The sequence below is a fragment of the Alteromonas macleodii genome (genome assembly GCF_903772925.1).
GTDB classification, from domain to species: Bacteria; Pseudomonadota; Gammaproteobacteria; order Enterobacterales; family Alteromonadaceae; genus Alteromonas; species Alteromonas macleodii_A.
In genome coordinates this window covers 3,526,298-3,641,640 of sequence record NZ_LR812090.1, presented here as the reverse complement: position 1 = coordinate 3,641,640, position 115,343 = coordinate 3,526,298, and the positions used below count along the sequence as shown (strand labels likewise).

104 protein-coding genes (2 of these 104 running past the window's edge) are annotated in these 115,343 nt (G+C 44.1%); 39 read left to right on the top strand and 65 right to left on the bottom strand.

The window, feature by feature from the left end:
- The 4 genes from PCAR9_RS15675 to PCAR9_RS15660 form a co-directional block, all read right to left on the bottom strand.
- A protein-coding gene (locus tag PCAR9_RS15675; protein WP_179984418.1) for a sensor domain-containing diguanylate cyclase crosses the window boundary here: on the bottom strand, positions 1-47 show its start. 1,408 nt of this gene lie to the left of the window's left edge; 47 of the gene's 1,455 nt are visible here — the first part of the coding sequence; its start codon is at positions 45-47; its stop codon lies beyond the left edge, outside the window.
- A 167-nt stretch (positions 48-214) separates the two neighbouring features.
- A complete protein-coding gene (locus tag PCAR9_RS15670; protein WP_179984417.1) occupies positions 215-1,030 on the bottom strand; it encodes a choice-of-anchor H family protein in 816 nt (271 codons plus the stop codon).
- 111 nt (positions 1,031-1,141) lie between these two features.
- Positions 1,142-1,540: a ribonuclease E inhibitor RraB gene (rraB, locus tag PCAR9_RS15665; RefSeq protein WP_118492491.1), complete on the bottom strand. Its 399-nt coding sequence runs from the start codon at positions 1,538-1,540 to the stop codon at positions 1,142-1,144.
- Between the two features lie 32 nt (positions 1,541-1,572).
- Positions 1,573-2,298 (bottom strand): 1-acylglycerol-3-phosphate O-acyltransferase, encoded by a 726-nt coding sequence (locus PCAR9_RS15660; RefSeq protein ID WP_179984416.1) that lies wholly within the window; start codon positions 2,296-2,298, stop codon positions 1,573-1,575.
- Between the two features lie 203 nt (positions 2,299-2,501).
- Here PCAR9_RS15660 and PCAR9_RS15655 point away from each other — a divergent pair, with 203 nt between their 5' ends.
- The gene (locus PCAR9_RS15655) at positions 2,502-3,641 is read left to right on the top strand and encodes an HD-GYP domain-containing protein (protein WP_179984415.1); all 1,140 of its coding nucleotides are present in this window, start codon (positions 2,502-2,504) and stop codon (positions 3,639-3,641) included.
- Positions 3,642-3,727: 86 nt separating this feature from the next.
- Here the strand turns inward: PCAR9_RS15655 and glnG are convergent, their stop codons facing one another.
- From glnG to glnA, 4 genes are all read right to left on the bottom strand, one after another.
- Entirely contained in the window at positions 3,728-5,137 is a 1,410-nt protein-coding gene (gene glnG / locus PCAR9_RS15650; protein ID WP_179984414.1) for a nitrogen regulation protein NR(I), read from the bottom strand.
- Positions 5,127-6,212 carry a nitrogen regulation protein NR(II) gene (glnL, locus tag PCAR9_RS15645; RefSeq protein ID WP_179984413.1) on the bottom strand — a complete coding sequence of 362 codons (1,086 nt, stop codon included), beginning with the start codon at positions 6,210-6,212 and terminating at the stop codon, positions 5,127-5,129. Before glnL ends, glnG begins: the two co-directional genes overlap by 11 nt.
- Before the next feature lie 129 nt (positions 6,213-6,341).
- Complete coding sequence (locus PCAR9_RS15640; protein WP_232091296.1) at positions 6,342-6,965, bottom strand: DUF4124 domain-containing protein; 624 nt, start codon at positions 6,963-6,965, stop codon at positions 6,342-6,344.
- 244 nt (positions 6,966-7,209) lie between these two features.
- The gene (gene glnA, locus PCAR9_RS15635) at positions 7,210-8,619 is read right to left on the bottom strand and encodes a glutamate--ammonia ligase (protein WP_179984411.1); all 1,410 of its coding nucleotides are present in this window, start codon (positions 8,617-8,619) and stop codon (positions 7,210-7,212) included.
- 458 nt (positions 8,620-9,077) lie between these two features.
- On the opposite strand from glnA, the gene typA reads away from it, so the two are divergent.
- The 4 genes from typA (at position 9,078) to PCAR9_RS15615 (ending at position 14,373) form a co-directional block, all read left to right on the top strand.
- Positions 9,078-10,910, top strand: a complete 1,833-nt coding sequence (gene typA / locus PCAR9_RS15630) for a translational GTPase TypA (RefSeq protein ID WP_179984410.1) — start codon at positions 9,078-9,080, stop codon at positions 10,908-10,910.
- Positions 10,911-11,227: 317 nt separating this feature from the next.
- Positions 11,228-11,605: a response regulator gene (locus PCAR9_RS15625; RefSeq protein WP_179984409.1), complete on the top strand. Its 378-nt coding sequence runs from the start codon at positions 11,228-11,230 to the stop codon at positions 11,603-11,605.
- A 264-nt stretch (positions 11,606-11,869) separates the two neighbouring features.
- The gene (locus PCAR9_RS15620) at positions 11,870-13,045 is read left to right on the top strand and encodes a MalY/PatB family protein (protein ID WP_179984408.1); all 1,176 of its coding nucleotides are present in this window, start codon (positions 11,870-11,872) and stop codon (positions 13,043-13,045) included.
- Between the two features lie 89 nt (positions 13,046-13,134).
- Entirely contained in the window at positions 13,135-14,373 is a 1,239-nt protein-coding gene (locus PCAR9_RS15615; protein ID WP_232091295.1) for an IS4 family transposase, read from the top strand.
- Between the two features lie 188 nt (positions 14,374-14,561).
- Here the strand turns inward: PCAR9_RS15615 and PCAR9_RS15610 are convergent, their stop codons facing one another.
- Positions 14,562-15,758 carry an Nramp family divalent metal transporter gene (locus PCAR9_RS15610; RefSeq protein WP_179984407.1) on the bottom strand — a complete coding sequence of 399 codons (1,197 nt, stop codon included), beginning with the start codon at positions 15,756-15,758 and terminating at the stop codon, positions 14,562-14,564.
- Between the two features lie 251 nt (positions 15,759-16,009).
- Here PCAR9_RS15610 and PCAR9_RS15605 point away from each other — a divergent pair, with 251 nt between their 5' ends.
- Complete coding sequence (locus PCAR9_RS15605) at positions 16,010-16,708, top strand: UPF0149 family protein (RefSeq protein WP_179984406.1); 699 nt, start codon at positions 16,010-16,012, stop codon at positions 16,706-16,708.
- 30 nt (positions 16,709-16,738) lie between these two features.
- Here PCAR9_RS15605 and PCAR9_RS15600 read toward each other — a convergent pair whose 3' ends face one another.
- The 3 genes from PCAR9_RS15600 to PCAR9_RS15590 form a co-directional block, all read right to left on the bottom strand.
- A complete protein-coding gene (locus tag PCAR9_RS15600) occupies positions 16,739-16,930 on the bottom strand; it encodes a hypothetical protein (RefSeq protein WP_179984405.1) in 192 nt (63 codons plus the stop codon).
- 183 nt (positions 16,931-17,113) lie between these two features.
- The gene (locus tag PCAR9_RS15595; protein ID WP_179984404.1) at positions 17,114-17,542 is read right to left on the bottom strand and encodes a CopD family protein; all 429 of its coding nucleotides are present in this window, start codon (positions 17,540-17,542) and stop codon (positions 17,114-17,116) included.
- A gap of 1 nt (position 17,543) precedes the next feature.
- Positions 17,544-19,220 (bottom strand): chloride channel protein, encoded by a 1,677-nt coding sequence (locus PCAR9_RS15590; RefSeq protein WP_179984403.1) that lies wholly within the window; start codon positions 19,218-19,220, stop codon positions 17,544-17,546.
- A gap of 104 nt (positions 19,221-19,324) precedes the next feature.
- Between PCAR9_RS15590 and PCAR9_RS15585 the strand changes: the two genes are divergently transcribed.
- A complete protein-coding gene (locus PCAR9_RS15585; protein WP_179984402.1) occupies positions 19,325-20,032 on the top strand; it encodes a DUF6776 family protein in 708 nt (235 codons plus the stop codon).
- Between the two features lie 83 nt (positions 20,033-20,115).
- Here PCAR9_RS15585 and PCAR9_RS15580 read toward each other — a convergent pair whose 3' ends face one another.
- Complete coding sequence (locus tag PCAR9_RS15580) at positions 20,116-21,363, bottom strand: putative manganese transporter (protein ID WP_179984401.1); 1,248 nt, start codon at positions 21,361-21,363, stop codon at positions 20,116-20,118.
- Between the two features lie 91 nt (positions 21,364-21,454).
- Entirely contained in the window at positions 21,455-21,904 is a 450-nt protein-coding gene (gene azu, locus PCAR9_RS15575; protein ID WP_179984400.1) for an azurin, read from the bottom strand.
- A 203-nt stretch (positions 21,905-22,107) separates the two neighbouring features.
- Between azu and PCAR9_RS15570 the strand changes: the two genes are divergently transcribed.
- From PCAR9_RS15570 to minE, 5 genes are all read left to right on the top strand, one after another.
- Positions 22,108-22,440, top strand: coding sequence for a hypothetical protein (locus tag PCAR9_RS15570; protein WP_179984399.1), 333 nt, complete (start codon positions 22,108-22,110; stop codon positions 22,438-22,440).
- Positions 22,441-22,564: 124 nt separating this feature from the next.
- Complete coding sequence (locus PCAR9_RS15565) at positions 22,565-23,932, top strand: class II fumarate hydratase (protein WP_179984398.1); 1,368 nt, start codon at positions 22,565-22,567, stop codon at positions 23,930-23,932.
- Positions 23,933-24,293: 361 nt separating this feature from the next.
- Entirely contained in the window at positions 24,294-25,088 is a 795-nt protein-coding gene (gene minC / locus PCAR9_RS15560) for a septum site-determining protein MinC (RefSeq protein ID WP_179984397.1), read from the top strand.
- A 30-nt stretch (positions 25,089-25,118) separates the two neighbouring features.
- Positions 25,119-25,928 (top strand): septum site-determining protein MinD, encoded by an 810-nt coding sequence (gene minD / locus PCAR9_RS15555; RefSeq protein WP_179984396.1) that lies wholly within the window; start codon positions 25,119-25,121, stop codon positions 25,926-25,928.
- Positions 25,928-26,182 carry a cell division topological specificity factor MinE gene (gene minE, locus PCAR9_RS15550; protein WP_118492536.1) on the top strand — a complete coding sequence of 85 codons (255 nt, stop codon included), beginning with the start codon at positions 25,928-25,930 and terminating at the stop codon, positions 26,180-26,182. The genes minD and minE overlap by 1 nt, the downstream gene beginning before the upstream one ends.
- A gap of 31 nt (positions 26,183-26,213) precedes the next feature.
- Here the strand turns inward: minE and PCAR9_RS15545 are convergent, their stop codons facing one another.
- Positions 26,214-27,047 (bottom strand): polyphosphate kinase 2 family protein, encoded by an 834-nt coding sequence (locus PCAR9_RS15545; protein WP_179984395.1) that lies wholly within the window; start codon positions 27,045-27,047, stop codon positions 26,214-26,216.
- Between the two features lie 128 nt (positions 27,048-27,175).
- Here PCAR9_RS15545 and PCAR9_RS15540 point away from each other — a divergent pair, with 128 nt between their 5' ends.
- The 4 genes from PCAR9_RS15540 to PCAR9_RS15525 all read left to right on the top strand — a co-directional run bounded on the left by PCAR9_RS15540 (position 27,176) and on the right by PCAR9_RS15525 (position 31,264).
- A complete protein-coding gene (locus PCAR9_RS15540; protein WP_179984394.1) occupies positions 27,176-27,958 on the top strand; it encodes a hypothetical protein in 783 nt (260 codons plus the stop codon).
- A gap of 48 nt (positions 27,959-28,006) precedes the next feature.
- Positions 28,007-29,884 (top strand): methyl-accepting chemotaxis protein, encoded by a 1,878-nt coding sequence (locus tag PCAR9_RS15535; RefSeq protein ID WP_179984393.1) that lies wholly within the window; start codon positions 28,007-28,009, stop codon positions 29,882-29,884.
- A 261-nt stretch (positions 29,885-30,145) separates the two neighbouring features.
- Positions 30,146-30,490 (top strand): iron-sulfur cluster insertion protein ErpA, encoded by a 345-nt coding sequence (erpA, locus tag PCAR9_RS15530; protein WP_025256292.1) that lies wholly within the window; start codon positions 30,146-30,148, stop codon positions 30,488-30,490.
- A gap of 201 nt (positions 30,491-30,691) precedes the next feature.
- Positions 30,692-31,264 (top strand): glutathione S-transferase family protein, encoded by a 573-nt coding sequence (locus PCAR9_RS15525; RefSeq protein ID WP_179984392.1) that lies wholly within the window; start codon positions 30,692-30,694, stop codon positions 31,262-31,264.
- 183 nt (positions 31,265-31,447) lie between these two features.
- Here PCAR9_RS15525 and PCAR9_RS15520 read toward each other — a convergent pair whose 3' ends face one another.
- Positions 31,448-32,440, bottom strand: a complete 993-nt coding sequence (locus PCAR9_RS15520) for a D-2-hydroxyacid dehydrogenase (protein ID WP_179984391.1) — start codon at positions 32,438-32,440, stop codon at positions 31,448-31,450.
- 155 nt (positions 32,441-32,595) lie between these two features.
- Here PCAR9_RS15520 and PCAR9_RS15515 point away from each other — a divergent pair, with 155 nt between their 5' ends.
- Together PCAR9_RS15515 and PCAR9_RS15510 are read left to right on the top strand one after the other, a co-directional pair.
- Positions 32,596-34,407, top strand: a complete 1,812-nt coding sequence (locus PCAR9_RS15515; RefSeq protein WP_179984390.1) for a trans-sulfuration enzyme family protein — start codon at positions 32,596-32,598, stop codon at positions 34,405-34,407.
- Between the two features lie 201 nt (positions 34,408-34,608).
- Positions 34,609-35,055, top strand: coding sequence for an SRPBCC family protein (locus PCAR9_RS15510; protein WP_179984389.1), 447 nt, complete (start codon positions 34,609-34,611; stop codon positions 35,053-35,055).
- A gap of 221 nt (positions 35,056-35,276) precedes the next feature.
- Here PCAR9_RS15510 and PCAR9_RS15505 read toward each other — a convergent pair whose 3' ends face one another.
- The gene (locus tag PCAR9_RS15505; RefSeq protein WP_179984388.1) at positions 35,277-36,398 is read right to left on the bottom strand and encodes an alkene reductase; all 1,122 of its coding nucleotides are present in this window, start codon (positions 36,396-36,398) and stop codon (positions 35,277-35,279) included.
- Positions 36,399-36,609: 211 nt separating this feature from the next.
- Positions 36,610-37,926, bottom strand: coding sequence for a carbohydrate porin (locus PCAR9_RS15500; RefSeq protein ID WP_179985256.1), 1,317 nt, complete (start codon positions 37,924-37,926; stop codon positions 36,610-36,612).
- Positions 37,927-38,428: 502 nt separating this feature from the next.
- On the opposite strand from PCAR9_RS15500, the gene fucP reads away from it, so the two are divergent.
- The gene (fucP, locus tag PCAR9_RS15495; protein WP_179984387.1) at positions 38,429-39,766 is read left to right on the top strand and encodes an L-fucose:H+ symporter permease; all 1,338 of its coding nucleotides are present in this window, start codon (positions 38,429-38,431) and stop codon (positions 39,764-39,766) included.
- Positions 39,767-39,818: 52 nt separating this feature from the next.
- Here the strand turns inward: fucP and PCAR9_RS15490 are convergent, their stop codons facing one another.
- Positions 39,819-41,021, bottom strand: a complete 1,203-nt coding sequence (locus PCAR9_RS15490) for an anhydro-N-acetylmuramic acid kinase (protein WP_179984386.1) — start codon at positions 41,019-41,021, stop codon at positions 39,819-39,821.
- A gap of 7 nt (positions 41,022-41,028) precedes the next feature.
- Positions 41,029-42,354 (bottom strand): OapA family protein, encoded by a 1,326-nt coding sequence (locus PCAR9_RS15485; protein ID WP_179984385.1) that lies wholly within the window; start codon positions 42,352-42,354, stop codon positions 41,029-41,031.
- 427 nt (positions 42,355-42,781) lie between these two features.
- On the opposite strand from PCAR9_RS15485, the gene tyrS reads away from it, so the two are divergent.
- Complete coding sequence (gene tyrS, locus PCAR9_RS15480; protein WP_179984384.1) at positions 42,782-43,981, top strand: tyrosine--tRNA ligase; 1,200 nt, start codon at positions 42,782-42,784, stop codon at positions 43,979-43,981.
- 55 nt (positions 43,982-44,036) lie between these two features.
- Here tyrS and PCAR9_RS15475 read toward each other — a convergent pair whose 3' ends face one another.
- The 12 genes from PCAR9_RS15475 to gltB all read right to left on the bottom strand — a co-directional run bounded on the left by PCAR9_RS15475 (position 44,037) and on the right by gltB (position 57,526).
- On the bottom strand, positions 44,037-44,390 hold the full coding sequence (locus tag PCAR9_RS15475) for a DUF1428 domain-containing protein (protein WP_071969533.1): 354 nt from the start codon (positions 44,388-44,390) through the stop codon (positions 44,037-44,039).
- A gap of 97 nt (positions 44,391-44,487) precedes the next feature.
- Positions 44,488-45,846 carry an NAD(P)/FAD-dependent oxidoreductase gene (locus PCAR9_RS15470; protein WP_179984383.1) on the bottom strand — a complete coding sequence of 453 codons (1,359 nt, stop codon included), beginning with the start codon at positions 45,844-45,846 and terminating at the stop codon, positions 44,488-44,490.
- A gap of 39 nt (positions 45,847-45,885) precedes the next feature.
- A complete protein-coding gene (locus PCAR9_RS15465; RefSeq protein WP_179984382.1) occupies positions 45,886-46,482 on the bottom strand; it encodes a GNAT family N-acetyltransferase in 597 nt (198 codons plus the stop codon).
- Entirely contained in the window at positions 46,479-46,880 is a 402-nt protein-coding gene (locus PCAR9_RS15460; RefSeq protein WP_071952535.1) for a DUF2721 domain-containing protein, read from the bottom strand. The genes PCAR9_RS15465 and PCAR9_RS15460 overlap by 4 nt, the downstream gene beginning before the upstream one ends.
- 120 nt (positions 46,881-47,000) lie before the next feature.
- On the bottom strand, positions 47,001-47,405 hold the full coding sequence (locus tag PCAR9_RS15455; protein ID WP_179984381.1) for a rhodanese-like domain-containing protein: 405 nt from the start codon (positions 47,403-47,405) through the stop codon (positions 47,001-47,003).
- 59 nt (positions 47,406-47,464) lie between these two features.
- Positions 47,465-48,373 carry a cobalamin-binding protein gene (locus PCAR9_RS15450; RefSeq protein WP_179984380.1) on the bottom strand — a complete coding sequence of 303 codons (909 nt, stop codon included), beginning with the start codon at positions 48,371-48,373 and terminating at the stop codon, positions 47,465-47,467.
- Positions 48,370-49,317, bottom strand: coding sequence for a cobalamin biosynthesis protein CobD/CbiB (locus tag PCAR9_RS15445; RefSeq protein ID WP_179984379.1), 948 nt, complete (start codon positions 49,315-49,317; stop codon positions 48,370-48,372). The genes PCAR9_RS15450 and PCAR9_RS15445 overlap by 4 nt, the downstream gene beginning before the upstream one ends.
- Before the next feature lies 1 nt (position 49,318).
- Entirely contained in the window at positions 49,319-50,020 is a 702-nt protein-coding gene (locus PCAR9_RS15440; RefSeq protein ID WP_179984378.1) for a 5'-methylthioadenosine/adenosylhomocysteine nucleosidase, read from the bottom strand.
- 167 nt (positions 50,021-50,187) lie between these two features.
- Complete coding sequence (locus PCAR9_RS15435; RefSeq protein ID WP_179984377.1) at positions 50,188-50,775, bottom strand: DUF2726 domain-containing protein; 588 nt, start codon at positions 50,773-50,775, stop codon at positions 50,188-50,190.
- A 209-nt stretch (positions 50,776-50,984) separates the two neighbouring features.
- On the bottom strand, positions 50,985-51,434 hold the full coding sequence (locus tag PCAR9_RS15430) for a hypothetical protein (protein ID WP_179984376.1): 450 nt from the start codon (positions 51,432-51,434) through the stop codon (positions 50,985-50,987).
- Between the two features lie 196 nt (positions 51,435-51,630).
- Complete coding sequence (locus PCAR9_RS15425; RefSeq protein WP_012519580.1) at positions 51,631-53,046, bottom strand: glutamate synthase small subunit GltD family protein; 1,416 nt, start codon at positions 53,044-53,046, stop codon at positions 51,631-51,633.
- Positions 53,047-53,059: 13 nt separating this feature from the next.
- Entirely contained in the window at positions 53,060-57,526 is a 4,467-nt protein-coding gene (gene gltB / locus PCAR9_RS15420; protein ID WP_179984375.1) for a glutamate synthase large subunit, read from the bottom strand.
- Between the two features lie 647 nt (positions 57,527-58,173).
- Between gltB and PCAR9_RS15415 the strand changes: the two genes are divergently transcribed.
- The 4 genes from PCAR9_RS15415 (at position 58,174) to PCAR9_RS15400 (ending at position 64,010) form a co-directional block, all read left to right on the top strand.
- Complete coding sequence (locus PCAR9_RS15415) at positions 58,174-59,109, top strand: N-acetylmuramoyl-L-alanine amidase (protein WP_179984374.1); 936 nt, start codon at positions 58,174-58,176, stop codon at positions 59,107-59,109.
- A gap of 98 nt (positions 59,110-59,207) precedes the next feature.
- The gene (gene arcB, locus PCAR9_RS15410) at positions 59,208-61,562 is read left to right on the top strand and encodes an aerobic respiration two-component sensor histidine kinase ArcB (protein ID WP_179984373.1); all 2,355 of its coding nucleotides are present in this window, start codon (positions 59,208-59,210) and stop codon (positions 61,560-61,562) included.
- 169 nt (positions 61,563-61,731) lie between these two features.
- Positions 61,732-62,286, top strand: a complete 555-nt coding sequence (locus tag PCAR9_RS15405; protein ID WP_179985255.1) for a PH domain-containing protein — start codon at positions 61,732-61,734, stop codon at positions 62,284-62,286.
- Positions 62,286-64,010 carry a PH domain-containing protein gene (locus tag PCAR9_RS15400; protein WP_179984372.1) on the top strand — a complete coding sequence of 575 codons (1,725 nt, stop codon included), beginning with the start codon at positions 62,286-62,288 and terminating at the stop codon, positions 64,008-64,010. Before PCAR9_RS15405 ends, PCAR9_RS15400 begins: the two co-directional genes overlap by 1 nt.
- 83 nt (positions 64,011-64,093) lie before the next feature.
- Here PCAR9_RS15400 and PCAR9_RS15395 read toward each other — a convergent pair whose 3' ends face one another.
- Both PCAR9_RS15395 and PCAR9_RS15390 read right to left on the bottom strand, forming a co-directional pair.
- A complete protein-coding gene (locus PCAR9_RS15395) occupies positions 64,094-65,302 on the bottom strand; it encodes an AGE family epimerase/isomerase (RefSeq protein ID WP_179984371.1) in 1,209 nt (402 codons plus the stop codon).
- 11 nt (positions 65,303-65,313) lie between these two features.
- On the bottom strand, positions 65,314-66,615 hold the full coding sequence (locus PCAR9_RS15390; RefSeq protein ID WP_179984370.1) for an MGH1-like glycoside hydrolase domain-containing protein: 1,302 nt from the start codon (positions 66,613-66,615) through the stop codon (positions 65,314-65,316).
- 194 nt (positions 66,616-66,809) lie between these two features.
- Here PCAR9_RS15390 and PCAR9_RS15385 point away from each other — a divergent pair, with 194 nt between their 5' ends.
- From PCAR9_RS15385 to PCAR9_RS15370, 4 genes are all read left to right on the top strand, one after another.
- Positions 66,810-69,260 (top strand): TonB-dependent receptor, encoded by a 2,451-nt coding sequence (locus PCAR9_RS15385; protein ID WP_232091228.1) that lies wholly within the window; start codon positions 66,810-66,812, stop codon positions 69,258-69,260.
- Positions 69,261-69,344: 84 nt separating this feature from the next.
- Positions 69,345-70,916, top strand: a complete 1,572-nt coding sequence (locus PCAR9_RS15380) for a sodium:solute symporter family protein (RefSeq protein WP_179984368.1) — start codon at positions 69,345-69,347, stop codon at positions 70,914-70,916.
- A gap of 30 nt (positions 70,917-70,946) precedes the next feature.
- Positions 70,947-72,179 (top strand): glycerate kinase type-2 family protein, encoded by a 1,233-nt coding sequence (locus PCAR9_RS15375; RefSeq protein ID WP_179984367.1) that lies wholly within the window; start codon positions 70,947-70,949, stop codon positions 72,177-72,179.
- Between the two features lie 70 nt (positions 72,180-72,249).
- Positions 72,250-73,392 (top strand): ROK family transcriptional regulator, encoded by a 1,143-nt coding sequence (locus PCAR9_RS15370; protein ID WP_179985254.1) that lies wholly within the window; start codon positions 72,250-72,252, stop codon positions 73,390-73,392.
- Between the two features lie 14 nt (positions 73,393-73,406).
- Here PCAR9_RS15370 and PCAR9_RS15365 read toward each other — a convergent pair whose 3' ends face one another.
- The 6 genes from PCAR9_RS15365 to PCAR9_RS15340 all read right to left on the bottom strand — a co-directional run bounded on the left by PCAR9_RS15365 (position 73,407) and on the right by PCAR9_RS15340 (position 81,563).
- Positions 73,407-74,657, bottom strand: a complete 1,251-nt coding sequence (locus PCAR9_RS15365; RefSeq protein WP_179984366.1) for a diguanylate cyclase — start codon at positions 74,655-74,657, stop codon at positions 73,407-73,409.
- Between the two features lie 120 nt (positions 74,658-74,777).
- Positions 74,778-75,959: a 2-methylaconitate cis-trans isomerase PrpF gene (prpF, locus tag PCAR9_RS15360; RefSeq protein WP_179984365.1), complete on the bottom strand. Its 1,182-nt coding sequence runs from the start codon at positions 75,957-75,959 to the stop codon at positions 74,778-74,780.
- An 11-nt stretch (positions 75,960-75,970) separates the two neighbouring features.
- Complete coding sequence (gene acnD / locus PCAR9_RS15355) at positions 75,971-78,562, bottom strand: Fe/S-dependent 2-methylisocitrate dehydratase AcnD (protein ID WP_179984364.1); 2,592 nt, start codon at positions 78,560-78,562, stop codon at positions 75,971-75,973.
- An 18-nt stretch (positions 78,563-78,580) separates the two neighbouring features.
- The gene (prpC, locus tag PCAR9_RS15350; protein WP_179984363.1) at positions 78,581-79,705 is read right to left on the bottom strand and encodes a bifunctional 2-methylcitrate synthase/citrate synthase; all 1,125 of its coding nucleotides are present in this window, start codon (positions 79,703-79,705) and stop codon (positions 78,581-78,583) included.
- A gap of 254 nt (positions 79,706-79,959) precedes the next feature.
- A complete protein-coding gene (prpB, locus tag PCAR9_RS15345; RefSeq protein WP_179984362.1) occupies positions 79,960-80,835 on the bottom strand; it encodes a methylisocitrate lyase in 876 nt (291 codons plus the stop codon).
- 65 nt (positions 80,836-80,900) lie between these two features.
- Positions 80,901-81,563 (bottom strand): GntR family transcriptional regulator, encoded by a 663-nt coding sequence (locus tag PCAR9_RS15340; RefSeq protein WP_136781908.1) that lies wholly within the window; start codon positions 81,561-81,563, stop codon positions 80,901-80,903.
- 793 nt (positions 81,564-82,356) lie between these two features.
- Here PCAR9_RS15340 and PCAR9_RS15335 point away from each other — a divergent pair.
- From PCAR9_RS15335 to PCAR9_RS15325, 3 genes are all read left to right on the top strand, one after another.
- Positions 82,357-84,675 (top strand): TonB-dependent receptor, encoded by a 2,319-nt coding sequence (locus PCAR9_RS15335; RefSeq protein ID WP_179984361.1) that lies wholly within the window; start codon positions 82,357-82,359, stop codon positions 84,673-84,675.
- 126 nt (positions 84,676-84,801) lie between these two features.
- Entirely contained in the window at positions 84,802-85,074 is a 273-nt protein-coding gene (locus PCAR9_RS15330) for a hypothetical protein (RefSeq protein ID WP_179984360.1), read from the top strand.
- 51 nt (positions 85,075-85,125) lie between these two features.
- Positions 85,126-85,458 (top strand): hypothetical protein, encoded by a 333-nt coding sequence (locus PCAR9_RS15325; protein ID WP_179984359.1) that lies wholly within the window; start codon positions 85,126-85,128, stop codon positions 85,456-85,458.
- Positions 85,459-85,465: 7 nt separating this feature from the next.
- Here PCAR9_RS15325 and PCAR9_RS15320 read toward each other — a convergent pair whose 3' ends face one another.
- The 10 genes from PCAR9_RS15320 to PCAR9_RS15275 form a co-directional block, all read right to left on the bottom strand.
- Positions 85,466-86,086: a response regulator transcription factor gene (locus PCAR9_RS15320; RefSeq protein ID WP_179984358.1), complete on the bottom strand. Its 621-nt coding sequence runs from the start codon at positions 86,084-86,086 to the stop codon at positions 85,466-85,468.
- Positions 86,083-87,321 (bottom strand): sensor histidine kinase, encoded by a 1,239-nt coding sequence (locus PCAR9_RS15315; protein ID WP_179984357.1) that lies wholly within the window; start codon positions 87,319-87,321, stop codon positions 86,083-86,085. The genes PCAR9_RS15320 and PCAR9_RS15315 overlap by 4 nt, the downstream gene beginning before the upstream one ends.
- A 16-nt stretch (positions 87,322-87,337) precedes the next feature.
- Positions 87,338-87,667 carry a DMT family transporter gene (locus PCAR9_RS15310; RefSeq protein ID WP_179984356.1) on the bottom strand — a complete coding sequence of 110 codons (330 nt, stop codon included), beginning with the start codon at positions 87,665-87,667 and terminating at the stop codon, positions 87,338-87,340.
- A 27-nt stretch (positions 87,668-87,694) separates the two neighbouring features.
- Positions 87,695-88,291, bottom strand: a complete 597-nt coding sequence (locus PCAR9_RS15305; protein WP_179984355.1) for a DUF7010 family protein — start codon at positions 88,289-88,291, stop codon at positions 87,695-87,697.
- 125 nt (positions 88,292-88,416) lie between these two features.
- On the bottom strand, positions 88,417-89,835 hold the full coding sequence (locus PCAR9_RS15300; protein ID WP_232091226.1) for an MFS transporter: 1,419 nt from the start codon (positions 89,833-89,835) through the stop codon (positions 88,417-88,419).
- Entirely contained in the window at positions 89,819-90,394 is a 576-nt protein-coding gene (locus PCAR9_RS15295; RefSeq protein ID WP_179985253.1) for a BON domain-containing protein, read from the bottom strand. The genes PCAR9_RS15300 and PCAR9_RS15295 overlap by 17 nt, the downstream gene beginning before the upstream one ends.
- A gap of 23 nt (positions 90,395-90,417) precedes the next feature.
- Entirely contained in the window at positions 90,418-91,014 is a 597-nt protein-coding gene (locus tag PCAR9_RS15290) for a phosphoheptose isomerase (RefSeq protein WP_179984354.1), read from the bottom strand.
- Positions 91,015-91,188: 174 nt separating this feature from the next.
- Positions 91,189-92,277, bottom strand: coding sequence for a glycosyltransferase family 4 protein (locus PCAR9_RS15285; RefSeq protein WP_179984353.1), 1,089 nt, complete (start codon positions 92,275-92,277; stop codon positions 91,189-91,191).
- 179 nt (positions 92,278-92,456) lie between these two features.
- Positions 92,457-92,798, bottom strand: coding sequence for a YraN family protein (locus tag PCAR9_RS15280; protein WP_179984352.1), 342 nt, complete (start codon positions 92,796-92,798; stop codon positions 92,457-92,459).
- A 3-nt stretch (positions 92,799-92,801) separates the two neighbouring features.
- Complete coding sequence (locus tag PCAR9_RS15275) at positions 92,802-94,817, bottom strand: penicillin-binding protein activator (RefSeq protein ID WP_179984351.1); 2,016 nt, start codon at positions 94,815-94,817, stop codon at positions 92,802-92,804.
- Positions 94,818-94,958: 141 nt separating this feature from the next.
- On the opposite strand from PCAR9_RS15275, the gene rsmI reads away from it, so the two are divergent.
- Together rsmI and PCAR9_RS15265 are read left to right on the top strand one after the other, a co-directional pair.
- Positions 94,959-95,795 carry a 16S rRNA (cytidine(1402)-2'-O)-methyltransferase gene (gene rsmI, locus PCAR9_RS15270; protein WP_179984350.1) on the top strand — a complete coding sequence of 279 codons (837 nt, stop codon included), beginning with the start codon at positions 94,959-94,961 and terminating at the stop codon, positions 95,793-95,795.
- Positions 95,796-95,895: 100 nt separating this feature from the next.
- Positions 95,896-96,159: a hypothetical protein gene (locus PCAR9_RS15265; protein ID WP_179984349.1), complete on the top strand. Its 264-nt coding sequence runs from the start codon at positions 95,896-95,898 to the stop codon at positions 96,157-96,159.
- Positions 96,160-96,236: 77 nt separating this feature from the next.
- Here the strand turns inward: PCAR9_RS15265 and PCAR9_RS15260 are convergent, their stop codons facing one another.
- From PCAR9_RS15260 to PCAR9_RS15240, 5 genes are all read right to left on the bottom strand, one after another.
- Positions 96,237-97,592 (bottom strand): CsgG/HfaB family protein, encoded by a 1,356-nt coding sequence (locus PCAR9_RS15260; RefSeq protein WP_179984348.1) that lies wholly within the window; start codon positions 97,590-97,592, stop codon positions 96,237-96,239.
- Between the two features lie 251 nt (positions 97,593-97,843).
- The gene (nspC, locus tag PCAR9_RS15255; protein ID WP_179984347.1) at positions 97,844-98,974 is read right to left on the bottom strand and encodes a carboxynorspermidine decarboxylase; all 1,131 of its coding nucleotides are present in this window, start codon (positions 98,972-98,974) and stop codon (positions 97,844-97,846) included.
- 188 nt (positions 98,975-99,162) lie between these two features.
- A complete protein-coding gene (locus PCAR9_RS15250; protein WP_179984346.1) occupies positions 99,163-100,365 on the bottom strand; it encodes a saccharopine dehydrogenase family protein in 1,203 nt (400 codons plus the stop codon).
- 229 nt (positions 100,366-100,594) lie between these two features.
- Positions 100,595-101,005 carry a hypothetical protein gene (locus tag PCAR9_RS15245; RefSeq protein WP_179984345.1) on the bottom strand — a complete coding sequence of 137 codons (411 nt, stop codon included), beginning with the start codon at positions 101,003-101,005 and terminating at the stop codon, positions 100,595-100,597.
- Positions 101,006-101,191: 186 nt separating this feature from the next.
- Positions 101,192-102,229 (bottom strand): AraC family transcriptional regulator, encoded by a 1,038-nt coding sequence (locus tag PCAR9_RS15240; RefSeq protein ID WP_179984344.1) that lies wholly within the window; start codon positions 102,227-102,229, stop codon positions 101,192-101,194.
- 99 nt (positions 102,230-102,328) lie between these two features.
- On the opposite strand from PCAR9_RS15240, the gene PCAR9_RS15235 reads away from it, so the two are divergent.
- Entirely contained in the window at positions 102,329-102,757 is a 429-nt protein-coding gene (locus PCAR9_RS15235; RefSeq protein WP_179984343.1) for an SRPBCC family protein, read from the top strand.
- Complete coding sequence (locus tag PCAR9_RS15230) at positions 102,744-103,556, top strand: sterol desaturase family protein (protein WP_179984342.1); 813 nt, start codon at positions 102,744-102,746, stop codon at positions 103,554-103,556. The genes PCAR9_RS15235 and PCAR9_RS15230 overlap by 14 nt, the downstream gene beginning before the upstream one ends.
- A 71-nt stretch (positions 103,557-103,627) precedes the next feature.
- Here the strand turns inward: PCAR9_RS15230 and PCAR9_RS15225 are convergent, their stop codons facing one another.
- Complete coding sequence (locus PCAR9_RS15225) at positions 103,628-103,873, bottom strand: DUF4282 domain-containing protein (protein WP_039232003.1); 246 nt, start codon at positions 103,871-103,873, stop codon at positions 103,628-103,630.
- A gap of 173 nt (positions 103,874-104,046) precedes the next feature.
- Positions 104,047-104,967 (bottom strand): 1-aminocyclopropane-1-carboxylate deaminase/D-cysteine desulfhydrase, encoded by a 921-nt coding sequence (locus PCAR9_RS15220; RefSeq protein WP_179984341.1) that lies wholly within the window; start codon positions 104,965-104,967, stop codon positions 104,047-104,049.
- Positions 104,968-105,075: 108 nt separating this feature from the next.
- Here PCAR9_RS15220 and PCAR9_RS15215 point away from each other — a divergent pair, with 108 nt between their 5' ends.
- Positions 105,076-105,729, top strand: a complete 654-nt coding sequence (locus PCAR9_RS15215; RefSeq protein WP_232091224.1) for a chalcone isomerase family protein — start codon at positions 105,076-105,078, stop codon at positions 105,727-105,729.
- Between the two features lie 56 nt (positions 105,730-105,785).
- Positions 105,786-106,346, top strand: coding sequence for a DUF3833 domain-containing protein (locus tag PCAR9_RS15210; RefSeq protein ID WP_179984340.1), 561 nt, complete (start codon positions 105,786-105,788; stop codon positions 106,344-106,346).
- A 166-nt stretch (positions 106,347-106,512) separates the two neighbouring features.
- On the opposite strand, the gene PCAR9_RS15205 is transcribed toward PCAR9_RS15210, so the two are convergent.
- The 3 genes from PCAR9_RS15205 to aceK form a co-directional block, all read right to left on the bottom strand.
- Complete coding sequence (locus PCAR9_RS15205; RefSeq protein WP_179984339.1) at positions 106,513-107,928, bottom strand: HAMP domain-containing sensor histidine kinase; 1,416 nt, start codon at positions 107,926-107,928, stop codon at positions 106,513-106,515.
- On the bottom strand, positions 107,925-108,605 hold the full coding sequence (locus PCAR9_RS15200; RefSeq protein ID WP_179984338.1) for a response regulator transcription factor: 681 nt from the start codon (positions 108,603-108,605) through the stop codon (positions 107,925-107,927). Before PCAR9_RS15200 ends, PCAR9_RS15205 begins: the two co-directional genes overlap by 4 nt.
- A 264-nt stretch (positions 108,606-108,869) precedes the next feature.
- Complete coding sequence (aceK, locus tag PCAR9_RS15195) at positions 108,870-110,603, bottom strand: bifunctional isocitrate dehydrogenase kinase/phosphatase (protein WP_179984337.1); 1,734 nt, start codon at positions 110,601-110,603, stop codon at positions 108,870-108,872.
- 179 nt (positions 110,604-110,782) lie between these two features.
- On the opposite strand from aceK, the gene PCAR9_RS15190 reads away from it, so the two are divergent.
- On the top strand, positions 110,783-111,181 hold the full coding sequence (locus PCAR9_RS15190) for a response regulator (RefSeq protein ID WP_179984336.1): 399 nt from the start codon (positions 110,783-110,785) through the stop codon (positions 111,179-111,181).
- An 87-nt stretch (positions 111,182-111,268) separates the two neighbouring features.
- Here the strand turns inward: PCAR9_RS15190 and arsB are convergent, their stop codons facing one another.
- The 5 genes from arsB to PCAR9_RS15165 all read right to left on the bottom strand — a co-directional run bounded on the left by arsB (position 111,269) and on the right by PCAR9_RS15165 (position 114,834).
- Positions 111,269-112,309 carry an ACR3 family arsenite efflux transporter gene (gene arsB / locus PCAR9_RS15185; RefSeq protein ID WP_179984335.1) on the bottom strand — a complete coding sequence of 347 codons (1,041 nt, stop codon included), beginning with the start codon at positions 112,307-112,309 and terminating at the stop codon, positions 111,269-111,271.
- 22 nt (positions 112,310-112,331) lie between these two features.
- The gene (gene arsH, locus PCAR9_RS15180; protein WP_179984334.1) at positions 112,332-113,099 is read right to left on the bottom strand and encodes an arsenical resistance protein ArsH; all 768 of its coding nucleotides are present in this window, start codon (positions 113,097-113,099) and stop codon (positions 112,332-112,334) included.
- Positions 113,099-113,566 carry an arsenate reductase ArsC gene (locus tag PCAR9_RS15175; protein WP_179984333.1) on the bottom strand — a complete coding sequence of 156 codons (468 nt, stop codon included), beginning with the start codon at positions 113,564-113,566 and terminating at the stop codon, positions 113,099-113,101. Before PCAR9_RS15175 ends, arsH begins: the two co-directional genes overlap by 1 nt.
- Before the next feature lie 134 nt (positions 113,567-113,700).
- A complete protein-coding gene (locus tag PCAR9_RS15170) occupies positions 113,701-114,045 on the bottom strand; it encodes a metalloregulator ArsR/SmtB family transcription factor (protein WP_179984332.1) in 345 nt (114 codons plus the stop codon).
- A gap of 138 nt (positions 114,046-114,183) precedes the next feature.
- Positions 114,184-114,834: a protein-tyrosine phosphatase family protein gene (locus tag PCAR9_RS15165; protein WP_232091223.1), complete on the bottom strand. Its 651-nt coding sequence runs from the start codon at positions 114,832-114,834 to the stop codon at positions 114,184-114,186.
- A 443-nt stretch (positions 114,835-115,277) separates the two neighbouring features.
- Between PCAR9_RS15165 and PCAR9_RS15160 the strand changes: the two genes are divergently transcribed.
- Positions 115,278-115,343, top strand: partial view of a DUF642 domain-containing protein gene (locus PCAR9_RS15160; RefSeq protein ID WP_179984330.1) — the 5' portion only. 570 nt of this gene lie beyond the right edge of the window; 66 of the gene's 636 nt are visible here — the first part of the coding sequence; it begins with the start codon at positions 115,278-115,280; the stop codon falls past the right edge of the window.

The following is a 115,343-nucleotide window of genomic DNA, read 5'->3' as shown; positions in this document are numbered from 1 at the left end:
TCTGTGTTTTCTAATAGATTGAACAAGTTAACATTGTTGAAGCTCATTGCACTACACCACTTGAAAGCGTCAGTATGTACTGTTTTTCCCTGTACATTGGCGAATCAACGTTAATTAGAAAGAAGAGTTAACCTATATATTAGACTTTAGTTTAAAAAATAGCCAAAAGCTGTGTTTAAAACAGCTTTTGGCAAAGATAAATTTAGAAGGAAAATTAATGGTGAGAGAATTTGCTGAGGCGTCTTGTAACTACAATGCCCCCTAGTAAAAACAATGGAAGTAGCGACCAGGTACCGCCATGCTCTTCTACGATAACCACCGTATCTTCTACAACGTACTCATTGTTCTCACTTTCAAGAGGAAGATAGGCAAGTGCGCTGTCGTCATAAGCATCGGTAAATGCCACTAGCTCTTCTGTATCTGCATCGTAAAGTTCTAGCAGTATGTCGTATTCGCCAGGAGGAAAGCCAGTTACTAATGAACTTTCGATGGTAAATGTATCGGTTGAATCTTCTGAATAAATATAAAATTCAGACGACACGTGAATTGCATCGTAGAGACCGTCTTTACCTAAATACAATACTGCGTAAACAGGTGCTCGTGTGAAAATCGTGTCGGCGTCAAACTCAATAGAGAATGTAGAGTGATATCCATCGTAGTCAATGTCTTGTAGGAGCGTTACCCAACTTTCATAAATCCAGAATTCATTAACGCTGCTAACCACTATGTCGCTTGATGATTTGTTTACACCAAGATGTTGTTGATGCTTATTAGTCTGGCTGAGCGTGCTTTGTTGTGCGTTGGCCTTATCTATAGTTTGCTCGACAATACTGTCATTGGTCAGCCCACTTGTGGTTTTCGGCTGTAGTGATTCAGTGGCTACAAATGGTTTGTCGTAGCGGAATTCAGTTGAGTTAACCTGTTTTTCTTCTGAACTACTATCAGTATTCGCATGCACAGGTGACAAAAACGCAAGCTGTAATGCGGCGATAGCAGAATACGCTGTAAGTGCTGATACTAAGTTTTTCATCTGTCCATCCTTTTCCAATCGATAATGACAGAGTCATTGTTGTCGAAAAAAGATGAACAAAAGCTGAAGAGTAACTTAATATCCCTTCAGCTTTATAGGAAAAATTAAGGGTTAGTCGTCGAAGTGATGGTCTTCTTCTTCGTACTCGCCTTCTTCGCGTGGCTCGAAATACGTGCCCCATCCATCGTAGGTCACATCGTGTTTGTCAGCGATTTTTAAAAGGGCGTCTGAATCCGCATTAAGCTTTTCAATGTTTAGCTTTCTTTCTACCACGGCGTCGAAGCAAAAAATGGTTTCGCCGTCATCAAGAATTAGCTCTTCGGCATCAGTTACTTCAAAGCCAGCTTTAAACGCATCAACAGCGGCTTTTTCTAAGACGTCAAAGTCGGTACTGGCGAAATGGTGCTCAATGGTATAGTCGGCATCTGCTTGACTGCCATCTTCTAGAAGGGCATCAATAGTTTCTTGGTTAAACTCGTACCACTCTTCTCTTTCATCGAACTGGGTCATAATAAACACTCGTTAGCAATTTAGGCGCAAGTTTACCTGCTTTTTTCCAGTTCATCGACCTGTGTATTAAGCACATCAAACTTTTGTTTCATTTCATCATTAAAGTGCACCATCCACTCTTTAATTGTGCGTTCTTCGGTAAGTGATTGAGGCGCTGCGATATCAATCAGCACAATCCCGTTGTTCCAGCGGTTCCATTTAACCTTTTCATGCAGGTTGCTCGCTGTAACCATAACCACAGGTTCATTCGTGGTTTTGGCTAAACGAAAAGCGCCTTGCTTAAACGGTAGAATGCCTCTGCCGTAACTTCTGGTACCTTCAGGGAATAACCATACAGACGTTTTCTTTTTAGCTATGCGGTTAGCGGCAATGTCTAAGGTGTTTCGCGCTTTTCCTGAATTTTTTCTATCGATCATGATATTCCCCGACAGCCAATAAATTTGGCCGAAAATAGGGATCCATTTCAAACTCTTTTTTCCAATTGTGACCACGCCAGGAAGCGCAGCCTTACAAATAGTAATAACGTCGAAGCTGTTTTGGTGATTTGCAATGAAAACATAAGGCTCGTTCGTTTTTACAGCGGGGTCTCTTTTTATAATAATTTTAAGGCCCACTATTTTAGCCATAAGTGAATACAAACTACCGGCAGCATGCACGTTGTCCTTATGAAAAGGGCGCACAATACAAATGATCAGCAAAATAATGTTGATTAATAAAAAGGCGATAAATAGTGCCGGTATGCGAAATAAAGCGATCAAAACAACTCCTAGATACAATTGACGCGCGCAGTATAGATGAAGTTTCAGCGTACACTTGTCCGATGAGTTTTTACAATGTTTAGATTTAATCGGGTCATCACTTGTGAAAGTTCCTTCTTTATCACCTTTAGTATGAGGAAATTTTGCCGATACCGAATTACAATAATAGAAAGCTTAATAGAATCTAACTCGGTATTCATTACATGCAGACATTTACTCCAGACGACCTAGAAGAAGATATTCTTGCTGACCTTATGGAGGAAATTAACGAACTCTATGAATCGAGTGAGCAAACATTGATAGAATTAGAGCTTCGGCCGGAAGACAACGAGTTGCAACGAGCCCTGTTTCGTTCAATCCACACTATTAAGGGCGATTTAGGCTTAGTTAATTTCTCTCCGATGATCCCCCTTTTACAGCATGTTGAAGATTTGCTCGATTACTTACGCAAAGGGCAGGTGGCATATACCAGCACTATGAGTGACTTGGTACTTCTTACTATGGACAGAGTAAAAGCCTTTGTCGAGGCTGTAATGGCTGACGGCAAGGCCGAGTATGATGACAACCTTCACAACCAGCTAGTGCTGGCTATCAGTCGTGTTACGCCTGACAATTCTGCTGAACATGAAAAACGTCTTACTGAAGCTGTGTTGTTACTCAACCCTGCGTTAGACATTGTCGCTGACGGCGACGACCCCGAAAACGTGCAAATAAAGCCGCCCACATTAGCCGCGACAGGTATACCTAAAGACATTAGCAGTGAGAAAAAACAAGACATTTTGTTTTTCCGCGATCTTATGCAAACCATTGAGCGTCGTTCTAACTATTGGGTTGGACGAGGTGATCGCATTGCTAAGTTGGCCATGTACATTAACGATGTTGCTGAAAAGCCAATTGACGAAGACCAGCTGGCGGTAGCCAGTTACGTTCATGATTTTGGTATGGCGTTCATGCCGTTAAAGCTGTTGCATAAAGGCGATGAATTAAGTGATATCGAATTCAACCTGATGCGGTCTCACGTATACAAAAGCGCTCGTTTGTTAGAGCATTTAGACCAATGGGACATGGCGCGTAAAATAGTGATGCAGCATCACGAACGTACTGATGGTACTGGATATCCGCTAGGCATAAAAGAAGACGATATCTGTGAAGGCGCTAAGCTGCTTGCAATTGTTGACACTTACGACGCAATGACACATCCAAGGGCGCATAACGAAGACAATGTGCTTTCCAAAAAAGAAGCTGTGATAGAGATTAACCGCAGTGCCAAAGGGCAGTTCAGTATGAAGTGGGTAAGGCTGTTTAATCAGGCTATGACAGCGCTTTTAACTAAAGGGCAGTAAACACTGCCCTTATCTTGCTATGTGGTGTTGGCTGAGAGCCTAATTAAGCTAAAGGCTTCTCAGCTATCTCAACAAGCGAAACAGGTTTAATTCACACCTAATTCCTTTAGCTTACGGGTAAGCGTGTTTCTTCCCCAACCCAAGCGTTTAGCCGCATCTTGCTTGTGGCCGTGTGTGTGCTGGAGTGCTCGCTCAAGCATCACGCGCTCGAAAGTCAGCATAGCGTCGTTAAGGATATTGTGGTGACCATCGCGTAGTTGTTTGTCGGTCCAGCTCGCGAGTAAATCTGGCCAATCACCCGATTCGGCACTCGGTTTTTCAATACCGCTATCGCTGTGAATTTCTGGCGGCAAGTCGCTCGGTAAGACTTCTTGTCCACTTGCCATTACCGTTAGCCAGCGGCATACGTTTTCTAACTGTCTTACGTTACCGGGCCAAGGCAGTTGGGACATAACGCGCTCAGCTTCTTTAGAAATGCTTTTTGCTTCCACATCAAGTTCTTTAGCTGCTCGGCGAAGGAAGTGGCGTGTTAACAACGGAATATCTTCACGACGTTCGTTGAGTGATGGAAGGTGCACACGAATAACGTTCAGGCGGTGAAATAAATCTTCCCTGAACTTTCCTTCAGCAACACGCTGCTCTAGGTTTTGGTGGGTTGCCGCAATAATGCGTACATCAACGCTTACCGACTGATGGCCACCTACGCGATAAAACTGACCATCCGCGAGTACTCGCAAAAGGCGGGTTTGCACATCTAACGGCATATCGCCTATTTCATCTAAGAAAAGTGTACCGCCGTCAGCTTGCTCAAAACGCCCTTGGCGTGCAGCTTGTGCACCGGTAAAGGCGCCTTTTTCATGCCCAAACAGCTCAGACTCAACCAAGTCAGCCGGGATTGCCGCCATGTTAAGCGCAATGAAAGGCTTACTCGCTCTAGGGCTGTGTCTGTGAAGTGCGTGCGCTACCAGCTCTTTACCCGTACCCGATTGGCCGTTAATAAGTACGCTAATCGAAGAACGTGAAAGTCGACCTATAGCACGGAAAACTTCCTGCATAGCAGGCGCTTCACCAATTATCTCGGTTACAACGTCTTCAACTTGTGATTTGGATACCGTCGACTGCTCTCTTGCATGAGCAAGGGCGCGTTGAGTTAAGGTTACTGCTTCGTCAATATCAAAAGGTTTTGGTAAGTATTCAAATGCCCCTTTTTGATAAGCGTTTACCGCACTGTCTAAATCCGAATGCGCCGTCATAATGATAACGGGAAGCAATGGATGGGAAGCGTGTACTTCGTTCAGTAATGTCATGCCGTCCATTTGTGGCATTCTTATATCTGAAATGATGACTTCGGGGGCTTGGCCGCTTTGAAGTTGAAGCAATAAATCTTCGGGGTTTTCAAAACTTAAACAGCTGATATCAGCGGCTTGTAAGGCCTTTTGCAGCACCCAACGAATAGAACTGTCATCATCGACAATCCACACAGACTCATTCGTCATCGTCTGTCTCCTTACGATCTATTGGTAGGTAAATTACGAACTCAGTGTGACCAGGGTAGCTGTCTACATCTATTTTGCCGCCGTGGTGGTTAATAAGGGTTTGCGAAATAGACAAACCCAGCCCAGAGCCATTTTGCTTACTCGTGACCATGGGATAAAAAAGCGTGTCTTTAATTTCAGCGGGAATACCCGGACCGTTATCTATAATTTTTATTTTTGCTACCAGTGCATGACGTTTCGTTTGAATCGTCATCTGGCGCTCTATTCGCGTAACTAGCCTAATCTCTGGGTTAGGGGTTTGGCTCTCGGTTAAAGCTTGAATGCTATTTCTGACTATATTAAGCACAGCCTGCTGAATCATGTCAGGGTCTAATAAAAGCGGCGGTATACTTGGATCATAGTCTCTGACTATGGCTATAGGGTTATCTGAATCAAAACGCATTAGGCTACGTATTTTTTCAAGAGCCTGATGCACATTGCTTTCTTCGAATCGAGGCAGTGAATTAGGGCCTAGCAAACGGTCGACCAAGTTGCGCAGACGATCAGATTGCTCAATGATCATACGCGTAAATTCTTTGTGTTCTTCCGACAGCTCTTTTTCTAAAAGTTGGGCTGCGCCTCTAATGCCACCTAATGGATTTTTTATCTCATGGGCTAAGCCACGTACTAGCTCTCGAGCCGCATAATGCTGTGCATTTTGTAAATTCTCTCGAGAAATCCGTTTTTGTTGGTCAATTTTTTTGACTTCGAACAGCAGTCGAGGGCCATCGTCAAAGTGTAAGTTGGTAACGGTTAAATCTGCAGAAACATAGCGGTTGTCTCTAAACGCTAGCTTAATTTCGTTCTCTGTAAAGTCTTCACCTTTTCTAATCGCCGCTTTTAGTCTGGTAGTTTCTATTGTTCCCGGTAAGAAAAAATCTTGAAGCGGGTGCCCGATAAGTTGCTTTAGCCCGGTCTCGAACAAGGCTTCACCTGCATGGTTGGCGTAAACAATGGTAAGTTTGTTATCTACCATTACCAACGCTGTGTTTAGGCTATTTATAAGCTGTTGTGTTTCTAACTCGGTGGAATGCATCCGAGCTCGTCTCCTTTGCACCATAATTGTGCATTGTAGCTTGCAATGATGCGATACGCGAATAAGAGGCTAAGCAAACATAGCTTACTGAACCTCGGTGGTGCGCTACAGAACAATGGTTGCACGCTATTAGTTATTAATTAACGCCGATGCCTGATGTAGGTAAAGGGTTTGTTCTGGAGACGATGCAAGAGTCTTGCCCGTATTGTTAGTTAACTCAACTTTAAAAGTATGTGCCCCACGATGGATACCTGAGAGTTTAAATACGCCCGAACTATTGCTAGCAAATGGGGCGTTATCGAATATTAAGCGATAGGTAGGCGCTTTGGGTGCACCAGTTTGCGCCGCAGAAATAGTTAGCTCACCTAGATTATTTCGGATTGTTGCTTCTGGTGCAGGGGACTTGATGACTACGCGATAATTTGGTTTGGGCGCACCAGGCTTGAGCGGTGGTGGGGGAGGTACTTTGGCTGCTGTGACTACATTTTGCGTTTTATCATCGAATGCCAGTGGTTCAGCATTTTTTTGCGGCTTATCGGTGAAAGTAATAGAGCCATCTTCTCCTACCACCTTATAGATTGTTGTAGTTGAAGAAGAAAGGGTAGTAGTTGCCTCGGCGTCGCGCTCTGTCTCATTTGCTTGTGTTTCTTGCTGCGAATTATCTTGCTCTAGGCTAAGCATAGCGGCTTGCAGGGGTAAAACCCCATTGCTGCTAATTATAAGCAGTGAAGTTAAGCAGATGTATCGCATCATGTTTTGCACGGTTTGTTACCTAATCATTATATTTGAAAAATGTCAGCATAATACTTTTGTCACGGGAGGCCTGTAGCTACAACTTTTAAGCGGTACTCAAATAAGGCGGCCCTTAGTTTACTGCCCAAGGTAAGCAAACTTATAAGCCACTTTTAGCGCAGACACAAAGACATAGTAGTTAAATTGCAAACATAAAAAAAGCCCGCGAAGCGGGCTTTAGTATATATCGCTATACAGTGTGTTATTACACGCTGTAGTACATGTCAAACTCAACTGGGTGAGTTGTCATGTTAAGCTTAGTAACTTCTTCAGACTTAAGGTCGATGTATGCATCAATCATGTCGTCAGTCATAACGCCACCTGCTTTAAGGAAGTCTCGGTCGTTATCAAGCGCTTCAAGTGCCATTTCAAGCGAGCTTGCAACAGTTGGGATTTCAGCAGCTTCTTCTGCAGGTAGGTCGTATAAGTCTTTATCCATAGCATCGCCAGGATGGATCTTGTTTTTGATACCGTCAAGGCCAGCCATTAGCATTGCAGAGAACGCTAGGTAAGGGTTAGCTGTTGGGTCAGGGAAACGTACTTCAATACGACGCGCTTTATCGCTTGTTACGTGAGGAATACGAATTGATGCAGAACGGTTACGCGCAGAGTATGCAAGCATTACCGGCGCTTCGAATCCAGGAACTAGACGCTTGTAAGAGTTAGTAGAAGCGTTAGCGAAGGCGTTAATTGCACGCGCGTGCTTGATGATACCACCGATGTAGTAAAGTGCTTCTTCAGAAAGACCTGCGTATTTGTCACCTGCGAAGATGTTAACGCCGTCTTTAGAGATAGACTGGTGACAGTGCATACCAGAACCGTTATCGCCAACAAGAGGCTTAGGCATAAAGGTAGCAGTTTGGCCGTATGCATGTGCAACATTATGTACAACATACTTATACACTTGAATTTCATCCGCTTTCTTAACTAGCGTGTTGAATTCACAAGCGATTTCGTTTTGACCCGCTGTCGCTACTTCGTGGTGGTGAGCTTCAATAACAAGGCCCATTTCTTCCATAACCATACACATAGCAGCACGAATGTCGTGAGCAGAATCTACCGGAGGTACTGGGAAGTAGCCGCCTTTAACGCCAGGGCGGTGAGCCATGTTGCCGCCTTCGAATTCTTCACCTGAGTTCCACTTTGCTTCTGAAGAGTCAATCTTGTAGAACGAACCTGCCATATCTGTATGGAAACGCACGTCGTCGAAAAGGAAGAACTCTGGCTCTGGGCCGAAGAAGCATGTGTCGCCGATACCTGTAGATTTCAAGTACTCTTCTGCGCGACGTGCAACAGAACGTGGGTCACGCTCGTAACCTTCCATTGTTGAAGGCTCAACAATGTCACAACGGATGTTTACTTGTGTTTCTTCTGCGAAAGGGTCTACTACGCAGCTGTCTGCGTCTGGAAGAAGAACCATATCTGATTCGTTGATGCCTTTCCAACCAGCAATTGAAGAACCGTCGAACATTTTACCTTCTTCGAAGAATTCTTCATCAACACCACTTGCAGGAATTGATACGTGTTGTTCTTTACCTTTAGTGTCGGTAAAACGTAAATCTACAAACTTCGCTTCACTTTCTTTAATCAGTTCTAATGCCTTATCTACTGACATCGTGTCCTCCAGGTTTAATGTAAAAATGCGGAATGATCAGCTTCACTCCAACAGTGGCAAAAGTGAAAGCGATTATCATGCCATTTACAAGCAAGCCGAATTTTGCGGCATGGACAGGCATCTATCACTTCCATTTGAATAGCAATGCACCAGTAAGGTGCGTTAATGCTCCATAGTGGTGCTTAATTGTTACTTTTATGTCATCTAGCCTAGATCACTTTGTATCACACCACCACTGTATATGTTCAATTCGGTGCAAATGGGATGGTTATTTTTTAAACTGAAGAGGTAATTCTAATAAAAGTGACTTCTTATCAAAAAAAGGTGCGCAAACGTCGTGGTTTTTCTGTACAATCCGCGCAAATTTCTCTATCTGCATTTTTTTGCAACAAATCTAATGCAGACTAATTCGATTCCCGAATTAAGTTGGCATCGATTTACACAGGCTCTATATAAGCATGAATACCACTGATATTAGTAAATTGCGTAACATCGCAATCATCGCCCACGTTGACCACGGTAAAACCACCCTGGTAGACAAACTGTTACAGCAGTCTGGCACCCTTGAATCTCGAGGCGAGCAAGAAGAGCGCGTAATGGACTCGAACGACATCGAGAAAGAACGTGGCATTACCATCCTAGCTAAAAACACAGCGATTAACTGGAATGACTACCGTATCAACATCGTAGATACTCCAGGACACGCTGACTTCGGTGGTGAAGTAGAACGTGTAATGTCAATGGCCGACTCTGTACTTCTACTTGTAGATGCACAGGAAGGTCCAATGCCACAAACGCGTTTCGTAACGCAAAAAGCATTTGCCCAAGGCCTTAAGCCAATTGTTGTTATCAATAAAATCGACAAGCCTGGCGCACGCCCTGATTGGGTAATGGATCAAGTATTCGACCTTTTCGATAACCTAGGCGCAACTGACGAGCAGCTTGATTTCCAAGTTGTTTACGCTTCTGCACTAAATGGCTGGGCATCACACGATGCAGACGAGCCTCAAGAAGACATGAATGCACTATTTGAAACTATCGTTGAGCAAGTTTCTGCACCTGATGCAGACGTAGACGGTCCTTTCCAAATGCAGATTTCTCAGCTTGATTACAACTCATACGTGGGCGTAATTGGTGTAGGTCGTGTTAAGCGCGGTTCAGTTAAGCCAAACCAACAAGTGACAGTTGTTACTGCTGATGGCGAAAAGCGTAACGGTAAAGTTGGTCTGGTTTACGGCTATCTTGGACTTGCACGTCACGAAGTTGAATCTGCACATGCCGGCGACATCATTGCTATCACAGGTCTTGGCGAACTTAAGATCTCTGACACCATTTGTGACCAAAATACAGTTGAAGCGCTTCCTCCACTTACGGTTGATGAGCCTACTGTTACTATGACTTTCCAAGTAAACACGTCTCCGTTTGCGGGTAAAGAAGGTAAATATGTAACGTCACGTAACATCCTAGAGCGTCTTAACGACGAACTAGTGCACAACGTTGCGCTTCGCGTTGAAGAAACTCAAGACCCTGATAAGTTCCGCGTATCAGGTCGTGGTGAACTTCACCTAGGTATTCTTATTGAAAACATGCGTCGTGAAGGGTACGAGCTTGCTGTATCTCGTCCAGAGGTAATTCTTAAAGAAGTTGATGGCGAAACACAAGAACCTTACGAAACACTAACGATTGACTGTGAAGAAGAGCACCAAGGCTCAATCATGGAACAGCTTGGTCTTCGTAAAGCCGAAATGACCGATATGTCTCCAGACGGCAAAGGTCGCGTACGTATCGACTTCATTATTCCAAGCCGTGGCCTAATTGGTTTCCAAACAGACTTTATGACAATGACATCTGGTTCTGGTTTGCTTTACCACACGTTCGATCACTACGGTCCGTACAAGGGCGGTATTATCGGTAAGCGTAAAAACGGTGTACTTATCGCAAACGCAAACGGTAAAGCATTGACTAACGCCCTGTTTAACCTGCAAGAGCGTGGTCGCCTATTTATCGGTCACGGTGTTGAAGTTTACGAAGGTATGGTTATTGGTATTCACAGCCGTGACAATGACCTAACTGTAAACGCACTTAAAGGTAAGCAGCTTACAAACGTTCGTGCCTCTGGTACTGACGAAGCGCAAACCCTAGTTCCACCAATCAAGATGTCACTTGAGCAAGCGCTTGAGTTCATCGATGACGACGAACTAGTAGAAGTAACACCTGAGTCTATCCGTATTCGTAAGAAGCTTCTTACAGAAAACGAACGTAAGCGTGCATCACGCGCACCTAAGTCTTAATATCCTTTAAGACTACATCGATTTTAAAAATGCCAGCTTTTGCTGGCATTTTTTATTTAGTGATTGAACTTTGTTAACCTAATAGTTGCCGCCAGCCTTCCCTATTTTTTGTAGGTTTAAAGTTTTCCTTTCGAACTCTCCAACTTAGTTATTTAACTGTAATGGTTAAACACCCAAAAGCTTAAATATCGACCAAAGGTTAGTGGTCAAACATACTTATAACTTCTATGCTTAAGAAAGAAAAAGTTTACGCATTAACACGTAAGCTAAGTCGCTGTAATATAAACGACTAATGACCTAACTAAAGGGGAAGGGTAGTGTTTTCTGTAGCCGTTGTTGAAGATGATCCTATTACGCTAGACCTTATTACTGATGCGTTAGAGACGCAGTTAGACGCCACTGTTTTTCCATTTACGCGTAGTAAATTTGCGAGAGACTTCTTGCTACAACAAACTTCCGACACCATAAGCTTGATCATAAGTGACCAAGTAATGCCGGATTATGACGGGCTTAGCCTTTTAAAAACTTGTCAGTCATCTGGTTTAAACGTCCCTTTTTTGCTTATTACTGCCGACCCTAACAAAGAGCTCGTTATTGAAGCACGTAAGCTACAAGTATCAGGCTTTTTAGCTAAACCTCTGAATATGGAAGAGCTGGTTCAAAAGTCGAAAGAAGCAGTCACACAAGCAAGTTAGCCTTAAAGCTTGTCTTACATGTTACGGTTTTATTGACGCCACTTGGTAACGGACACCTGATAACGAAAGTAAGCAGGCTTTCACCGCAACAAGGTATAAAATGGAAAAGTCCATCTTGCCACAGCTTGTTTAACGCCTTAACTTTACCTCTATAAAAGTACATTTCGATATAGCAAATCTGAGTTAATTCATCTTAAGCCCCTAGTTTATGAGGCGCTAAAATTCTACACTGATGCTATAAGTTTTTGAGCAACAGGATGTAATGTGAGCGCCTTATTCGATAATACCCCTTCTAGAAAAGATACGTTTTCGTTCAAATGGCAAAAGTACAAAGGAAAAGACATCATTCCAGCTTGGGTGGCTGATACCGAGTTTCGTTGTGCTCAGCCAATTTTAGATGCCATCTCTGGTCAAGTTGAGCATGGCAACATGGGTTACATACTGCCTGCCCATCATAACGGTGCTATTCAGGCTGTAGTGAGATGGCTTAAAGATAAGCACAATTGGGAAATCCAGCCCGAGTGGTTAGTGTGGACACCAGGCGTTGTACCTGCGTTCAACGTAGCATGCAAAGCGTATTGTGAACCCGGCGATAAAGTGCTTATTCAATCGCCAAATTATCCGCCACTGCTGGCAGCACCAAAGCTTAACGGCCTAGAGCGAGTAGATATAGGTACTGTTGTTGAAAGCGCGAACGGTGAACGTTTAGATAGTATCAGTGAAGTCGATGGAGCGCGCTATACACTGGACTTTGACGCGTTAGAAAAAGAAGCTGCGGATCCTAAGTGCAAGCTGTTTATTCTTTGTAACCCAATGAACCCTGTAGGTTCGGTACTTTCTAAAGCGGAGCTGGACCGTATTGCTGAAATTTGTAATGCGAACAATGTTAAGCTTTGCTCTGATGAAATACACTGTGACCTTATTTTAGAAGACGGGAAGCAGCATATCCCAGCAGGTCGCGAGGCTAATCTTGCTGAAAATAGCGTAACGCTTATGGCTGCCAGCAAAACATTTAATATTGCGGGTTTAGGTACGTCTTTTGCCATTATTCCTAATCGCCAACTACGTCAGGCGTTTACTAATGCCGCAGCAGGCATAGTGCCGTGGGTAACCGTACTAGGCTTAGCGGCAACAGAAGCTGCATTCACTCAGTGTGACGATTGGCATCAGCAGCAGCTTAGCTACTTACGTGAAAACAGAGACATGGTGTTTAACACCATCAACAGTATTGACGGGCTTAAAATGCTAAAAGCCGATGCAACGTTTCTAGCATGGGTAGATGCCAGTGGACTAGGCGTAGAAAACGTTCAACAGTGGGCGGAAGAGAAGGGCGTTGGTCCATCTCCGGGTATTGATTTCCACAAAGCAGATCATTTCAGAATCAACTTTGGCTGCAGCAAATCTATGCTTCAAGACATACTTCAACGCCTCGCCAGCTAAAAAACTGTGGGGTCAGAGTCTGAGGTATCCCCACAAATAATGTAACGATATCAGTAAGATAAAAAAGACAGGAACATTCATGACGTTTGGTGATCAGATCAATCGCCAAACTTCACCGAGACCAAACAACCATGAATGCCCTATCTATTGTGAACAAAGTCGTTACGCTTGTCAGCTACAATATGCATAAAACTCGTCTAAATGCGGTCACGGCGTGCGTCAAAAGTCTGCTTAATGGAAGCGCTGCAACCGTAACCAGCATAGGTCGAGGGATAAACACTAAAGCCTTTGAAAAACATAGAATTAAACGTGCAGACCGCTTGCTCTCAAATCCGCATTTACTAAGTGAAACACCGCTCATCTATGCATCTATATGCCAACTATTTTGCGGCAACACAACACGCCCTGTTATCTCAATCGACTGGTCAGATTTAGACGACCGCAAAGCGCATTTTCTTTTACGTGCAGCAATATCTCTGAAAGGAAGGCCCATCACACTTTACCAAGAAGTACACTGCAACAAGACCAAAGAGAAACCCGCCACGCACAAGGCATTCTTAAAGACATTACAAGCCATATTACCTTCATATTGCCGACCCATTATCGTCACCGACGCAGGGTACAAATCGCCTTGGTTCAGAGAAGTTAGGGCCCTAGGATGGGACATTGTTGGGCGTATCCGCAAGCCACATCTTTACTCGCTTGATAGAGGAAATACGTGGCAGTGTATTCGTAATCTTTACGCAAAAGCAACCTGTCGACCGAAGCGTTTTGATAACAGCCAAATAGTAAGGAGCAACCCCTTTACCTGCACGCTAGTTCTGTTTAAACAGAAATCTAAAGGACGTCATGCTTCAAATCCAGATGGTACACGCAAAGCCTCAAAACGCTCAAAAGTGCATGCACAAGGTGCAAAAGATCCATGGCTATTAGCGACATCACTGGCACCTCATCGAAGCTTATCGAAGCAAGTAGTAGCCATTTACAGGCAACGAATGCAAATTGAAGAAGGCTTTAGAGACATGAAAAGCACGAAGTTCGGGCTTGGCTATGAACAGAATAAAAGCGTGAAAAAGCAACGTCTAATAATACTGATATTGCTGACAACGTTAGCGTCACTCGTGGCTATATTACTGGGTATGGTGCTCGTCTCATCGAATAGGCATCGGCGCTTCCAAGCCAATACCGAAACCAGAAGCGTGCTGTCATTCCATTACCTTGGACTCAGGGCTGTCGCTTGTCGAATACGATTTACAATGCGACAGTGGAAAGCTGCACTCAAGTGGTACAGCTCTATAGTTGACGTAGCCTGGGCTGAAGGAACATGAAATTAAATTCGTGGGGATCCCTCAGGGTCAGAGTACTTTTTTTAACTACGCTCTCTATCAAAAAGGGCCAAAGTATTACTTTGGCTCTTTTCATATAGTTTGTTAGTTACGTAATTTTTCTGCTATCTGCGAGTGCGCATCACAACGGCATACAAAGGGAGCAAATTACTCTGCCATCATTTTTAACACTAGCTAAACACACCGATAAGTTTGTATAAGCCCAAACCAATCACTGTGCCTACTACCACAAAGCCTGCCAGATTACTTTTCCACGTATTTCTAAACTCACCCAGCGCTGTGCTTTTGTTCATAACGACCAGCAAAAATATCGCTATAATAGGTAGCAGTAGGGCATTAGTTGCCTGCGCAAATAAAATAGCAGGTAGGGGCTTAAAGCCAAGTGCTGCAACACTTACACCTACAACAATGATAATGAACCAAACAGCTTTAAAGCTTTTACTTTGCATATTATCAGATAGTCCAAGCGCGCCGGTTACAGCATAAGCAGCGGCTAGGGGGGCGGTAATGGCACTGGTCAAACCGGCTGCGAACAACCCTAATGCAAAGAACCACTGCGCTTTGTCACCTAAAACCGGTTTTAGCTGCTCGCCCATGTTTGAAGCGTCCATAGTCGCAGCCTGATTGAAGAACGCCATCATTGCGGTTGCCATTACAATAAGCGTAATAAGCCCACCCATGCTAATAGCTTTAGCTGACTGGTTTCGGCACGCCACAACTGCTTCTTGTTTATCCTGTCCTTTTGATGACTTCGCAACAAGGCTGGCGTGGAGGAATAGGTTGTATGGCACTATGGTTGTGCCAATAAGGGCTAGCACGGTGGTAATGGCATCGGCATCTAATCTGGGTGACATTAATTGGCTAAACATTGCGGTAATATCAGGTTTGGCTACTAGCAGCGTCACTAAAAATACCCCCGCCATGATAAATACAAGATACACCAATACTGTTTCTATCCACTTGTAGCTACCTGACCATAGCAACACAATTGCGATAGTGCCTAATATGCTGGCCCACGGACCAATGCCTATATTGATAAACGCGTCTAGACCGATTGCTGCCCCGGTTAGGTTGCCCGACTCATAGGCTGCGTTACCAATGCCAATAGCGCTGACAATGAGTACAATGAAGGCGTTTTTAAGCCATGGCTTATACGCCATGTTTTTCATTGCGCTTGCCAAGCCTTGGCCACTTGCTACACCAAGACGTGCTGCCATGTCTTGCAATACTATGGTTGCAAATATGGAAAAAAGTAGCGCCCATACTAAATGAAAACCAAAGTTTGCACCCGCCAAGCTTGCTGTAGTTACTGTTCCAGGGCCAATGAAGGCGGCCGCGATGATATATCCTGATTTATCTTTTGCCATTGCAACGACTCTTAGTTAAGTTTTGCTATCATGACAATAGGTGGGCGAGCACGCAACAGTACCGCTAAACCAATACAGTAACAGATTGGTTTTAAACCTATTGTCGCGTACCCAATGCAAAGGACCTATTTTTCTGTGTGCCCAACTCCAACTATGTGGGTGAGGTATAAGGCTAGAAAACACGCCCTCTGCAAAGTGGCCGCGCAGACTACCGTTTCGAGAAAGAGAACGCAAATTAAAAAAGGAAGGTAATGATGAAAGACGGGTTTCCAGTACACATCATCAGCGATATTGTTTCGCATCCCAATTTCAAAAATGTACTTCCGAATGCTTATCAGGTTGATGGGATGATCTTTGCGGTTGCCGCCGCACCAGAAATCCCCATGCCCGAGCAATGGATGCCTTGGCTCATTCAATCTAGTGACAGCAAGTTAGTAGATAAAGATGTCGATAAGCTTGCAGATACCTTGATGAACGGCTTGCGCGCCCATTTAGATTTAATGCGCCAGAGTAAATCACCTTTATCTAGTGAACTCACCGAAGCGATAGAAGTGAAAGGAGTGATGAGGCCTTTAAAGGAATTAGAAAGCTGGCTGAACGGGCTTTTACAAGTACATAAGCAATTAGAGCCAGTGTGGCAAAATGCTTGGAACCATCTTGATAAGCGCTCTGCACAGAATACGAGTGAAGACAAGGATAAACTAGAAGAGGGTAAACTACCCGAACCTGCGGAGGCGAGGTTGTCCCGTTGTTTAAAACTTTTTTCAACGCTTGCCAACATAGAATTGGCTTTGTCCTACAGAAACGAAACGCAAATTGCCCAGCTGGAAAGTAATATACGCATGCTTGTTAAGCAGTTGCCATCTGTACTCGCAGATTACACAAAGTTATCCGGAGAGTTGGCGCAGGCATTACCCAATCAATTCGAAACCTTTAGCAAAGTTACTTAGGGCTTATTCAATCGACTTCACTGTATCTGGTTAACGCTGCCGTTGCTGCTGGTGACGTTGGTTTAACGTATGTTTAAGCGAAGCCGTGTAGCTATCTAGCTCAAGCTTCGCTTTTTCATATTGCTCGTTTAATAGTGTTGAGGCAGGCTCTCTCATTAGCGCCTTAAACGCAATATCCGTCTGCTTTAGTAGGTATTTGAGGTGTTGATTACTGTCATCCATGGTAAACATTCCGATAAAAACAATTCAATAAACCCTATACATGGTGAGTTTCGGGCGGCTATGTGTGATGTTTACAACACGCTCTACATTAAGTTTTAAAAACTTTTTACATCACACTGTAGTACTGATTCCTTGAGTACTGACTTTCTTACTGTCTATAAATACCAACGCGTGTAGTTAAACCTAAAAGGGTTTAACTACAGCTAAGCATACAATTGCGAGAATAATTAACACTGGGGCTTCATTCAAAAAGCGATAGAAGCGGGGAGTGTGCCTATTTTCATCTCGTGCGAACTGCTTCATCAACTTAAACAAATAGAAGTGGTAGCCATAAATAGCAAGCAGCAACAATAATTTTATATGGAGCCACCCAGACATTTTAAACCAGGTGCCACCATAGCTGACAATAAGCGCTACGCCGAATGCCAGAGTTAATAAGGCGAATGGAGTAACGAAGAGCCACAATCGGCGCTCCATGACTTTAAATTCATCTTTAACTATTTGAGACTTAGTCGTTGCGTGATAAACGAAAAGTCGTGGTAAATAGAAAAGTCCTGCCATCCATGCCAGCATGAAAAAGATGTGCAGTGCTTTAAACCATAAAATGTACATATTAGTAATGTGCCTTTTGTAAGAAGCTTTGCAAAATATTCCAGGTTACTACGCCAATGATATCGTTAAGCTCCTGATCGTAAATATAAACTGCGCCAGAGCGCGAATTTTTAAGATGTTCGTATACTTCGTGCAGCGTAGACTGCGCGCTAATGCCTTCCATTTCATAATAGTTTAACGCGGATGCATCGTGTTCCAAACTTACATTGTATTGGACCAGTTTATACTGCACATCTATTTCAAATTTTGATTTCTGAATGACAATTTTTGTCGGATCGCCTTCTAAATAGTTGATTAGCGCTTGTTCTGGGGCATCGTGAAAAAGCTTATAATCTGTATTCATTGCCGCTAGCACCCCCGTCTTTTCAAGGGCCTCTCGGATAGATGAAATAGCGTATGGAAGATTTTGATAGTCAAGCTGGCGTATAAAAATAGAGCGGTTTCCGAAAAACTGGGTGGAAGTTACGTATGCAGGCACTATCACCAGCATGGCTGGCAGAATAATTTGAGGGCTATAAGAGAGCTCCATAACCGCAGAAAGTGCAGCGAGAGGCGCGTGTAACACCGCCGTCAGCATTCCCGCAATACCTAGCAATGCAAAGCTGTTAGTGAATTCAGGCACGTTGATAAAGTAGGATAGCGGCAATAAAAGCACGGCTCCGGCGAGCATACCAATAACCATTACTGGGCCTATGATCCCCCCAGGGATACCAAGGCCAATAGCGAATACCGCTAAGATAACCTTAAATACAAGGGTAGATACCAACAATAGCGCGCCAGGGGAGCTATCGAATAAGTGCTCAACGTCGATAAAATTCGCCCCAAGTGCCTCAGGTATAAACATACCTATAGTACCTGTAATTAGCGCCGCAAGTATTAAGCGCCAGACCATAGAAACCGGCCTAAACCAAGTCATAACACGCATAAGCTGGCTATTAAAAAGCACGGCCAACATACCCAGTAAAATGCCTAACAGCACGAGATAGAAATACATCCACTGGCTAAACGCATTAAACGATAAAAAGGAAAGTTCATTGACTTCTCCAAATACAATACGGGTAAGTACAGAGCCGCAGGCTGCGGCCAGCATGATAGGCACAAATATGTGTATTTTGTATTCTCGAAGCACGACTTCCATTACAAAGATAACGGCAGCGAAGGGAGTATTAAACGATGCAGAGATGCCTGCCGCAATGCCACAGCCAGCAAGAATTCGAATACTGTTATAGGGTAAACGAAGCCATTGCCCGAGAAGACTACTGCCTGATGCCCCCATATGGACAGAAGGGCCTTCTCGCCCTACGACAAAACCGCCCGCTAATGCCAGCATACCGCCAAAAAATTGGTTTATGGTTGTTCTGAAAGGCACGTAACCATAATAGTATTTTACCCGGTGAATAACGAAAGGAATGCCCAAGCGGTAGTGTTTGAAGCCGGTGAGAAAAGCAATGAATAGTATTAAGCCAACACTAATAAGCGGCATAATTAGCCACACTAACCAGTCGTAAGCAAGAACTGACTTAAGCGACGATATCCCTGTTTCTTGAAGCCATTCAACGCATAGCCGAAACAGTATGATAATAAGCGCCGCGCAGGTTCCCCCTACAATGCCCAGCATGCACAACTGAATAGTAGTGCGTGGATGAGCTAACTCCTCTCTTAAAGCCTGCAAGCGCATGTTGTGGTACAGTAGATTAACGTAGCTAGCAGCTTACCATAAACACTTAAAATTCATAATATTTAGAACGCGTTAGCGTTTTGTAGTTTTTTAATGAAGAAATTATGACAACAGACCAATTAAAAGAATTATTAGGCAACTATAAATGGACCTTGATGGTAGCGTTCATCATGTTCGTCATGATTGGATTCGGTTACAAGCTAGCGCGAATTGTTGACGAAGGCGACAGCAAGAAAGTGCAGGCTCAAAAAGAAACTATTGCTATTTTGTCTGAAGAAAATAATGCGCTAACGACGAAAGTAAATCAGCTTGAAGTAGCCGTGGAGCTCGCCACATTAGAGTCTGAAAATATCGCAAAAACGTTGAGCGATCAGAAGAAAGAGCTAGAAGCACAACAAGAGCTGTTAAGCTTTTATGAGCGTGTTATGGCGCCCGAGAAAACCGATGACGGCTTTGCTATTGAAGGGGTAGAGGTCTTTAAATTAAGTGATTCATCATATCAACTCAGGTTAGTTTTACTGCAATCTAAACAAAGAAAGGCAGTGATAAATGGCAACTTAGACATTGCTATTGTGGGCAAAAGAGATGGAAAGCCTGTTAGGTTAGAATCCGGCAAATCAAGCTTACTTGATGAAGACGTAAAGTATCGCTTTCGTTTTTTCCAAGCGGTTAACGTAACGCTTACTATCGAAGAGGATATAGACGTAGAGTCTATTGTTTTCTCTACTCGGGTTTATCAGTATAAAACTCGCAAAGGAAACTATGAGGTAAGCGTACCGTGGAGTGAAGCGCTTTCAGTCGATGTAGAGTAAGCCCCTGAAAACTATGGTTTAGCCATGCCCGTGGTTTTGGTGTGTAAAACCTTAATAGTTTTTAGGATTATGGCCTTGTTATTTCATTCAAAGAGATACCAGTAGCCATAGCCTACAAGAAAAGCTGGAATGGCAGAGTACACCGTAGCGATAAGGGCTGCCTTTGGCGAAAGCGCGATAGCGGGAAACAAAGCGTCGCCATCGTTACTAATCGCGTTGCCTAATTGAGCTGAAAAAGGAACAGCGCCATTTAAATACAAACTGGTGACCAATATTTGAGGGCCGCAGCCGGGTAAAAAACCTATAACAATAGCCAAGCCGACCAAGCCAGGACCCATAGCTTCAAGCATTCCAGCTATGTCTAGTCCAAACCAGACAACAGAAAGCTCGAAAATCAAAAATGCGAGTATCACCCATGCCAATACAAATTGCGTATCTAACGCGGCTTTTTCCTGCCACTTAGGAGGGGGAGGGATAACGTCTTCTTTGGTGACTGAGGCGTATCCGCTTCCCGAACCACACAGTGACCAAAGCACCAAACTTGCTATACACAGACAGGCGCCAATTAGTGTTAGTGTATCCTCACTAATAGCTAAGTAACTGTGAACGGGGAGTTGAAACGCCAGAGCCAAGGCAATTGCTAGCGACGGTAAGCTCAAAGTCATCCAGAATACTTTAGATAGTGACGTGGCTTTATGGCTTAGTGCTTTTGGTTTATCGGTGTTCTGGAGCTCTTCATTCGAATCAACCGTTTCAGGTGCTCGATAATTATGGAATTTATTAACCACTAATCCCGTCGCGGCACCTACAGTCACACTAACCGCCATAACGGTTAACGCATCTAATGGCGCCTGAGCTAGCAACAAAAAGGCGGCATCGCCCATGGTGCTGGTTAATACCGCTACCACCGCGCCAAAGCTGGTAACACCTCGTGTGTACTGGGTCACTACAATAATTGCACCACCGCAGCCGGGTAAAGCACCAAGCAGTGCCGAAAGGCCTACCTCGTGGACGGGGTGCGTTTTCATGTAGTTGCCAATAGCATCAGCTGAGACCCGCAATGTGGCCAAGTAATAAAGTGCGAGCGATGCATAAACAAATGCTGCTACTTGGAAGTATGCGTCTGATAAAACTGAAAGCGTCACAGAGCGGGTACTGTCATAAGCGAGTAGAGTGATAACTAAAAGCGGCATAAGCAGCCGCTTGTTAGCTAGCAGCGGGTAAAGAGTGCTTTGAATTAAACCTTGAGTAAAACCACCAAGAAGCCGCGGTCGATACTTATCGCGCTCCAACGCTTTTGCACTTTTCGATGTGTGGGACGCTGTACTCATTACAACTTCACTCTCAGATTACTGAACACTTATTTGGAGGCGCACAATTAAAAGTGCGCCTTTCGTTTGCCTATCGGCAAATTGCATATGCTTAACTAGAAAGGGTAACCGTACCTTGCATAACTCCGATATGACCGGGGAATGAGCAGAAGAACATGTATTCTTCGTCTTTACTTAGACCTTCAACAGAAAACGTAGTAGAAGTTTGTTCGCCACCGCCAATTATCTCTGTAGCGCCAATAACACGCTCATCACCAGGCTTAATGTAGTCATTATCGAGTCCAGCACTCATGCCGTCTGTTGCTACCGCTTGCCCATTAGCCTTGGTGGTCATTACCCAGTTATGACCCATAGATTGCTTAGGTAGTTGACCAGTATGCTTTAGCGTTACGGTAAATTCGCTGCAGCTTGCAGGAATCGTTACGTTTTTTGTATTGAACTGCATCGCGTCATTTGATTCCACAGTCGTTTCACATTCGTTAGCAAATGCATTGGAAGCTAAAAGGAAAAGGGCTGTGCCGCCAAGTAGTTTCTTGATCATAAATAATATCCTTTGAATATAGATTAATCGCACCTTTCGGTGGAATTAGAAGATTCCATTTTCAATACGAAAAAGCATAACACTGGATCAGATTGAATGCTAATAATTATCATTTGTGTTTTTGTGGTGGGTTTGCTATCAATAGTTCTCGCCTATTCACTGCGTTATTTTTTGATGCACTCTTGATAAACGATATAAAGCTAATGTCATCGATACGAAATGCACGTAAACAAATTCGTTTTGGACACAACGGTGGTGAACTGGATGTATTGGCTAACTATTTAGATAGTGTGACCTGCATCGCTAATTTACTACCACAAAAAAGCGACAAGTTTGCGATTTATAAAAATGCAGTTGAATTGCTGTATGAAGTCATTTGCGACCCGCTAGTTAGTAAGCAGTGGCGCTATGCCTGTTTAGACCACTTATACAAACCTTTACTTAACGCTGAGCGCTACGCCTGTAACGAGAGTGATCGAATTACGCTTGCAAGATTAAAAATAGATATGCATGTGCTAGTCCCACATTTTTTATGAGCGGCTAACGAGGGAGATACCTACTGAGTACTCTTAATTTGCACTTAGTAGCCCGAGTAGACCTTTGATGACAGCGTGATAAACACGCCAAAAATTCAGTTACATCAACACAAGGATACGAGTTATGACAGCAACACGCACTGAACGCGACAGCATGGGTGAGTTACAAGTGCCTGAAGATGCACTTTACGGCGCACAAACTCAACGTGCTATTCAAAACTTTCCGGTCAGTGGGCAGCGCATGCCTGAAGCTTTTATACACGCATTGCTCACTGTAAAAAAAGCCGCAGCGCAAGCAAATATGAAGCTGAAAGCACTAGATAGCGATCGCGGTTTGGCGATAGTAAAAGCCTGCGATGAACTGTTAGCCCTTGACGATGTTATGCAGCACTTTCCGGTAGATGTCTTTCAGACGGGGTCCGGTACCAGCACAAACATGAATGCCAACGAAGTAGTAGCCCGTTTGGCATGTCGTTATTCAAGTGAAGAGGTTCACCCGAACGATCATGTAAATTATGGGCAAAGTTCAAATGATGTAATACCAACAACCATTCACGTAAGCGCGGCTATCGCCTTATCAAATGAGCTAGTGCCTGCTGTGGAAGGTCTGGTTAGCATTATTGAATCAAAAGCAAAGTCTGTCGCGCAATATTGTAAAACGGGGCGCACTCACCTTATGGATGCGATGCCAGTAAGAATGGATCAAAGCTTACTAGCTTGGGCATCTCAGCTTAAGCAGCAGTTAAAAAATCTTCGTGCTGTGCAACCTGCTATCCAAAACCTTGCTCAGGGGGGCACGGCAGTGGGTACGGGTGTAAACGCCCATGCTGACTTTGCAACAACATTTTCAGATACGCTAGGAGAGTTGACTGATATCGCGTTTAAACCAGCAGATAATTTCTTTGCGCTCATTGGCTCTCAAGACACCGCGGTAACGCTTTCAGGTGCGACGAAAAGCTTGGCAGTAACCTTAATGAAAATTGCCAATGACCTGCGCTGGATGAATTCCGGCCCGCTAGCTGGGTTGGGAGAAATAGCTTTGCCAGCATTACAGCCCGGCTCATCGATAATGCCGGGCAAGGTTAACCCAGTTATTCCTGAAGCGGTGGCAATGGCGTCAGCACAGGTAATAGGCAACGACGCGGCAATTACCGTAGGCGGGCAGTCTGGAAACTTCGAGCTCAACGTCATGCTGCCTATGATTGCCAGTAATTTGTTATCAAGCTTGTCGCTAATGACCAACAGTGCGACGCTTATCGGCGAACAGGCAATTGAAGGATTCACGGTCAACCAAGATAACATTGAAGCGCCTCTTTACAGAAACCCTGTCCTCGTTACCGCGCTCAACCCTGTCATTGGCTATGCAAAAGCTGCGGAAATTGCCAAAGCAGCTTATAAGGAGAATAAGCCTGTTATCGATGTGGCTGAAGCAATGACAGATATCCCTAGGGAAGAGCTGGAAGCCTTACTAGATCCTAGAGATCTCACTTAGCTGTAAAGGGCTTACCCAAGGCCTAAACTATTTGTTAGAAACAGATTTGGACTGAAAAAAGTGCGACTTACCATCGCACTTTTTTTGTGGTTTGGCTCGAAGGATGTTGAGTAAAAAAATCGCAGAGCAGCTGCTTGCCTAAAAACTATGCGATGGTTGGCACGTTCCTAGCTAATAGCTTAGGTAAAACCTGTTTTAACCGGTATACAGTTGCTGTATGTGAACAGGAATTTTGGTACAGTGATGATATAAATTATTTGTATAGCTGCGTAAGACAGCGACAGACATTAGCGCTAATAGGTTTTACTTATTTTGATGGCGAATTGCTAGGAAAAAAGTAACGCCTTTTCGGGATGAAAAAATGACAGAAACTTGCTTTCGCATGAAGGGCACTACGCTCACCAGTATTGTGTTAGAAGTAATAGATTTTGAGCCAGATAACTTCGAAACTCAGTTATCTAAGAAAGTGGCGAGCGCGCCGCAGTTCTTTACCCGTTCCTCACTGATTTTGCATTTGATAAAGCCTTTGTCTGCTACCGAGTTCGAACTGCTAGTGGCGCTTTGCCGTCGTTTGCAATTGCAGCCTATGGCGGTGAAAGGTGAAGTGGCAGAGCTGAAAGCAACCATTAATGATTTGGGATTAGCTGATGTAAGCCAAAGTAAATTTACAGATAGCGCACTTCGTTCACAAAAAGAGAGCGCTAATAACGGCACTGAAAGCGGCAGCAACAAAACCCATAGCAACGAGCGCGCGTCGCAAGCACAGAAGCAAGCACCTGCAGAGCCTTCTGAAAGCGAGCCTGCTCCTACAGTAGCTCCAGCACTTAAGCCAGCTAAAGTCATCAATCGTCCTGTACGTTCTGGCCAGCAAGTTTATGCTGAAGGCAGTGACTTAGTAGTAACTGCGTCGGTCAGCGAAGGTGCTGAGCTTTTGGCTGATGGCAACATTCATGTTTACGGTACGTTGCGCGGACGCGCGTTAGCTGGCGTTAAAGGCAACACGGGGGCTCGTGTATTTTGTCAGTCATTAGACGCAGAACTCATTTCAATTGCTGGGCAATTCATTATGCACGACACCGTAAAGGGTGAGTGCTGGAAGAAGCCTGCACAAGTGTATTTAGAAGAAGAAACATTACGTATAGAGCCGTTAGCTTAATGCTTTGTACGCACTAATAGGAAAGAATAGATGGCAAAGATTATCGTAGTAACCTCAGGAAAAGGTGGTGTAGGTAAAACTACATCGAGTGCAGCAATAAGTACGGGGCTTGCGTTAGCAGGTCATAAAACGGTAGTGATAGACTTCGATGTAGGCTTGCGAAACCTCGACCTTATTATGGGTTGTGAGCGCCGCGTTGTTTACGATTTTGTTAACGTTATCAACAAAGAAGCGTCACTAAAACAAGCGCTAATTAAAGATAAGAGAACGGAAAATCTTTTCATTCTTCCCGCTTCTCAAACTCGCGATAAAGATGCACTCACTGTAGAGGGTGTGCAAGCCGTATTAGACGAGCTTAAGAAAGACTTCGAGTACATCATTTGTGATTCGCCAGCAGGTATCGAACAAGGTGCTCAAATGGCGCTTTATTTTGCTGATGAAGCCATTGTAGTAACCAATCCGGAAGTATCGTCGGTACGTGACTCAGATCGTATTTTAGGTATTTTACAAAGCAAATCGATGCGCGCAGAAAAAGGCGAACCGGTTAAAGAGCATCTGCTTCTTACTCGCTACAACCCAATGCGTGTAGAAAGTGCGGAAATGTTGAGTGTTGCCGATGTGGAAGAAATTTTGGCGATTCCACTATTGGGCGTTATTCCAGAATCTGAAGCAGTGCTTAAAGCATCTAACCAAGGTCAGCCGGTTATTCTTGACGAAGAAGCTAATGCAGGACAAGCTTATGCTGACGCTGTAAAACGTCTGCTAGGCGAAACTGTTCCTCATCGTTTCCTAGAGGCAGAGAAGAAAGGGTTCTTTAAGCGTCTGCTAGGAGGGAAGTAATGGGAATTTTCGACCTGCTCAAAAAGAAGCAAAAGCCGAGCACTGCGGCAGTAGCCAAAGAGCGGTTACAGATTATTGTTGCGCATGAGCGTAAGAAACGGACAGAGCCCGATTACTTGCCAATGATGCAGCAAGAAATTATTCAAGTGATTAGAAAATACGTTTCTATCGCGGATGATCAGGTTTCAGTTCAGCTTGATAATAATGACGAATGCAGCGTACTAGAGCTAAACGTAACGCTTCCGGAAAACTAGTTGGTAATTGCTGATAAAAAATAGTGACACATTATTCTTTATCAGTGCTTCTTAGTTTTTCCTCATTCACGTCTAGCTGTTTTGAAGCCATAGCGATGAGCTTCTCATCTAAAGGGGGAGGTGTAATATCTACCCCTTCACTTAATGCTTGAACGAGGGTTTCGAGTACGTCAACTCTCGCCTGCCATTTATACTCTCCATTTATAATATGCCATGGAGCGTAATCAGTATGAGTCTTCTCGAACATATCGTTAATAGCTTCAACGTAATGTTCGCGCATGCGACGATTGTGTAAATCTTCTTCAGTGAGTTTCCAACGCTTAAAAGGGTTGTGTAAGCGCTCTTCAAATCTTTCGCGCTGCTCGTCTGCGGAGATATGCATAAACAACTTTATGATGCGAACGCCATTATCGCTAAGCGTTTTTTCAAATTCGTTTATCTCTTGATAACTACGCTGCCAGTCATTAGCGGGAGTTAGCCCGTCAACCCGCTCAACCAGCACTCGTCCATAGTGGGAACGGTCAAAAATTGTGAGCTTACCAGGTGAAGGGATCTGTTTCCAAAAGCGATAAAGAAAGTGTTTTTCACGTTCTTCTTGTGTCGGCGCAGATACCGGAAACACGTTCACGGAGCGAGGATCTAATTTTTCTGTGATACGTCGTATGGCTCCACCTTTGCCTGATGCATCCCAGCCTTCAAAAACGATAAGCGCGCGTTTTTTTTGGTGATAGTAGGACTGCTGAACATGAAAAAGAGATTCTTGGCATGTACTTAACTGATTTTTGTATTCTTCTTTCTCATTAAATCGAGAACGACCGAAATCATCAAACAAGGTAACGATAGTTTTTTGATGAGAAGAGCTCATATAAATAACCTATATTTCAGATAAATATCAGAATTTTAACCGCGAATTATTAATTTTTAAGAAATCTCATGCAGAATTGAAAAGAGCGTCTACACTTACCTGTCAAATTACGCTAACAGGATTTAAGTATGCAGTTCAACGTTTATTCGTTGGTTCTTTTGACGGCAATTTTTCTTTTTTCTTTTAATACCCGTAGTGCCACATGGAGTGAAAACGAGCTCCATATCCAGCACGGGAAGCTCAATCAGCCTTTTGCCGAGGCTTCGGGTACTGAACTTACTACGACAATTTTTACATTCCAGCACGCCAGCGGGTGGGAGTATGGCGGAAACTTCTTTTTTGCTGACTATTCAAGCACGTCCGCCGGTGATGAACTATATGCAGAGTGGTACCCCACTTTCAGCTCTAAAGCTCTATTTAATGCTAATTACAGCGGCGTTCTAAGCGATATCAGTTTTGTCATGGGCGTAAATATGGCGCCAGAGTCAGACGTTTTAAAATATCTGCCAGGCATTCAACTTCATCTCGACGTTGAAGGCTTCCAGTTTTTGAATGTACTTGTCACCGCGTATTTAGATGATAGCGAGGGGCTCAGTGCTGGTGGAGCACCTAAAGAAGACGACAGCTGGATGGTCGATATTGCTTGGCGGTACCCCCTAAGTCTTTCTTCACAACAATTTTATATAGAAGGACATGCAGAGTACATCGATGAAAGAACGTCTGAAATACCTGGCGCTGTAGTCGAGTCGTGGGTGTTGGCGCAAATCCAAGCGCGATGGGACGCTGGTCAGGCTTTCTTCAATGTGAAGGATAGATTGTTCCTTGGGGTAGAGTATCAGTATTGGAACAACAAGCTAGGAACGCAAGAAGAAGACAGCGTTGTTCAAGCGCTGGCAGTATGGCGTTTTTAAGCCACACTTAGTGTTGATAGTTATTTAATTAATTTGGAGTAAATAAATATGCAATTAAAGCGTCTGCTTTTCATTGCGTTAATTTCCGCGCTTATTGTACCTGTGGTTATTACCACGGCCGTATTTGCAACGTCTATTTTAAGCTTTCTTACTAATAAGGTAGAGACATCAGACCTACCTACCGCCCTTGAAGAGGTTAAGAATGCTGTTGAATTAGATTTGCAGAGTACAATACTCCCAAGCCGTTCATTGGCTAACAATATGTACATAAAGCGTTGGATGCAAAATGGTGAGCCTTCAGAAGGCGTCAACGTACTTACTAGCCACCTTGCTGAAATAAAGCGAGAAAGTAATGCTATTAGTGCTTATGTTGTGTCGGGAAACTCTAATAATTACTATACCCATGATGGTATAGATCGCCAGATCACACCTCAAGGCGACACGTGGTTTCAAACCTTTATTAATAGTAGCCAGCCTTTTGAAATAGCTATCGATATCGACAAATCGAACGGTGTTGCTTCGGCGTTTATTAATTATGCGATAAAAATTGAAGGTGAGCGCGTAGCGCTGGCCGGCGTGGGTTTATCGTTAGATGCCATGTCTAAGCTGATAGCCTCATATAAAGTTGCTGAGAGTGGCATTGTTTATCTAGTTGACGACGCCGGTAATATTGCTTTGCACCCAGATATGTCGAAGCGTGGCGAAAAATTGAATGCAAGTGCATTTGTGAACAATCCCAGTGAACTAGAAGTGTCTGGCAATGATGTAACACGTCTTGCAGTGAAACTGAATTCCTTGGATTGGTATTTGGTTACAGAAGTCCCAACCGATGAGCTTTACGGTGCCATTAACACGGCTGTTTTAACTAACATACTCATTGCACTTGTTATCATAGCGCTAGGTTTGGTGGGAATGAGATTCTTGTCGAACAAGATATTTGCACCTATTGATACTATTACCGCCGCTGTTACTTCGCTAAACGAACGAGATGGCGACCTTACAGCTCGCTTGAATATCAATGAAGATAACGAGGTGGGCGCTTTATCCGCTCAAATAGATTTATTTTTAGAGAAGCTTCACGCCATGTTCCTCCAAGTTTCGGATAGTGCACAGCACGTTAAGGGCATAGCTGCACAAGTTTATGAACAAATAGAGCTTTCTCAAAGTTACTCTTCAAGACAAACTGACAGCACAAACTCGGTAGCCGCAGCTATTGAAGAGATGGACCTAACCGTACGTGAAATATCAAACAGTGCTCAGGGTGCATCTGAAGTAGCAAATACGACCGAAGAAAATGTCAGTGCTAGTGCTAACACGATAGACAAGGCTATGCAAAACATGAGTGAGCTTAGCGGTGTTATGACAAAGTCGGTAAACTCAGTTAACGAGCTCTCTAGCAGTATTAATTCTATTTCGTCTATTTTGGATGAGATCAGAGGCATTTCTGAGCAGACTAATCTACTTGCGTTAAATGCAGCGATTGAAGCGGCTAGGGCAGGAGAGCAGGGGCGAGGCTTTGCCGTAGTAGCCGACGAGGTTAGAAACCTTGCAAGTAGAACAAACGAGTCTACGACAGAAATCAGCCAGCTTATGGATGAACTAAATAAGCGCACGTCAGACACAGTAGCGGATATTCTGCGGGGTAACGAAAGTACGCAAGCCACGTCTGAGTTCTTATCCACGTGCGTGCAGGCGCTGTCTAATATATCGGCAGAGGTGAGTAAGCTAACCGAAGCCAATACCCATGTAGCCTCAGCAACACGGGAGCAATCTGCGGCTACCGGCGAGATCAGCGAAAATATTTCCGTCATTTCGCAAACGGCAGAAGAAACCTCTCGCAGTATGGAAAGAAGCTATAGCTTGGTAAATGAGCTAGATGATGAGGCGAAAGCGCTGGATAAAACTATCAGTAGATTTACGCTTTAAGGCGGGTTAGCCACAGTCGTTGTTTATAGTGCAATGCCTACTAGATGGTTTAGATGCTGTCACGTGGCTCAATTGTTATTTCGTGGCTCAATTTTTATCACATGGTTTGATTGTTATCTCTTGGCCCAATTTTTACCTCCTGGCTCAAGGCTGAGGTTGATTCGTTAAGTTTTGCCCCAATAATTGCTAACTATCCGCAAGTATTAGATAATTGCGGGCAAGCAGAAAGTGCGCTAGCACGAGATTATTGTAGAGGTGGGTATGTCTGTAGAAACGGCGTTGCCGATTGAGTTTTCAGACGCTGCAGCAGCGAAAGTGAAAGCCCTTGTTTCAGAAGAAGAAAATCCTGATTTGAAATTACGTGTATACGTAACAGGTGGTGGTTGTTCAGGCTTTCAATATGGTTTCACATTCGATGAGAAGGTGAACGAAGGCGATATGACTATTGAAAAAGACACAGTGACCATGGTTGTCGACCCAATGAGCCTACAATATCTAGTAGGTGGTATTGTTGATTACGTGGATGGCCTGGAAGGGTCACGCTTTTTAGTTCAAAACCCTAATGCCACGACTACCTGTGGCTGTGGCGCAAGCTTTAGCGTTTAAGTAACTTCGTTTAAAGACAAGCTAAACGCCGTGCGCTTTAAACGTTAAAGTCTGCATTTTTAACCATTTGCAGTTGAAGCGATAGGCATACATCGCATCATTTTGTATGCCTGTCGGTTGTTCTGCTTACAATACTTCCTTTTAATTTCAAATTCTGGCTACACTGATTTCAACAAACGACCATAGTTTAGGACAGCGTTTATGAAATTATATGGCTCTACCACGTCTCCCTATGTACGCCGCATTCGCATTGTATTAGCGTCTACAGAACACGAATTTTTAAATCTTCAAATCTTTTCAGGTGAAGATCGCGAACTGCTAGCTTCGCGCAACCCAACTTTAAAAGTACCTTGCCTTGAAGATGATGGGCAAATGATTTTCGATTCTCGGATTATCTATAATTATCTTGCCGATAAGCTTGATCATGATGGGTTAAGTTGGGAAGAAGAGAATCAGCTAACGTTAATTGACGCCGCTAACGATTCCTTTGTTCAGCTTATGCTTCTAAAGCGTTCAGATTTTGATATCAGCGAAGATAAAATGTATTACCGACTTCAAAATGAGCGGATTGAAGCAGTATTGGATGCGTTGTCAGAACAACTAGATGCGGGTGGCTTTAGTGGATGGACTTACCCGGAAATCTGTTTGTATAGCATGATCGACTGGGTGCTTTTCCGCGAATTACATAGCATGAAAGACTACCCACAATTATTAGCGTTCCATGAAAAGCACCATGACAGAATTGAAGTAACCGCAACTGACCCGCGTAGTTAGATTTAGTCAGATATCATGGCCAGGTAAATATAGGTAAATTAGGTATAAATAGGTAGTGTTGTCCTAACTAAGAATTAACACTCTATATTTAAGCTCAACCAAGTTTTCGACTTTGCTAAAGAAAGGGCTGCAAAAATAAGGGCTGCAAAAATAAGGGCTGCAAAAATAAGGGCTGTTAAACAATTAATAGCCCTTATCAAAATCAAACTGGTATTTAAGCGGTTCGCCTTTGATATAGTGCAGCGCATTGTCTAAAAATACATCTGCCACATCGCTTGGTTGAGATTCTGCGGCCGTGTGAGCAGTCACCGAAATATTAGGGTGCTGCCAAAACGGGTGAGCGGGGTCGAGGGGCTCGCTTCGAAACACATCTAAAACCGCATGAGCTAACGCACCGCTGTTTAAAGCCTGTATAAGAGCATCATCGTCAACGGCACTACCTCGGCCAGCGTTAATGAACACACTATGAGGTTTAAGAGCGTTGAAAAAGCCGTGAGATAGTAAGTTTTGTGTCGTGGGGGTATCTGGCATTAAATTCACTACGTGGTCACATGCATTGGCAAACCCTTCAATGTCATCAGGAGTATAAACAGCATTAGCGCCTTCCACTTCATTCCCGCTTCTCGTTAGACCTACAACCTGCATACCAAAGGCGTGAGCAACTGGAATAAGTGCTTGCCCGATACTGCCAAGTCCGACTATACCCAGCGTTTGGCCATTTAAAGGTACCCGTTTTGATGCCTCCCACTTCGGCTGGACGGCTCGCTGATTTTGCTCAAACGCTTTTGTATTTCTAGCATGCGCAAGTAAGTAAGCAAAAACGTATTCCCGCATTAACTTACCGAAAATTCCTTTTAATCCAGTAAGCGTGTAGTTTGTTTTATTCGCGTTCAACAGTGGGGCATTGCCCGCCCACGTTGATTGACACCAAGTAAGCGCAGTACAGCTGTGAATGATATTAGAAGCGAGATCAGGGTCTGCGAGCATCACGCTGACGGTTTTGGTATCTACATCTTCTGAACGCGTAGTTATTTGTTTAAGCGTTATAAGTGGGCAGCCATCTTCCCCGATAAAGCTATCGTTATTTGCTATTTTTTCTCGAAGTGCGTCTGCAATATCGTTAGCTTCATTGCTTAAAATAGTAAGTTCAATCACCTTCGAACTTCTTGCTGTCATTGGCCTAACACTCCTAAAGTAAACTTTTCTTTCCTCTGCCTGAATGCATTATCGTTAAGCTGGTTGTTCTAAAAATGTGATTTAAGTTTTACATTTTTGTAAACAATGTCGGTGTTATGTATTTGCACCTTAAGTTAAATTGCAACGGAATCGCTATGCAGTCAGAAAATAAATTCCAAAATTCAATAGATGTTGATGTAACGCACGCAAAAGTGCTATCACCTAAGCGTAACACGACCCAAGCCGAAACATCACAGGCTCTAGTGGAAGAGCAACTTTCACACTTCGGCATAAGTGCACAAAGCGACTATGGCAAGGCACTCGCCAATACGGCTCATCACTTGTACGGCGCTCAGGCCAGCGTTATGCAGCTTTGGGATATTACTAGTAACACGTTGCAAGAACTTGATAAAGAAGACAGGCTTGCCTATTTCAATGCTAAAAAGTTTTTGTCTTTTCAAATTGCTAAAATATTAGATACGCTGCAAAACCCGTTTAGAGCCACATACCAAAGCTTGTCGAGCGGCAACGGCTCACAAGGGCACTATCCGCTATTCGACAACGTCACAGCACTTTTTTCAGCAACGCCAGTGGTCGTAAGAACTGCAACCTATGTGTATGCCTGTACTGAATGGGTAGACGATGCTTTTCAAGGAAAAGAGTTCACCCATCAAATTTATTCGCGATTATTGAACCCTACCAACATCTCCCTTGCTAACGCAATTGTAGATATGGAAGCGGGCCCTTACGCCGCTGAATACTTGGCTTGGAATTTCAATTCGGGCATGGCGGCAATTGATGCCTGTTTATCGAACGTGCTGAGTCATGGCGATGTGCTCATTGTTTCTAGAAATGTATATGGTGGGGTGTATCAGCTGCTTCATGACTACTTTGCTCGCAGCAACCGCATGGATATTCAAATTGCATGGTTTGATGGTTATGACGCGCAAAGCTTTGCGTCATTTATGAAGCAAACAAAGGCCGAGCATGCCTCACGCTTAAACAATGGCGCAAGAATGCATGTGTATTTAGAGTCTCCATGTAACCCACATGGTTACGTACTGGACGTACCCGGAATATGTGAGTTAGCACACGCACAAAATGCGTTAGTTATGTTGGACTCTACGCTGGCTACGCCTGTGTTGCACCAACCGCTACAGCATAAAAACAAAGCTGCACGACCCGATTATGTAATTCACAGCTATACCAAAGATTTGTGTGGTAGTGGTGCGACCACGGCGGGTGTTGTGATAGGCGAGGGGCATCGCATGTTCCAACCAAAAGGCAGCTCAGCAAACGGCGTGGACTGGTCTGAAACCATGTTCTGGGATGTGTATTACATTAAAGGTGCATTCCTAGATTCTGAAAAGGCGTTTGATGTATTGAACGGTATGAAGACCTTGGAACAGCGCATGATGACTAAGGTTATCAACACTCAAGTTTTCACCTCATTTCTAAATGCCCACGACCAAATTCGCGTTAACTGTCATGCGTTGCCTGAACACAGCAATGCAGGTTTGCGTGAGAAACAGCATACGCACGGCTGGCCTTGTACCTTATTCACCGTAGATATGGGGCCCGCGAATTTACCTCGCGACGTGTTTGTGCGCTTTTTCGATGCCCTAGAGCCGGCCTTTAGCCACCAAGTAAGCATAGGTCAAAACAATACGATTGTTTTGTGCCCAGCGTTAACGTCTCATTCAGAACTCAGTGGCGACGAACAGAAAAAAGCCGGAATAGAATTGACGACTATGCGTATTGCAATGGGTACAGACAATGTTAAGCAACTTATTGCCCACTTTATGCTGGCCGCCAAGCATTTTATCGAGCCACATGCGCCTGGTTTTTGTGAGAAGTTTATGGCAAACGCAGACATAGATAACTTGTATTTATCAGTAAGTGAGAGAGTAAGCTCACAGCATTTTGGCAGCAAGGCCAGTATGGATTCTTTGATGAAAGGAGGGTAGGCGCACTTTTAGTTTAAGAAATTGTCTTGAACTGTCGATAAAACATATTGAGGATGTTCTCCTTCTCCCGGGCCTTTCCTTACGCGGGCTCGGGATTTTTTATTTGTGGCAAAGTTTAATAGCGATGATTAGCGACTTTCTTTGCTATAAAGTAAAAAGACACTAAGACCCTTACCTTCACAAAATAACTAAGGCGGCTTTATGCACGAGTTTAAAATTGATGTAACGCTAGATGCATCATTGCCCTTTATTTTTGCAGCATTTCACGAGCCTGAGTATCTTTCAGAGTGGTTTGCACCAGGCGATTGTTCAGTCACACAAATTATGAGTGATTTCAAAGAAGGCGGTCGCTATCGTATAAAGATGATGGATCCAAGTGGCATTGAAATGTCATTGACCGGTGAATACGTGAAAATTTTAGCCAACGAACAGTTATCGTTCTCTTGGGCGTGGGAAGATGATATGGAAGAATCGGTGATGACATCCGTAGATATTCACTTCGAAAAAACTGAAGAAGACAACGTAAGACTAGTTCTTATCCAACAGGGCTTTCTAAACAAGCAAGAGTGTGATCAGCACAACTTCGCGTGGATGTCGTGCTTGGAAAAACTTGCTGTTTTAGCCGCTAGAACAAAATCGTTTAATTAACCACACCTCTGCTTTCACCAGCTTTTTGCAAGTTAGGAACAAGTTAGGCATAGGGTTAGGCAAAGGGTTAGGTATAGGGATAGGCAAAATTTAGGCCTGGTTGGGGCGTAGTACCAAGAGCGACGCGAATACATGGAGCACAGTGTTTGATTCCCACTGCTTGATAAGAGTTCAGTTGGCGCTAGACAAGGGCAGAGCGGTTTGCTCTGCCCATAGCCCGTTTAGGTCAGCGATGTCATCGCATCTTTTCCGCTTTTTTCCCGGTACGTTTCAAAGTCGTTATAGCCTTCTTCACCGCCTCCGTACCATGCCGATGGATCATCAAATGATGCCAGTGGGTAGTCGTGCTTAAAGCGAGTAGGTAGATCTGGGTTTGTGATCCAAGGTCTTCCAAAAGCAATCATGTCACCATCACCGTCAGATAAGCGCTGTTCCGCTTCTTCTTTTGTATAGCCGCAGTTACCCATTAACATACCGTCAAAAAGGGACCTGAATTCTGCTAACGTCATGGCTTCACCACGCTCATGAAAGCCGAATGCTAGGCCATCCATTACATGTAAATAGCCTATCTCTAGCTTATTTAGCTGCTGCGCCACATAAGTAAAGGTTTCTCGAAAGTCGTCAGCGCCCATGTCGTTAAATGCGCCATTTGGCGATAACCTTACACCCACATGCTCTTTTTCCCATACGCTCAGTACTGCGTCCATTACCTCGCTTAAGAAGCGATATCGGTTGTCTACACTACCACCATAATTATCGTCACGCTGGTTGCTGCGGCTATCTAAGAATTGGTTAATAAGATAGCCATTTGCCGCATGAACTTCCACACCGTCAAACCCTGCCGCCTTAGCGTTTATAGCGGCATTCTTGTAGTCATCTACGGTGCGCTTAATATCGTCAAACGTCATTGCTTTCGGTACTTCGTAAGGCTTTTTGCCCTTAGGCGTGTGAATCTCATCGCCTTCAATTTTTATAGCAGATGCTGAAAGAGGTAAACTACCGTTGTGAAAGTCGCTGTGAGATGCGCGCCCGGTGTGCCAGAGTTGAAGTACGATTTTTCCACCCGCTTCATGAACGCGGTTTACAATAGAACGCCAGCCTTCAACCATCTCGTCAGTGTAAATTCCAGGAGTATCAACCCAACCAATGCCTTCTTCTGATATGGTCGTTGCTTCAGTGATAATAAGCCCTGCATCTGCACGCTGAACATAGTGATCGCCCATAATTTTATTGGGTATGCGATCGGCGCCTGCCCTTCCTCTTGTCATTGGTGCCAATACCATGCGGTTTTGTAATGTATTACCTGCCCAATCGAACGAGCTGAAAAGTACTGAGTCTGTCATTCGTATTCCTTATTCAACGAAGAATAGATTGATGTTGAAGCGCTAGGCGTATTTGTGCTCAAAACGCTATGAGATAGTAGTGAATACAGAGATAGCGAGAAGTTGGATTTGTAGAAAGTTGCCCTTGAAACTAATTAAACACAACGGCAGGGAATGGCATCGGTTTGAAAAAAAGCGCCCGAAGGCGCTATGAAGTGTATTGCAGGGAGATTTAAAGTATCAAAGCCGCCAGGTTTACGTCGAACCTTAGGCCCAGAACAATCGCATCATCAAGTGCCATGGCTCTGTCACGCTGTGCGAATTGGTCGGGGTTGATAATGTAGTGAACGTTCGGCTGAATCCTTACGTGGTCGTTGAGTTGATAACCATAACTTAGCTCTAACATGGTTTGGCTGCTTGCTGGTGTACCAACCCCGCCGTTTATGCTTCTTAATATACGCTGATCCTCTAGCGCTTCGTCACTGTACTGTTGACGGGTAAATACGAAGCCAATGGTATCGTTAGGGCGTGAGGCCAGTGTGCCTCGTAATACAAAGCCTGCTTTTATATAGTAGTCTTCAATCAGCTCGCCCGAAGTACCGGTTAACACGGCACCGAATAGGGTTAACCCTTCTTTCGTTAGTGGGTTTGGACGAGTAACAGTTTGTTCAAAACGTGCGAATATACCCGAGCGACCGTTTCTAACAGCGTAATCATTGCCCGACTGCGCCGCATAGTTGCCCTCCTCATCAAAGACAGGGTCGGTGTAGTCTGCGCCATCGTACCATCCGCCAATTTCATAGCGTCTTGGTAGTTCATCATTGTTCCACGTGGTTTGATATCCCACAGTGAAGGGCACAACAACACCTGTAGCCTCATTAGTCGCCCAATCGAATCCGTGATCGCCTAAGTCTTGATGACTGGTGTTATCTTCATAGATTCCGGTATGAAAGTATGTTTTTGGCGAAAGCCAGTATTTCGCATGGCCACCCCAACTTGAAACCGGCCACCAAGTAAAGTTACTGGTTCTAAATACAAAGGTTGGGTTCCCACAAGCAGCATTGGTTTGAAAGTACTGACAAAGTTCAGAGCCTAAAAAGCTGATATTCGCTACTGTGCGGCCACCTTCCAGCTCTAAATCGCCATCTAAAAACGAGGAAGAAATCGTAAACCGTGCAAGACGGGTATTTTGTCCGCCAAAGATTTCTTGTACGGACGTACTGTTCCCAATGTAGTGCTCGGCTAAGTTTTTGCCGTGTCGGTTTGTCATGGCAATATGGATTTTGGTGTCTTTCCAGCCCGCTAGCGTATTCAAATCTAATTCCCCACCTACAAAGAGCTGACCAGCATAGGCACTGCCTCTGCGTTCACCACCGTCAATATTAGTGGCTGACTCACCCGTATAACTTGCTTGAAAGTCAAACGCGTCCTGAAACTTACTTTGTGATGCTGACGCAGTGGCGGCAACAATGGCGGAGCTTGCGAGGAGCGCTGTTTGCAAGCCTGTCTTACATCCAGAAAGGCAACGGATAACTGTAGGTATTTTCATCATTATTCTCTCAATCAAAATTGTTTATCAACCGCAGCTTGTTACGGGCGTGTGACTGATGGCATCTACGCATTTGTTACTAACGTTCTGTCGAAACTAAATAAATCAGCGCTAGCTAACGTTACAACGAATTAACATAAGTTTGTTTTGAACGAAATCTAACTAACCTTTCAAGTTAAATCAACCTTGTTTATTTAACATTTTTTGCGAAATTATGTATTTTTCATTAATAAAAGTGTCACGCGGCTTCAAAGTTTTTAGCTACAAGAAGAGTTCTTTTTTAAATTTCTTTGTGCTCATAACTTGATGAAAATAATGCGGTTTTTTGTTTTTAATCGTGACTTAAAAAAAGAACGTATACTTTTCTTTTTCCGACTTTCTACGCATAAAGTCTAATTTTTAACGAAAGTTAAAATAAATAAATTAAATTGATTTATTGACAGCGTCAGAGGGTGATGCTTAAATTGGTTAACTAATATTTTACAAGCGAAAGGCCGTTCTTATGAAAAACAACGCCCCTTTGGTTTCCAAAGACACATTGATTCCCTTTATATTGTTAACGATTTGCTTTGCTGCATGGGGTGTCGCTGCGAACATGACAGACCCTTTAGTAAAGGTATTTAGTAAAATATTTACTATGTCGTCTTTGCAATCGGCACTGGTTCAATTTGCCTATTATGGTGCGTATTTTTGCTTAGCCATTCCTGCTGCTTTTATTAACAAGCGCTTTTCTTATAAAACAGGTGTATTGACTGGTTTGGGTTGTGCCGCTGCTGGGGCATTTCTGTTTTATCCAGCCAGTCAAACCATGACTTACGGCTTTTTCTTAGCCGCACTTTTTGTACTAGCCGGTGGCTTATCCATTCTTGAAACGTCGGCGAACCCTTACGTCATGGCGATGGGAAATCAAAAGAGCGCGACGCGCCGTTTAAATTTAGCTCAAGCATTTAACCCTGTTGGTACTAATTTAGGTGTGTTTTTGGCTGCAACGCTTATATTGCCAAACCTGAATCAGGCAACTGCGCAAGAGCGTGCTGCCATGTCAGTAAGCGAGCTTAAAAACGTGATAGGGGCAGAACTTGACGCGGTAATGCTTCCTTATGTAGGTATGGCATGTGTACTAGTTTTGGTTTGGGTTGCAATATTCCTAATCAAAGCGCCAATTCAAGAATCGGTTGAGTCTAGTGTAGAAGACGTTAAGTTGGGCGCTTCGCTAAAGCGGTTAGTAGCCAATAGGCATTATCGGTTTGGCGTATTGGCTCAGTTTTTTAATGTCGGAGCACAAACGTGCGTATGGACCTTCACCATCCAATATGCAATGCAAGCGACGGGTGGCAACGAAGTGAGTGGTGGTGAAATATTACAATACAGCATGATCGTATTCTTAATCTCACGCTTTGTAATGACGTGGGCAATGCAGTATCTCTATCCTGCTAAGCTATTAATGATTATGTCGTTGGTTGCCATGGCACTATGTATCTTCATGACACAGTCTCCTAATTTAGCAGGTGTAATCGCACTGGTTTCAATTTCTGCTTGTTTGTCGCTAATGTTCCCGACTATTTATGGTATTGCGCTAGAAGGGTTGGGGGAAGACACAAAGCTAGGCGCAGCTGGCCTTGTAATGGCTATCCTTGGGGGAGCCATTATGCCACTTTTCCAAGCTGCAATTATTGATAGCGCAGGGGTGGTCGTATCTTATGTTGTACCAGCCATTTGCTTCCTGCTTGTAGGTGGATACGGTTATTTCGACATGCGCGCAAAAAAGAGCAGCATTAAACCTCAGGAAGATATTGATGCGAGCGCATTAAAAGATATGGAAATGGAAATCGCTAAGTAATACTTCTGAGGAAATGATATTAAAGGGCCCTTGATTGCATCAGGGGCCTTTTTTATGCTTTTTTAAATAGTGCCCCGAGCACTGTAGATTTGGATGCCCCCGTGACCTCAGGCACATTACCCGGAATGTCATTTAAAAATGCATACGCAAACCAGGCAAACGCGGCGCCTTCTACGTGCTGTGGATGTATGCCCAGCGCATAACTGTCCGCTACGGCATAGTCGCTCAAAGCGTTGTTCAAATAAGACATTAACGCTTTATTGAACGCGCCGCCGCCGCACACAATCACTTCGCTTTGTAACTTGGCATCACTTATTTTAGGTAGGTGTTTAATGATTTCTTGAGCGATAGTGCTGCCGGTTAGTGTTAGCAAAGTGGCTTGAACATCTTCTGGATCTAAATTGTTGTTTTCTTCTTCGCTTTGCAGGTCTGCACTAGAGGGAAAGTAATCAGCAAGGGCGTTGCTTAACCAATCAATATTGAAATGCTCTCTACCTGTACTCTTAGGTGCGGGTAAAGAAAAGTAGTTATCTAATAAAAACCTGCCTAGTAAGCCTTTATGGCATTGCCCTGCCGCGGCCCATTTCCCGTCTTTGTCGAAACTTTCATTTAAGTGCAGGCTTATCCATTGGTCCATCAAGGTGTTACCTGGCCCGGTATCAAACCCTCTAGGTGGTATTTTATCTTGCTTTGGCGCAAGCAATGAAATGTTTGCGATGCCGCCAATATTTACCAGCGCTCGATGTTTATTTTCAGTGGAGAAGACCGCATTGTGAAAAGCGGGCACCAGCGGCGCACCTTGTCCGCCCAACGCAATATCTTTACGCCTAAAATCGGCGATAACATCAATGCCGGTTAGCACGGCGATAGTGTTAGGGTCGCCAATCTGACAAGTGAAGCCCCGGATAGAAGGGCTAGAAAAATGGGCAGACATCACATCAGAGTTGGGGTAGTGACGCACTGTTTGACCATGGGAGCCAATGGCAGTGATATCTGACGCTTCAAGATTGTTTTTATCAAGTAACGCTAAAGTAACTTCTGAAAAGGCTTCAGCAACGAGTCTATCTGCAATGCCAAGCGTGTTGAGCTCGTCAGGGCCTTCATTACATAAATCATTAAGCGCGTGAAGTAGTTCGCTAGGGTAGGGGATTGTATGTGCTGAAAGCGTTTCGCATGTTGTTGCAGTGATGTCGCATAGAACGGCGTCAACGCCGTCCATGCTTGTGCCTGACATCAAGCCAATATATTTTGCCATAGCGCAACTATTTCATCGCGAGCATAATACGTTTGTTGTTATTGAGTTGCTGCTGACGAAGTTTTGCAATTTCCATAAATCTTTCTCGCTCTTCCTTTGCTATTGGTAAAGCTTTTGGTAGCTCTACAGTGCGTGGATTTCTATGCACGCCGTCTACCAAAAATTCATAGTGAAGATGTGCACCTGTCACCATGCCAGAACTTCCAAGGTAACCTACCGTTTGGCCCTGTTTAACGATGTCGCCCACTTTGACCGCACGTTTTTTAAAGTGAAGGTACTTAGTGGTGTATTTCTCACCGTGCTGGATAAATACATGATGACCATTATATTTATCATAGCCTGCTTTAATAACTTTTCCATCGCCGGCGGCCATAATCGGTGTACCAACGGCTGCTACGTAGTCGGTACCTCGGTGCGCTTTCCAGCGTTTTTGTACAGGGTGAAAGCGTGCTTTAGTGAAATTAGAGCTGACGTATCTGAAATTAACTGGCGCGCGCAAAAAGCTCTTGCGCATACTACGACCTTCCGGGGTGTAGTAAGTACCATCTTCGTGAAGGATCGCACTAAACTGTTCGCCCTGGTTAGTAAACTCCGCTGCTACGATATCGCCGTAGCCCACGAACTCCCCATCAACGTATTGCTCTTCAAAAACAACGTTGAACGTATCGCCAGAGCGTATTTCCATTGCGAAATCTATGTCCCAGCCGAAAATACCTGCCAAATTCATAATTTGGTTGCTGGTAAGCCCAGCATCTCTCGCGGCATTCCAAAAGCTTGAGTGAATTTCACCTTGCGCAAAGTTGTAGCGAATATCTACATCGCGTTTTTCTAATTCAGCGACAAGAGTGCTGTTCTCGTCAGTCGAATCCGGACGAACGAAAAGGGTTTCCGTTGAAGATAGCTTGTACTTTAACTCGCCGAAGCTACCGTCTTTGTTCGCTTTAAACGATAATTCGTCACCAGGCAATAAAGTAACAAGTGTTTTTGTTAGTTCACCAGCCTGAGTCACGTTGTAAACATCGCGCGATGTGAACCCTGCACGCTTAAACAGCTTTGCTAGGGTATCGCCACTTCGCACTTTATACGTTTGCCAAGTAGACTCTTCTTCATTCGAAAAAACGTCGGTTGACGGTGTAATGTTAAGATCTACAGGGTAGCGGACACCTGCGTCTAAGATATGTGCCTCTTGATGACGGCTAGCCTCTACAGACTCCGACGGCAAAAGGATAAGCCCGCCAAGAAACAAGCTTGCGATAGCAATGCCGGTTCTATGTTGCTTAGGTAAATTTTTATATAAATGTAGCGCTTTAGAAGCGTCTAATTTCTTTCTCATACTACAGCCCACCTGAGAAATGTTATGTGCACAACACTATTTCACATACGTTGCTTAAAAATGCAACTTTTCTCATTTTTTTGTTAGCGCAAATTGTTACACCCAATAGCTCTTAAACTCGCAATTACATAATGCGCTATCTAAATATCTCTGAATGTGAGGGGAAGGGCAGGAGCAAACCCTCCACCGCAGGGAAGCGGTGGCGGAGCGCCCATGGATGGGTTTACCGCGTGTTTGCGAAAGCCCTTTCCCCTCACATTCAGTTCAGCTTTATTCAATACACTAATTTCGCGTTCAAAGCTGTTGGGTTTAACAACATGACTGTTTGTAATCCGTTTTTTGACGCGCAAAGCTTTTAATGGTTCCGTTGTACGCGTAAAATGCCCGCCAATATTGAATGTACAGTTATGTAGAGTGTGATTAACAAATGAAAGATTGGCAAACAGCGCTAGCTGAGATTAAACGGGGCGTCGATGAAATACTCCCCGAAGAGGATTTAATTGAAAAACTAAAATCCGGCAAAACCCTAACCATTAAAGCGGGTTTTGATCCAACTGCGCCTGATCTACATCTTGGTCACACTGTGTTGATCAACAAGTTGCGTACATTCCAGCAACTAGGCCATAAAGTTGTTTTTCTTATTGGTGATTTTACTGGCCTAATTGGTGATCCTACAGGTAAAAATGTCACACGCAAGCCTTTAAGTAAAGAACAGGTATTAGAAAACGCTAAAACGTATCAAGAACAAGTGTTCAAGATCCTAGATGAAGATAAAACAGAAATTCGTTTTAACTCAGAATGGATGGACGGTCTTGGTGCGGCGGGCATGATCAAGCTTGCTGCAAGCCAAACCGTGGCTCGTATGCTAGAGCGCGATGATTTTAAAAAGCGCTACAACAACGGTCAGCCTATCGCTATCCACGAATTCCTTTATCCGTTGGTGCAAGGTTGGGACTCTGTAGCCCTTGAGTCAGATGTTGAACTAGGCGGTACTGACCAGCGCTTTAACCTGCTAATGGGTCGTGAGCTTCAAAAAGAGCAGGGACAAAAGCAACAGTCAATTGTGATGGTTCCGTTACTTGAAGGTTTAGACGGCGTTCAAAAGATGTCAAAGTCTTTGAACAACTACATTGGTATCACAGACGCGCCAAACGATATGTTTGGTAAAGTGATGTCTATCTCTGATGACTTGATGTGGCGTTACTACGACCTTATCAGCTTCCGTCCGTTAGAAGAGATAGCAGAGCTTAAAGCGCGCGTTGAAGGCGGTGAAAATCCGCGTGATATCAAAATCATGTTGGCAAAAGAAATTATCGCTCGTTTCCACGACGATGCTGCCGCTGAAGGCGCGCACCAAGACTTTATTCAGCGCTTCCAGAAAAATGCTATCCCTGATGACATGCCAGAGCTTGAAATAGCGCTAGGCGAAGAAGGAATTGCTATCGGCAATTTATTAAAAGAAGCAAAGCTTGTTGGTTCAACGTCAGATGCCATGCGCATGATCAAACAAGGCGCAGTTAAAATAAACGGTGACAAAGTAGAAGACACCCGTCTAGTAATTACTGAAAAAGGTGAAAACGTTTATCAAGTAGGTAAGCGCAAATTTGCCCGTATCACGTTAGCTTAACGCTTCACTAAGCTAGTATTGGAAAGCCCGCTCATTTAAGCGGGCTTTTTTTTGCCTACAATTCCAACATAGGGACGAAGCCGCCATAGATAAGGCGCTTACCGTCAAACGGCATGGGGTTTTCGCTTTCCTGCATTCTGGGGTCTTCCATCACTTTTTGCCATGCGGTATCACGCACTTCTTTTGATGGCCAAAACGCAATGGAAAACACCACGGTTTCATTTTCTTTGGCTTTTACCGCTAAAGGAAAAGAGGTTATCTCACCATCGGGTACATCGTCACCCCAAGCTTCAAGAATTTTAGTGGCACCATACTCTTTAAAAATATCGCCAGCGAGTTTGGCGTGTTCAATGTATAAGGCTTTATTTTCTGTGGGAACGGCTACGGCAAAGGCATCAATGTATGACATGAGGTGGCTCCGTCAGTGTTTAGAATACTAACATAGCCTAAATAATGAACAGCGCGCAATGGTGAATACGGTAGACTTCCGTAAAAACTGACTAAGACTAACGCTCTGCAATTTTAGCCCACTGATATAAACCGTGCAGCGCTAGTCTTCTCGCCTTGGGAAACGGGTATGTTTTAAGTGGCGATTGATAAATTGGAAGAGATAAATCGACGTCGCTTGCGCCCATCATTCGTTGAGCGAGGCGCTGACCGGCAAAGGCGGCAAAGGAAACCCCTGAACCACAATAGCCCATAGCATAACCGATAGAATAAGCAGAACGGTTTGCGTTATTACTGCTCGCTTCACTGTTTACGAATATACGTGGCATGCTATCCAGCGAGACGCTCACCCAACCACTCCAAAAATAATCCATGGCTATACCGATAAGTGAAGGGAAGCTTTTTACCATAGCGCGGTATAAGCGCTTTTTCTCTGAAGTGTTATCTGCATCTTTGCCTTTTACTGCCCCACGACCGCCAAATAACAATCTGCCATCTGGCAGTACACGGTAGTAATACTTCATCATCCGCGTATCCATAAAGCTCATGGGGGTGGTCAACCCGGTCGAAGCGCGTTGTTCCTTATTTAAAGGAGCGGTAACAAAAATGCTCGACTGTACTGGGAATTGCTTATTGTCTACGCTGTCGTGAAAGCGTTTGGGAGTATAGGCGTTAGTAGCAATGAGTATATGCTTAGCTAATACTGAGCCGCTTGGCGTGGTGACAAGGAACCCTGTTTTTTGCTTTTCGATGCGAATGGCAGGAGAGTCGTAAAAAAGCGTGGCGCCAAGTTCTTTAGCTACTCTTGCATATTCACTTGCCAGTTTTAAAGGGTGTAAACATGCACCTTCAAGTTCAACGCCACCGTAAGCCCCGTTTATATCAAAACGGGTTGCAAGGTCTTTTGAAGAGAGGGGAGTGCTTGGTACATTGAAGTTTGATGCTAGACGATTAGCAGTGGCGTATAGTTGCTCGGCTTGCTTGACGTTATGGGCCAATTTTAAATAAGGCCCTTCTACTAAATCGACCTGCATATCAAAGTCTGTAATACGCTTTTTAAGCAAATCCACGGCACCGTCAAACTCGGCCTGCATGCCCGTGGCGATTGTATGTCCCCATTTATCTTCTATAGCGCTTAATGACAGTCTACCGCTTCCCGAAAGGATAAAACCGCCATTGCGCCCTGCACAGCCAAATCCAAGTGAGTTTGCGTCAAGTAGCGTAACGTCCTGCTTAGCTTGAGCAAGCGTAATTGCAGCAGACAAGCCGGTATAGCCACCCCCGATAACCAGGTATTCGGTATTTACCTTCTTGTTTAAAGGCGGCAGTGTTGGCACCTTATGCGTAGCATGCCAGTAGCTTTTGGGCGCGGGAAGCATTGATGAAACGCCGCGGGAAATAAGAGGATCGTAGGTCATAGAATAATATGGCTGTGAACTTTTAGGTCAAGTTGGGCATTAGAATTGTAGTAGCATTTCCGCACCTTCGCATTCACAGTAGCCCTCACAAACTGGGCAATCATAGCCCTCGTGAGTAGATGCGTAACGCCATTTGTTGGCGTGTTTCTTTATCAATTGGCCACCATTTTTGGTGAAGTATTTAAATGCACTATTGCCCGGGCTTGCTAACCAAATATGCGCTAAACCCGCTTCTGCACCTTGCGCTTTCGCACATTCTATTGACTTGCTTAATAGCATACTGCCAATTCCACAACCCTGCATAGCGGGGTCTACGGTATTGCATTTGAAATAGCACACTGTATTTGAATCTACCGGCCACAAAGAAGGGCTGCACCATTCATCTGTTTTCCATTGAGTATGTGCAAAGGTCAGCCTGAAACCCACTACCTTATTTCTGTATAGTGCTACCCAACTAGCATTAATGTCGCCAATAAAGCTTTTAGCATAGTAGTCAGCTAGCAACTCGTTAGTGAGGTAGTTGTCACCATGTACGTAATTACCAAGAGAAACCACGCCTTGAAAAAATTCAGGCGCTAACTGCTCGTAAGTTATATCGCTTTGAACTAAATGATTCATGTGAGTGGTTGGCGTCATGTTTTTTCTTTATGAGGGGCATTTTTCATCCCATCAAGGTGAACATCTAAGGCTTCTACAGAAATCAAAATCTCTCTTACCGACATCCACAATGAATACAGTAGTGACACTAAACTTGCCGCGAAAACCCAGTTTCCCACTTGTTGATAGGTGAGATAAATGGCCAGCATTGAGACCACACAAAGAAAAAAGCTGCCCACCCCGGCTATCTGCATACGCTTAATCAGTTGAATGCGCAACCGAAGGTTTTTTATTTGCGCTTGAGTGTTGTCATCTTTCTCTTCTTTTGAAAAGTTTCGGATGATGGTCGCGAGGGTTAAAAAGCGATTGGTATAGGCTAGAAGCAATAAAGAAATTGCCGGAAATAACATAGCTGGAGTAGCAATATCTATTTTCATAGGTGTTTCATGCAATCGTCGAATAAAAGAAGTGTATCACAGGGGATGAGTTACACACAGTTATCAGCTAAGCGCTTGGTTTATAGAACATTGCGGAGTTTCTAAGGGCAAGCTGCTAGGCTACATTCTGTCTACTGTCATGCCTGCTGCGCTCCAGCCTAACATGTCGCCTTCTAAATGCATGACTTCAGAGAAGTCGAGTTCTTCTAACACTTTCATGGCGAGTTTAGCTCTTCTGCCAGAACGGCAGTAAATAATGATAGGTTTGTTTTTATGGTCTTCCAACTCACTAAGATATTCATTGATGTTCTCGTGGGGCATATTTACCGCGCCAGGAATATGACCATCGGCAAACTCTTTAGGTGAGCGAACATCAATAAGCAACCAGTCGTTGTTAGCGACCCGTTCAATAAGATAAGGAGAAGCGGCAACAGAAGCTTGCGCCGTCGCTTTCGCTGTGCACTGAAGCGAAACAAATAATGCAACACTAACAACAACTAGAAAACCCGCAACAACAATCCGCATGAAAAGATGCTCTTACCTTCTTACTGATATTTTAGACTTAAGTATAACGCTTATGCGTTTTATTTAATACCTTCACATAATGATTTTAGTTCATTTATTAATCGTAGTGAAAAGCGGCTAGTGACATCCGGGTCGACCACAATAAGCGGTGCATCAAGAAACCCGCGATGAGCGCGCCAGAATACTTCTAGCTCTTCGTGTGAACTCTTGGAGGCGGCAATGAGTGCATGAGGTTGGCGAACTAGCACGTCTTTAACCGCTACTTGAGGGTAATCTATCGGGCTATCGTGAAATAGCGTTTGCGCCCCGCAAACATTTAATAGTTTATTTCCCCAGGCATGGGGGCCAATAGTCATAAGTGGCGCCGTCCATGAATAGTAGAACACCGGTTTGCGTGGCTCGTTATCGTATTTTAGTCTTAGGGTTTTTAACTCGCTAAGAAAGTCATTGGTGAGTTGGGTGGCTTTTTTTTGCGTATTAGTAAGTGCGCCAAGCCTTTTTATTTCATCAGCAATATCTGTGATATTTCCGACCTTGCTGGTAAATACATTAAGCCCCATTGAAGAAAGTTTATGTATATCCTGAGGTTTGTTACCTCCATCCCAAGCAAGTATTAAATCTGGTTCTAACGCCACTATTGCCGCAATATCAGCACCTTGAAAATCGGCTATGCGTTGAATATTCTTGGCAGCTTCTGGATAGTCACTGTAGTCGCTTACACCTACAAGGTTTGAACCTAAACCTAAACTAAATGCCCATTCTGTAAGGTGTGGAGCAAGGCTAATTATTTTTAAGTCAGTAGTATTCGCCTTTGAATGTGCTGTTAAATCGGTAGAAGAAAGTTGATCTTCGTTGGTTACTTTTTTTAGCTCAGGGGTAGGCTCTTCTGCTGTGTTAGCATGCGTGAAAATAGGCGTTGAGCACAGCAGTAAAAAGGAAAAAGCGCTTAGTACGCGTAATGTTTTCATAGCGCAACGGCCATAGCTAACAGGGTTAATGATGCAAGTGCACTAGTTGCTATCATAGCTAATGTAACCGTGCTTTTAACTTTTAACATGTGGGAATACTTAACCTCATTTACGCCTCCTACGCGGGCATATCGAATTTTCTTATTGGCATAAATTGCTGGTCCACCCAATTTTACATCTAACACACCACCCATAAGTGCCAGAAGCAGTGACGTTTTATCTTTTACTGGTGAGCGTTTTATAGCGCTAATGCCTTTTACGGGATGGCTAATTAACAAAGTTATAAGGCCACCAATAGCAGCGGGTGGAAGGGAAAGTAAATAAACCAGTTTACGAACAGGTTTCGCAAAGAGTGCCATACCAGGCGTGCGGTAGTGCCATTGCCACGATGTAAGCAAAAGTAACCGATAGATCAGCGCACCTATTGGCCCTGCAACCACAAAGTAAAAAATAACGCCGCAATACAGGTAAAGAAATTTAAGCCAAAGCGACTCAATCGCTGCTTTAGCAATACCAATATCTGTCAGAGAGTTACATTGACGTGCGGTAATGGTCTGGACCATTTCTCGTGCGAGAGACTTTTTGTTTCTGCCAACACTTGCCAGCACTTTTTTATACTGCTGACGCTGGTAGCCAAAATCGAGCAGCACGACAAGAATAATGGCTTCAAAGAAAACGGGGTACTGGGCCATATATACTAAAATGGTGATACAAACTACTAAGGGCGCAAGTAAGACTAGTGCGGCTAAGGAGCCCGAAATGTAGTGCTGAGATGGACCGAAGTCTCGTGATGGCACTACCTTACGTCCCATTTGCAAAACGAGGTAGCGCATAAGTGTTAGGGGGTGAGTACTTTGGGGCCAACGCCACAAGGCATCTACGGCAATAGCCAGCCAAAGTACCAATAGCGACTGATATTGCGGGTCGCTAATTACCTCTGTCATATTATTTTGCGAGGGCCTTGATCATGGCCATAACTAGCTGTGCAGAATGCTTAGCAGCAGTGTCTAAATATTCTTTGAAGCTTACTGACGATGTTTTTCCAGCAATATCTGATAACGAGCGAATCACAAGAAACGGTGTATCAAGCATATGGCAGGTTTGACCGATAGCTGCGCCTTCCATTTCCACCGCTTTCATATCGGGGAAGTTTTCACGTAATTCCGCTACCGCTTCATCGCTCCCGATAAAAGCATCACCGGTGCAAATCAAGCCCGTTGTCGATTGCAATGAGGAAATCTCTGCAGCTGCACTACGCGCTGTTTCCATTAATGCGGTATCACAGCGAAAATCTTCAGGCATACCTGCACATTGACCAAGCTTGTAACCAAAATGAGTTAAATCGGCGTCGTGGTGAATAACGTGACTTGCAATAACTAAGTCACCAATATTCAGGTTTTTGTCGAAACCACCAGCAGAGCCTGTATTCACGACAGCATCAGGAGCGTACTGTTCAATCAATACAGTGGTAGCGATAGCAGCTGCCACTTTACCAATGCCGCACTTAACTAACACCACTTCCATGTCGTTAAGTGTGCCTTCATAAAATGTAAGGTGTTTCCACTTTGTCTCTTTTACATTCCAAAGCGATGCTTTAAGTAGCGCAACTTCTTCATCCATTGCGCCTAAAATACCAATTTTGTTCATAACTCTACCGACGGTGTTGAGGGAATTTAACGCGTGAATACGCTGTTGAATGCACTAATTGTATAAGGAAAATAGAGAAACTGACAGAAAAATGCCTTTGTTACCGCTATTTGAGAGTAAGAAAACAGCAAAGTAACAAAGGCTAGGGGAAGCTTAAATTAACCCTATCAGGCAGCAGCTGGTCTGCTTGAACGTACTGGACGGGTAGGGCGCTTGGGTGGTTCTGGGTTGTGCGTAGGTAGCTGTGCCATTTTATTTTGTAAACGACGATAAGGAATAAGTTTGTTTTCTAAGCACTCGCGAATATCGTCAACCGTGTAGCCAGATTTAACTTTAATCCTTGCGTGCGGAAGGCCTGCAGCATCTAAAGCGCCCGTTACAAACCAATCTTTTTGCGTTTTATAGCCTTCTTTCCCTTGGCTGTGAACCAAATCGATAGCCATAACAGGGCTCATATCTTGTTTATCGACCAGTACAAAGTCGAGTTGTCTGCTAGATGCTCTGCTAAGTGCTTGGCTTGCTGTCTTCTTGTTGGCTGATTGACGTACTGATACCAGGTCATTAAGGCGTACGCGGCACACTATTCTAAACTCTCGACCCACGGCCTGTTCAATAAGGTTTAAAAAAGTATGCTCTACCGGAGTGAACAGTTGTGCTTTTCGCCTAAATGGAAATGCCACTCCACCGTCTGACAACTTTATGGCACCTAGTGCAACGACTATAAGTAACATCATTAAAATAATTGCCAATTCCATCGTAACCCTCGCAAATATCAATAGAAAAAGTCATGACACGAGTAACTGAAGGTCAGCCTAGCCCAGTGTATATAGCTTAGCGGCATGAACTCTGTTTACGGCATAGGCGTCATAAAAATGACGCTTACTGCTGTCATGAAGTAGTTATTGATGAAATTGCAAAGCGGGTGCCAACATGAACTATTTCGCTAGCAAACTTAACCTAGTTTCTAGTGGGTTTTTGAGGTGACCAGAATATCGACTTGAGAGCCCGCGTTATCAGGGCTTATTATGACTCTTATTGTTTTATCTTCTGATGAAAGCAGAGTACGGCCCCTAACAGGGGAATGAGACTTTAACGATGGATGGGCTGTTTCATAAACGCCGAGTATTTCGTTAGGCGTGCGTGGTGAGTGGTAAACCATCACAGCTGACGTGTCTTTTTCAAAGGCTTGGCACTGTCTTGCATCATTAGAGATTTTCACCTGCTGAAACTCGGCTGGGCACGACACAATAGTAGGTTGGCTTAAAGACGGCGTCGCATCCTGGTTATTTTTTTTCTCATTAATTTGGGCTTTCAACGAAGAATCTACGGAAAGGGTGTCTGCAAAACAGGCACTTCCAGCGGCTGAGGCTAATGCTAAACAAAGTGAAAATGTCCAAGTGTTTACGTGCTTCATAGGTAGGTTCTTCATCCAGTGGGCGATATTCTTTATTTATTTTTACGATACTAGAGGCGTTATTCTTTTGCTTCAACTAAACCTTGGTCTATTAAGGTATGTAAGAAGAGCTTTTCGTATCTTCTGGGGCGTGTAAAACAAAAAAGCTCGATAGCGAGGCTATCGAGCTTTTAATAACAGAGAATATTCGCGAAGGTTAAACGCCAATATAATCCATGATACCTTCGGCAGCCTTACGGCCTTCGTCGATAGCGGTAACAACTAGGTCACTACCACGCACCATATCACCACCAGCAAAAACTTGTGGATGTGAAGTTTGGAAGGCAAACTTACCCGCAGAAGGGGCGCGTACACGACCTTTCTCATCAAGCATGATGCCGAAATCGGCAAACCATGGCGCAGGGCTTGGTTGGAAACCAAATGCGATGATAACTGCATCTGCTTCAAGTACGTGTTCAGAACCTTCTACTTCAACAGGACGGCGACGACCATTTACATCTGGCGGCCCCATTTCGGTTTTAACGAACTTAACGCCACAGGCTTTTCCGTTTTCATCAACGGCTATATCAAGAGGCTGTAGGTTGAATTTAAACTCAACGCCCTCTTCTTTAGCGTTAACCACTTCGCGGCGTGAACCAGGCATACTTTCTTCGTCACGACGATATGCACAGGTTACTTGTGCAGCTTCTTGACGAATTGAGGTGCGTACACAGTCCATGGTGGTATCACCACCACCTAGCACAACAACACGCTTGCCTTTCATGTCAACAAAATCAGCAGGATCTTTTTCAAGACCCATTACGCGGTTGGTGTTGGCTATAAGGAAAGGAAGTGCATCATATACGCCTTCAACGTGTTCGTTGTCAAAGCCGCCTTGCATTGACTTGTACGTACCCATGCCTAAGAAAACGGCGTCGTACTTATCGATTAAGTCCTGGAACTGTATGTCTTTACCAATCTCAGTGTTAAGTACGAACTCAACACCCATCTCGGTAAAGATTTGGCGGCGTAACTTGATAACATCTTTCTCTAGCTTGAAAGACGGGATCCCGAATGTTAACAGGCCACCAATTTCTTCGTATTTATCGTAAACAACAGGTTTAACGCCGTTACGAACTAGAATATCAGCACATGCCAGACCCGCAGGACCTGCACCTACAATTGCCACTTTTTTGTCGGTCCATACCACGTCAGACATATCTGGGCGCCAGCCCATTTTGAATGCGGTATCAGTAATGTACTTTTCAATACTACCGATAGTTACCGCACCAAAATCGTCATTCAGCGTGCACGCCCCTTCGCAAAGTCTGTCTTGTGGACATACGCGACCACATACTTCCGGCAGGCTGTTGGTTTTATGAGAAAGTTCCGCTGCTTCTAGAATACGGCCCTCATTTGCCAAGCTTAACCACTGAGGAATGTAGTTGTGCACGGGGCACTTCCATTCACAATACGGGTTACCGCAGTCCAAGCAGCGATCCGCTTGGCCTTCGGTTTGAGATTGGCTCAGCGGCTGATAGATTTCCGCGAACTCTTGTTTACGTACCATGATCGGCTTTTTAGGCGGATCGATACGTTCAACATCGACAAATTGATATACGTTCTTTGCCATAAACTAAATCCTCCTACTGAGCCTGAATGCGTAATTCAGCACTTGAACGACTGATGTGACCAAGCAAGTTTTTCACATCACTGGTTTTTGGCTTAATAAGCTTAAAGCGTTTCAGCGTTGCGGCGAAATCAGTAAGCAGTGACAACGAGTGCTCGCTTCCTGTTTCTTCGTAATGCTGATTAATTAAGCCACGTAAGTGCTCAGCAAGAATCGCTTTGTCTTCAATAGGCATAACATCAACAAGCTCGGCGTTTACACGGTTATCAAGGTCGTCGCCATCATCCATAAGATAAGCAAAACCACCTGTCATACCTGCGCCGAAGTTCACGCCAACCGGACCAAGTACGGCAATAATACCGCCAGTCATATATTCACAGCCGTTATCGCCAATGCCTTCCACTACTGCGATAGCACCTGAGTTACGTACGCCAAAACGTTCACCAGCGCGGCCAGCAGCAAGCAATTTACCGCCTGTTGCGCCGTAAAGGCAGGTGTTACCCATAATGGCGCTATCGTGGGCGTCATACGAGATATCGCGCGGCGGGTGGATAACAAGCTTACCGCCAGTCATCCCTTTACCTACGTAATCGTTGGCATCGCCTTCAAGGTGCATATGTAGGCCACCAGCGTTCCATACGCCAAAGCTCTGGCCCGCTGTACCGGTAAGTTCAACCTTAATAGGTGTATCTTCAAAGTCGTGGTTACCGTGGTGTTTAGCGATTTCACCTGATAGCAATGCGCCGACAGAGCGATCCGTATTGCGGATTGGGTATTTAAGGGTAATAGATTTGCCGTCAACAACCGCTTGCTGGCCGTCTTTAAGCATCTGCGCGTTCAATTCACCTTTATCGACAGGCGCGTTAGTCGTTTGTGAGCAGAATAAGCGCGTATGGTCGCCTGCTTTAGGCTGCGCTAGCAACGGAGACAAATCTAAACGGTTTTGCTTAGCGGTAATGCCATCTAGAACTTTAAGTAGCTCTGTACGACCAACAAGGTCGTCGAACTTAGCAATACCCATAGACGCCATGATTTCACGCACTTCTTGAGCAATAAACTTGAAGTAGTTCATTACCATATCAGGTAAGCCAATGAAGTGGTCGTCACGCAGTTTTTGATCCTGCGTTGCAACACCGGTCGCACAGTTGTTCAAGTGGCAAATACGTAGATATTTACAGCCTAAAGCCACCATTGGACCTGTACCAAAACCAAAGCTCTCAGCGCCTAGAATACCGGCTTTCACTACGTCTAAGCCCGTTTTCAAACCACCGTCGGTTTGAACGCGTACTTTGTGACGTAAGCCGTTTTCAATAAGCGCTTGCTGAGTTTCAGATAAACCAAGCTCAAATGGGCTACCCGCATACTTAACTGATGTTAGCGGACTTGCACCTGTACCGCCGTCGTAACCTGAAACGGTGATAAGGTCGGCATAGGCTTTCGCTACACCCGTTGCAATGGTGCCAACACCCGGCTCAGATACTAGCTTAACGGATATAAGTGCCGTTGGATTAACCTGTTTCAAATCGAAAATTAGCTGTGCTAAATCTTCAATTGAGTAAATATCATGGTGCGGAGGCGGTGAAATAAGGGTTACACCCGGCACAGAGAAACGTAGCTGTGCGATGTACTTATTTACCTTATCGCCTGGAAGCTGACCACCTTCACCCGGTTTTGCACCCTGCGCCACTTTAATTTGAATAACGTTAGCGTTAACCAAATAGTGAGGCGTTACGCCAAAGCGACCTGAAGCCACCTGTTTAATTTTGGAGTTCTTTTCAGTTCCAAAGCGAGAAGGGTGTTCGCCACCTTCCCCTGAGTTAGATTGTCCGCCCAAGCGGTTCATGGCTATCGCCAGTGCTTCGTGCGCTTCAGGGCTTAGTGCACCAATTGACATCGCTGCTGTATCGAAGCGTGGAAATAAGTTTTCCGGTGCTTCAACTTCGCTAATATCAATAGAGTCGCAATTAGGGTTAATAGCTAGCAAGTCGCGAATGTGCGCAGGCGCACGCTCGTTAACAAGCTTGGCATATTGCTGGTAGTCGTCGTAGTTACCCGACACCACAGCCTTTTGAAGCGTACTGACTACGTCTGGGTTATAGGCGTGATATTCGCCGCCGTGAACGTATTTAAGCAAGCCGCCGTGATCGACAGACTTACGCTTAAGCCATGCAATACGGTTTAGGTTGATAAGGTCTTGATGGAAATCATCGAAACCCGCTCCTTGAATGCGTGAGGTTACACCTTTGAAGCATAGCTTCATCACTTCGTTGTTAATACCCACTGCTTCAAACAGTTTAGAGCTACGGTAACTAGCAACGGTACTAATACCCATTTTCGACATGATCTTATACAAGCCCTTGTTGATACCCTTACGGTAGTTCAACGTGGCCTGCATAGGAGAAATATCTAGCTCGCCTTTTTCACAAAGCTGCTCAATAGTTTCATATGCAAGGAATGGGTAAACCGCAGTGGCACCTAAGCCAATCAACACCGCAAAATGGTGTGGATCGCGGGCACTTGCTGTCTCAACAACAACGTTAGCATCGCAGCGCAATGACTTTTCAACTAGGCGACGCTGTACCGCACCAACTGCCATAGCTGCAGGGATAACCAAACGATTTTGCTTAATGTTTCTGTCAGACAGAATAACGAACGCAGCACGCTTGTTTTTAACCAGCATCTCTACTTCGTTACACACGCGCTCAATGGCTTTCTTTAAACCTTCTTGCGGTGCATATTGAAGCTCGACGACTTCTGAATAGTAGTTGTCTGGGTTAAATTCGCGCAATTGTTTAAGGTCGGTATACATTAGTACTGGCGAGTCGAACAATACGCGGTCGGCGTAACCTGAGGTTTCGCTAAATACGTTTTGCTCGCGGCCAATACAGGTTGCCAACGACATAACGTGGTTTTCACGTAGCGGGTCGATTGGCGGGTTAGTTACCTGTGCAAATTGCTGACGGAAATAGTCGTAAACCGTACGCTGACGAGATGACATAACCGCCATTGGCGTGTCATCACCCATAGAGCCAACGGCTTCTTGACCGTCTTTCGCAAGTACTTTTACAACTTGTTGAATTTCTTCATAGCTGTAGGCGTGTAGCTTGTGATACACCGCCATAGCATCGTCGTCAAACACACGTTTACCAATTAATGACGCATCAAGCTTTTCAATTGGTGTAAGTCGACGAATATGCTTGTCTAGCCACTCTTTATAAGGGTGACGTGCTTTTAAGTCTTCATCAATTTCAGTAGAGCGCCAGATTTTGCCTGTGTATGTGTCTACAGCAAGCATTTCACCTGGGCCTACACGGCCTTTTTCAATTACATCGGCTTGCTCGTAATCCCAGATACCTACTTCTGAGGCTAGGGTAATGAAACCGTTCTTAGTGATAACGTAACGTGCAGGACGTAGACCGTTTCTATCAAGGTTACAGGCTACGTGGCGACCGTTAGTTAAAACGATACCCGCTGGGCCGTCCCATGGTTCCATGTGCATTGAGTTAAACTCGTAAAATGCACGAAGATCATCGTCCATGGTTTTGTTGTTTTGATAGGCTGGTGGAACAAGCAAGCGCATAGCACGGAATAAATCCATACCGCCGGCTAGGAATAGCTCTAGCATGTTATCCAGCGATGATGAGTCTGAACCTTCAGTATTAACGAAAGGAGCTGCATCTTTAAGGTCTGGAATAAGTGGCGTTGCGAATTTAGCAGCACGTGCCATGGCCCAGTCGCGGTTTCCTTTAATGGTGTTAATTTCACCATTGTGCGCAAGGAAGCGGAAAGGCTGAGCAAGAGGCCAGCGCGGTAATGTGTTTGTTGAGAAGCGTTGGTGGAAAACGCAAATTGCGCTTTGCATACGCTCATCGGCAAGATCGTGGTAGAAGGCAGGTAAGTCTTTTGGCATTACCAAGCCTTTATAGATCGTTACTAAGCCTGACAAACAAGCTACGTAAAAATCGGGATCTTTCTCAAGGCGTTTTTCAGCGCGGCGGCGGATCATATACAAACGACGCTCAAGGTCGCGTTTTCTCCAGCCTGCTGGTGCGTTCACAAATACCTGTTCGATTTGTGGAACACCTGTAAGCGCTAGTTCACCCAGTACTGAGCGGTCGACAGGCACTTCGCGCCAACCCACTACTGAAAGTGTTTCTTTTTCTAGTTCTTCATTAAGTACTTCGCGCGCGGCTTGCGCAAGTACTGGGTCCTGACTTAAGAAAATCATGCCCACGCCGTACTTTTTGCTGAGTTTCCAGCCATTTTCTTCGGCGATTGCATGGAAGAACGCATCCGGTTTCTGTAGTAGTAAACCACAACCGTCACCGGTTTTCCCGTCGGCGGCGATACCGCCACGATGCTGCATACGGTCTAAACCGTGAATAGCAGTCGTTACCAATTCGTGACTGGCTTCCCCATGAGTGTGAGCAATTAAGCCAAACCCACAGTTGTCCCGGGAATCATTGGGATTATATAAACTCATCTCTTAACTCCTTCAACCTTTTGACTGGGCAAGGTATGCGTTGCGTGTAGATGCGCCTAGGTTTGCGTATCACAACATTATTAGACGTCTTTTAAGCCTGCGAGCGGTATTGCTTGCGGCATGCGCCTTTCTTGTCGTTATTTATTATTAGAGGATTCCAGTCGTTTCCGCATTTTTATGCATTATTGCTGTGCGGGCCGTACAAAATACCCACATTGAAAAATAAAATCAAACGCTAAAAATTTAAGGTTTATAGAGAATTGGCATAAATACAAATAAATGTATTAAATTCATTTGCTTATAGTGTGTCTTTTAGGTTTGTAACAAAAATGTTATCAGCAGATAAAAATGATAAGTTTCAACGTGGCAAATGGTATTGGTTCTCATTCGCTTTTTTAAAGTGAATAATTATGCTTTAAGGTTGTTGATTTATGTTGTCAAATGCCTTTTGTCTGTATTTTTATTAAATCGTAAAGTTACGGTTCCACTAATATAAGTAGTTTGCTATATTGGTTAAAAATTATTCGTATGTAAGGTTGTGCCTCACTTGATAGGACATTCGTGTAATTTTCACGAGCGCATTAGCGTTAGTTAGAGAATAAAAATTCACTGAAAGCACATGCTACCAAGTCAGTGAGGACTATCGAATGACAGCATTACAGGCAAGCCCCAACAGCACCTTTATTATTAACGACCATATAATAACCGGCGAAGGCGTGAGTTTTACGCCTTCACCCAATACCTCAGGGCTTTTTAAGCAGGGCTTTCCTGACACTATCGTCATACACTTCACCGCAGGCAGTAGTCTAGCGTCGTCAGTTAATGTATTAACCAGGCCAGATAGCGGCGTGTCTGCTCATTTCGCCGTGGGACGCAATGGTAATATCGTACAAATGCTGCCAACCAATAAGATTGCATGGCACGCAGGCGAGAGCCACTTCCAAGGGCGTAGTGGATTAAACCAATATTCAATAGGTATTGAACTAGATAATGCAGGCCAGCTTAAAGAAAGAAGCGATGGCACTTATGAGAGTTGGTTTGGCAAAGTGTTCGAAAAAAGCGAAGTATTCGAAGCCAAAAGGGAAAACCAGCATGCCACTGGCTATTGGCACAAGTATTCTGAGATTCAAATTGCGCGAACCCTCGCTTTGTGTAAAGCACTGTGTGAGCACTACCAGATTTCTACCATTGTAGGGCATGAAGAGATTTCTCCTTCGCGCAAAGTAGATCCCGGCCCTGCTTTTCCATTGCAAAAGTTTAAAGAACTCGTACTACTCCCAAACACTAACGAGTGGGTAACCGACTCAAAAGACACTAGTTCGCAGCGTGAAGCCCACGACCAATTTCGACGTGATATAACTAGCCCTATAAAGAAAATTGCGAATGTAAGTGCAAATGTTCTTAATGTTAGAAAAGGGCCTGGTACTTCATTTCCCACTCTTGATAATGGTTTAAATAAAGGAGAAATATTAAAAGTACTTGAGAAGCAGGGCGAATGGGCGAAAGTATCTTTTACTAAAGTGGGATGGGTTAACACTGCGTTTATCCACGAAGTTACGGAAAAGTCGCCGTTTAAATCGTGAATGTAAAGTGGTGTCTTCACTTTGCTACAACAAACCGCATTCCCGAAGTGATTAAAGCCTGATAGGATACAGGCAAAATAAGACTAGATTAGACGTACATGCATTCAGATTCACCAAACGATTCTTGGGCAATTCGCTTTGCTCAATTTGTTCAGCGTTTTGGCACTCTCAAACTCAGTATTTTGTTTGTTGTTCTTTCGCTCGTGTTCACGCTAGGCGGTTCCTATGTGATACGCGTTAGTATGGGTAGCCAAGTACAGCCAGATGATTTTATAAGCGCTGTTATTCTTACCATGTTATCGGCCCCTTGGGTGCTCTATTTCTTTAGTGAGTTAATAAAGCAGCTAGAGAATTCCCGTACTAACTTAAAAGAAGTCGTTAGCCAATTAGAGAGCTTACGTGAAGAAGATGTATTTCTTAACCGAGAGCTACAGAGCAATATTCGTCAACTCAACCACGAAATTGAGCAACGTAAACAGGCACAAGAAGAGCGGGAAGCGCTTTTCAAAGATTTAGAGAAAGAAATTCAGGATAAATCTGAGCAAGAGGCCCAAGCGCGTCGTTTATCTACGCTATTACGCTCTATTATTGATGCGTCGCCCGACTTAATTTACTACCGCAATGAAGAGGGTAGGTTTGCGGGCTGCAACCGCATTGCCGAGTTAATGACGGGCAAAACCGAGCAAGAGCTGCTTGGGTTGACACCAAAAGATGTATACGAAGAAGAGCTAGCCCGCCAAATTGTAGCAAGCGATCACGAAGTATTGGAAACCAATGCGAGTATTACAGAAGAACTGTGGCTTCGCTTTGCTGACGGACGTCGTCGTTACTTCGAAATGAAACGCGTGCCTTTCTTCGACAAAGAAGGTAATCGTTTGGGTCTGCTGTCATTCGGTCGAGATATGACAGAGCGTAAACAAGCTGAAAATGCTGCAGCGAAAGCAAGCACAGATAAGACGCGCTTTATAGCGACCATCAGTCATGAACTTCGTACCCCATTAAACGGTATTGTAGGCTTAAGCCGCATGCTACGTGATACCGAGCTAAGCGATGAGCAATTTAGCTGGGTTAGTACGATTTACGCTAGTGCTATTACATTAGGTAACATCTTCAACGATATTATAGACCTCGACAAATTAGACAGAGATAAACTAGAGCTAAGCCTTAAAACGATTTCGCTAAAAGATTTCACAGAAGAATTAAGCAGTATTATTCGCCTGCTAGCAGCAGATAAACAGCTTGAACTGAAGACGACTATTAATGAGCCACTACCGCGTTTAGTGGAAATTGACGGTACCCGTCTTCGCCAAATTTTGTGGAATATCTTATTCAACGCAGTGAAGTTCACACAAAAGGGGCACGTGAGTTTATCAGTATCATCAACTAAACCTGATGGTGATAAAGCTTACGTTACCTTTATCATTGAAGATACCGGTGTGGGTATTCCTGAAAGTGAAATCGATAAGATTTTTGCTATGTATTACCAGGTTGATCACCCCGATCATCAGTCGGCGACAGGCACAGGTATCGGTTTGGCTATTTGTAAGCAAATGGTCGATTTGATGAAAGGTGAAATTCACGTAACTAGTAACGTAGGTAAAGGCACTCGCTTTGAAATTGTGCTGCCGGTTCAAATCTCTAATAGTCCAATGAAGGTTGCTCAGCTTCAAGTGACAGGGCTTAATATCTTGTTAGTAGAAGATATTGAATTGAACGTAATGGTCGCCAAAGCCTTGCTTGAAAAGCTTGGACAGAAAGTCGATGTGGCGATGACAGGGCAAGAAGCTATCGATAAAGCTCGAGAGACGCAGTACGACCTAATTTTGTTAGATATTCAGCTGCCTGATATGACAGGGTTCGACGTGGCAAGTACCTTGATTGAAGAAGACTTGGTCATGCAGACGCCTATTGTGGCGCTAACGGCAAACGTGATTAAAAAACGCGATGAATACTTAGAAAACGGGATGGACGATGTAATTGCGAAGCCAATTAAGAAGTCTCGGGTTATTGAAGTGTTCAACGAGCTGTTCCATGCGCCACCTGCCCCGTTAGAGGTAGACGGCGAAGTAGAGCGCCCTGAACCTAATAAAATATTAAGTAACATTTTAGATATGGACTTGTTACAGATGTTAGTTGATACCATAGGGGATGAAATGGTGCGCGCTAGCGTTAAAGTATTCCAAGAAAAAATGCCTGAATACATGGAAATACTGCAGCTTAGCTTAAGTGCCGATGAAAAGTCTGAAGTGTGCTCACAGGCCCACAAAATTAAAGGTGCAGCTGGCTCTGTTGGCTTAGCTCGCGTACAGCGTATCGCTAATCAAATCCAACAAGGTGATCATCCAACTTGGTGGGAGAACGTGCACGATTGGGTTGAAGAACTGCAAATGGCGGTTCAGCACGATATGAAAGCGCTGCATGATTGGTTAAACGAGCAGCAGGTTGATGACTAGTTTGCGCTATGCGCCTTCTAATGTTTAACAAAAAAGAGGGCTTGCCCTCTTTTTTGTTATAAAAACTGCGGTAGAGTAAACATTGGGTGCGGTGTTGCCAAGTAGTCAAATTGCGCTTTAAACGCGGCAGGCTTATCTTATTTATATAGTGGTAAAAGGAATTAATGTGATGACAATAAGCGCACAACAAGAGACCGTATTTTCAAATAACCAGCTGAGTGTTGAGGAAATTCCCTCACTTCAAACGCTCGCATTACTTCCTATTTCTAAAAAGTACCGAGCGCTAAATATTTTCTCAATTGCATTGATAGCCTTGGTGCTAATAAGTATTGCCACCGTACTACGATTCCAAAGCTTCTGGTCACTGCCTGAAGGACTGTTGCAAGCTTACCCGTATGTGGTTGCAGGTATCGTCGCTTTAGGCTCCGTATGGGCGCTGTACCACTTCTTTGCTGATGTCCGCATATTTTATGCGATTCGAGAGCAAGACATCAGCAAACAGTCAGGGCTAATTTTTAGAAAGCTTTCGTGTCAGCCTATATTGCGTGTTCAGCACGTTGAAGTTAACCGCGGGCCGTTCGATAGATGGGCGGGTCTTGCTTCTCTTCAGGTGTTTTCGGCCGGCGGAGAAATGCATACCTTTGAAATACCCGGGCTAAGTATTGAGAGGGCTGAGCAGTTACGTGAATTTATACTTGCTCACAAAGATATTGGTGCTCGCTAATGACCGCGCCTGAATCGTTTTCAAGCCAGACGCCAGATGTTGCTAGAGCAGGAGACTGTGAGGCCAAAGTTAATGTGGATGTGTCGCATCAAACTCATGAAGCGGGTATTACAGAACCACAGCTAAAAGTTGAGACTGGCGGAGAGTGGCAGCGCCTCTCTCTTATTTCTATTCTGTATTTTACCGTTCGTAATTTTACTGCCTCGGCACAAGTACTTATTTACACCATTCCCGCCTTAGCCATATCGTTTAATATTTGGGATAACCTGCTGTCGCCTGAAGTGCTCATCGGTGCCGGTATCCTTTTCTTATCTACGAGTGGCAGCGGTGTAATAAGCTTTCTAATGTACAAATTTCGCGTGCACAACCAACACGTTGAGATTCATCATGGCGTGTTTCAGCGCCGCTATACCAACTTACCTTTGTGGCGCATTCAAAACGTAAAAATAGAACGTCCTTTTTATTATCGCCCGTTTGGATATGCGTTGGTGGTTCTTGATACGGCGGGAAGCGGTAAAGAAGAAGCTAAGATAGTGGCCGTGCCGGAAGACTATGCTGAAGCGCTAAAAAAACAGGTGTTGTATGAAAAAGCTCATCACGACGTTGGCGATATAGATGAGCTAGCCGGTGAGGACCTTTCTGATAGTGAATTGGCTGACGGAAGTTCGACTTCACGCATACGAAGCACGAGTAATAAAGCTGCAAGTAACGCCCATACAACTGAAGAAGTATTAAATCGCCGGTCTGTTAAAGACATTATTATTCACGGCATCACTAACAATCGCGTGTGGATCATACTGGGTGCAGCCGCGCCTTTTTATGATGATGTGTTTGGGGTTGTGTCAGAGTGGTTAGCCGATAAGGGCTTGCAGCTTAATCAGCTGGTTGGTGAGCAAACGGTAGCCTGGTGGCAATTTGGACTGTATGCCTTCGTTATCCTAATGATGCTTATGGCGTTAGTGGCGCTACTTAGCGTAGGCGGCGCTCTTTTTACGTTCTATGGCTACACGCTTTCCAGAGCGGGAGACCGCTATATTCGTCGAAGCGGCTTGCTTAATAAGCTGGAAGTCAGCATGCGAGCATCACGCATTCAAATGATTACGGCGAAGCAAGATTGGCTTGATAAAATACTAAAGCGGGTCAATTTGTATTTTGAGCAAAACTCTACGGCTGGGCAGCAAATGCAAGAATTGATGTCGCCAAATAAACTCATTGTGCCATCGGTCACTGAAAATGAAGCCTTCGAACTTAGCCAAGAAGTAATGGCGGGATGTGACCTTAGAGGCCAAAGTTATCAAACTATCAGTAAGCGGTTTATTAGCTTTTGGTTACTTGCCGTTTGGACGTTGCCAGTTGTTGCTTTTTTCACATTGGGAGCCGTCACTTCCCATTTAGACATTATGATTGGTGCAGTTACTACTTTTATCTCTGTAGCGCTTTTGCTGACACTCAGGTGGTGGCGATGGGGGATAGCCTACGATAATAAGTACGTTTACATAAGAAAAGGTCGAATAGGTGTCGACTATCAGTGTTTCGAACCTTATAAAGTACAGCAAGTGATTATTAAGCAAAGCGTGTTTATGAAGCGTAATAAGCTTGCCACGATAAAATTTGTGCTGGCTTCAGGAGCGGTGACGGTACCGTTTTTACCAGAGGGATACGTCGATAAACTAGCAGATAGTGTACTGTTTGAAGTGGAATCTACCAGAAGGTCTTGGATGTAAATGGGTTTATGTTGTTAAAGTTTAAATTGAAATAAGAAGTGCCGCATCAAAGTTAAGCGGCACTTCTAATAGCTCTGTTTCGGTTAGCTTTGGTAAAAGCTTAATGCATCCATTACGTCGTAGCAGGCGCCCATAGTATGGTAGTCTGTTTTACCTACGGGGCTTTTGGTTTCTTCAAGCTTATCGTTATTCGCAGACAAAATCCTGAACCAGGCGCCGAATTGGTGGTCAACCATGTGTTTCCACGAATAACCCCAAATCCTGTCATACCACTGCCAATATTCCTCGTTACCAGTAGCGAGGGCTAAGCGCGCAGCACAGGCAAAAGATTCAGCTTGAACCCAAAAGTATTTTTCGTCATCACAGATACTATTGTCTGGTGCAAAGCCGTAGTATAAACCACCGTTTGTGTCGTCCCAGCTTAACTCAATTACGGAGTCAAATAACGAGCGGGCGCGTTCAATTAACCAATCTTGTGGTTCATATTGGTGAATTTGTAACAAAAGCTTTGACCACTCAGTATGATGGCCTGGTTGAAAACCCCATGGACGAAATAGGTTTTTAGGATCATCTTTGTTGTAATCCCAATCTACTTCCCACGTCTTCGTATAGTGCTCCCAAATTCGGCCATCAGCTTTATTCGCCTGTCGAATAGTGATGTTTTTAGCGAGTTCTAAAGCGCGTGTAAGAAACGGTTTATGACTGGTTGCTTCGTAAGCTGCAATTAGCGCCTCGCAGCTATGCATGTTTGCATTTTGCCCACGATAGTCACTGCATTGTGAAAAATCAGCATTAAATTCGTCTCTGTATAATCCGAATTCGCTATCCCAGAAGTGCCTTTCCATGAGAGAAAATGTATCGTGGATATACTGCTCCGCCTCTTTTACCCCAGCGCGAAGTGCCCAGCTATAGGCTAAGATGACAAACGCTAAACCGTAACAATGGTTGGTAGCATCAGTAATTGTGCTTTCCATTTCATCAACAGAGAGCGTCCATGCATATCCCTTTGTGTCTTTTTGCAAATGATGGTCGCGTAAAAACTGAATGCCAGATTCGACGCGTTTCTTATGTTCGCTATCGCCATAGGCTAAGTAAGCTCTTGCATAATTAAATACAAATCGGGTTGAGCTTACCAAGTGGCGAGTTTGTTTGTCATAAACACTGCCATCATCCATAAAGTTTTGGTGAAAACCACCCGACGGGGCGTCAACATTTGGCTCATAAAATGCCAGTATGCTTTTTATGTGTGAATTTAAAAATTCTTTGGACGAAAAATTGGGTTCAGAAAGCATGATATAACTCCTTAACCTTTTTTCACTGTGTTAGGTAAAAGCCAGTACAGCGCCATAGCCGCAGTCCAAGAAAAATCAGCTCCGCCACTGCGCGCGCCAGTTTCTGCATGGAACGATTCGTTGAACCCGCTTGTATAAATACAAGCACGACTACCTTCTGTGATTCGCTGCGCTTGTTGCGAGAAACCATACTCTTCTAAGCCTAACACTATCATCCAATTTATATGAATCCAGATAGGGCCGCGCCAGTAGCGTTGAGGCTCGTAGTTAGGATCTTCGGGGTGGGTCGATGAAATAGCGTATTCGCTATGCTTAAGCCACTTATCTAACTCATTAATTAGTAAGTCAGTTTGATGCTCGCCAACAAGACCTGCGAAAAACGGCAATAGTCCGGCAGATGTGCGTGCTTTACACATTGAATTGCTTCGGGTGTCAAAACTATGAAACATATTAGTTTCGGCGCACCAAAGCTTGTTAATTGCACCTTCAGTTAGGTTGAGTCTTTTCTCAAGATAAGCCGTTTTTTCGTTACTCACGCCTATCTTTTCACATATAGAGAGCAAATCTTTCGTTGCGCGGTGCAGAATCGAGATGATGCTTACATCATTTACGCGATAAGGGCAGTCTTGATAAATTAATGTATCGTCAAAATTCATCTTGCGGAAAAAGTCGACAAGGTATAAGAAGCGATCATATTCTTTTTTGTGTGGGCGCTCAGAGGCATCAATATGACTTGTGTCGCGACGCGTATATTCCCAGTCAACACAGGGCACTGCCTCTAAAGCGGCATCCCACGCGGGGCTGTTGTCCATTCCTGATTCCCAGGGGTGATAGCTTACTACTAAACCAGTATTTTCCGGATCTCGTTGTTTGTACCACCACAAGTGGTAATCAATAAGCTGTGGAACCACCGACTTAATTTGGTCTTCTGCTAGTTCACGGTCTTTAGTTTCTTCAAAAAGTAATTTGATTACGGTAGCTAGGACAGGGGGTTGCGTTATAGATGTACTATCAGGCGTGTTTTTTACACCCCAAATGTCCGGGCCAGGAAAATAGGTATCAGAGTGTTTATGAAAAACAACATGAGGCACCATTCCTGACTTCCATTGTGCACTGAGTAATGACGTTGTTTCTTCCCAAGCTCTAGGCTCGTCAAAGGGAAGCCAACCTAACGCTACTATAGCTGAGTCCCAATTCCACTGAAAAGGATACAACCCGTGCGTAGGCACCGTATAGCCTCCAAGGTCGTTCTTAATTAGCGTTGCTTTCGCTTCCTCAATGAGTTGCTCATCACGTTTATCTATATTTGTCATTGGTTATTACCCAGTATGAGTTTTTGATTTGGCAATTATTACACAAAAATTTAAAAATAAAACCCATTTTGGGTTGATAGTAATAATTTTGTGTTTTATTGTAAATGGGAAGTTAATCGGAAGGTGCCATGTTCGGCAGTGTGTTAAGCCCTACTACAGCACTCAATAAAATTACAAACGGTTGGAGATACACAGTGAAAAAGTTACTTCTTGCAACGACGATTTCGTCATTATTAGCTGGAAATGCAATCGCTCAGGACGCCGCAGAAACTGATAGTGATCAAGGCGCAAAAGCTGAGAAAGATTATGAACAAATCGTTGTTACGGGCACCAGTCGTGCTCGCTTGGTAGCAGAGACACCGCAATCAACTACATCTATGGGCGCGCAAGAAGTAGCGAAACTATCAATGAGCAGTCAAGCCGATGTACTTCGATATGTGCCAGGGATAAAAGTAGAAGGCGGCGGCGGTGAAGTTGCAACTAACTTGCAGGTACGAGGTTTGCCGTCATCAGGACAGTTTCAATTTACGCCTTTACTTTATGATGGCTCACCCACTTTGAGTGCGTTTGGTCTGAACTCATCTGCATACGATGTGTACTTTAGAAACGATTTAGGTATTGAGCGAGTTGAGTTTGTACGCGGTGGTGTATCCAACCTATTTGGTCAAGGTTCTGTTGCAGGAGTTATTAACTACCTTTCTAAGAAAGGGTCCGAACTTTCGGAGAGTACAGTTCAACTAGAACTGTCTGACAACAATCGCAAGCGTTTAGATTTCGCGACAAGTGGTCCTCTAAACGAAAAAGGCATGTATTACGCTATGTCTGGTTTTTATCGTTATGATGAAGGTCCTATTGATACGGGGTTGCCTACTGAAGGCTACCAGGTTCGCGGCAACATCCATAAAGAATTTGATGATGGCAGTGGCTACTTCACTATTTACGGGCAAGCGATAAACGATGAAGTACAGTTTTTTCTACCCATCCCGCTAGATGCCCAAAGCCGTGAGCGTGTTGCAGGAAATGACGGCAGAGAAGTCGAGTCTACGCAAACGTTTTATGCTTCTGGATTGTCTTACGAGACTGCAGATGGACGCTATCGTACGCCTATCGAAGAAGGTGTAGCAACAAAAGGAGGCTCTATTTCAATGGAGTTCTCAAAAGATTTAGGTAACGATTATAGCGTTCTTGCCCGTGCAAAATATGCTAGTTACGACCATCAGTTCAACTTATTCCTAGACGGTGACGGCATCATCAATGTGCCGGAAACACAAAGTGAATATTTAGCAAACCGCGGGCTTGATGAGCTAGGCAGTGCGGCATTTACCTATGCTGGCACCGATGTCGCTCTTCCAGAAGGCGACTTATTATTTGCAAACCGTATTCTAGATAGAGATAGACCCGCTACAGATTTCTCATCTGAACTTAATATTGTTAAGTACCTTGATATTGGTGACTTTTCTCACAGCATTACGGTAGGTACGTTTTTCTCAAGTAGTGAAGCTGAAGATAATAACGTTATCACGCGCTATCTAGGCGAGTTTAATAACCAAGCACGTCTAGTCGATTTATCGATTACCGATGCAGACAATAATAGCGTAATAGTCAGTCAAAACGGCGTAACAGGCCCGGGTATCAGTTTCTCTGATACTACTATCTCTGCTCGAAGAAATGCTTTTTACATTGCTGATCAAATGCAAAGTGACGACTGGATCATTGACGTTGGTTTACGCTGGGAAGAGATAGACGGCACAATTACACGAGAAGGCAGTCAAACCGTTGTCGTGAATGACGACCCTGCGCTTTACGAAGACTTGCAGCTAAACGTTACAGGAAACGGCGCGTTAACTCACGGTAAGGTAGATAACTCAGAATTAGCCTTCTCAATAGCAGCACTCTATAAGCTTACTGATAACGTTAACGTATATGCTAACTATTCTAGAGGATTTTTCTTCCCTGAACTACGCGGCGTTGCATTTGACCCGAACGGTCAACCTGGAAGTTATGAAAGCGAAATTGTTAAGCAGGCTGAAATAGGTACTAAATTCTTCCTGGATGATTTTATCGGTACTGTAGCATTGTTCAAAACAGATCTTGAGGATAGACGTTCTGTTGACTTCGTTAACGATGAAAATGGCGTAGCAGTTGAAGTGCCCGTTTTTCAGTCGACAGAAGCTTATGGTGTTGAAATTGTTGGTAGTTACAACATCACCGATGACTTAATTTTTGACGCTAACTTTACCTACACTGATCATGAATTTACTGAGTACGATTCAGATCCTTCTGTGATTGGTAACGAGTTAAGAAGAAAGCCGAATGTGATGTTTAACTCTGCTTTGCGCTACACGTTAGACGACTGGGATATTTCTTTTTACCACAACTACCACGGTAAAAACTTCACTAATGACGCAAATTCTGTTGAGTTAGACGATTTTCACGTATTTCGCTTAGACACAGGCTATACATGGGCACTAGGCCAAGGTGAGCAACTTCGTGCAAGTATTGCTGTGTGGAATCTATTCGATTCAGATGGTATTACTGAAGGGTCTCCTCGTCTGGGTAATAGTCAAACGGCAGGTGAATCTTATTTTGTAGGTCGCCCTATATTACCGCGCCGTGTGTCTTTGCGTTTGCGTTATGATTTCTAGTCGACGTTGACACTCCCCCTCGCTGATGGCTCTTAACGGGGCTATCAGCTTTTTATTTCGCGACTTGAATAATAAGAACAGCATATGAATTTTTTAGATTATATTGTAGTGATAGGTTACCTTGGCGCTTTGCTGTATATGGGGTTCGCCTTAAGGCAGCAAGAAGACAAGGGTGATTATTTTCTCGGTGGCAGAACGTTAGGGTGGAAACCCCTAACACTTTCAGTAATGGCCACACAGCTCTCTGCAATTAGCTTTATTTCTGCTCCCGCTTTCGTTGGTTTGAGAGATGGAGGCGGAATGATTTGGCTGTCTTATGAGTTGGGCATTCCTATTGCCATGATCCTACTGCTAGGTACTATCCTCCCATCCCTGTACAAGTCAGGCGTAGTCAGCATATATGATTACTTAGAGCAAAGATTTGGACGTTTAACTCGCGTTTTAATAAGTATTGTTTTCCAATTTAGCCGTGCATTTGCGACGGGTATCATGATTTATGCAGTATCGATCATTTTGCAGGGCACTATGGGCATTGAAGCGTGGCAAGCCGTGGTGCTTACAGGCATTATTACGGTGCTTTATTCGCTACAAGGCGGTATGAAAGCGGTGGTTTATGCTGATGCCATACAAATGGTTATAATTGTGCTGGGCACCATCGCGTGTATCGTCATCGGGCTTCATGCACTTGGCGGCTTTGACGCACTGGTAGAACAGGCTCCAAAAGAGCGTCTAACCGCAATAGATTTTTCTTCGCTGGGTTTTAGTGGCGATGGCTTCGGCTTCTTCCCGATGCTGTTTGGTGGAATTGTTCTCTACGCATCCTATTATGGCTGCGACCAAACCCAGGCACAGCGTGCGTTATCAGCAAGAAACGAGAATGACCTTCGAAAAATGATTGTCGCCAACGGAATTATTCGTTTTCCTATAACATTGTTGTATTGTTTTTCTGGATTAATTGTTGGCACACTTGCACTTACCAACACCGACTTTTTCAGTAAAATTCCTGCTGATAACCCTGACTGGTTAATGCCGACTTTTATCCTAAATTACCTACCGCATGGGTTAATAGGGCTATTAATTGTTGCTATCTTGTCTGCCGCTATGTCTTCCTTAAGCTCAGCTATCAATTCTTTATCGGCGGTTACCGTTGAAGATTATTGTCGTATAACTGATACGGAACTTGAGCACAAAAGCTATCTACGTGTTGCTAAAATAACAGGTTTGATATGGGGTGGCGTTACGCTTGTTCTTTCTCTGTTTGCAGGAAATATTGCGCCAACAATAATTGAAGCTATCAATAAAGTTGGCTCTGTTTTTTATGGGCCTATACTTGCGCTCTTCTTACTTGCCGTAGCAAGTAAAACGCTAAGCGGACGACACGTTAATTTAGGTCTCATTGCAGGCGTGGGCACAAACATTATTATTTGGCTATTTGTTCCAGACATCTTTTGGTTCTGGTGGAATGTCATCGGCTTTGTTGTTACCTGCGTGGTATCAATGGTAGCGCGTACTGCATGGCCCTCATCAGTATCTTCACATGATACTAAAGCACTTGTTTTCCACTCTATTCTCACTAAGAGCGACATTTTCATATTGTTGGGCTTTTTTGTCCTGATGCTAAGTGTGTGCTTACTTCTTCCTTCACTATTTTCATAAGGGTCCTTTGGACCCTTTCAGAGGTTTCTAATGAGTAAAACATTTCTTTTATCTTTGTATGAAGAAGCGGTAAGAGTCAGCAAACCTAGACACTGTTTGCCCAGTTATTTTTCATCGTTTGATAGGAATCAGCGAGTATGTATTTTAGGCGCAGGTAAAGCGGCAGCAGATATGGCCGTTGAGGCCTATAATTACTTCGGCGCTAACGCTTATGGTTTGGTGGTGACTCGCTATGGCTATGAAAACACACAACCCACAGGTAATATCGAGGTTCGCCTTGCTGCACACCCAGTTCCCGATGAACATAGCGTAGAAGGTGCTAAAGCATTATTGTCTTTGGCATCTAAGGTAGAGCCTTCCGAAGACGTTATTTTCCTTATTTCCGGCGGCGGGTCGGCACTTGCTTGTGCTCCGCCAGAAAACATCTCGCTGGATGAGAAACTCGCACTACACAAGTTCTTGTTGCGAAGTGGTGCAAGCATTGAGGAAATGAATACAGTAAGAAAACATGTTTCCGTCATTAAAGGGGGAAGGCTTGCCGCAGCGTCAAAAGGGAAAAATACCAGCTTAGTTATTTCAGATGTTGTTGGTGATGACCCTGCTTTTATTGCCTCTGGATTAACGGTTCAAGACAACACAACGCCTGAAGACGCACTGGCTATTCTCGATAAATATGGGTTTAGCGAAGCATCTTGTATTCGCAATTACCTAAATCAGGCTTTGCCGCTTCCGAAAGTTTCAGGTGATTACAAATTGGTGGCTAATGCGCAAAGTGCAATTGATGCAGCTGTTGAGAAAGCGAAAGCGGCAGGTTGGGACACCGAGATTATTAGCTACACAGAAAGAGGGGAGGCGCAGACAGTTGCCGAACGTCACGCAGAGATTGCGCTTGAATACAAGAAAAGAGGCAAACCAATTCTATTATTTTCAGGCGGAGAACTTACCGTGACCTTAGGTGACTCGCAAGGTGAGGGCGGGCCAAACCAAGAATATCTCATGGCACTCGCTCGTGCGCTTAATAGCGAGGTAGGCATAAGCGCACTGGCGGCCGATACTGATGGTGTTGATGGTAGTAAAGACGTTGCTGGTGGATACATAGATGAAAATACACTAGCGATGGCGTTACAAGAAAAGTTAGATATTGATGAATTGCTAAAAGAACACGACAGCTTTGGATTCTTTGACCGTTTAAATTCGCATATTAAAATAGGCCCAACACGAACAAACGTAAACGATTTCAGAGTAATTTCTGTTTTATCTTAGTGGGATCTCAAACATCAGTTACGTATAATAAGCCTAGCTTACCTTGGAATCGTTGAAACTAATATCTATGCTGACATCGGCGAAAAACAATCATATGTTACGTGGTGCTTTTGCGCTAGGTAAGGGCGATAAACTTCTTCAAGACAATCCAAAAGCGATAGTAAAAGAAGTGTTTTGGACCCACGGTATTACGCAGCGCGCAATTTCCAATGCCACAAAAATACCTCAGCAAACCGTCTCTCGTTTGGTTAATACACTTATTGAAGATGATCTTATTAGAAGCGTTGCTGGTTCAGGTAAAGCGTCGGCAGGTTTAGAGCCAAACCCTGCTTACGCATATTGCTATGGTTTATCAATATTGCTTGATGCGATATCCATTGCCTTGATGAATTTCAAAGGTGAAGTGGTCGCTACCCGACATATTGAGTTAGACGATATGGGTATTGCCTCTGTTCTCTCTAAAGCCGAATCAGAAGTTCAAGCAATGTCAGTTGAGCATAATATTGACAGCGGTCGAGTACTCGGCATTGGTGTTGGAATTTCTGGTTTCTTTAGTTCAAATGATGGAAAGATGAATACGCACCATGCAATTGAAGAATGGGCTGATATCAATATTGCAGATACCGTAGCAGATACATTTAATTTACCTACTTGGGTAGTAAACGATGGAACAGGTGCGGCAGCTGGAGAGGGTATTGCGGGTGTAGGAAGGAAGTATAAAAATTTTGTCTATTTCTTCGTATCCAGTGCCTTTGGAGGTGGCTTGATTAATAACGGTGACATGATTCGAGGCACCCACGGTAATGCTGGGGAGTTAGGCGATATGCTACCAGCTAAACTGTATAGCCACCCAAATCTACAGTTACTTGAGCGTATATTGTTAAAGCACGGTGTAGAAGTGCCATCCTTGTATCGCTTAAACGAAACGTTTGATCCTGAATGGCCAGGTGTTGATGAATGGATCTATAAGGTACAAGACTCCTTCGACTTAGTTGCTACGGCGAGCTCTGCGTTACTTGATAGCCAAGCCATTATAATTGGTGGTCATATACCTACTAAATTGGCACAAAAAGTCATTCCCAGAATTGATGTGTATGCACAATTTAGGCGAGGCGCTAAACGCCCAATGCCGGAAATTGTTTGTGCTGGAGTAACTGACTGCCCGGTTGCAGTAGGAGCGGCGACGCTACCAATAAGAGATTGGTTTCTTTAATGCCCCGCGGGTTTTCAAGAGACTTTTTGCTGTAAATCCCTCAAAATAATCTGATCTTTGCCCGCGTGCTTAGCTTCATATAAGCGCGCGTCGGCTTTTTCTAACTGCGACTCTAAACATTTGTGCTCTTCAGTACTCACACCGATACTGCACGTAATGTTAAATTTGTGACTGGTAAACAGCGTAGTGCGAACTGCATCCATAAATGCTGAAAGCGCCGATAAATACACCTTGGGCGGCCTCACCGATACCACCGTAAATTCTTCGCCACCGTAGCGCACAATTAGGTCATCAGGGAAGTAATCTTTCAGTAGCGCAGCGAATTCCTGCAGTAACATATCTCCGGTTTTGTGACCATATGTATCGTTCACGCTTTTGAAATTGTCGGCGTCAATCATAGATACAATAACGTCTTTTCTAGACCTACTATTGGCGAAAAGCTCCTCCGCTTTTTCGTGTAGAAAACGTCGGTTATACACTTTGGTCAATGCATCTAAGTTCGCCGAGTCACGAATGGTTTGAATCATTTCTTGGGATTCAAGGTTTTGCATTACGCGGCAGTAAAATTCTTCGTGATAAAACGGCTTGGACAAAAAGTCATTAGCGCCGCTTTTAATAAATTTAGAAGTAAGCACGCTGTCGCCGGTGGCAGAAAGACCAATAAAGACTAAATCTTGCATCCGCCGTTCGTGGCGAATAGTTTTAACAAGCTCATAGCCATCCATATTGGGCATTCTATGATCTGCTATCACCATTTTGATATCGCGATGATTTTCAAGCACATCTAGGGCTTCTAAGCCGTCAGTGGCTTCATGTACTTGAAACTGGAATTTGCGAAGTAATGAGCAAATATGGTTTCGACTGGTTTTTGAGTCCTCAACAACAAGTACTTTTGTGGTTAGGTTTTTTCTTAAGCGGTCGACTAATTTAGAAACTTGTAGGTAGGAGTAACGAGATTCTTTTGTAATGTAGTCCAGTACGCCTTGATCTAATAATTGAGCTCTAGTGAACTCGTCAAAGTTGCCGGTCAGAACGATTGTTGGAACGTTGTGTGAAAGTGCTAGTTCTACACTTTCTCCGTTTGGTGCATCAGGGAGATTCAAGTCAACGATGGCGGCTAAGTAGTCGTTGTCACTATCAAGAGCACTCTGCGCTTCGGCTAAGTCCTCACATAAGTCACAGGTAAAGTGAGGGTTATCCTCAATAAGTTTATTAACGATCTTACGAACAGTTAAGCTGTCTTCTACTACAAGAACTTTATACATGTGAACTACTCTAGGCACTTAAGTCTTGATAATAACTAACTGAAAAAGAAAAAGCCCTCTGTTAGAGGGCTTTTTAGACTTATGTCTAAATAAGATGTGTCTTATATTATGTACGGTTAATCAGCTTTGTTCACACGGAATACGAACATTGCCTTCCATTAAAACACGGGCACTTCTGCTCATCACCGCTTGCTCGATTTTCCACCTGTCGTTTTCAAAAGTAGCTTTAGCGCCTACACGAAGTGTTCCCGATGGGTGCCCAAAAGTAACCGATTCTCTGTCTTTGCTACCTGCGGCAATATTCACCAAAGTTCCTGGAATGGCGGCAGCGGCGGCAATAGCTACTGCTGCTGTGCCCATCATTGCATGGTGAAGTTTCCCCATAGATAATGCACGTACTAGTACGTCTATGTCGGAACCCAAAATATCTTTGCCGCTTGACGCTTTATAACCTCTTGGAGGAGCGACGAAAGCGACCTTAGGTGTATGTTGCCTGTTTGCAGCTTCACCTACATCTTTAATTAGCCCCATTTGGACCGCGCCGTATGCACGAATGGCTTCGAACTTGGAAAGCGCCTCTGCATCACTGTTTATGTCGTCCTGCAGCTCTGTACCTGTGTAACCAACATCTTCTGCATTAACGAAAATAGTTGGAATACCCGCATTGATCATAGTCGCCTGCAGTGAACCAAAACCCGGTACTTCAAGCGTGTCGACTAAGCGTCCAGTGGGGAAAATAGCGCCTTCACCGTCGGCTGGGTCAACAAAAGCTACCTCTACTTCTGCGGCAGGGAAAGTAACTCCGTCTAACTCAAAGTCGCCAGTTTCTTGAACTTCACCATTAGTCATTGGTACTTTTGCAATTATGGCTTTGTTGATATTCGCCTGCCAAATGTTGACGGTGGCAATGCCGTTTTCCGGAATCTTACTTTCATCAACTAAGCCATTGCTAATAGCAAATGCGCCAACGGCTGCGGTTAGATTTCCACAGTTTCCACTCCAGTCTACGAAAGGCTTGTCGATAGCGACTTGTCCAAACAGGTAGTCAACATCAAAACCTTCACGTTCACTCTTGCTTAAGATCACTGTTTTGCTAGTACTCGAGGTAGCACCGCCCATACCGTCAGTTTGTTTACCGTATGGATCTGGGCTTCCGATAACACGAAGAAGCAGGGCATCGCGCGCCGGCCCCGGCTTTTGTGCAGCCTCAGGCAAGTCAGATAAGTTAAAAAATACACCTTTGCTAGTACCGCCACGCATGTAGGTAGCCGGCACTCGAAGTTGTGGCGCATACTTTGTCATGTTTTTTCCCCTCAGCTAGCTTCTGCTTCCAAGAAGTCCTTGGCGAAGCGTTGTAATACGCCGCCTGCGCTGTAAATTGAGACTTCTTCACCTGTATCTAAACGACAGGTTACGGGCACTTCTAGTTGCTCACCGTTTTGACGGTTTACTACTAGCGTTAGCGTTGCTCCTGGTGACGGTTCGCCGCTTACGTCGTAGGTTTCTGTTCCGTCTAGCTCAAGGGTTTTACGCGTTGTGCCCGGCTTAAACTCAAGCGGTAATACGCCCATACCAATCAGGTTGGTGCGGTGAATACGCTCAAAGCCTTCTGCCACAATTACCTCAACACCAGCAAGACGTACGCCTTTGGCTGCCCAGTCTCGTGACGAGCCCTGACCGTAGTCAGCGCCGGCTACAATAATCAGCGGCTGTCTGCGGTTCATGTAGGTTTCAATAGCTTCCCACATGCGCATAACTTGTCCTTCTGGCTCAACTCGCGCCAGTGAACCTTGCTTCACTTCACCGTTTTCAAGCACCATCTCGTTGAACACTTTCGGGTTCGCAAGGGTAGCGCGCTGTGCGGTTAAATGATCGCCTCGGTGGGTGGCGTAGGAGTTAAAGTCTTCTTCCGGTAAGCCCATTTTTGCTAAGTATTCACCTGCGGCACTGCTGGCTAAAATAGCGTTTGAAGGCGACAAGTGATCGGTGGTGATGTTATCTCCCAAAATAGCCAGCGGGCGCATACCTTTCATGGTGCGTTCAGCATCCATCGCGCCTTCCCAGTAAGGCGGGCGGCGAATGTAGGTGCTCATTTCACGCCAGTCGTAAAGCGGGTTAATGTCTTTTCCGTAGTCAACGCTAAGGTCGAACATTGGCTCGTACACTTTTCTGAAATGCTCTGGCTTCACCGACTTCGCTACAATAGCGTCAATTTCCTCGTCGCTTGGCCAAATGTCTTTAAGGGTTACCGGGTTGCCGTCTTTGTCTGTGCCTAGTACATCCTTTTCAATATCAAAACGAACAGTACCGGCAATGGCGTAGGCCACCACCAATGGCGGTGATGCCAAGAATGCTTGCTTTGCGTAAGGGTGAATACGGCCATCGAAGTTACGGTTACCCGACAACACTGCTGTGGAGTAAAGGTCGCGGTTGATGATCTCTTGCTGAATTTTAGGGTCTAGCGCGCCGCTCATACCGTTACAGGTAGTACACGCAAAGGCAACCACGCCAAAGCCTAAATCTTCCAGCTCGCTCATCAGGTTAGCTTCTTCAAGATACAGCTTAACGGCCTTAGAGCCTGGTGCTAGTGAGCTTTTCACCCACGGCTTGCGAGTCAAGCCACGTTGGTTAGCGTTGCGCGCAAGCAAACCTGCCGCAATTACATTGCGCGGGTTCGAGGTATTAGTACAGCTGGTGATAGCTGCGATAATAACCGCGCCATCAGGCATTTTGCCTTCCTCTTCGATCCACTTCGCTGCTATACCGCGACTTTCTAAATCGCTGGTAGGTAAACGTGCGTGTGGGTTAGACGGGCCCGCCATGTTACGACCTACAGAGGACAGGTCGAAAGTAAGCACCCGCTCGTACTCGGCGGTTTCCAAGTCATCAGCCCATAAGCCAGTATGCTTGGCATACTGCTCAACAAGTGCAATTTGCTTTTCCTCACGACCTGTTAGGCGTAAGTAATTAATGGTTTGCTGGTCAATGTAGAACATAGCCGCGGTGGCGCCATATTCCGGTGTCATGTTCGAAATGGTTGCGCGGTCGCCAAGCGTTAGGTGCGATGCACCTTCACCGTAAAATTCTAGATACGCAGATACTACACGCTCTTTACGCAAGAATTCAGTCAGCGCTAACACGATGTCGGTCGCGGTAATTCCAGGCTGTGGTTTGCCCGTTAGCTCAACACCTACAATGTCAGGTAATCGCATATACGACGCACGGCCCAGCATAACGCTTTCAGCTTCAAGACCGCCCACACCCACAGCAATAACGCCAAGCGCATCAACATGCGGCGTGTGGCTGTCTGTACCTACTAAAGTATCAGGGAAGGCTACGCCGTCTCGCGCCTGAATAACCGGCGACATACGCTCCAAGTTTATTTGGTGCATAATGCCGTTACCCGGTGGGATAACATCAACGTTTTTGAACGCGGTTTTTGTCCAGTTGATAAAGTGGAAACGGTCGTCGTTACGTCTGTCTTCGATAGCACGGTTCTTTTCAAACGCGTCTTTCTCGAAACCAGCATGCTCTACAGCCAATGAGTGATCCACAATCAACTGTGTTGGAACAACGGGGTTAACCTTCGCCGGGTCGCCGCCTTTTGCGGCAATAGCATCGCGAAGGCCTGCTAAATCGACAAGTGCCGTTTGCCCTAAGATGTCATGACACACTACGCGAGCAGGAAACCACGGAAAGTCTAAGTCGCGTTTGCGATAAATCAGCTGTTTAAGCGAATCGGTTAGCATTTCAGGTGCGCATTTGCGCACCAAGTTCTCAGCCAGTACACGTGAGGTGTAAGGTAGCTTGGCGTAGGCGCCAGGCTCAATAGTATCTACCGCTTCTCGGGTATCGAAAAAATCGATCCCCGCGTTTGGAAGCGGTTTACGGTAATCTATATTCATAAAACCTTAACCTCAGCCTTATGCGCGTTCGCTGATAGCAGGCACTGGGCGTAGTTCTTCGCCTGTGTATTCTGCTGACGGACGAATAATACGGTTGTCAGCGCGCTGTTCCATAACGTGTGCCGCCCAACCAGTTAGACGAGACATTACGAAGATTGGTGTGAACAACTGCGTAGGAATACCCATGAAGTTATACGCAGAGGCATGGAAGAAATCGGCGTTACAGAAAAGCTTCTTCTCGCGCCACATCACTTCTTCACAGCGAACAGACACAGGGTAAAGCACGTCGTCACCCACATCAGCAGCCAGTTTTTCAGACCATTGCTTGATAATTTCGTTACGCGGATCAGACTCAGAGTAGATAGCGTGACCAAAGCCCATGATCTTCTCTTTGCGTTCAAGCATGCCCATCATTTTTTCTTCAGCATCATCGGCAGAGGTAAAACCTTCAATCATTTCCATGGCTGCTTCGTTAGCACCACCGTGAAGCGGGCCGCGAAGTGAGCCAATAGCACCGGTCACGCAAGAATGCATATCAGATAAGGTTGATGCACAAACACGAGCGGTAAAAGTAGACGCGTTGAATTCATGCTCTGCATATAGAATTAGCGATACATGCATGACTTGCTCATGAAGTTCACGTGGCTTTTCGCCATGAAGCATATGTAGGAAGTGACCACCGATTGAATCGTCATCGGTTTCAACATCTACGCGCACGCCATCGTGCGAGAAGCGGTACCAGTAACAAATAATGCTAGGGAAACATGCTAACATGCGGTCCGTAACGTCTTGTTGCTGGTCGAAGCTGGTTTCCATTTCAAGGTTACCTAGCATTGAACAGCCCGTGCGAAGTACGTCCATTGGGTGGGCATTTTTCGGAATGCGCTCTAGCACTTCTTTGAGTGCTGTTGGAAGGCCGCGCATGCCGCGAAGTTTAGTTTTATATGCGTCTAGCTCAGACTGATTAGGTAGCTTGCCCTTAAGAATAAGGTACGCCACTTCTTCAAATTGACAGTTTTGCGCTAAGTCTTTTACGTCGTAGCCACGATACGTTAAACCAGAACCTGATTTACCTACGGTTGATAATGCTGTTTTGCCTGCAACTTGGCCGCGTAAACCCGCGCCACTTAACTGTTTAGCCATCTTGTTGTCTCCGGTCTTGTATAATTTGTAAGGTACTTAAAAGTCTGCTCAAAAATAAACGGTGTAGGTTACAGCTCTGAGTCGGCTCGAGGCTCCGATAAAACAGGGCGGTGCACAGTGCGATACCCCTTTGAGGCATGGATGCCGAAACGGAGCCCCCATGGATGGGTTCACGGCGTGGTAACGCCCTGCGTATCGCTCCCGATCCAATGGTGCCTTGCACCCCACTCATTTACAGCTGTGTCGTATTAATTCTAATTTTTGCCTTCTGCGAATAGGGCATCTAGCTTTTGTTCGTACTCGTGGTAGCCAAGGTAATCGTACAGTTCCATACGCGTTTGCATGCTGTCGACAACGGCTTTTTGGTCGCCGTTTTCAAGTATAGATTTGTACACCATTTCTGCCGCTTTATTCATTGCACGGAATGCACTTAGCGGGTAAAGCACCATGTCGGCACCCCATTCACCAAGCTCTTCTTTGTTCCACAGTTCGGTTTTGCCGAACTCAGTAATGTTGGCCAGAATAGGTACGTCCAATGCTTCAGCAAATGCACGGTAGTGCTCTTCGGTTTGTACTGCTTCTGCAAATATGCCGTCAGCACCTGCTGCAACATAGGCTTTTGCGCGCTCAATTGCTTTTTCTAAACCTTCTTGTGCAAACGCGTCGGTGCGCGCCATGATGAAAAAGTCGGGGTCAGTTCGGGCGTCAACTGCAGCTTTAATGCGGTCTACCATTTCTTCTGTGCTAACAATTTCTTTGTTAGGACGGTGACCACAGCGTTTTTGTGCAACCTGATCTTCCATATGTACTGCTGCTGCACCGGCTTTTTCCATATCGCGAATGGTTTTAGCAATATTAAATGCACCGCCCCAGCCTGTATCGATGTCTACCATTAGCGGAAGATCGCATGCGCTGGTAATTCGCTGAACGTCTGCAATCACATCATTGAGTGACGTCATGCCTAAGTCGGGTAGGCCGTAAGACGCATTCGCTACGCCGCCACCTGATAAATATATAGCTTGGTGCCCAATAGCCTTTGCCATCATGGCGGTGTAGGCGTTAATGGTGCCGACAATTTGTAGCGGTTTGTTGTTCTGTAATGCGGTTCTGAATTTCTTTCCTGCACTCATGATAATCACTCGCTTATTTGAAAGTAGGGTAGAGGTGAAATAGGTATGAAGAAAACTTTGTGGTGTTAGCCATTATTAAGCTTCTTCTCAATATTGTTTTTTGAATAAAGAATATGGCGACGCATTAACATTTCAGCCAGTTCCTCGTCGCGATTAGCGATGGCATTTACAATGTGTCTGTGCTCATCAAACGCAGTACTCACACGAGGGCCAGCCATACCGAGCTGCACGCGATACATGCGCACTAAATGGTAAAGCCCGTCTACAAGCACACTGATGAGATGATCATTCTTACTGCCAGTTACAATTCGGTAGTGAAAGTCTACATCGCCGGCTTCTTGGTAATAGCTTTGGCCGTCTTTTACTTTGTCGAAATGGCTATCTAGCAGCGCCTGCATATCTGCAATCTCATCATCGCTCATGTTGCGCGCAGCTAAGCGGGCGGCCATACCTTCTAGTGCTTCGCGCACTTGGTATAGCTGAATTAGGCCTTCTGGAGACAGTGCAACCACGCGAGCACCTACGTTAGCTTTACGTTCTACTAGGTGACAGGTGGCTAGACGGTTTATGGCTTCACGTATAACAGCGCGACTTACTTCATACTTTGTCGACAATTCCATTTCGCTTAGCTTACTGCCTGCGGGAATGACGCCTTCAACAATATCTTTCCTCAATTGAAAGAAAGTGCGGTCGGCATTGGTGATGGCTTGTTCGCTTTTTACTAACACTGTATAGAATCTTAAAATGACTAATGTCGACAATATATGCCTGTTTAGGTGGTTTTTCAACAGTAATGTAGTTTAATTGTCGACAAAAGGGTTGAGGAGGCGGTTTTATAGTGACGCTGCAAGGTTGTGTTCGACATGACTTTAGCAAGGTAGATAGGTATAAACGAGTAAACTCTGAATGAACCCTATCATTTGAACTAAGCATGGGTAGCTTTATGCCGCTTAGCGAAATACGGAGATAATCTATTGACCAAGCTGCAAAGTCGAACGCCATTGTACAAAGGCAAAATTAACTTCTATTAAGTTGGTGAAAGTTTGTCCGTTTGGTCTAGGTGTTAAATGAATTTTTGTAGTGAATTTTGTAGCTGAGTGAGTTGATTACCTATTTGATATTTAGATTTTTTTAATTGGTTTTAGTGTTCTTATTTTCGGATGCTCAATTTAACCAATTAGTCTAATTTTGAAATGTTATTATAGTAAAAGTGTAATATTTTACTTTGCAAGATCGCAATCTAACGGTAACATATCGTTCCAGTCTTCAAGCCTAAATTCATCTACTGAGTTTTAGAGGACTGGGAAAGTATTTACTACTTTTAAAGCAGAGTTTTATTGAAAGTAAGTTTGTAATGTTTTATTGCGACTTACTTTTTTATTGCCTGTAATCCAGTATTAGCACAAGGTTATGTGTGCCTCTTAGTTCAGTGAGTTTAGTCTTTCAAGGTTCCAAAGAAGAACTTGAAGCAGCCTATAACAACAAATTTATACCTAACACTCACGCAAAAGGGGTTACACCATGAAATCCAATACTGACGTGTCTAAGACACTCGCCAGTAAGCTTTCACCTGTCGCACTAGCAGTAGCGATGACCGTTCCAGCTCTTTCAAACATTGCCGTTGCTCAAGAGGCTGAAGCAACTGAAGAACAACAGTTTGAAGCCATTACCGTTACCGCGACAAAACGCCCTCAAGTTATTTATGAAGTGCCAATTGCCATCAGTGCTTTTGACGGCGATAAGCTAGCTGACCAAGGTATAACAGATCTAACAGACGTTGGTAAGTTCGTACCAAACCTAAACGTAACAGGTTTCTCTGCTGGGCACACATCGTCAGTTAACCCGTTTATTCGTGGAATCGGTCTTCAAGATCACCTTATAACTACTGACCCTGGTGTAAGTGTTTATGTTGATGGTGTTTACCTAGGCCGCCAAGTTGGTCAAAACTGGAGCCTTAACAACATTGAACGTATCGAGGTACTTCGTGGTCCTCAAGGTACCCTGTACGGTCGTAACTCAATTGGTGGTGCAATTAACATCATCACCAAAGAGCCAGACCAAGGCGATGTAACTAAAATCAATACTGAATTTGGTACACGCGGTCGCGTTAAAGCTGACCTTTTTGTTAATCATGCTTTATCAGAAACTGTTGCGTTCAACATGAATTTGGCATTCAACAAGCGCGATGGTCTTGGCGAATTCATTAACGTGCCAAATGCTGAATACGATGTAGGTGAGACTGAAGATATTTCAGGTCGTGTTTCACTTAAGTGGGAGCCTTCAAATGACTTCCGTATGGTATTAACTGCAGACGCTAACAATGGCGATGGCGGCCTTCGTCCGTACACTGTGCTTATTGATGAAGTGCCAACGGGACGTTATTACACAGGGATAGATGGTAATGGCGACCCTATTCCAAGCGGCCCGTTGAGAAACACAGATGTTATTCCAGCTGGTACAGACCGTTATGATAATGCGACTAGTACTGAAGCAGTTACGGGCGTGTCAAACGAAGCACGCGGCCTCTCATTAACTACTGAATGGGATATCAACGACGACTACACGGCGAAAGTGGTAGCGAGCCAGCGTACGTCGAAGTACAAAGCAGGTCTTGACGATGACGGCACGGCGTTCTCATTAGACCAGTTCCCCGAGCGCGGCGAAGCCGATCAAACATCAATCGAACTACAGCTTAACGGCTATATCAACGAATATACTGACTTTGTAACCGGTCTTTACTACTTTAACGAAGAGGGGAGTAACCGCCAGGGTGACGATTCTAACTTTAATGGCGGCCCGAACCTTTTACAACTTGACCAGGAAACTACTTCAAAAGCTGTGTATTTAAACATGCGTCATGACCTCACTGATGATCTAAGTGTTTCTGGTGGTATTCGCTACACAGAAGACGAAAAAGACGCGTCTGCAAATGTATTTGGACCTTTAGGTACAATTTCCGATTCAAACGATTGGAACGAAGTAACGTGGGAACTTGCCACTAACTATACGTTTGATAATGGCCTAACTGGTTACGCTACTATCCAGACTGGTTATCAAGGTGGCCAATATCCTGCTCGTCCATACTTCCTTATCAGTGAGTTCGCCGATGAAGGTGGTTTCGATGCGTTGGGGAGTGGTGACCAAGTTGCTTTAGAGGCAGCTGTAAATGCGGTAGTTTCTGATAATGACTTTAAAGCAACAGATAATATAACTGCGACAAACTACGAAATTGGTTTAAAGGGTCGATTCACCGAGTATCTTGATATGAGTATCTCGATATTCAACACCGAGTATGAAAACCTACCAGTACAGTTTAGTGAAACAACCGAAAGCGGCTTTATTACACGCGTCATTCCTACCGAACAAACTTCTAGAGGTATTGAGTGGGATGGTACCCTTAGTCTTGGGCAGTTCTCACTCCAAGGGAGTGTTGGCTTTATCGACGTTGACGTAGATGAAGTTGTAAATAGTGACGGTGCTATTCTGGCTGATGTTGCGCCTCTTACACCTAAGTGGACAGTAGCTATTGCACCAAGTTACGAGTTCGAACTTGGTGACGGTAGTTCGATTAGAGCTCGTATAGACTATTCATGGCGCGATGACATGTATGGAGAGCCTTTGTCTGCGCCTGAACGGATGACGAAGCTAGAGAGCCGAGAGCTAGTGAACTTTGACATTGCTTATACACCAGCAAATGATGCGTATACCGTAGCGCTTTATGGTCGAAACATTTTTGATGAGCGTTATGATAACGCGCGTTTAAATACGAACGACTACATCCTGCAAATTCTAAGCAACGACGCAAGCGAGTTCGGTGTTAGATTTTCAACTGAATTCTAGTAGCTACAACGAGTTACAATTTAAAAGCCAGTCTAAAGACTGGCTTTTTTTTGCTTATTTTTTCTTGTTTTATATTCATTATTAGCATAGTTTTAAAACTGTTCTAAAAATGCTCAGCAACTATTTATGAAAGTGAAAGCACTTTACGGTATTGGTTTTTTTGTTGTTAATATGCTTTTGTCAGGGTGTACCTACACGGTGTATTTACCCGACGATGAAGATATAAACGCGAAGAAAAACGGCAAGGTTGCAGTTGCTAAACCTGAATTTAGTAACCAATGTCGTTATAGCGGAAACGGTGAGTATGGTGCGTGCCCAACGTTAAATAGTGAAATGGTTGGAACATCGTGTTCTTGTCCAACACCTTCAGGGCAGATTATGGGAACGGTGTCGAAATAGAAGACGTGCTTTTGTAGTAAGTAGGGCCTTTCAATCATACGGAGATGGAGCGTGGGATTGTTTACCAGTTTTAAGAAATCGCGGTTAGAAAGAAAGTTTAAGAAAAATGAGTGGGTAATCATTCAGCCTATTCCGTTCTCTCAATTCGAACAACTTATCGTAGAGCATGTAGACGCAGGTTGGGAAATTGAGGATGACTATGAACGACTTGCTGAAACCACAGCTAAATGGCAGTGTGAATTACGCAAAGGTACCAGCATTTTAACTTGCATATGGACTGCAAAGCAGCAAGGAATTATCTACGGTCCCGAGCGAGTGCTTACCGGTTTGTCTGAAAAGCTAAACATACCGACCTCTGCGACAGTTGCTACTACCTGGTTTTGAGTTATTGCTAAAGCCAGCCTTTTTGTTTCGCAATGCGAGCTGCGTCGACTCGGTTCGTTGCATCAAGCTTTGATATCGCTTCGGAAAGATAGTTTCTTACTGTACCTTCTGATAAAAACAACGATTGCGCGATGTCTTGGGTCTTCAGTCCGTCAGAAGCGAGCTTAAGTGCCGCCATCTCTTTTTGCGAAAGCGGGTTGTTGTCGTCGAGGGCCATAATAGCCAGCTCCGTCGAAATCACTTTTTCCCCCGCAGATACTTTATGTATGGCATCTATCAAGTAGTCGCTGTCAGACTCTTTTAAAATAAAACCTTTAACCCCTAAGCTTAATGCACGTTTAATATATCCCGGTTTCGAAAATGTAGTCATTAAAACTACCTTGCTACTAAGGCATTGTTCTGCCACGTGGGCGGCTAAATCTAGGCCTGAGACCAGCGGCATTTCAATATCACTTAGTATAATGTCTGGCGCAGGGTGATGGCTTAAATACTTAATCGCTTCTTGCCCATTACTGCATTTACCTGCGATAGTTAGGTCGTCCTCTAGTGACAGAAGCATGGCTATGGCATCTCGAATTAGCGATTGGTCTTCAACAATTAAAATGGTTGTTTTCGCTTTTACATTCATAACGCCACCTTTTCAGGCGATGGGTTTTCCAAAATAAGCTGCACGTTTACAGAAGGGTAAAATGAAATGCGCACATCTGCATCTATAGATGCTGCACGTTCTCTTATACCCATTAATCCGTTTCCTTCCTTAATTGAGCCGCTGTCCTCAACTACACCGTCATCTTGATAGGTCATGACCAGTGTTAGCGGATTAACGTTAAGGTCAAAATTAATAGATACCGTCTTTCCCTTTGAATAGCGCAAGGTATTGGTGGTTAGTTCCTTTACTATAAGCGCAAGCTGGCTTTCTTGTTTTGAAGACAGCTTCATCAAAGCGCTGTCATCAATAGTGGTTGAAACGTTAAAGCCGTTTTCTTCTAGAAGTGCTTTATCTTTCGCTATTTCATCGCCAAGGGAGAGTTGTTTAATGTCTGATACTGCCTGACGAATATCGCTTAATAATGCTTGAGATAGTTGCGCCAACGCCTTTACTTCCCTATGCGCATCGGCAATTTTATCCTTACTTATAAGCTTATCAGCCAGTTGTGCTTTTAACGAAATTGAGCTTAATGCGTGACCTGCAACATCGTGTAAGTCTCTGCCAATACGTTCTCTCTCAGCTATCGCGGATAATACGCGCAAGGCTTCAGCTTGCTGGCTTTCTTTTAGACCATGAAGGGTTTCCTTACGCTCCATAACGCCAAAACCAAACAATACCAAACTGTTAATGATTGAAGCGCCTAAGAGAAAGTGTGCATTTTCAAACATAGTAATGTTTAGAGTGAAAAGCACGATCATCATTATGCTTATGCTCGCAAAACCCGTTTTGAACGAGTTGTAATAGCCAATGATAAATGCAATGAAACCTATAATCGTCGCGCCACCTGGATTTTGAAAGCTGCAGCCGACAGAAAGTAGAAACATAACCAATAAATAGGAAGGTAGAGCTTTGACAGGCTGACTTATCGCTTTAACGTAAAGGGCAACAAAGCTAAGATATCCTAGGGTTTGAAGCACCCATATCTCGACAGGAAGAGGACGAGATATAATCAGGGGCACAAAAAAGAACAGCGAAAAAAACAAGCTTCCATGAGACCAACGTTTTTTGCGCCCGCTGCCCAACAGCGGCATAACCGGCGTGGCATCTTTGTCGTCTACATGGTTTGTAGATTTACCTACATTCGCAGTACCTTCATCTAAATGCCTTGCAGGCACTGCGTCGACGTTATTTTGCATGCTGTTATGGCTGCGCATGGTGAGTACTTCTTCCTTACTGAAATACAACGGCTGACTTGCTGGTAATGAGCAAGGTACCAGAGATAATTAACATAATACCCAGCACGGCATAAATGTCGAAAGTTTGTTTCCAAAATATCACTGATGCAGCAGTGATTAGCGCGATACCCATCCCTGACCATATTGCATAGGCAACGCCAATTCCCATGTTTTTTAGGACCATGGCAAACAACATTCCTGACACGGTGTAGAAAAATATAGCGCCGTAGCCAAAGGCCCATTTCTCCCAACCGTTCGACATTTTAAGCAGCATGGTAGCTGTAACTTCGGTGATAACTGCAACCGCTAAAAGTAAGTAAGTCATCGTATGTTCCTTTTTGTTAAAGTGAAATTAGTTAGATTTGATTGTTTGAAAACGGCGTTCAAGAGTAATGAGCGACACAATATAGACAGCCACAATGACAGCCGAAATTGCTTCTACTCGTGCTTCGGGAAACAGGTACCAAGCCACAACAATGCCGAAGGTTCTTGCGATAGTGTGAAAATAGCCAACCCAATGTTCTATTGCCCACGACAGAGGCATCCACATTAGTCCAGCAAGAATGCCGATACTCAAGGGCACGGTTGTGTGGTCAATAGCGGCAACCGGAAGGGCGATGGCAAAGACCAGTAGGCTCATAAACATACCAACAAAGAAAAGCCGATCGAAGCTGTTCTTTACTGCGCTTTTCGCAAAGAATCTTTCACCAGTAAGGTAAGATAAACCTGCGCCTAGATAGAAAATTGCCCCTGTGCCGATATAAAGCATCCAGGTTATGGTGAGCTCAGATACAAAAGGAGCACTCATACCAAGCAAGGCCCAAACAAGGGTGCCTGCAAGCGGCATTGCAATAAACCTTTTCTTTTTGAAGTCTTCACGCTGTTGTTCTAGTGAAAGAGGGGAGCTTTGAATACTAGTTGTAGAAGCGTGGTCTAATATATGTTCCATGTGCTTTACCTAATGTTGTAACGTCAATAGGTAAAGTATGTAAAAGTATCTCAGATTGCGTTAGTCACAAACGTCATCAATAGCATGTGACATTTGTCACTAGATTTACAAATAATAGGTTTGCGTTAGCTTTGTCGCGCTTTTTTCGCCTTGCGCTTGTTTAACACAGAGTCACCATCTTCTTTCGAAAGCATTAGGCTGTCGTAAATACTCACTAGCGCCACCGCACCCATAAACATCATAGATAGCGTGAAGGTTTGTAGGTTTGGCGCGTCGGGGCTTTGTCCAAGAATTAAGGCTGCAGCAGCGATTGCAAGCGCTGATAAGGTAATACCAAGGCCGCGATTCATTTGCATTAGAATAGCGCCTAGCGTATTCGCATCTCTCATTTTATTAGGCGGTACGTCGGCAAAAGCAATAGTATTTATTAACGTTAAGTGCATTGAGCGAGTCACACCGTTAGCAAACAAGATAGCGGCAATGGTAAACGACGATGTAGTGTGATTTATCATAGCTAGCGCGACAAAACCAAGAGCGATGAGCACGCCGTTCACTACAAGTACACGTTTGAAGCCAAACGTATTCATGATCCACGTGGTTGCGGGCTTAATCGCCAAGTTTCCTGCAAATAGCCACAGCAAAAGGGAACCAGCCTCTACAGGCGAGTAACCTAGCCCTAGCTGTAGCATGAGCGGCACAAGAAAAGGTGCACTTCCAAGTGCCACTCGCACAACAGAGCCTCCATAGACCGAGAGTCTGAAGGTTTTATGCTGCATGGCGTCGAATGAAAATAGGGGATTTTTGGCTTTTTTAACATGCCGTATTGCGAGAATCATGAGTGTTAAGCCAACGGCAATGACGCCAAGAGACTGAAGAAGTTTGTCGCTGGTACTGGCAAGAAACTCGATACCAGCCATAAAAAGCGCAAAGCCTACGCCGGTAAGCAAAAAGCCTTTAATATCAAACTTGCCCACATCACCTTTGGTGTTTCGCAATAGGTAAAGAGAGGCGAGGATCGCGATAATACCCAGCGGAATATTCATATAAAAAATCCACTGCCAGCTAAAATGTGTGGCTATGTAGCCGCCAAGTACTGGGCCTAATAGCGGTGCACTCAAGGCGGGCCATGTAATAATGGCTACGGTTTTTACTAGTTTTTCTTTGGGCAAATCCCGCAATACTACTAATCTTCCAACCGGCACCATCATAGCACCGCCTAAACCTTGAAGAATACGGGATAAGGTAAATTCGAATAAACTGGTACTTAAGCCACATAGGACCGAGGCAAAAGTAAAAACGGCAATCGCCGCTATAAATATTGTGCGAGCCCCAAATTTGTCAGCAGCGTAACCGCTTAAAGGGATAAAGAGCGTAACGGCTACCAAATAAGCCGACACGCCAATAGAAAGGTGAGCTGCCGGCACGTTAAAGTCAGCAGCAATAACAGGGAGCGCCGTGGTAATTACCGTGGCGTCCAGAATTTCCATAAAGAGTGCCCCTGCTACCAAAAGGGCAGTGGCAAGCTCTTTATTGAACAATTTCAAAGGCTCTGACGACGCGAGCTACACCCGTAATATTACGAGCAATATCGACCGCTGCTGTAGCTTCAAGGTTAGTTAATCGACCCATTAAAAATACCTCTGAGTCTTGCACAACCACTTTAATCTGAAGAGCCGGAACACGCTCATCAGCGACTATCTTAGTGCGTACTTTTGACGCGAGCCACAGGTCGTTGGCTTGTGTGCCAGCACCTATCGGTTCGCCAATGCGTATTTGGTTGTGAATTTTTTTAATGTAGCTCACTTCTTGAGCACGGCTTACTGCCTCGTCTATAAGCCCTTGGTTGGGGGCTTGGCCAGTTAGCAAGGCGACACCGTTATAAACATCAACCTGAAGGTTAGTCTGCTCTTTTAGTGCGTCACTTTTCGACCATTGATAAGACACCGCTGCGTCGGCATTTTGATCGTCAAGTTGTGTACCTACCGTACGTCTATCGTTAGCCACTTTTGCCGCCATGGCTCCGGCGGCACCGACTGCCACTACGCAACCTTGTAATGTTAAAATCAGGGCTAATACAGAACCCAGCAGGCTCAATTTTTTTATTTGTCTACTCATAGTTAATTTGATTAGTCGTCACCGTGATCAGCAGGGAATAAGCTGTCGTCAATGCATTCACATAGGTTGTGAATAACTAGCAGATGCACTTCTTGAATACGTGCGGTACGGTTAGAAGGAACGCGAATTTCTACGTCATGCTCACTCAAAAAACCAGCCATTTCGCCGCCGTCTTTACCGGTAAGCGCAACTATGGTCATGTCTCGAGACAATGCTGCTTCCATTGCCGCGATAACATTACGTGAATTGCCACTAGTGGAAATAGCCAAAAGGATATCGCCAGGCTGGCCTAACGCTCGTACCTGTTTGGCAAATATTTCGTCGTAGCTGTAGTCATTAGCGATAGACGTGATGGTCGACGTGTCTGTGCTTAACGCAATAGCAGGCAGGCTAGGACGGTCACGTTCGTAGCGGTTTAACATTTCTGATGAAAAGTGCTGGGCATCGCCAGCAGAACCGCCATTACCACAGCTCAGTACTTTATTGCCTCTTATTAATGCTTCAACCATCATGTACGCCGCTTTTTCAATATATTCCGGCAATATTTCCGATGCTGCAATTTTTGTCTGAATGCTCTCGGTAAAGTTCGATTTTATCTGTTCAATCATCTGTCATCTCTTTGTTTTCAACTGCCTACTGATCTCTTTTAGTGGTTGTAGCACTAAGTTACAACGCACGGCTAAATATAATGATCAGTATCTGAAAAATATTTGCTTATGCTTTGGATTATTAATATTAAATACCAAGTGGCATTAACCTTTACTGCAATGCCAAAGCGTTATTTATTGAAGCGAGCGAAAGAACTCGACTAAGTTTCTTGCTTCATCTTCAACCTTGAAATTTTTTACAATGTGTTCGCGTCCGGCTTTGCCCATTTCTGCAAGTTTGTCCATATCTGACAGAAGTAAATCCATCTTTTCTGTGACAGCTTGCTGGTCTCTGGTAGGTACTATATATCCATCAATGCCTGGTCTGACAATATCTTCCCATGCGCCCGCTTGTGTTGCTAGTACAGCCGCACCTGCGCTCATGGCTTCAGGTACGGTTAAACCAAAGCCTTCGTTGTAGCTAAGCGCACTTACTAGAGACAATGCACTGAATATGCTTGGAATCTGTTCAAAGGGCAACTCACCAGTGAAAATAATGCGATCAGTTAAACCTGCTTCAGACACCTTTTCTTTGAGTTGATTTACAAACGCTTGGTTACTTGGAGAAATGGCGCCCACCACCACCGCATTCACATCAGGGTATTTAGGTAATATTTTGATGCAGGCCTCCACAAAAAGGTGAACTCCTTTTTGCTCTCTTACTCTACCTAAAATTCCTATTCCGTATTTTCCACCGTAACCCAGTGACTGCCAAGCTTTTTGCTTATTTTCTGCTGGCGTGTAGTTATCAATCTGCACACCGTGGAGATTTATTTTGGCAGGAGGCTTATTTAAGTACTGTGCGGAACGGTTACTCATCGCAATAATTGCGTCCATCCTATTACTTAACCATACTGTGGAAGCGGAACGCTCTCGTTGAGCTGCCGAGCTAAATACGAGCTTTATTTTTGCACGAAAAATGTATTTCAGCAGCACTCCCTGAATCATTTCGTCAACACGGCGTGCGTGAAAAATACGCCACTTACCATTACTAAGCGGGCGTCGACACATTTTAACGACTTCCCAGAATGTTATTGTCATCGAAGGGTCCGGGACAAAGTGTCTACCCATGATCCGCAAATTGATCATGCGCTTTTGTATCGATGTCACTTGCAACATAGTAGACGTTACACCAGAAAAGTTGGCACTAGAGTTACCGACTATTAATTCTATTTCTTGGTTATCAAGGTTACAGGGCGACATCTTGTTGTTGGGGTGACTCATTATTTGTAGGAACCTAAGACACTTTCGTCAAATAGAAGAAAGCTTGTAAAACTAAGATAAAACAAATGGCATAGCTCTTACTCAAAGGCCTTGCCATTTATTCTTAAACGCGTTCACATCCAACACTTATATTCTTCCATTTAAGCGAACATAAACTATAAAACTATATGTGAGAGCCTCTATCCAATGTTCTTTAGCCACTGAAGATTGCTTCCATCTATGGCAATAACGTCTATCCGTAAAGGCGTAGATGCTGGATTCAGGTTATTATCTAACAAATAGAAGCCAAACGCAGCATGAATTCGGTTTAGCTTTTTAGCCGTTACAAATTCTATTGCACTGCCAAAGTGATTCCGTTTCCGGTATTTGACTTCAATACACACAATAGTATTGCCGTCTTGCATTACAATATCTAACTCACCACGTCGCGTACGGTAGTTTCTACACAGAAGCCTAAGACCTTGTTCCTCAAGATATTGACAGGCTTTGTCTTCTGCTGCATTCCCTTGCAGTTTCGACATATCTTACTCCGACAGCACCTGTACTTTTTCGTTACGGATCATAGCTTGAGGCTGCTGGCGAATGACTTCGCCTTTCTCATTAAGCGAAAGGGTTCCGGTCAAGCCTTCATGTGAAAGGTACTTCAGCGTGTTGAGCATACCTAGCTGTGGAAGTAGCTGGTAGGCATCAAAGCCAAACGCAAACAAACGTTTTTGCATGGTATTTTGATTTTGCCAAGCCTGCTCGACCTCTTGCTGAAGAGGTTGCCAATTGTGTGAAGGCATTAACCATGGCATATCGATAAAATGCACATTTTGTAAATCACGCCATTGGTTTTTTCCGCTGTCGTAGTCCATCGAACGAGATGTAGCATAAACAGGAACTTGCTTACCGTCGTAAGGGTTTAAGCTCGCTTCAATTATTGGGTTTAGCAGCTCTGTGTCTTGCGGAGAGGCAAACGCAACTATGGCATCAATATCCCGCCTGCTGCGAGGCATATTGTATACTTCATCGTTGGTCATGTACTCAATTTGATTAATGCGATCATTGCTTTGGGCAACATCGAGTGCTTGAGTGATACCCTCGCGAAGTGAATTACTGTCGTTAAAGGTAACCGATGTTATGTTAGTGCGACGCTTGTTCTCTTTATTGTTAAGCGCTCTCCAGTGCGTTTTGAACGTGGTGTCCATTCGCTGATACAAACTGCTTTGGGCCGCAATAACGATAGGTGCACGGTAGCCTTTGTTGAAGATATATTCAGCAAGCTGCTTGGCTTCATCTTCTGGTGCAAGACCGAAATAGTTCAACGAAGTGGCTAGATCCAGTGCATGCAACTCTTCTTGGGTCTCTGTATCCGTCAGTATGCTTCCCGCCGAATCAGTGCCACTATCTAACGTAGAGTTTGATGATGTCGTTAATCTACTTTTGGTCGGAGTTTCGTTTGCATTTACTTGGTCTATCAGTTCTTCTAGACGATTCAATGCTAGTACGTTCACCCCAACAGGCAAGTTGGGGATCAAATTCTCTACGGTATCTTTCAGCAGCGGTCCGACAATAAATTTGGTGTCGCCAATTTCATCAAGGAGGTGCTGCGTATCAACGCCATTTGTGTCAATAAAACGCAGGCGTGGCAGTAAGTGTTCATCTTGACGTTTTTCAACATCAGTGTAATAGGCCGACATTATACCATTTTTTACTACTTGCCCCGTACGCGCTAAGCGCCCAGAGAGTGGCAGCAATACTGCAATATCATTGGCGCCTGCATCGATAAGCTGTGTTGCTTTAAGCACATTGTCAGGCAAGGTCGTTTCTAAAATGTGGCCACGATAAACTTGCTGAAAATTTTGAAGTTCTGTTGTCAATGTCGCGGGCGATGAAGCATTCGCTTCAGTCAACTCGCGAAGCGTGATGAAAGGGGAAAGAGAGGGGTACGTTTTTCCTACTGTTGAAAGCGTTTCTGTCGGTATGGAAGTGAGCCACTGCCACACCCGCTGTACTTTATCTTCGTCTGACAAATTCGTTTGTAGCACGCTATTGGCTGCTGCTGCAAAATTACCTTGCTGTGAGTACAGCTGAGTTTGAAGTTCTGCTTTTTGAAATGCAGTTTCACCTGTACCCATTACTCCGTCCAGCATTGCCAGTAATTCATCTGCTGACGCATCAGGCATTCCTGCATAGGCTTTGGTAACTAAAAGGGAATAGTACGAGTGGTTGCGTTCTGACACACCATCTTCTTTAACTTCAAACAACACCTGCTGCGCTAATACAGGTTGTTGGTTTTGAAGGTATAAGTCAGCAGCTTGCAGTAATAAGCTATTACGCTGTTCTTTATCGCGGGTGCGTTCCCATACCTTCTTAGCCTCTAGAAGTTTGTGCTCAGGCGTGACATTCTCTTCAACCTGGGTGGTTTCAATTGGAGTAGGTTCCACTACTACAGGTTTCGACTGAGTTTTTGGCGTGCTCCCACAACCCGATAATACCAATACCGAAGCAATGGCTGATAGCGTAAAGATTTTTCCAGATTGTCCGATATGACGCACAGTTTCATTCCTTTTACATCGTTATAGGTCAAGTTTATCTTAACCAGTGTGAAAATCTACGCTTGCCAGCATAATCTGGACTAATGGCGTGATACACTTATCGCATAACCTTTCAATTTAACGTAAGACTTAACCACTGTTATGACAGACACCGCCACTCTATATATTGTTCCTACGCCTATTGGCAACTTAGATGACATCAGTGCTAGAGCAATTCGCGTATTAAGTGAAGTTAACTGGATTGCTGCTGAGGACACCCGTCATAGCGCGCGACTTCTACAGCACTTTAGTATTGGAACTAAAACCCTTTCACTTCACGAACATAATGAAGATAAACGTACAGCTATGCTTTGCGAACGTTTGAAAGGCGGTGAATCTGTTGCTTTGATAAGTGATGCGGGCACACCACTTATCAGCGACCCTGGTTTTGTTTTAGTGCGTAAATGCCGCGAGCAAGGTATTCCAGTTAGTGCTTTGCCGGGACCATGTGCCGCAATTACTGCATTAAGCGCATCAGGACTGCCTACAGATAAATTCACTTTTGAAGGCTTTTTGCCGGTTAAAACCCAAGCGCGGGAGGGTGTACTATCAGCGCTATTAGATAGAACTTTCACGACAGTTTACTATGAAGCCCCACGAAGGATTCTAGATACGGTTACTGACATTCAGCGTGTATTAGGCGAACGCCACATTGTTGTAGCTAAAGAGTTGACTAAAACTTTTGAAACCTATGTGAGCGGCAGCGCTCAAGATGTGATTGATTATCTCAACGCCGATCCAGCACATCAAAAAGGCGAATTTGTAGTGATGATAGGTCCAGCCAAGGTAAATGAACAGGCGATACCTAGTGAAGCAATGTCCTTACTGCAAACTTTGTGCGAGTACATGCCGTTGAAAAAAGCCGCGGCTGTAGTAGCAAGTCATTATAATTTGAAAAAGAATGCATTATATCAAGCAGGACTAGATGCAAAAGGGTAGTTTGCGTTAAGAAAGATTGATCTTAAGCGTCATCGGCGAAATACAAAGTATTTTGTATGGTAGTCCAAGGTAAAGAGACTGGTTACTAAAGGAGACGCAGATGACAAAGACACTTAAGATCACCATGTCTGATGGCAAATGGCTGGTAGATATATTCTCTCAAGCGAATGACTCTGGCGTTTACGATTTAATTCACCCAAATGATGTGACGGACGTTTCATTAAACGAGGGTGAGATGTACGGCTTTCGCTACAGCCTGCAGGGGAAGCCAGGTACAACTTTTAAAATAGAACTCGGTGATGACGTCCTAGCTGAAGGAGAGATTGATAAATCTGAAGCTACTTCGGGTAGTGGTGTGGTATAGCTATAATACGTTACTAGTATCAATAGTATTGAGAGCCGAAGCCGCAATTTGCGGCTTCGGTTAAAACGTATTAAAAACTAAATGCCCTCTGGGAACAGACTTTCTTTTGTTACTACCTGTATGCTTTCAATAACTTGACGAACTTCGTCGTCAAGTTTTTCATTTCGAAGCGCTAATGTCCGGTTTCGCTCAAACAGTTCAGTGTGGCTTTCCAACCTTTTTCCCATTTTTCTCCAAGCTTGAACCCTAGCTTCATATGGCCACGCTTCAAGTTCAATGCGATGAGAGTCTAGCTGAGTTAAAAGCATAGTAGCAGCTGCCGCCATGGACATGCCGCCAGGCCAATTAGGGTTATTATTCTCTGGGTCGAAAGAAACAAATGCAGTCATTAACGGGCCATAGTTTTTCAGCCAGTCGTAGTACCTATTGAAGGCTTTCTCATCGTACTCATCTACATCAAAGTTATAAGACTTGCGATCTGAGACGGTAACCCTAGAGGGAGTATTGTCAACATAAACGGCAGTGGTTGTTGTTGAGGTGGTTATCGCCGGTGCGTCGGTAGCCTCCGGCATGGCATCATCTGCACCGCCCACAGTTAGCTTTCCACCTTTACCTAAACCACCTTCAACTTCTTGCGCTTTGTAAGAGCGAAGTGCGATCACCATCTGGTTAAAAGAATCAGCAAATGCAGTTACTAGCATTTTGCCTTCAGGTGTCTTTGAGAAGCCGCCAGCGCCGCCTGCGGCTGCGCCAGCAAACATGCCACCAAATAAGCTAAAGTCATGATTTGCGGCACTGCCTGTTGCAGCAGAAACCTGAACACCCGAGCGGTTATCTATAAGCAGCAATGAGGTAGCCGCTTCATTCTTGCTAAAACCTCCACCTACGATAGAGCCTAATGTACCAAATAGTGCACCTGCTATGGCTTTACCACCCTGCGTTTTTTCGGCAAATAGTACTGATGGGCTGAGCGTGTAATCAGCTGCTACCATTTGACCGCCCCCAATGTTAGAACCAGAGCGAAGTTGTCCTGATTGCATTAGCTGACGCTCGGTGTTCATTGCATTCATAGCACGACCACGCTCAACAATAACAAAACAGTTAGACTGTTGAATCATTAACCTGATAACAGGGATGGTACTGCCGAGTTTTGGGTAAGTTCTGCGATACTCTGACCACCAGGGCAAACTTGTATCTTCAAAAACACTTAATGTACCGAGTGTTTCGTCACAATTCTCTAGTTGCGCATTATTATTAGAAGCCGTAGCGCCGCCGGCGCCACCACTTACTGCGCCAGAACTTCCGCCTCCCATAGAAGGAGTTGTCGACATACAAGCCGTAGTTAAAAGTAGCGCACTAAGCGCAGATACAATAGGTTTGGCAAATGTGTGTACTTGAGTTGCACAGTTTGAGCCTAGATTATTCCTTCTCACGATCAATTCCTCTGATAAAGATAAGATATAACCGAGACAGGCAATTATTGATGGTTTGATACAACACCTGAATTCGGTGTTGAACAAAAGACGACGGAGATTAGAGACTCACCTTGAATAGGGCGGTAGGTCGAAATTCCCTTTTGACGACTCAACACCCACAAAATAGCACTAGAGAAGATTGGGAACAAGCTAATTGATCAAATAATGATCAATTAGCTTTTGGTATACTTTTTAATGAAGGGCTACGTTTAAGACAAACGGCCCTTAAAGTCTTCGTAGCTGAACTCACGAACTAGCTCGAAGTCGCCGTTAGCTCGCAGAATACCGATAGCAGGGTGCTCTACACCGTTAAAAAAGGTAGTTTTTACCATGGTATAGTGCATCATATCTTCGAACTGCAAACGAGCGCCTGCTTTTAACGGTGTGTCGAAGGAATAGACATCTATGACGTCACCGGCAAGGCAGGAATTACCGCCAAGCTTCACGTTATGTGCTTTTTCATCTGGCATACCTGCACCTAAAATAGCCGGGCGATAGGGCATTTCTAATACATCAGGCATGTGAGCAGTGGCTGAAATATCTAAAATAGCGATATCCCCATCATTTTCCACCATATCAACCACTTCGCAAATTAGAGGACCTGTTTGCCACGCAACCGCAGAGCCTGGCTCTAAGATAACGTCTAGGTGTGGGTAACGGGCTTTAAAGTCTTTTAGTGTTTTAATAAGGTGCTCAACATCATAACCGTCTCGGGTCATAAGATGACCGCCACCTAGGTTCAACCATTTCAATTGACCAAGCCATTTACCAAAGCGCTTTTCGATAGCTTCAAGGGTGCGTGCAGTAGCAAAAGAATCACACTCACAAAGGTTGTGGCAGTGAAAACCCTCGATACCCGTCAGGTCTACGCCTTCTAGTTCACTGGCGCGTATGCCTAAGCGCGAGCCTGGCGCTGCTGGATCGTACAGTGGCGTATCTGCCTCTTGATGCTCAGGGTTTATGCGAAGGCCTAACGAAACGTTAGATAAGGTTTCTTTATGCGTATTCCACTGAGACAAACTATTGAAAGACAGATGATTAACAAGGCTCGCTAGTTCCTTAGCGTCATTAACTTTGTACGCTGGAGAATAAGCATGAACTTCTTTACCCATCTCTGCTGCGAGTTTAGCTTCCCAAACCGAGCTTGCTGTTGCACCGTGTAAATACTGTTTAATAATGTCGAAGCATGACCACATTGAAAAGCCTTTCAGCGCCAGAATGATGCGGGCACCTGATTCGTCTTGAACCCGTTTCATCAGCTCAAGGTTTTTAATTAACTTTTCTTCTTCCAGCACATAGCAAGGAGAAGGAATATCAGTGCGTTGAGTTAAATCGGTCAATGGGTAAAGCTCCAAAAAATAAAACTGCTTACAGCATTAATGAGATGTCTAATGTATTACAGAACAGGTTTTAGCTCAAAAAGCGGCTGACTAGTGCAGTTTAACAATCTAAGATAATTTGAGTTATTTCGAATGCAGTTATAGCGATAACAAAAAAGGGCGCTAAATAAAGCGCCCTTGGATATCGTTTATTTAGTGAAAGGGCTGCTTTCACATTCAAGAACGTGCCATGGTAGGCCGTGCTCATTAAGCATTTCCATGAATGGGTCTGGATCGAATTGTTCCATGTTCCAAACACCCGCTTCTTTCCACGTGCCGTTAAGCATAAGCGCCGCGCCAATCATAGCAGGAACACCTGTGGTGTAAGATACGGCTTGCGCACCCACTTCTTCGTTACACTTCGCGTGGTCACAGTTGTTATAGATAAAGATAGTTTTTTCTTTGCCATCTTTAATACCTGTGATGTAAGTACCAATGCACGTCATGCCGCTATAACCTTCAGCAAGTGAGCCAGGGTTAGGCAGTACTGCTTTTAAGAACTCTAGAGGTACAATCTTCTGGCCTTGGAATTCAACTGGCTCAATGCTAGTCATACCAATACCTTCAAGTACACGCAGGTGGTTAAGATAAGCATCACCAAAGGTCATCCAGAAGCGTGCGCGCTTCAACGTAGGGAAGTGCTTAACAATAGACTCTAGTTCTTCATGGAACATCAAGTAAGACGCACGAACACCAATGTTTTGGTAATCTAGGTCTTCACGTACGCTTAGTGGATCCGTTTCTTTCCACTCACCGTTTTCCCAAAAACGACCGCGCTGAGTAATTTCGCGAATATTGATTTCTGGGTTGAAGTTAGTCGCGAAAGCCTGGCCGTGATCACCGCCATTACAATCCACGATATCAAGGTAGTGAATTTCGTCGAAGTAATGCTTTGCTGCATACGCTGTGTATACGTTTGTTACACCTGGATCGAAGCCACTGCCAAGAAGGGCCATAATGCCTGCGTCTTTGAACTTGTCTTGGTAAGCCCATTGCCATGAGTATTCGAACTTCGCTTCGTCTTTAGGCTCGTAATTGGCGGTGTCTAGGTAATCTGTGTTAGTGGCAAGACATGCATCCATAATTGGAAGGTCTTGATATGGCAACGCTAGGTTGATTACTAGGTCTGGTTTTACTTCGTTGATAAGTGCTTCAACTTCTTTTGCGTTGTCGGCATCAACAGCGAAAACACCCTTAACGCGATCTGCACCTACTTCTTGTTGTAGTGCTTCACACTTAGATACCGTGCGGCTTGCTAAGTAAATTTCGTCGAAATGTTGCGGTAAACGTGCACATTTTTTCACAGTTACCGACGCAACACCGCCAGCACCAATAATTAAAACGCGAGACATAATAACTAATCCCTAATTTTGCTAATGAATTTTGGGCTGAATGCTAGCAGACCAATGGGATTTGGCAAGCAAAGACAGCCTATGAAAGGACAAAAAATTTTAATCGTAACAACGAATGTAAAAGGTAGTGCACACACTGGTAGGCACTACCTCAAAAGACTACTTTAGTAACTGATACCGGTCTGTACTAGGTGATTTAAAAAATAACATTTTCCCTACCGCTGTTTCGCTAACGGGTTACAGTATCGATAGGCGGAGAAATGACTACTTTATTGTCTACTTTGTAGTAAGGGTAAAGAATAAGTCGTTCTTCGTGATTTGGCGTTGCAGTTGCAATGGCAATAGCATCAACCGTTTTACTGTCTTGAGTGTTAACTGCCGCAGCATACACTAAGACGCTGTAACTATTTGTATCTGTGGTGGTATCGATTATTCGCCACTGAAGCTGTTCGATAAGCTGTGACTCGCGCTTTTTAGTTCCGGCCTCGTCGGCAAATATACAGCCGATGCGACCATTTTCATAAATAGCAGCAAAAGGATAAAACACATCACACACGGGTAACATAAGCTCACATAGATTTAGTGACTTTGACACGAGTGCATTTAACTGCGTTGGCAATGTAACTGGACGGTCGATCATAGCGTATCTCCTGTGAGTTAGCGTTGCTGTACACCTGATAATACCTACGCATTCTCAGTCACATTAGTTTAATAATCATAATTTTGATAGTAAAAAATTGCCTATTCAGACTAAAAGCTTATAAAGCACGCATCTTTTTTCGAACCAAAAATAGCGCCTGCGCCGAGGGTTAATAGCGAGACATGATTACTCTTTTGATATTAGCTGTTTTTGATACTTAAGCGGTGTGGTGGAAAACCACTTTTTAAACACGTGGGTAAAGGATGATTGCTCTTGAAACCCTAATAAATCAGCGGTGTCGGCAATAGAGTATTGTTTAAGAAGATCGTCTAAACGAGATTTGCGCTCACTATCAAGAATTTGCTGAAAGCTGGTGTTACTCTGCTTCAACTTCCGCTGCAGTGTGCGTGGGCTTATGAATAACGCTTCAGCCATACGCTTTTGATTACATCCCTTTAGCGTAGGGTTAGCGTTTAAAAGCGAAACGACTTTATGGGCGATATCTTCATGAGAATTAAGGTTAAAATGGCGTTTGTTGGTTTGAGCAAACCTTTCCCCTTTGCATTCGTTCATTTCCTTTTCTGTCACTTCTATAAGCGCGCTGAACATAGCCTTATTTTCACTAGTGAAGGGAACATGCAGTAAGTGTAGGGGAAAAATAATGGCGTTAGTGCGGGCACAATCAATCACCTCGCAGTTAAACCACTGGGCTAATCTATCTTTTTCCAATGTACTTAAAGAGAAAGTAAAGGAAATAGCATTTAATTGGCAGGCCGAACCCAATATTTTATAAACGGTCGCTACCCACGCGGTGGTATTGCGCAATACCATTTGTTTGCAATCTAAGTTTTTAGGCACCCATTCAACACGGGCATTATCAGATTCAAAGAATACGTTTGTTGTGCCGATGTCTGCGACTAGCGCATCAAACCGAGTAAGCGCCCCTATGGCTTGAGCTAAATTTTCGCAACTTTCAACGAGGTAACCCAACACCCCATAATCTTTTGCCTGAATATGTTTGCCTAACTCAAACCCAAATAATGAATTATTGGTGAGCGATGCACCTTGGTTTAACAGCTCGATATAGGCTTCCATGGAAACACGGGGGGAACCTGAAAGTGAACTATGCTTTTGCGTGAGTCGCGACAGTCCTTTTGTATCAACTTCTAAGCTAGTTAAATAGCTTTCTATACTTTGAATATAGGCAAAAGAAACTGATGGCATAGGTGTGTCGCAAAATAACAAAAATCATGACGTATTAACGCAAGATCAAATATGAATGTCAATTTATGCTAATAGCCATGAGAAGAGGACATATCGTAAATGGTTGACGTTCACTACCAAAGAGTTATTAATGCAACGCCACAAGTGCTTCGCGATACGCTGCTTGACCACCAGAATTTAAGCGAATTCTTTAACGCTTCGTTTAAGGTATTAAGAGCAGAAAATAATAGTGAAGTCAGTGGCGGGGTGGGCTGTGTGAGAGAAGTGAGTATTCTAGGCGTTAGCTTTAAAGAAGAGATTGTTAAAGCAGACACAGATGGCATTGAATATCGTGTTGTTGACGACTTTCCAGTAAAAGATCATCGGGGAGTTATCAGATTTTCCGCACAGGGTAGCCTAACCAAAGTTTCTTATCGCATTAGCTGTTGGGCGCCTTGGTATATACCCAATTGGCTACTAACACGCCTTTTACAACACGACATAGCGCAATGTTTGAATAAGTTAGGAGCACGTTTTGATCCCCGTTGAACTTATTTTGCTTGGCTTGAGCCCGGTTTTCTTACTATGCGTTTTTGTGGAGTTCAAAAAGGCACGGCAGTTTTATAATGTAAAAGACAGCGTGAATAATGCTTTACTTGCACTGCTTCATCAGGGCTCTGATGCTTTGGTACTATTACTACTAATGCCTTTGTTTCTTTGGCTGCACCAGTTTTCTCTATTTAACATAGATCTTACGGCAGTATCGCTTTTTGCAGGGTTTATCCTACAAGACTTTTTATACTACTGGTTTCATCGGGCTTCACACAACATACACTGGTTTTGGCTCGCCCATGTGGTGCATCACAGCTCAACAAAAATGAATTTCACCACAGCGTTTAGACAAAGTATCTTGTACCCACTCGTGGGCATGTGGCTCTTTTGGATACCAATGATACTTATTGGTTTTTCTCCCAGCTTGGTCTTCGCCATTGTCGCAATAAATCTTGCTTATCAGTTTTTTGTACATACGCAAACGATTGGTCATTTAGGCTGGGCAGAGCATATCTTCAACACGCCTACTCATCACCGCATTCACCATGCAACCAATAAGCCTTATATCGATAAAAACTACGGTGGGGTGCTTATCATCTGGGATAAGTTATTCGGCACTTTCGTTAAAGAAGATAAAAAAATAAGTATCAAGTACGGCATCGTTGGAAAAATGCCAGATGATAACCCCCTAAGCGCCAACTTCAGTCAATTAGGCGTGCTTCTTGAACAGCTTCAGCAGGCAAAAGGAATAAAAGCAAAGTTAAAAAGGTTGTTTGGCTATCCTGTTGCAGATTGATGTAAAGGTCTGGGTTAAGAGATAAACGGAATGCTATCGCTATTTAATGAAGCGATAGCATTCGCATAACACTACTCTTTATTCGCAATTTTTTGAAGATTGCTGTGAATTTTGAAGAGAACGATAAGTAGTTCACACCAGATTCTTGCGCCAATACAGCCAGACACGATGATAAATAGGCCGTATACAAAACTCGCGTCGTACCCCACAAACATTGTTGTTACGCCACTTACAACCGACCCTAAAAGCAATAGCCAGTACACAAAAGTAATTATTTTAGGGGTTAGCATTGAGTCGAAGAAGAAAATATCTTTCATAATCATTCCTTGATGAAGTTTGCAGGTAGCAAGCTTTAGTTTTTATGCCGCATCCTGCGACAAACTTCTTATTGTTATCGTTAATTTATTATTTATGAGTATTGTGAGCATGCTCACAAATTTAGTTGTATCACTCATACGTAGTTAAAACAATACTTTGTTATAACAAGGTTTTACCTTGCACCTTGTAAACCACCTGTGTGCAATACGACGATGCGTGAACCATCCTCAAACTTACCTTTAGCCAGCATATCTTTAACGGCCCAGAAAGCTTTGCCCGAGTAAACTGGCTCTATTTCAAATTCCATAGTGTTATTGAAATCGCTGCAAAAGGTTTGAAGCTCACTTGGCGCTTTGGCGTAGCCACCAAAATGGTAGCTATGATCAATATGCCAATGTGTCTGGCTAGATGTTGTAAGAAATTGCTCAACCAACCCCTCTAGATAGCCTTCACCTTTTAGTACACCTATGCCAATGGCTTTGTAATGAGAACGAAAGTCAGTAGCCATTAAACTATTACGTTTATTTAATGCATTTATAATTCCCGCCAATGTGGCGCCGCTTGCGACAGGGGCAACGATAAAATCGAAGTCTACCTCGATTTCATCGACCATATCTTTTATCCCCTGAAGCGCTAGGGCCTGGCTTCCACCTTCAGGAATGATAATCGCATTGGGGAACTCCAGCTTTAGTTCATCTAAATAAGTACTATCGTTACGCTTGTTATAGGTAATTCTGTTTACATATTCAATGCGAGTCTGCCACTGCATTAAATCCTTAATCATTGGCGATGGTGCAGCACTGTAGTCGCCGCGAATAATGGCGGTAAAGGGAATACCAAGTTTGTAACAAGCAAATCCCAACGCATGAAGGTGGTTAGAAAAGCCGCCGCCGAAACTGATGACGTGGTTTGGCAAAGGGCTCGTTAGCGCATGGCTTAGCTTTCGCCATTTGTTTCCTGACATCACAGGGTGAATAGCATCGTCACGCTTAACATAAAGCGATACCTTGCTTGCACCCTCCCAGTTCGGTTTGAAAGGAATAAGAGGCGAGGGAAGAGTGAGTGACGTTTTAAATTCATCAAGGGAAAGCACGATGAGAGCCTAGGGACAGTTGATCAATTGGACATTGGCAAGAGTATAACCAGATAGAAATTCAATAAAAGACCTGTAATTTTTATTACGCTTTATAAGAGCATTTTTATGGTTACTAATAAAAACGGTATTTCACGAAAACCTGTGATTTACACCCCATCATGGCTTCTTCATTACGTAAAAAACGCTAGCGCTTTTTTTATGTCTTACGTTAATAAAATAGCAGTATCCACCTTTGCTATTTTTGTTTCCATATCACTGAGCGCTGTCATCATGTCAAACAACGCCTCTGCGCAAGAGTATGATTCAGAAAATATCAATGAATATGTTCCCAATGCGAAACTGGTGGGGAAAGGCATGTTTTCTTACTACTTTTGGGACGTATATACAGGTGAGCTTTTTGCTTCTGAAGGTAAATACGCTGGTCAGCCTCCTTTTGCACTTCGTTTGACCTACCAACGGGATCTTGAAGGAAAAAAGATTGCCGAGCGCTCTATTGATGAAATGAAAAAACAAGGTGATATCGCTGCCGAAGATGCTGATAAATGGCTGTCGCTAATGGAGCGTATTTTTCCTGACGTTAGTGAAGGCGATGTAATTACGGGGATCGCAACGAAAGAAGGCACAAGCGTGTTCTACGTAAACGGCGAAAAAGCTGATGAGATAAGCGACAAAACTTTTACGCAACGTTTTTTTGATATCTGGTTAAGTGATGAAACGTCGGAACCTAAGTTTAGAAAAAAGTTACTCGGGAACGATTAGCTTAGTGATTTTATAGAAATAAAACCAAGCAAGGTTAGTTGAGCAGGATAAGTAAAATGATAAAAAATATGATGAAGTTATGTTTAGGAGTAGGGTTTGCTGCATTGACCATGGTAGGGCTATCTGGATGTTCTGTGTCAGTCGATGGTGAAGACTATCAGTCGGTATCTCCGGGTTTCGATATTGAGCAGTTTTTCGATGGAAACGTTAAGGCGTGGGGTATAGTACAAAACCGCTCAGGTGAGGTGGTACAAAGGTTTGTGGTAAACATTGATGGCTCAATAGAGGGCGATACCCTGACGCTTGATGAAACCTTTGAATATGGGGTTGGCGAAGGTCCAAAATCCCGCACATGGACTATTGTAAAGCAGGGCGATGGCACCTTTGTAGGCAAAGCGAGTGATATTGATGGGCCTGCAAAAGGCACCAGCTACGGCAATGCATTTAATTTTCACTACGAGATGGATTTACCGGTAGACGATACGACCTATTCAGTAACGTTTGATGACTGGTTTTGGGCTTTCGATGACTCTACCATGATGAACCGTTCGTACATTCGTAAGTTCGGTATTGTGATGGCCGAAGTTACTATTTTTATGCAGAAGCAAACCGATTGATAATTTGCAATTATAGCTCTGGAATGCTCGCTAAACTGGAAATTTTGCTGACCTGTATCATCTATAGGTCAGCATTCGGAAAAAGAAAAAGAAGAGTAAATTTGTCGAGTACAACTTAGCGCACTAGGTATCTTGATAGTACCTACTATTTACAGATTCAGACTAGCTAATTTTGACGCAGACTAATGGGAAAACAAAAAACAACACCCAGCCCGTTTCCTTGCATTAACGGGTCGTGTACAAACCAAGTTTGACCATCGTGCAGCTTCACTATTGCCGAGACAAGTGATAAGCCTAATCCATTCCCCTTGCTTGTTCTGCTGCCATCAGCGCGATAAAAACGACGCTCTAAATTTATAATTTCATGCTCGCCAACGCCTATTCCTGCGTCATTGACGGCAATAACAACATGGCGAGGTGTAGTCGTTAGCTGTACAGTAACCATACTATCCTCATTCGAGTACTTGATAGCATTGTCTAATACGTTAGCGACGGCTTGGAAAAGTAAGTTAGGGTCGGCAAGCATAGTCACGCTTTCAAGCTGACTGGACAGCTGAATGTTACGCTCCTCGGCTAGGGGATGATAAAGGTCGACCACGTCTTCTACAATAGCTCGGGCATCGGTACTACAGAAACCCTCTTTCTTATTTGTGGTTTCAAGACCGCTTATGCGCAATAAACTATTAAACATATTCAGCAGGTTATCTGCTTCTTGTGTAGTGTCTTCTCTAAGCTGATCGTCTTCAATTCTTTCTAGCGTATTACGAAGCCTTGAAAGCGGTGTGCGCAGGTCGTGAGCAATACTGTCTGTGACTGACTTGATGTTATTGACCGAGCTTTCAATGGTGTCCAGCATTTGATTGAAAACGAAAGAAAGACTGCTGAGGTCGTCCCAATTGCTATCAATCTCTAGCCGCTCTTCAAGGTTGCCAGTCTTTATAATCTTATCAGCAGTTTGAGACATACGGTTAATTCGATTGACCACATACACGGCAATAGCGAAGCTTAGAATACTTAAGGCACAAAGCAACACGACAATGATCCAGCTAAAGGTTTTGCCAAACCACTGGGCGCTATATAAATCATCGATACCACGCCCGACATAGAGGATATAGTCCCCAAGTACATCTTCCCTCATCAATGCTTGGCGCAAGGTTTTCCTTGATGAGCTGTTAGGCCGAGTAATAACAATTTCTGAAGTATCGAAGTTAGCCCCTTTGTGCCGCTCTAATACCAGTGGGATAGATGCTAAGTTCCCCGCAACTACTTGCTCATCTTTGCTCAGTACGACAAATGATCGCAAATGTTCGAATGAAGAAGAGGGTGTTTTCGCGCCAGAAGGAGGTAGGTTATTGTCGCTTATAATGGCCGACTTAACGGCATCAATACCGAGGTTTTCATAAAGCGTTACAAGGGCGTTCGCTTTGGCATTAACGGCAGCATTAGACTCAGAAATGAACAGGTCGCTGCTCGTTAATCGCCAAAAATAAACAATTAGAACAATGGCAATGCAAGCAAGAGTAGTGAGCAATACGCCTACGCGAAAACTTGAACTACGCGTAAAGTCGCGTATTGCTATCATGCAAGCCCGTCCGCTATGCGGTAGCCCGTTCCTCTTACCGTTTCAATAAGTGGCACATTGAACGCTTTATCCACTTTCTGACGCAGGCGGCTAATGTGAACATCAATCACGTTAGTTTGGGGGTCGAAATGATAATTCCAAACCTGTTCAAGCAACATGCTTCGCGTCACAACTTTACCTTTGTGACGAAGTAGACATTCAAGCAGTTGGAATTCCTTTGATTGAAGGTCAATTTCTTGATCGCCACGCAATACCTTACGGTTAACCAAGTCTAGCGTGAGATCGCCAACCTTTATCAAGGTTTTGTCTTCGCCGTCTTTATTGCGTCCAGCCAAACCTTCTACGCGAGCAAGCAGCTCTTCAAAGGCGAAAGGTTTGGTTAGGTAGTCGTTGGCGCCTGTGCGCAGGCCTTTGACTTTATCTTCAACTTGGCTCTTAGCGCTTAGTAATAAAACAGGGGTCGTGTTACCTTCTTCGCGAAGCTTCTCAAGCACAGTGAAACCATCGAGTTCGGGTAACATTACGTCTAGGATTACCGCGTCTAGTTCGTTACTAGCAGCTTGTTGGTAGCCTGATGTTCCATCACCTACAGTAATACATTCATGCCCTTCACCCAATAGTCCATTTGCAATGTGCGAGGCAACCTTTGGATCATCTTCTACAAGTAGCACTTTCATTATCAGGATTCTTCTGTTTATCTACATTCACACACTTGTCTGGCGTTGCTGATACCTATATGCGGTATTTAACAAGCAGCAGGCGAGAACAAGCAGTCAAAAAGCAATATCGCTTTGCGTCTTTTACGAGCTATATGTCTTAAAACGATCACTTTTAAGCTTTTTCGCATGTAGCTAAAATTTGTCCTTGTATATAGGGCTCTTTATTCCTTTGAACGTTGGGTTGAGGTGTTCGTAAAGGTGCTATTTATTCGCGCTTTCAACCTATTCACCTTTGTCAAAGCGCATGCTTGGGTTATAAGGGGTAAAATGCTGCACATCTCCACGGGCACACTTCTTTTGTACGCCGTGCCAGTACTCAGGTGTCATTAAGTCGCCGTGCAATGACTTAAGTATATCTTTGAACTTTCGCTTACCAACGATGAAGTGCTCAAATTGCTCGGGAAATACGTCGTTAGGTGCTACTGAGAGTGTATCAATAGCATAGGGGTCATCGGATTTTGGCAACTCCCTGAAATTACGTTCGTTCATTAAACAAATTTCATCATAGTCATAGAAGATCACGCGACCGTGACGGGTAATACCAAAGTTTTTATGCAACATATCGCCGGGAAAGATATTTGCCATGGCAATCTGCTTAATACATAGACCCAGCTCATCAAGCGCACGGGTTATTTTTTCATCGTCGGTTTCTTCTTGAAGGTATATATTTAGCGGTGTCATTTTTCGCTCAATATACATGTGTTTGATAATTAGCTCAGACTCTGTGAATTCTAAACTCGAAGCACACGTTTCCTTGAGTTCTTCGATTAGCTCGGGTTCAATTCTATCTAACGGAAACCTAAAGTTTACGTATTCGTGAGTATCAGCCATTCGACCCACACGGTCTGACATTTTTACTAACTTGTAGCATTCCTTAACGTGCTCACGGGTGATTTTTTTACTTTCAGCAAACTCGTCTTTAATGATTTTAAAAACAACGCCATAAGAGGGGAGATGAAAAACCATCATCACCAGGCCGCGAATGCCTGGCGCGGCCTCGAATTTGTCATTCGATTCGTCCATATGTGCTAAGAAGTTGCGATAGAAAACAGTTTTGCCGTGTTTGTAATGCCCCATCGACATATATAACTCAAAGTGTTTTTTATTCGGCAATAACTCTTGTAAAAAAGCGGCAACCTCGGCTGGGTTTTGCGTGTCGGCCATAAAATAGCTACGGGCAAAACCAAAAATTACGCTTAAATCCTTGCGGTCGGTCAGAAGGGCATCAACGAACATATGTGGCTCGTTGTATCTTCGCATGGCGATGACAAACGGCAGGGTTTCGTCAGGCATACAAATGCGACCAATCAAATAAGCCGCTTTACCACGAAAAAAAGTAGGCTTAAGGATCTCAACGGCTTGTACACTGGCTAGTTGCTCTTTGTTTAATCGTGCGCGCAAGGCCGTCTCGAGGTTTTGTAAGTCCCGTTCAAAGTTTTCAAACGGAATATTGTATCGATAAATTTTGAATATCGACTCGTACATCTCACGTACGGTAGTGGTGGTGTCAAAGCTGTTGACTACTTTGTCTCTGTCTTGCCCAGGCAAAAAGCAGCGGCTAGGCAGAACAAACATCATGTCGTCGTCTATTTTTCTGTGCTTAAATAAGCGACCAATCACTGAATTATAAAAGGTTTCGGCCAATTCAAACTGCGGGTGGCCCTCAAGCTGTAGCGCAAACACTTTTTTAAGATCTTGCCAGAAAGCATCATCTTTTTGGTGGACCTGAGTAAGCTGATAAATTTCGGCAACAGCATCTGAAAGGCTTTGCTCATAAATGGTAATGCGCTCTTTAGAGGCTAGCTGAGTTTCTTTCCAATTACCCTTTTCAAATCTTTCTTGAGCGCCCCGTGTAATTCGGGTGAACCACCGGTAACTCTTATCGAAATGAGACAGAATCTGATAGGCAACTTTTCTCACCAAGTTTTTGTCCTGGCTTGCAGCTAACTCTTGCATAGGGATGTTTTCCTTTTTTATTATGCCTTATATCTACCACAAAACATGCTATTAAGAGAGGGGAGTTTGGTGTAGTTATCGAGTAAGTAGCCAATAATTCTATGTTTTTATTATTTTCTTATACTTTCGTTTAATGTATTCTAATGGTGGATTAGTAACCAATTATAAGATTGTAGTTGATGGGTTTTAATATTCTAATTTGTGACGATTCAGCGCTTGCACGGAAAATGGCTAGAAGTAACTTGCCTAGTGGGTTCGCTGAAGCTATTTATGAAGTGTCAAATGGTATGGACGCTCTAGAAGTATTAGCACATCATACTATTGACCTTGTATTATTAGATTTAACAATGCCTGTGCTGGGCGGTCTCAGCGTGTTGGGCGAAATTAAACGCCGCAAACTTGAGACTTTTGTCATTGTTATTTCAGGTGATATTCAGCCATTGATGCAAGAGAAAGTGATGTCATTAGGCGCATTAGGTTTTATTGAAAAGCCAATTAAGCGTGACGAACTTACGTCGGTTCTACAACGCTTTGGTTTCATTCTTCCCGATACTTATAAAGCGCCAATTGCGGTTTAAGAATTTAAAAAATGAAAAGGGCGAGCCATAGGAGGCTCGCCTTTTTTATTTTCGCGATTTCACCGCTACAGGTTTGTAAAATACTGCTTAGTCAAACCAGTGGCGAGTTTTGTTTGCAAACCATACCAGTGAAAGCATAACGGGCACTTCAACCAGCACACCCACCACTGTGGCAAGTGCAGCGCCGCTGTGTAAACCAAATAGTGAAATGGCTACGGCTACCGCCAGCTCGAAAAAGTTCGACGTACCAATCATGCATGCTGGCGCAGCTACATTGTGCGGTAGTTTCATGCGTTTTGCGGCAAAGTAGGCAATAGCAAAAATACCGTAAGTTTGTATCAGCAGGGGGATCGCAATAAGCACAATATCCTGGGGCTGCGATAATATAGTTTCTGCTTGAAGGCCAAACAAAATAACAATAGTAAGCAGTAACCCAATGACTGAAAACGGCTTAAATTTACTTACTAGCGCGTCTACCGCGTTATTTCCCGAACTTGGTTTCTGCGTGCTGTTGTTTTTGTTTTCCAAGTGGCGGCGCGTGATATAACCCGCTACCAGCGGCAATACTACATAGAGGGCTACAGACAGTAGCAGCGTGTCCCAAGGAACCGTGATGTCTGTTACACCAAGCAGCATAGCGGTAAGCGGGGCAAAAGCAACGACCATAATAAGGTCGTTAATTGATACCTGAACCAGGGTGTAGTTAGCATCTCCTTTGGTAAGGTGGCTCCATACAAAAACCATGGCAGTACAAGGAGCGACGCCAAGTAAAATCATACCTGCAATGTATTCAGTGGCAGTTTGCGGGTCTACCCAGTCGGCAAAAATGCCTTTAAAGAATAGCCAGCCTAATAGCGCCATAGTGAAAGGCTTGATAAGCCAGTTAACCACAAGGGTTAGCACCAGGCCTTTTGGCTTTTTACCCACATCTTTAATAGAGCCAAAGTCTATTTGCACCATCATTGGGTATATCATTAGCCAAATAAGTACTGCTACTACAAGGTTTACGTGTGCATATTCAAGCGCAGCAATAGACTCAAATAGGCCAGGCAAAGCATAGCCTAGGCCCACACCTGCAATAATGCAAAGGCCAACCCACACTGATAAATAACGTTCAAAGAAACCCATTTCTGCTTACCTTGTCTCAGTTTTACAACGATTTTTGATTAACACGTTTGCTCACTTCCTCTGCGCTTTCAACGCGCTCAGAGTAGCGATCAACAAGAAAGTCTTTGTTGTCGCGAGTAAGCAATGTGAATTTCACCAGTTCTTCAACTACATCCACAATGCGGTTGTAGTAAGGTGACGGCTTCATCCGACCATCGTCTTCAAATTCTAAAAACGCTTTTGCCACAGAAGACTGGTTAGGGATGGTTAGCATGCGCATCCAGCGTCCTAAAATACGCATTTGATTTACCGCATTGAACGATTGTGAACCGCCTGATACCTGCATAATGGCCAGCGTTTTGCCTTGAGTAGGGCGCACGCCACCAAGGCTAAGCGGTACCCAGTCGATCATACTTTTCATGATGCCGGTCATGCTGCCGTGACGCTCAGGTGAACACCAAATTTGACCTTCAGACCACATCATAAGCTCGCGTAACTCTTTAACTTTCGGATGTGAATCATCTTCAGTATCTGGCTGCGGCAAACCGCGAGGGTCAAAAATTTTGGCTTCTGCGCCAAAGTATTCAAGCAAGCGCGCTGACTCTTCTATAACTAGGCGGCTGTAAGAACGTTCTCTAAGCGAACCGTAAAGTAACAAAATGCGCGGCTTGTGATCTGAAAACTTTGATGCAAAGTTAGCCATAGTGGGCTTATGCATTTGCTCCATTACCGCGTTATCAGAAGGGCTTTGTGCTGATGATATGTCTGGGCTTTCGGATACATTTGGGCTCATAGATTCACCTTTACTCATTACTGTGCGCCTAATTTTGATAGTGCCTCTTTAAGTGCTGCTTTATCTAAGTTTTTCTCAGCAAGTTCTGCTAATGCCGCTACACGCTTTTCAATAATATCTATGGTGTTGTTAAATGCGGCGGCTTTCTCTTGCTCGCTACCTTCTAACTTTGACGGGTCTTCTAAGCCCCAGTGCACTTTAAGCGATTTACCGAAATAAACAGGGCATGACTCACCCGCCGCTGAATCACAAACGGTGACGACAAGATCAGCGTCATAATCTTCAAATTCATCCCACGACTGGCTTTTAAGTCCGCTCGTATCAAATCCGCGCTCTGCAAGGTATTTAATAGAAAGAGGATGTACTTCACCTACTGGTTGGCTGCCCGCACTGCGCGCTTCTACATTACCGTTAGAGGCATTAGTGATCGCTTCGCAAAGAATACTGCGGCAACGGTTGTGCGTACAAATGTATAAAACCTTCATATAAAAACCTTATTTAATTGGCTGACGCTATTTTGAATAGCTATCAAAAAGTTGAAAAAATATTGAAAAATAGAAAACTGGCGGCTTACCAAGATGCAATCATCACTATTGATTTGCACCACACTACGTAGGAGTTAGCAATTCTCGCAGAGCAAGTTCGCTAATGGCTCTTCGATGTATGCACTATTATTCGACGCCGTGTTTTTGATAACGTCTAGTGCCCAAGCAGGTAAGTCAGGATGAAGTTGGTAATACACCCATTTGCCCTTACGGGTATCGAGCACTAAACCGCATTTACGTAAATCTGCAAGGTGTCGCGAAATTTTTGGCTGGCTTAGTTGAAGCGCATCGGTCAGGTCGCACACGCATAGCTCGCCTTTTACGCTAAGCATAAGCAGCGTCTTTAAGCGAGTGTCTTCCGACAGGCATTTAAAAAATGCTAAGGGCGCTAACTGCCCAGGTTCACAACAAGTCGACATAAAAATCATCACATATGAAATTTCGTATGTGATGTATCGTATATGAAATTTCGTATGTGTCAATGACGCATCTGAAATTTCATATATGTTTAATAGGGGGGGAAGTGGTTTAAAAAAACTATGAAGTAGCCCAAAAATCTAATGGCTTTCAGGAGCGGCAGCCTCAAACGACATTGCTACTTGTTTACCGTTTACCTCATTGTAATGAGAAATAACGTCGTTCATAAACGCGTACCATGTAGGATTCGGGTGCCAAATAGCCATAAGGTCTGTTTTTGCGGTTTGTTCACTTTCACCCAGTACGTTAATTCTATAAAGGTAGGTAAAAGCAGCACCCCGCCAATTCAGTTTACAGTGCGTGAGTACCTTGTCCTTCTTGACATCTACGCTTTGCATAAATGCCGCGTAATTTAAAAAGTTAGCCAACGTAGGAGCTTCCCAATCAACGGGCACATTAAAGTAGTCGAGGCCTAATTCTGAGGTAGTTAAAATCTCACTCGATCGATTTCCTGGGATCAAATCTATAACGTGTGTCACCCCTTCCTCTTTTAGCAAAGAAAGGTGAGAGGCATCAGGCAAGCCTGAAGAGTACATAAAGGGCGCGTTTTTTTGGTAGTTAGTGAGCGTCGATAGGGTAGGAATGATTTCCGTAACCTGCGTGTCGGTACTCGTTTTCGATGCTGTAGCGTGAGCGTTCACAGATGTACTTAAGCCTAGCCCTAAGCTGATACAAGCAGTGGTAACAATCAACCTAAATGTAGGCTTTTTAAACGATAGTGAATTTTTCATTCTTGTATCTATTGCTGGCTGGGGCTTTTTCATAATTTAGCGCTCAAGTTTAACACTGTTTAAAAGAGGCGTTGCTGTCACTTCTTACGTTACACATTTGATTGCGTGTTGTCCAAACGGCAAAGCCCACCTTTTGTGTTTAGCGGCCAGTTGACCTTTGATTTTAAGTAAAGGTCAACAAGCGCAAACACTAACATAGATAACAGCCGTTAAATTTTGGGTTAAGCCCTCAGCTTTTTACCGCCTTAGGCTTCAAAGAAGGTGCCTTATTCAGTTGAAGATCAGATATTGGCGTAAGAGATAGAACGAGGGCAGTGCTTAAGGCATTAGAGCAGGGGGTTATTTAGTTATACTTTTCTACAACATGCTAAAGAACAAGATACACAGGTTGGACCACTTGATAAAATATACTTATAGAATCGCGCGTAGATTTGGAGAAGTAAATGAGCAAGTGGTTAGCAGTTCTATCTTTAGTTTTAGGTGTGAGCACGTCCGCTCATGCTAATTTA

Excerpts from the sequence above, each read along its gene's own strand:
- PCAR9_RS15670 (WP_179984417.1), bottom strand. The coding sequence starts at position 1,030 with ATGAAAAACTTAGTATCAGCACTTACAGCGTATTCTGCTATCGCCGCA.
- rraB (WP_118492491.1), bottom strand. The coding sequence starts at position 1,540 with ATGACCCAGTTCGATGAAAGAGAAGAGTGGTACGAGTTTAACCAAGAA.
- PCAR9_RS15655 (WP_179984415.1), top strand. The coding sequence starts at position 2,502 with ATGCAGACATTTACTCCAGACGACCTAGAAGAAGATATTCTTGCTGAC.
- glnG (WP_179984414.1), bottom strand. The coding sequence starts at position 5,137 with ATGACGAATGAGTCTGTGTGGATTGTCGATGATGACAGTTCTATTCGT.
- glnL (WP_179984413.1), bottom strand. The coding sequence starts at position 6,212 with ATGCATTCCACCGAGTTAGAAACACAACAGCTTATAAATAGCCTAAAC.
- PCAR9_RS15640 (WP_232091296.1), bottom strand. The coding sequence starts at position 6,965 with ATGATGCGATACATCTGCTTAACTTCACTGCTTATAATTAGCAGCAAT.
- glnA (WP_179984411.1), bottom strand. The coding sequence starts at position 8,619 with ATGTCAGTAGATAAGGCATTAGAACTGATTAAAGAAAGTGAAGCGAAG.
- typA (WP_179984410.1), top strand. The coding sequence starts at position 9,078 with ATGAATACCACTGATATTAGTAAATTGCGTAACATCGCAATCATCGCC.
- PCAR9_RS15610 (WP_179984407.1), bottom strand. The coding sequence starts at position 15,758 with ATGGCAAAAGATAAATCAGGATATATCATCGCGGCCGCCTTCATTGGC.
- PCAR9_RS15605 (WP_179984406.1), top strand. The coding sequence starts at position 16,010 with ATGATGAAAGACGGGTTTCCAGTACACATCATCAGCGATATTGTTTCG.
- PCAR9_RS15600 (WP_179984405.1), bottom strand. The coding sequence starts at position 16,930 with ATGGATGACAGTAATCAACACCTCAAATACCTACTAAAGCAGACGGAT.
- PCAR9_RS15595 (WP_179984404.1), bottom strand. The coding sequence starts at position 17,542 with ATGTACATTTTATGGTTTAAAGCACTGCACATCTTTTTCATGCTGGCA.
- PCAR9_RS15590 (WP_179984403.1), bottom strand. The coding sequence starts at position 19,220 with ATGCGCTTGCAGGCTTTAAGAGAGGAGTTAGCTCATCCACGCACTACT.
- PCAR9_RS15585 (WP_179984402.1), top strand. The coding sequence starts at position 19,325 with ATGACAACAGACCAATTAAAAGAATTATTAGGCAACTATAAATGGACC.
- PCAR9_RS15580 (WP_179984401.1), bottom strand. The coding sequence starts at position 21,363 with ATGAGTACAGCGTCCCACACATCGAAAAGTGCAAAAGCGTTGGAGCGC.
- azu (WP_179984400.1), bottom strand. The coding sequence starts at position 21,904 with ATGATCAAGAAACTACTTGGCGGCACAGCCCTTTTCCTTTTAGCTTCC.
- PCAR9_RS15570 (WP_179984399.1), top strand. The coding sequence starts at position 22,108 with ATGTCATCGATACGAAATGCACGTAAACAAATTCGTTTTGGACACAAC.
- PCAR9_RS15565 (WP_179984398.1), top strand. The coding sequence starts at position 22,565 with ATGACAGCAACACGCACTGAACGCGACAGCATGGGTGAGTTACAAGTG.
- minC (WP_179984397.1), top strand. The coding sequence starts at position 24,294 with ATGACAGAAACTTGCTTTCGCATGAAGGGCACTACGCTCACCAGTATT.
- minD (WP_179984396.1), top strand. The coding sequence starts at position 25,119 with ATGGCAAAGATTATCGTAGTAACCTCAGGAAAAGGTGGTGTAGGTAAA.
- minE (WP_118492536.1), top strand. The coding sequence starts at position 25,928 with ATGGGAATTTTCGACCTGCTCAAAAAGAAGCAAAAGCCGAGCACTGCG.
- PCAR9_RS15545 (WP_179984395.1), bottom strand. The coding sequence starts at position 27,047 with ATGAGCTCTTCTCATCAAAAAACTATCGTTACCTTGTTTGATGATTTC.
- PCAR9_RS15540 (WP_179984394.1), top strand. The coding sequence starts at position 27,176 with ATGCAGTTCAACGTTTATTCGTTGGTTCTTTTGACGGCAATTTTTCTT.
- PCAR9_RS15535 (WP_179984393.1), top strand. The coding sequence starts at position 28,007 with ATGCAATTAAAGCGTCTGCTTTTCATTGCGTTAATTTCCGCGCTTATT.
- erpA (WP_025256292.1), top strand. The coding sequence starts at position 30,146 with ATGTCTGTAGAAACGGCGTTGCCGATTGAGTTTTCAGACGCTGCAGCA.
- PCAR9_RS15525 (WP_179984392.1), top strand. The coding sequence starts at position 30,692 with ATGAAATTATATGGCTCTACCACGTCTCCCTATGTACGCCGCATTCGC.
- PCAR9_RS15520 (WP_179984391.1), bottom strand. The coding sequence starts at position 32,440 with ATGACAGCAAGAAGTTCGAAGGTGATTGAACTTACTATTTTAAGCAAT.
- PCAR9_RS15515 (WP_179984390.1), top strand. The coding sequence starts at position 32,596 with ATGCAGTCAGAAAATAAATTCCAAAATTCAATAGATGTTGATGTAACG.
- PCAR9_RS15510 (WP_179984389.1), top strand. The coding sequence starts at position 34,609 with ATGCACGAGTTTAAAATTGATGTAACGCTAGATGCATCATTGCCCTTT.
- PCAR9_RS15505 (WP_179984388.1), bottom strand. The coding sequence starts at position 36,398 with ATGACAGACTCAGTACTTTTCAGCTCGTTCGATTGGGCAGGTAATACA.
- PCAR9_RS15500 (WP_179985256.1), bottom strand. The coding sequence starts at position 37,926 with ATGAAAATACCTACAGTTATCCGTTGCCTTTCTGGATGTAAGACAGGC.
- fucP (WP_179984387.1), top strand. The coding sequence starts at position 38,429 with ATGAAAAACAACGCCCCTTTGGTTTCCAAAGACACATTGATTCCCTTT.
- PCAR9_RS15490 (WP_179984386.1), bottom strand. The coding sequence starts at position 41,021 with ATGGCAAAATATATTGGCTTGATGTCAGGCACAAGCATGGACGGCGTT.
- PCAR9_RS15485 (WP_179984385.1), bottom strand. The coding sequence starts at position 42,354 with ATGAGAAAGAAATTAGACGCTTCTAAAGCGCTACATTTATATAAAAAT.
- tyrS (WP_179984384.1), top strand. The coding sequence starts at position 42,782 with ATGAAAGATTGGCAAACAGCGCTAGCTGAGATTAAACGGGGCGTCGAT.
- PCAR9_RS15475 (WP_071969533.1), bottom strand. The coding sequence starts at position 44,390 with ATGTCATACATTGATGCCTTTGCCGTAGCCGTTCCCACAGAAAATAAA.
- PCAR9_RS15470 (WP_179984383.1), bottom strand. The coding sequence starts at position 45,846 with ATGACCTACGATCCTCTTATTTCCCGCGGCGTTTCATCAATGCTTCCC.
- PCAR9_RS15465 (WP_179984382.1), bottom strand. The coding sequence starts at position 46,482 with ATGACGCCAACCACTCACATGAATCATTTAGTTCAAAGCGATATAACT.
- PCAR9_RS15460 (WP_071952535.1), bottom strand. The coding sequence starts at position 46,880 with ATGAAAATAGATATTGCTACTCCAGCTATGTTATTTCCGGCAATTTCT.
- PCAR9_RS15455 (WP_179984381.1), bottom strand. The coding sequence starts at position 47,405 with ATGCGGATTGTTGTTGCGGGTTTTCTAGTTGTTGTTAGTGTTGCATTA.
- PCAR9_RS15450 (WP_179984380.1), bottom strand. The coding sequence starts at position 48,373 with ATGAAAACATTACGCGTACTAAGCGCTTTTTCCTTTTTACTGCTGTGC.
- PCAR9_RS15445 (WP_179984379.1), bottom strand. The coding sequence starts at position 49,317 with ATGACAGAGGTAATTAGCGACCCGCAATATCAGTCGCTATTGGTACTT.
- PCAR9_RS15440 (WP_179984378.1), bottom strand. The coding sequence starts at position 50,020 with ATGAACAAAATTGGTATTTTAGGCGCAATGGATGAAGAAGTTGCGCTA.
- PCAR9_RS15435 (WP_179984377.1), bottom strand. The coding sequence starts at position 50,775 with ATGGAATTGGCAATTATTTTAATGATGTTACTTATAGTCGTTGCACTA.
- PCAR9_RS15430 (WP_179984376.1), bottom strand. The coding sequence starts at position 51,434 with ATGAAGCACGTAAACACTTGGACATTTTCACTTTGTTTAGCATTAGCC.
- PCAR9_RS15425 (WP_012519580.1), bottom strand. The coding sequence starts at position 53,046 with ATGGCAAAGAACGTATATCAATTTGTCGATGTTGAACGTATCGATCCG.
- gltB (WP_179984375.1), bottom strand. The coding sequence starts at position 57,526 with ATGAGTTTATATAATCCCAATGATTCCCGGGACAACTGTGGGTTTGGC.
- PCAR9_RS15415 (WP_179984374.1), top strand. The coding sequence starts at position 58,174 with ATGACAGCATTACAGGCAAGCCCCAACAGCACCTTTATTATTAACGAC.
- arcB (WP_179984373.1), top strand. The coding sequence starts at position 59,208 with ATGCATTCAGATTCACCAAACGATTCTTGGGCAATTCGCTTTGCTCAA.
- PCAR9_RS15405 (WP_179985255.1), top strand. The coding sequence starts at position 61,732 with ATGACAATAAGCGCACAACAAGAGACCGTATTTTCAAATAACCAGCTG.
- PCAR9_RS15400 (WP_179984372.1), top strand. The coding sequence starts at position 62,286 with ATGACCGCGCCTGAATCGTTTTCAAGCCAGACGCCAGATGTTGCTAGA.
- PCAR9_RS15395 (WP_179984371.1), bottom strand. The coding sequence starts at position 65,302 with ATGCTTTCTGAACCCAATTTTTCGTCCAAAGAATTTTTAAATTCACAC.
- PCAR9_RS15390 (WP_179984370.1), bottom strand. The coding sequence starts at position 66,615 with ATGACAAATATAGATAAACGTGATGAGCAACTCATTGAGGAAGCGAAA.
- PCAR9_RS15380 (WP_179984368.1), top strand. The coding sequence starts at position 69,345 with ATGAATTTTTTAGATTATATTGTAGTGATAGGTTACCTTGGCGCTTTG.
- PCAR9_RS15375 (WP_179984367.1), top strand. The coding sequence starts at position 70,947 with ATGAGTAAAACATTTCTTTTATCTTTGTATGAAGAAGCGGTAAGAGTC.
- PCAR9_RS15365 (WP_179984366.1), bottom strand. The coding sequence starts at position 74,657 with ATGTATAAAGTTCTTGTAGTAGAAGACAGCTTAACTGTTCGTAAGATC.
- prpF (WP_179984365.1), bottom strand. The coding sequence starts at position 75,959 with ATGACAAAGTATGCGCCACAACTTCGAGTGCCGGCTACCTACATGCGT.
- acnD (WP_179984364.1), bottom strand. The coding sequence starts at position 78,562 with ATGAATATAGATTACCGTAAACCGCTTCCAAACGCGGGGATCGATTTT.
- prpC (WP_179984363.1), bottom strand. The coding sequence starts at position 79,705 with ATGGCTAAACAGTTAAGTGGCGCGGGTTTACGCGGCCAAGTTGCAGGC.
- prpB (WP_179984362.1), bottom strand. The coding sequence starts at position 80,835 with ATGAGTGCAGGAAAGAAATTCAGAACCGCATTACAGAACAACAAACCG.
- PCAR9_RS15335 (WP_179984361.1), top strand. The coding sequence starts at position 82,357 with ATGAAATCCAATACTGACGTGTCTAAGACACTCGCCAGTAAGCTTTCA.
- PCAR9_RS15330 (WP_179984360.1), top strand. The coding sequence starts at position 84,802 with ATGAAAGTGAAAGCACTTTACGGTATTGGTTTTTTTGTTGTTAATATG.
- PCAR9_RS15320 (WP_179984358.1), bottom strand. The coding sequence starts at position 86,086 with ATGAATGTAAAAGCGAAAACAACCATTTTAATTGTTGAAGACCAATCG.
- PCAR9_RS15315 (WP_179984357.1), bottom strand. The coding sequence starts at position 87,321 with ATGCGCAGCCATAACAGCATGCAAAATAACGTCGACGCAGTGCCTGCA.
- PCAR9_RS15310 (WP_179984356.1), bottom strand. The coding sequence starts at position 87,667 with ATGACTTACTTACTTTTAGCGGTTGCAGTTATCACCGAAGTTACAGCT.
- PCAR9_RS15305 (WP_179984355.1), bottom strand. The coding sequence starts at position 88,291 with ATGGAACATATATTAGACCACGCTTCTACAACTAGTATTCAAAGCTCC.
- PCAR9_RS15290 (WP_179984354.1), bottom strand. The coding sequence starts at position 91,014 with ATGATTGAACAGATAAAATCGAACTTTACCGAGAGCATTCAGACAAAA.
- PCAR9_RS15285 (WP_179984353.1), bottom strand. The coding sequence starts at position 92,277 with ATGAGTCACCCCAACAACAAGATGTCGCCCTGTAACCTTGATAACCAA.
- PCAR9_RS15280 (WP_179984352.1), bottom strand. The coding sequence starts at position 92,798 with ATGTCGAAACTGCAAGGGAATGCAGCAGAAGACAAAGCCTGTCAATAT.
- rsmI (WP_179984350.1), top strand. The coding sequence starts at position 94,959 with ATGACAGACACCGCCACTCTATATATTGTTCCTACGCCTATTGGCAAC.
- PCAR9_RS15265 (WP_179984349.1), top strand. The coding sequence starts at position 95,896 with ATGACAAAGACACTTAAGATCACCATGTCTGATGGCAAATGGCTGGTA.
- PCAR9_RS15250 (WP_179984346.1), bottom strand. The coding sequence starts at position 100,365 with ATGTCTCGCGTTTTAATTATTGGTGCTGGCGGTGTTGCGTCGGTAACT.
- PCAR9_RS15245 (WP_179984345.1), bottom strand. The coding sequence starts at position 101,005 with ATGATCGACCGTCCAGTTACATTGCCAACGCAGTTAAATGCACTCGTG.
- PCAR9_RS15240 (WP_179984344.1), bottom strand. The coding sequence starts at position 102,229 with ATGCCATCAGTTTCTTTTGCCTATATTCAAAGTATAGAAAGCTATTTA.
- PCAR9_RS15235 (WP_179984343.1), top strand. The coding sequence starts at position 102,329 with ATGGTTGACGTTCACTACCAAAGAGTTATTAATGCAACGCCACAAGTG.
- PCAR9_RS15225 (WP_039232003.1), bottom strand. The coding sequence starts at position 103,873 with ATGAAAGATATTTTCTTCTTCGACTCAATGCTAACCCCTAAAATAATT.
- PCAR9_RS15215 (WP_232091224.1), top strand. The coding sequence starts at position 105,076 with ATGGTTACTAATAAAAACGGTATTTCACGAAAACCTGTGATTTACACC.
- PCAR9_RS15210 (WP_179984340.1), top strand. The coding sequence starts at position 105,786 with ATGATAAAAAATATGATGAAGTTATGTTTAGGAGTAGGGTTTGCTGCA.
- PCAR9_RS15205 (WP_179984339.1), bottom strand. The coding sequence starts at position 107,928 with ATGATAGCAATACGCGACTTTACGCGTAGTTCAAGTTTTCGCGTAGGC.
- PCAR9_RS15200 (WP_179984338.1), bottom strand. The coding sequence starts at position 108,605 with ATGAAAGTGCTACTTGTAGAAGATGATCCAAAGGTTGCCTCGCACATT.
- aceK (WP_179984337.1), bottom strand. The coding sequence starts at position 110,603 with ATGCAAGAGTTAGCTGCAAGCCAGGACAAAAACTTGGTGAGAAAAGTT.
- PCAR9_RS15190 (WP_179984336.1), top strand. The coding sequence starts at position 110,783 with ATGGGTTTTAATATTCTAATTTGTGACGATTCAGCGCTTGCACGGAAA.
- arsB (WP_179984335.1), bottom strand. The coding sequence starts at position 112,309 with ATGGGTTTCTTTGAACGTTATTTATCAGTGTGGGTTGGCCTTTGCATT.
- arsH (WP_179984334.1), bottom strand. The coding sequence starts at position 113,099 with ATGAGTAAAGGTGAATCTATGAGCCCAAATGTATCCGAAAGCCCAGAC.
- PCAR9_RS15175 (WP_179984333.1), bottom strand. The coding sequence starts at position 113,566 with ATGAAGGTTTTATACATTTGTACGCACAACCGTTGCCGCAGTATTCTT.
- PCAR9_RS15170 (WP_179984332.1), bottom strand. The coding sequence starts at position 114,045 with ATGTCGACTTGTTGTGAACCTGGGCAGTTAGCGCCCTTAGCATTTTTT.
- PCAR9_RS15165 (WP_232091223.1), bottom strand. The coding sequence starts at position 114,834 with ATGAAAAATTCACTATCGTTTAAAAAGCCTACATTTAGGTTGATTGTT.